Origin of the sequence: Streptomyces sp. NPDC091371, from assembly GCF_040684275.1 — a bacterium.
GTDB lineage: Bacteria > Actinomycetota > Actinomycetes > Streptomycetales > Streptomycetaceae > Streptomyces.
On the sequence record NZ_JBFBFP010000001.1, the window covers coordinates 445,790 to 559,020 of the forward strand.

The following is a 113,231-nucleotide window of genomic DNA, read 5'->3' on the forward strand; positions in this document are numbered from 1 at the left end:
CGGGGCGCCGAGGTGTCCGATCTGCTGGCCGCCTTGAACACGGGTCACGAAGGGGGCTGCGGCACGGTCCATGCCAATGCGGCAGCCCATGTCCCGGCCCGGCTGGAGGCCCTCGGGACGGCCGCCGGGCTCGACCGGGCCGCCCTGCACAGCCAGCTGGCGGCCGCGCTGAACCTGGTGGTCCACCTGGCCCGGGACCGGGCGGGGCGCCGCCGGGTGGCCGAGGTGCACGTCCTGGAGCGGGATGCCGCCGGGCTGGTGGTCACCGTACCGGCGCTGCGCTGGGCCGCGCGGGGCTTCGTACGGGAGCCGGGCTGGGAGCGGCTCGCGCCGCTGCTGCGGGGTGCGCGATGAGCGCCTGGGCGGGGTCGGCGCACCCGGTGCCGGTCTTCGCCGGGGTGGTGTGCGCGGGAGCGGCCGCCTGGGTGCTGGCCGGGGGCGACGGGGTCTCCCGGCGGGCCCGGCTGGTGCTCGCGGGCGGCGGGCCGATGGTGCGGGGCGGGCCGGTGCGCCGGGAGCGGTGGGTGCTCGCCGTGCGGCTGAGGGCGGCGCGCCGGCGGGAGTGGGGCTGCCTCGGGGCCGGTCTGCTGCTCGCGGTGCTCGGCGGATCGGTGCTGCCCCTGCTGGCGGGAGCGGCCGCGGTGCCGCTGGTGCGGCGGTGGCTGCGGGTCCGTGCCCGGGAGCGGGCCCGGGCGGCCCGGGCCGTGGAGGTGGCGGAGCTGTGCGGGGCGGTCGTGGGCGAACTGCGGGCGGGCGCCCAGCCCGGGCAGGCGCTGACCGCCGCCATACGGAGGACGGTGGCGGGCCCCGGCGGGCCGGGAGCGGCCGAGACGGGCGTGCTGGCCGCCGCGGCGTTCGGCGGGGACGTGCCCGGGGCGCTGCGCCTGGCGGCGCGGGAGCCCGGCGCGGAGGGGCTGGCCGGCATGGCGGCCTGCTGGCGGGTGTCGGTGGACGGCGGTGCGGGACTGGCCGCCGGGCTGGACCGGCTGGAGGGGGCCCTGCGCGCCGAGCGGGACCGACAGGAGTCGCTGCGGGCCCAGCTGGCGGGGGCGCGCTCGACGGCGGTGGTGCTCGCCCTGCTGCCGCTGGTGGGCCTGCTCATCGGCACCGGGCTGGGCGCGGATCCACTGCGCGTGCTGCTGCACACCCCGGTGGGGTGGGGCTGCCTGCTGGCGGGCGGGGTGCTGGAAGCGCTGGGCCTGCTGTGGTGCCGGCGGATCGTGCGGGCGGGGGAGCGGTGATGGGCGGCTTCGCGGTCCACAGGCTGGGGATGACGCTGTGCCTGGCGGTGGCGGCGCTGTGCGTGGCGTCGGCGGTGGTGGCGCGGATGCGGGCCCGGGCCGCCCGGCGCAGGATCGCGGTCCTGCTGGGGGCCGAGGCGGGTCCGGGCAGGCCGGTGCCGCCCTTCCCGATACGGGGGGTGGTGGCGGGCTGGGCCGGGCCGGCCGGGGCGCTGCTGGCGGGCTGGGTGCTCGTCGGCGGGGCGGTGGGGGCGGCCGTGGGAGCGCTGGCGGCCTTCGGGGTGCGGCGCTGGGCGGCCCGGCCGCGGCCCGCCTCCGGGGTGGATGTGCGAGAGGCGGAGCGTCAGCTGCCGTTCGCCGCCGACCTGTTGGCCGCCTGCCTGGCGGCGGGGGCCGGCCCGGTGGAGGCCGCGGAGGTCGTGGGGGACTCGCTGGGCGGGCCGTTGGGGGCTCGGCTGGCGAGGGCCGGTGCCGAGCTTCGGCTCGGCGGCGAACCGGGCGCCGGGTGGGGGAGGTTGGCGGAGATACCGGGTGCGCGGCCGCTCGCGGAGTGCCTGGAACGGGCTGCCCGTACGGGGGCGCCCGCGGCGGAGCCGGTCTCCCGCCTCGCCTCGCACCTCAGGGCGGACCGGGCCCGGCGGGCGGGAGCCCGCGCGCAGCGGGCTGCGGTTCTCGTCACCGCTCCGGTGGGGCTGTGTTTCCTCCCCGCATTTCTCGCGATCGGGGTCGCGCCGGTGGTGATCGGAATGGCCTCCGGTCTCCTCTCGAACAACTGACGCCACATTAACCACCCACATCAACAACGGAAATCAACAGGAGGTTGCCATGAGGATCATCTGGTTTCGTGTGCGGGCAGCACTGAGCGGTCGCGGAGGCGATGCGGGGATGTCCACTTCCGAATATGCCATGGGCACCATCGCGGCCTGTGCGTTCGCGGCGGTTCTGTACAAGGTGGTGACGAGTGAAGTCGTCTCCACGGCCCTTCAGTCGACCATCGGGAAGGCGCTCGATGTGCCGTTCTGAGGCGGAATCCCGAGCACCTCGCGAAAGGAGTGACCGCGGTTATGTGACCGCGGAGGCGGCTCTGGTGATCCCGGCCCTGGTGCTGTTCGCGGCGCTGCTGGTCTGGGCGCTGATGGCGGCCGCCGCGCAGATCCGGTGCGTGGACGCCGCCCGGGCCGGTGCCCGGGCGGCTGCCCGGTCGGAGCCGGCCGGGGTCGTGGTGGCTGCGGCCCGGGCGGCGGCTCCTTCGGGGGCGGAAGTGGAGCTGGAGCGGGTGGGCGACCTGTGGCGGGTGCGGGTGGCGGCGCGGGCACCGGGGCCGGGCGCGCTTCCGGTGCGCCTCGGTGCGCAGGCGGTGGCCCTGGCGGAGGACAGCGTGGGGCCGCCGCCGTGAGCCGGGACCGGGGTTCGGCGACGGTGTGGGCGGTGCTGATGGTCGCGGTGCTGGGCGCGGTGTTCGGCGGGGTGCTGCTGCTGGGGCAGGCCGTCGTGGCCCGCCACCGGGCGGCGGCCGCGGCGGACCTGGCGGCCCTCGCGGCCGCGGTGAGCTGGGCCCACGGCCCGGACACGGCCTGTGCGGCGGCGATACGGGTGGCCGGGGCGCAGGGTGCGCGGCTGTCCGGCTGCGTCCTGGAGGGCGAGGTCGCGGAGGTCACCGCCAGGGTGGCGGCCGGCCCCTTCGATCCCGCGGTCCGGGCCTGGGCGGGCCCCCCGCCGGAGCCCTCCGGGCCGGTCGCCGCGCCGGGCGGCGCGGGTCCGGCCCGGCAGGACCCGGGACGCCCGGTCCCGGCCCCGGAGGCGCCCCGCTGAGGGCCGCCAGGGCGGCCCCCGGCCCCGCCCGGGCCCCGGTCAGTGCTCGGGGGCCGCGGCCGGTGGGGCTTCGGAGAGGAGGCGGGTGAGGAGGCGGATGGCGCCGCGTTTGTGGAGGGGGTCGTTGCCGTTGCCGCACTTGGGGGACTGGATGCAGGAGGGGCAGCCGGCCTCGCACTCGCAGGCGGCGATCGCGTCGCGGGTCGCCGTCAGCCAGGCGCGGGCCGTGTGGAAGGCGCGCTCCGCGAAGCCGGCGCCGCCGGGGTGGCCGTCGTAGACGAAGACCGTGGGAAGGAGGGTGTCGGGATGCAGCGGCACGGAGACGCCGCCGATGTCCCAGCGGTCGCAGGTGGCGAACAGCGGGAGCAGGCCGATGGAGGCGTGCTCGGCGGCGTGCAGGGCGCCGCCGAGGATCTCCGGGTTGATCCGTGCCTCGTCGAGCTGGTCCTCGGTGACCGTCCACCACACGGCCCTGGTGCGCAGGGTGCGGGGCGGCAGGTCGAGTTTGGCCTCGCCCAGCACCTCGCCGGTGATCAGTTTGCGCCGCAGGTAGGAGACGACCTGGTTGGTGACCTCGACGGAGCCGTAGCAGAGCCGCCCCGCCCCCCAGGGGACCTCGGTCTCGGTGTCCAGGATGGAGATGGAGGTGGTGTCGCGGGCGGTGGTGGAGAAGGGCGGGTCGGCCTCCTCGACGAGCGCCGCGGAGTCCTCCAGGTCCAGGTGCTTCACCAGGTACGTGCGGCCCTGGTGGAGGTGGACGGCCCCGTCGTGGACGGCGGTGTGCGCGGCCGATTCGTCGACCGTGCCCAGCAGCCGCCCGGTCGAGGCCTCGACGATCTGCACGGGGCGGCCGCCCCCGCCCCGGATGTCGGTCAGGTCGGAGGCCCGCTCCCGCCGGGTCCAGTGCCAGGCCGTCGCCCGCCGGCGCAGCAGCTTCGCCGCTTCGAGCTGGGGGAGCAGGTCGTGGGTGGCGGGGCCGAACAGCTCCAGGTCGGCGTCGGTCAGGGGCAGCTCGGCCGCGGCCGCGCAGAGGTGGGGCGCGAGGACGTACGGGTTGTCCGGGTCCAGGACGGTGGCCTCCACCGGCTGCCGGAACAGGGCCTCGGGGTGGTGGACGAGGTAGGTGTCCAGCGGGTCGTCGCGGGCGATCAGCACGGCCAGGGCGCCCTGGCCCGAGCGCCCGGCCCGGCCGGCCTGCTGCCACAGGGAGGCCCGGGTGCCCGGGTAGCCCGTGATCAGGACGGCGTCCAGGCCCGAGACGTCCACGCCCAGCTCCAGGGCGGTCGTGGCGGCCAGGCCCAGCAGCTCGCCGGAGTGCAGGGCCCGCTCCAGGGCCCGGCGCTCCTCCGGCAGGTATCCGCCACGGTAGGCGGCCACCCGCCGGGGCAGGGACCGGTCCACCGCCGCGAGCCGTTCCTGGGCGATGACGGAGATCAGCTCGGCGCCGCGCCGGGAGCGCACGAAGGCGACCGTGCGGACCCCCTGGACGACCAGGTCGGTCAGCAGGTCGGCGGTCTCGGCCGTGGCCGTACGGCGTACGGGCGCGCCCTTCTCGCCCCGCAGCTCGGTGAGCAGCGGCGGCTCCCACAGGGCGAAGACGACCTCGCCGCGCGGGGAGGCGTCGTCGGTGATCTCCGTCACCGGCACCCCGGTCAGCCGGGACGCGGCGGTCGCCGGGTCGCTCGCGGTGGCGGAGGCCAGCAGGAAGACCGGTTCGGAGCCGTAGTGGGCGCACAGCCGCCGCAGCCGGCGCAGCACCTGTGCCACGTGGGAGCCGAAGACCCCGCGGTAGGTGTGGCACTCGTCGATCACCACGTAGCGCAGGGCCCGCAGGAAGGAGGACCAGCGCGGGTGGGCCGGGAGGATCCCGCGGTGCAGCATGTCGGGGTTGGTCAGGACGTAGTTGGCGTACTGGCGCACCCATTCGCGTTCCTCGACGGGGGTGTCCCCGTCGTAGACCGCGGGCCGGACGGCGTTGCCGAGGGGGGCCGCGAGTTCCCGTACGGCCCGCCGCTGGTCGGCCGCGAGGGCCTTCGTGGGGGCCAGGTACAGGGCGGTCGCGCCCCGCCCGTTCGGCGCCTCGGCGCCGTCCGCGAGGGCGGAGAGCACGGGGGCGAGGTAGGCCAGAGACTTGCCCGAGGCGGTGCCGGTGGCGACGACCACCGATTCGCCGTCGAGGGCGTGCTCGGCGACCGCGGCCTGGTGTTCCCACGGGTGTTCGATCCCGGCGGCCTGGATGGCGGCTACTACATCCGTTCGGATGCGGTCGGGCCAGACGGCATGACGGCCCTCCCGAGGGGGCAAGTGCTCCGTATGGGTGATGCGCGCAGCCCGGGAAGGCCCCCGGGACAGCCGGTCGAGGACCGTGCCGGGAGTGGGTCGGGCGTCCGCGAGTGGCGTGGGCCGCTTGGGGCGGTGAGTATTGGCCATTGGAACCGAGTGTGTCATCGGCGTGCGGGACAATGGTCCGAAGGCGTCGTGCGCGCCTGCCGGTAAGTGGTTGAATGCCATCGCGGCAGCCAATCCCTCCCCTACCTTCGGGTGGGGAGGCCCCTGGGGGGCGCCGCTCGATAGCAAGGTGCTGGAGGATCCGTGGACCTGTCCCTGTCGACTCGCACTGTCGGCGACCGTACGGTCGTCGAGGTCGGTGGCGAGATTGATGTGTATACCGCGCCCAAGCTGCGCGAGCAGTTGGTCGAGTTGGTGAACGACGGCAGCTACCACCTGGTTGTCGACATGGAGCGAGTGGACTTCCTCGACTCCACCGGACTTGGTGTGCTCGTGGGAGGCCTCAAGCGCGTCCGCGCGCACGAGGGTTCGCTGCGCCTGGTGTGCAACCAGGAGCGCATCCTGAAGATCTTCCGCATCACCGGTCTGACCAAGGTGTTCCCGATCCACACCACCGTGGAAGACGCCGTCAACGCCACCGACTGACGGCTCCGGGCCGCCTGCGGGACGCCTTGGGCGCCCTTTCGGGCGGCGAGGAGCCGACGAGGAGAACGGGGGTGCCGGGCCACGGTTGGCCCGGGCCCCTGTCAAGGCACGCCCGTAGTCCGAGGGGGACGCGCATGGCCACCGTTGAACTGCGCTTCAGCGCCCAGCCCGAACACGTCCGCACGGCCCGCCTGGTCGCGGCCGCCGTGGCGCGCCGGGCCGGAGTGGAGGAAGCCGTCCTCGACGAGGTCCGCCTCGCCGTGGGCGAGGCCTGCTCGCGTGCCGTCGGACTGCACCGCAGCAACGGGCTGACCGCGCCCGTCCGGGTCGTGCTGACCGAGGAGGAGAAGGTGTTCTCCATCGAGGTCGGCGACGAGGTCCCCGGACCGGGCGGCGGCCCGGACGCCGCCGTGCCCGGCATCGAGGCCGCCCTGGAGTCGGACCTGGACGGCGAGGACGAGATGGGCCTCGCCGTGATCAGCGGGCTCGTCGACGACGTCGAGGTGACCACCGGGGAGTCGGGCGGCACCATCCGGATGAGCTGGCCCGTGGCCGGCGTCTCCGATCTGCCCTAGATCCACTGGATCCACGGATCCGGGCGAGGCGGGCGCACATTCGGTCCTATCTTCTGATCTTTATCAAGGCCCTGCTGAGCAGGGCCTTTTTCATGCCCTCTAGATCAATGACCAGGCGTCAATGCCTTTGCCCCATTACCGCTTTCGAGGGTATTGGAGTGACGCGATCTATTGCTGAGGAGCAAGAGCACGCCAATTCCGTTTCCTGCGTACTGTTTTGATCGGGGCGCGCTCCCTACAATCCGTCCACATCTTGAGCTCATCACGTCAAGGAGGACGAATGACGGGGCTCTTCACCCCCATTGCGCCGGATCGCACGACTGATCTGGCATCCGCGGTGCTCACCGATGACAATCGGCTCATCGTGATCGTCATTGCGGTCGTGGCACTCGCCGCACTCGTCGTCGCGCAGATCCTGGTCCGCCAGGTACTCGCCGCCGACGAGGGAACCGACAGCATGAAGAAGATCGCCGCCGCGGTCCAGGAAGGCGCCAACGCCTACCTCGGCCGCCAGCTGCGCACCCTCGGCATCTTCGCCGTCGTGGTCTTCTTCCTGCTCTTCCTGCTCCCCGCGGACACCTGGTCGCAGCGGGCGGGACGTTCCGCCTTCTTCCTCGTGGGCGCCCTCTTCTCGGCGGCCACCGGCTACATCGGCATGCGCCTCGCCGTCCGCGCCAACGTCCGCGTCGCCGCGGCCGCGCGCGAGGCCACCCCCGCCGAGGGAGAGCCCGCCAGAGACCTCACCGAGGTCTCCCACAAGGCGATGAAGATCGCCTTCCGTACGGGTGGCGTCGTCGGCATGTTCACCGTCGGCCTCGGCCTGCTCGGCGCCTCCTGCGTCGTCCTGGTCTACGCCGCCGACGCACCCAAGGTGCTGGAGGGCTTCGGCCTCGGAGCCGCCCTGATCGCGATGTTCATGCGCGTGGGCGGCGGCATCTTCACCAAGGCCGCCGACGTCGGCGCCGACCTTGTCGGCAAGGTCGAGCAGGGCATTCCGGAGGACGACCCGCGCAATGCCGCGACCATCGCCGACAACGTGGGCGACAACGTCGGCGACTGCGCCGGAATGGCCGCCGACCTCTTCGAGTCGTACGCCGTCACCCTGGTGGCCGCACTCATCCTCGGCAAGGCCGCCTTCGGCGACATGGGCCTGGCCTTCCCGCTGATCGTCCCGGCGATCGGCGTGATCACCGCGATGATCGGCATCTTCGCGGTCTCCCCGCGCCGCAGCGACCGCAGCGGCATGACCGCCATCAACCGCGGATTCTTCATCTCCGCGGTGATCTCCCTGGTGCTGGTCGCGATCGCCGTCTACGCCTACCTGCCGGCCACCTACAAGGAGCTCGTCGGCGTCGACAACCCCGCGATCCTGAACCACTCCGGCGACCCGCGCGTCCTGGCCGTCGTCGCCGTCGCGATCGGCATCGTGCTCGCCGCCCTCATCCAGCAGCTCACCGGCTACTTCACCGAGACCAACCGGCGTCCCGTCCGGGACATCGGCAAGTCCTCCCTGACCGGCGCGGCCACCGTCGTCCTCGCCGGCATCTCCGTCGGCCTGGAGTCCGCCGTCTACACGGCGCTGCTCATCGGCCTCGGCGTCTACGGGGCGTTCCTGCTCGGCGGCACCTCGATCATGCTCGCGCTGTTCGCGGTGGCCCTGGCCGGCACCGGCCTGCTCACCACCGTCGGCGTCATCGTCGCCATGGACACCTTCGGGCCCGTCTCCGACAACGCCCAGGGCATCGCCGAGATGTCCGGCGACGTCGAAGGCGCCGGCGCGCAGGTCCTGACCGACCTGGACGCCGTCGGCAACACCACCAAGGCCATCACCAAGGGCATCGCCATCGCCACCGCCGTGCTCGCCGCGGCCGCGCTCTTCGGCTCGTACAACGACGCCATCGCCACCGCGGTCAAGGAAGTCGGCGCCAAGGCCGGGGAGATGAACCTCAGCCTGGACATCGCGCAGCCCAACAACCTCGTCGGGCTGATCCTGGGCGCGGCCGTCGTGTTCCTCTTCTCGGGCCTCGCCATCAACGCCGTCTCCCGCTCCGCGGGCGCGGTGGTCTACGAGGTGCGCCGCCAGTTCCGCGAGCACCCCGGGATCATGGACTACACGGAGAAGCCCGAGTACGGGCGCGTCGTCGACATCTGCACCAAGGACGCGCTGCGCGAGCTCGCCACGCCCGGCCTGCTCGCCGTCCTCACCCCGATCGCCGTGGGCTTCACCCTCGGCGTCGGCGCGCTCGGCTCCTTCCTCGCCGGGGCCATCGGCACGGGCACCCTGATGGCGGTCTTCCTCGCCAACTCCGGTGGCGCGTGGGACAACGCGAAGAAGCTCGTCGAGGACGGGCACCACGGCGGCAAGGGCAGCGAGGCGCACGCGGCCGTCGTCATCGGCGACACCGTCGGCGACCCGTTCAAGGACACCGCCGGTCCCGCGATCAACCCGCTGCTCAAGGTCATGAACCTGGTGGCGCTGCTGATCGCCCCCGCCGTCGTGCAGTTCAGCTACGGCGCCGACACCAGCGCCGCAGTGCGGGCCGTGGTCGCGGTCCTCGCGATCGGCGTCATCGTCGGCGCCGTGTACGTGTCCAAGCGCCGCGGCATCGCGGTGGGCGAGGAGACCGAGGGCGGAGCCGCCGAGCGGGTGGCCAAGCCGGCCGACCCGGCGACGGTCTCCTGACCCTCTCTCACGAGCGGTACGGGCATGACCGGGCAGGGCCGGTCGTACGCCCGAACGGCGGACGGGCGGCGCGGACTGACGCGCCGTCCGTCCGCCGTTGTACGTCACCGGATGGCGGGCGTGTATCTTCCGGGCCGAGAGCCTTCGAAGGGACCAATCCGGTGAACAAGAAGCTTGCGGCCGCGTTGTCGGGCGGTGCGGTGCTGATGCTCGTCCTGTCCGGCTGCGGCGGGGACGACGGCGACGAGAAGGCCAACGCGTGGGCCAAGAAGGTCTGCGACCAGTGGCAGCCCGAACTCAAGAAGATCGAGGCGGCCAACGCCGACATCAAGCGCGTGGCCACGGAGAGCAGCAAGCCCGAGGACGTCCAGAAGACGGACTCGGCTGCCTTCGGGACGATGTCCGAGTCGTACAAGTCGATGGGAAGCGCCCTGAAGTCGGCGGGCGTTCCGCCGGTCAAGGACGGCCAGAAGACCCTGGATTCGGCCGTGACGGGCTTCGAGTCGACCTCCAAGGGCTACGCCGACCTGAAGGCCAAGATGGACGCCCTCGACGCCAAGGACCAGACGAAGTTCGCCGAGGGGCTCAAGGAGCTCGCGGGCGGTCTGGAAGAGGCCACGAAGGGCGGCAAGGACGCCCTCGACCAGCTGAAGTCGGGCGGCCTCGACAAGGCGATGAACGGCCAGAAGGGCTGCCAGGTGACGGCGCCCACGCCGGCCAAGTCGTAGGCCTGCGCGGTGGCGGTACGCCGACCAGGGCGGCCGGGGTCCCGGAAGGGGCTCCGGCCGCCCTGCCGTATGCCCGGACGGGCGCGGCTGCGTATGCCCGGACGGGCACGGCGGCCGTACGCCCGGACGCGCGCGGCCCGGCGCGCCGCCCGGGCCGGCACCCGCGCGGCGCACGGTTTGCCGCTCCCAGCGGACACAATGGACGGGTGAGTACCACCAGCCTCCCCACGCCCGACCGCGCCGCCGAGCTGCGCACCGCCCTGCTCGCCGCCGGCTTCACCGCCGACGGGCTGCTCGACCTGCTCGGCGCCCCCGCCTACGCCGCCCTCGCCCGCAGCGAGACGGTCCCCGCCCTGCGCGCCACGCGGGGCGGCGGGGACGGCCCGCTGCCGAGCCTGGTCCGGCTGTTCCTGCTCCGGCAGCCCGTGACGTACGCGCACGCCGCGGCCGCGCTGCCCGTCGAGGCGGCCCTGGCCGACGGCTGGCTGCGGCGCGAGGAGGCCGGCGGAGGCGAGGACGCCGTGCGGGCGACCGTCGACGTCCGCCCGTACGGCGGCCCGGACGGCGAGGACTGGTTCATCGTCTCCGACCTCGGCTGCGCCGTGGGCGGGGCCGGCGGGATCGGCAGCCGCGAGGAGGGTGTGGTTCTCGGCGTCGGCGGCGCCTCCACCACCCTGGCCGGGATCACCGTCCGCATCCCCGTCGGTTCGGCCCTCGACCTCGGCACCGGTTCGGGCATCCAGGCGCTGCACGCCGCCCAGCACGCCACCCGGGTCACCGCCACCGACGTCAACCCCAGGGCCCTGGAATTCACCCGTCTGACGCTGGCGCTGTCGGGGGCCCCGGCGGCCGAGCTGCTCACCGGGTCGCTGTTCGAGCCGGTCGGCGAGGCCACGTACGACCTGATCGTGTCGAACCCGCCCTTCGTGATCTCCCCCGGCGCCCGGCTCACGTACCGGGACGGCGGCATGGGCGGCGACGACCTGTGCCGGACCCTGGTCCAGGAGGCCGGCGCGCACCTCAACCCGGGCGGGTACGCGCAGTTCCTCGGCAACTGGCAGCACGTGGAGGGCGAGGACTGGCACGACCGGGTCCGCTCCTGGGTGCCGCGCGGCTGCGACGCCTGGATCGTGCAGCGCGACGTGCAGGACGTGACGCAGTACGCGGAGCTGTGGCTGCGCGACGCCGGGGACCACCGAACGGACCCCGCCGAGTACGCGCGGCGCTACGAGGACTGGCTGGAGGAGTTCGAGGCACGCAAGACCAAGGGCGTCGGCTTCGGCTGGATCACCCTGCGCCGGACGGACGCCGCCGAGCCCTCGATCGTGGTCGAGGAGTGGCCGCACTCGGTGGAGCAGCCCCTCGGTGAGGCCGTCCTGGCCCACTTCGCCCGTCAGGACTACCTGCGCGAGCACGACGACGCGGCCCTGCTGGAAGCCCGCTTCGTGCTGGCCGCCGAAGTGGTCCAGGAACAGGTCGGGGCGCCCGGCGCGGAGGATCCGGAGCACGTGGTGCTGCGGCAGAACCGCGGGATGCGGCGCGCGACCAAGGTCGACACGGTCGGCGCGGGCTTCGCCGGAGTGTGTGACGGCTCACTGAGCGCGGGCCGGATCCTCGACGCGATCGCGCAGCTGATGCAGGAGGACCCGGTCGTCCTGCGGGACCGTACGCCGGAGGCGATCCGGATGCTGGTCGAGCAGGGCTTCCTGGAGCCCGTGGCGGGCTCCGGGCAGTAGCCCGGCCGGAGCGGAACCAGGATGTAACCCGGGGTTCGCCCTGTGTATCCCGGGGGCTGGAAAGCTTCTGCTCATCGGGATCCGGGGGGATCCCGAGAGCGGCCCGGGGGTAGGGGGAAACGGCATGGAAAACGGCCCGGCGATCTTCGCCGCGACCGTGTTCCTGCTGTTCGGAGCCGCTCTACTGGCCTGGACGGGGGCGCGCGCCATACAGGGCGCGCCGGTGGCCGAGGGCGTGCGCCCCGTCCTGGCGGTACCACTGCTCCTGAGCGTCGGCGGAGTGTCGCTGGCCCTCGGGGTGTGGTGCCTCGCGCGGCTGTGACGCGGGGGCGGGAGGCGGTCCGTATCCGCCGCCGGACGCACAGGTGAAACCCCATGTGAAGCGCCTGCGGAGCGGCTGCGGAACGACCTGCGGGAGCGGTCGGGGGAGTGGTGGCGGGAGAGGGGCCAGACGGCCCCCCGGCCACTCTGTGCGGTGATCGCGAAGGGTCCGCCGCGGCATCCGGGCGGCAGAAACGGCACTTGTCGGGTTACCGTTCGAGTGGCCGTTGCGGGCTTCTGCCGTTTGACACGGGGGCGGGTTGTACCGTCACACTCCGCAGCGTCGCCGTACCGCGACCGAGTGCCGACCGGAGAGAAGAGCCAAGTTGTCCCCGACTAGCGAGACCGCAAAGGGCGGCCGCCGACTCGTCATCGTCGAGTCCCCTGCCAAGGCGAAGACCATCAAGGGCTACCTCGGCCCGGGATACGTCGTCGAGGCGAGCGTCGGGCACATCCGCGACCTCCCGAACGGCGCGGCAGAGGTTCCCGACAAGTACACCGGCGAGGTCCGCCGCCTCGGCGTGGACGTCGAGCACGACTTCGCGCCGATCTACGTCGTCAACGCGGACAAGAAGGCCCAGGTCAGGAAGCTCAAGGAGCAGCTGGCCGAATCCGACGAGCTCTTCCTCGCCACCGATGAGGACCGCGAGGGCGAAGCCATCGCGTGGCACCTGCTGGAAGTGCTCAAGCCCAAGGTCCCCGTCCACCGGATGGTCTTCCACGAGATCACCAAGGACGCGATCCGCGACGCCGTCGCCAACCCGCGCGAGCTGAACCAGCGCATGGTCGACGCCCAGGAGACCCGCCGCATCCTCGACCGCCTCTACGGCTACGAGGTCTCGCCGGTCCTGTGGAAGAAGGTCATGCCGCGCCTGTCGGCCGGCCGCGTCCAGTCGGTCGCCACCCGCCTCGTCGTCGAGCGGGAGCGCGAGCGCATCGCGTTCCGCTCCGCCGAGTACTGGGACCTGACCGGCACCTTCTCCACCGGCCGCGCCGGTGACGCCTCCGACCCCTCGACGCTGGTCGCCCGCCTGAACACGGTGGACGGCAAGCGCATCGCGCAGGGCCGCGACTTCGGCGCGAACGGGCAGCTCAAGGGCGAGGTGCTGCACCTCGACGAGGCGAACGCGCGGGCGCTCGCCGCCGCGCTGGAAAGCGCCTCGTTCTCCGTCCGCTCGGTCGAGTCCAAGCCGTACCGCCGCTCCCCGTACGCCCCGTTCCGCACGACGACGCTCCAGCAGGAGGCCTCGCGCAAGCTGGGCTTCGGCGCGAAGGCGACGATGCAGGTGGCGCAGAAGCTGTACGAGAACGGCTTCATCACCTACATGCGTACGGACTCCACGACGCTCTCCGACACCGCGGTGTCGGCGGCGCGCGCGCAGGTCACGCAGCTCTACGGGTCGGACTACCTGCCGGAGAAGCCGCGCGTCTACGCGGGCAAGGTCAAGAACGCGCAGGAGGCGCACGAGGCGATTCGTCCTTCGGGTGATCGTTTCCGCACGCCGGCCGAGACCGGTCTGACCGGCGACCAGTTCCGCCTGTACGAGCTGATCTGGAAGCGGACCGTCGCCTCCCAGATGAAGGACGCGGTCGGCAACTCGGTGACCGTGAAGATCGGCGGCCGCGCGTCGGACGGCCGCGACGCCGAGTTCTCGGCCTCCGGCAAGACGATCACCTTCCACGGCTTCATGAAGGCCTACGTCGAGGGCGCGGACGACCCGAACGCCGAGCTCGACGACCGCGAGAAGCGGCTCCCGCAGGTCGCGGAGGGCGACGCGCTCGCCGCCGAGGAGATCACGGCGGACGGCCACTCCACCAAGCCGCCGGCCCGCTACACCGAGGCCTCGCTGGTCAAGGAGCTGGAAGAGCGGGAGATCGGCCGCCCGTCGACGTACGCGTCGATCATCGGCACGATCCTCGACCGCGGATACGTCTTCAAGAAGGGCACCGCGCTCGTGCCCTCGTTCCTCTCCTTCGCCGTCGTCAACCTGCTGGAGAAGCACTTCGGCCGGCTCGTCGACTACGACTTCACGGCGAAGATGGAGGACGACCTCGACCGCATCGCGCGGGGCGAGGCGCAGTCCGTGCCGTGGCTCAAGCGCTTCTACTTCGGCTCGGAGGACGCGAGCGAGGTCGTACCGGCCGACGGCGACCACCTGGGCGGCCTGAAGGAGCTGGTCACGGACCTGGGCGCGATCGACGCCCGGGAGATCTCCTCCTTCCCGGTCGGCGAGGGCATCGTGCTGCGGGTCGGCCGCTACGGGCCGTACGTGGAGCGGGGCGAGAAGGACGCGGAGGGCCACCAGCGGGCCGACGTACCGGACGACATGGCTCCGGACGAGCTGACGGTCGAGTACGCGGAGGAGCTCTTCGCGAAGCCGAGCGGCGAGTTCGAGCTGGGCGCCGACCCGGTGAGCGGGAACCAGATCGTCGCGAAGGACGGCCGCTACGGGCCGTACGTGACGGAGATCCTGCCCGAGGGCACGCCGAAGACCGGCAAGAACGCGGTGAAGCCGAGGACGGCCTCGCTCTTCAAGTCGATGTCCCTGGACACCGTCACCCTCGACGAGGCGCTGAAGCTGATGTCGCTGCCGCGCGTGGTCGGCGCGGACGCGGAGGGCGTGGAGATCACGGCCCAGAACGGGCGCTACGGCCCGTACCTGAAGAAGGGCACGGACTCGCGCTCGCTGGAGACCGAGGACCAGCTCTTCTCGATCACGCTGGACGAGGCCCTCGCGATCTACGCGCAGCCGAAGCAGCGCGGCCGGGCGGCGGCCAAGCCGCCGCTGAAGGAGCTGGGCACCGACCCGGTCAGCGAGAAGCCGGTGGTCGTCAAGGACGGCCGCTTCGGGCCGTACGTGACGGACGGCGAGACGAACGCGACGCTGCGGCGGGACGACGACGTCGAGACGATCACGCCGGAGCGGGGCTACGAGCTGCTCGCCGAGAAGCGGGCGAAGGGCCCGGCCAAGAAGGTGGCGAAGAAGGCCCCCGCCAAGAAGGCCCCGGCGAAGAAGGCGACGGCGACGAAGACCGCTGCCGCGAAGAAGACGGCGGCGAAGAAGACCACGGCCAAGAAGACGGTGGCGAAGAAGGCGACGGCCGCCCCGGCGGACGAGTAGCCACCGGTCTCCTTTGGCCAGGGCCCCGTGCGATCGGCACGGGGCCCTGTGCGTTGAGGAACGGGCCGGGGCCGGTGCGCGACCCCCGCCGGGGTCGGGTGTGTGCCGGGGTGCCCCCGCAGGGTGCCGAACACAACCACCCTCCGCCCCTCCGACCCCGGGGCTCTGCCCCGGACCCCGCGCCTCGAACGCAGGCGGGGCGCGGCGGGGCGCGGGGCGGAGCCCCGGAAGGTGGGTCGGGGGTCACACCGGACCTTGTCCACAGGCCTCCGCAACGGCCAAGCGCAGCGGATAGGCTGGGCGGATGACGCGAGCCGAGCAGCCAACGGTCGTGACCGCCCCGGCGAACCCCACCTACGACGAAGCCCTAGCCGCGGATTCCCGCGAGCGAGCGGTGCGCGCACTGCTGCGTACCCCCAGGCTGCGCCGCCTGTGGAGCGCCCAGCTGGTGAGCGGCATCGGCGATGCCCTCGCGCTGCTGGTGCTGGTGCTGCTGGCCCTCCAGGCCGCCGTGCAGGAGGGGGCCTTCGGCGAGGGGTACCGCGGCGCGGCGCTGGCCGTCGCCGCCGTCTTCGGCGTCCGGATCCTCGCCACTCTGCTCTTCGGAGCGGTCCTCCTCGGCCCGCTCTCCGCGCTCGTGGCCCCCGGCGGCAAGCTGGACCGCCGCTGGACGATGATCGGCGCCGACGGGGTCCGCCTCGGGCTGTTCGTCGTCGCCCCGCTGTGGCTCGACTGGATTCCGGCCCACGCGCTCACCGCGCTGCTGGCCACCGTCTTCGTCTCCGGCGCCGCGGAGCGGCTGTGGACGCTGGGCAAGGAGAGCGCGGCCCCCGCCCTGCTGCCCGCGCCGCCGCCGGAGGGGGCGACCGTGCGCCCGCTGCCGGACCACCTCGACGCGCTGCGCCGGCTGAACCTGCGCACGGCCTTCGCGGCGCTCCCCGTCGCCGCGGCCGCGCTGCTCGCCGCGACCCTGGTCGGCAAGGCCCTCGGCCTCGGCGTGGACTGGTTCGCCGCGAACCAGGCCGCGCTGGGCTCGTACGTGGCCTCCGGCCTCTTCGCCGCCTCGGTCTCGCTGCTGCTCCCGCTGGTGCTGCCGGCCACGAAGACCCCGCGGCCGCGCTCCCCGCTGGAGGGGCTGCGCACGCCCAAGGCGGGGGACCGCCCCGAGAAGGGCCGTACGGGAGCCATCCCGCTCCTCGTCCTGGCCTGCGCGGCCGTCGCCGGCGCGGTGTCCTGCGCCGCCGCCGTCGCCGTGCTGCACGCCTTCGACCTGGGCGGTGGCCCCGCGGCCTTCGCGCTGTTCGTGCTCGCCCTGCTCGGCGGCACCGCCGCCGGCATCCGCGCCACCCAGGCCGGGAAGGTACTGCCCGCCCTGTCCCGCCGTCGGCTGCTGGCCCTCGCCATAGCGGTGACCGGGCTCGCGCTGCTGCTCACCGGGCTCGTCCCGGACACGGCGACCGTGGTGTTCCTGTCGCTGCTCGCCGGCCTCGCCGCGGGCATCGCCGCCAACACCGGGCACACGCTGCTGGACCAGGAGACCGAGGAGTTCCGCCGGGCCCGGGTCACCGAGCACCTCCAGGCGGTCGTCCGGGTGGCGGTCGCCCTCGGCGCCGTCCTGGCACCCGTCCTGGCCGCGGTGATCGGCCCGCACCGGCTCACCGGCGGCGAGGTCGTCTTCGCGCACGGCGGGGCCGCCTTCACGCTGATGCTCGTCGGCGCCCTGCTGCTGCCCGTCGCCGTGGTGGTGCTCACCAAGGCCGACGACCGCGGCGGAGTGCCCCTGCGCCGCGACCTGCGCGAGGCGCTGCGCGGCGGGGAGCCCGTACAGGCGGCGTCCGCCACCGGCTTCTTCATCGCCCTGGAGGGCGGCGACGGGGCCGGCAAGTCCACCCAGGTGGAGGCGCTGGCCGACTGGATACGGGGCAAGGGGCACGAGGTCGTCGTGACCCGCGAGCCGGGCGCCACGCCGGTCGGCAAGCGGCTCCGCTCGATCCTGCTGGACGTCTCCTCCGCCGGGCTGTCGAACCGGGCCGAGGCGCTGCTGTACGCCGCCGACCGCGCGGAACACGTGGACACCGTGGTGCGCCCCGCCCTGGAGCGCGGCGCCGTCGTCATCTCGGACCGCTACATCGACTCCTCGGTGGCGTACCAGGGCGCCGGGCGCGACCTGTCGCCGACCGAGATCGCCCGGATCTCGCGCTGGGCCACCGACGGGCTCGTCCCGAACCTGACCGTGCTGCTCGACGTGTCGCCGGAGGCCGCGCGGGAGCGGTTCACGGAGGCGCCGGACCGGCTGGAGTCGGAGCCCGCGGAGTTCCACCAGCGGGTGCGGGCCGGATTCCTGACGCTCGCCGCGTCCGACCCCGGGCGCTACCTCGTGGTGGACGCGGGCCAGGACCCGGACTCGGTGACCACCGTCGTACGGCACCGCCTGGACAGGATGCTCCCGCTCTCCGAGGCGGAGGTGGCCGCCCAGGCGGAGGCCCGGCGCCTCGCCGAGGAGGAAGCCCGGCGCAAGGCCGAGGAAGAGGCCGCGCGCAAGGCGGAGGAAGCCCGGCTGAAGGCCGAGGAGGAGGCCCGGCTCGCCCGTGAGGCGGAGGCGGCCCGGATCAAGGCCGAGGCGGAGGCCGCCCGCAAGGCGGAGGAGGAGCGGCTGCGCGCCGAGGAGGAGGCCCGCGCCCGGGCCGAGGCCGAGCGGCTGCGCGTTGAGGCCGAGGAGAAGGCGCGCGCGGCGGAGCAGGAGCGGCTGCGGCGCGAGGCCGAGGAGGAGGCCCGGCTGCGGGCCGAGGCAGAGGAACGGCGGCTGGAGAAGCAGCGGCGGGCGGAGGAGGCCCTGCTGAAGGCCGAGGAGGCGCGCAGGCTGGCGGAGGCTGCGGCGGCGGAGGTGGCCGCGAAGGCGGCGGCCGCGGCTGCTGCGGCTGCGGCCCCCGCTCCCGCCCCCGCTGCTGCCCCTGCTCCCGCTCCTGCTCCTGCTCCCAAGGTCGGTATGACGAAGGAGCCGCACCCGGACGACGCGGTGACCGTCGAGACCCCGGTGGTCAAGCGGGTCCTGAGGCCGGACGACGTCACGCAGACCGTCCCGGTGCCGAAGGCCGACCCCGCCGCGGCCGACGAGACGGCGGTGCTGCCGCCCGTACGCCCGGCCGACGAGACGGCCGTACTGCCTCCCGTGCGCCCGGCCGACGCCGGCGGGCCGCCGCAGGCCAAGGCCACCCGGACGGCGCACTCCGCCACGCGGCCGACCGCCCGGCGCCCCGAGGAGAACCCGGCCGACCGGGTGCCGCCGGGCATCTTCCGGGATTCGGCCAACGACCGGACGCGCGAGATCCCCGTGCTCGACGCGGAGGGCCGGCCGCGCCGTCCCCGCCCGGACTGGGCCGAGGAGACCCCGCTGGACGATCTGCCGACGCTCGCGGACGAACTGCTCGGCCCGCACCGGGACGACGAAGAGGACGGCCGGGGCCCCCGGCGCCGCTGACCTCGGCGGGACCGGACTGTCAGTGCCGCACGCCACAATGGGTGCACGCAGAGTGAAGTGAAAGGCGGTGGGCGGGATGCCCGTATGGGACGACCTGGTGGGTCAGGAGCGGATCCAGACGCAGCTCGCCGCCGCCGCCCGCGATGCCGACGCCCTGGTCACGGCCGCCACCGAGGGGACCGCGCCGCCCGCGGCCTCCAAGATGACCCACGCCTGGCTGTTCACCGGGCCGCCTGGCTCGGGGCGGGCCACCGTCGCCCGGGCCTTCGCGGCCGCCCTGCAGTGCACCAGCCCGGACCGCGCCCTGGGCGGTGAGCCGGGCTGCGGGTTCTGCGACGGGTGCCACACCACGATGGTCGGCACGCACGCGGACGTCTCCACCGTCGTCGCGGACGGCAGCCAGATCCTCGTCGCGGACATGCGGGACACCGTCCGCAAGTCCTACACCTCCCCGGCCACGGGCCGCTGGCAGATCATCCTCGTCGAGGACGCCGAGCGGCTGAACGAGAAGTCCGCCAACGCGGTCCTCAAGGCAGTGGAGGAGCCCGCCCCCCGCACGGTGTGGCTGTTGTGCTCGCCCTCCGTGGAGGACGTGCTGCCCACCATCCGCTCCCGCTGCCGCCACCTCAACCTCAGCACCCCCTCGGTCGCGGCCGTCGCCGACCTGCTGGTGCGCCGGGACGGCATCGAGCCGCCGGTGGCGCTCGCGGCGGCCAGGGCCACGCAGGGGCACGTCGACCGCGCCCGGCGGCTGGCCACCGACGAGGGGGCCCGCGAGCGCAGGGCGACGGTCCTGAAGCTCCCGCTCCGGGTGGACGACGTCGGCGCCTGCCTCAAGGCCGCCCAGGAGCTGGTGGACGCCGCCGCCGAGGACGCCAAGCAGGTGGCCGAGGAGGTCGACACCAAGGAGACCGAGGAACTCCGGGCCGCCCTGGGCGCCGCCGCCGGGACGGGCGGACGGATGCCGCGCGGCACGGCGGGCGTCATGAAGGAGCTGGAGGACAAGCAGAAGCGGCGCCGGACCCGCACCCAGCGCGACAGCCTCGACATCGCCCTCACCGACCTGACCGGCTTCTACCGCGACGTCCTCGCCCTCCAGCTCGGCTCCGCCCTCGCCATCGCCAACGAGGACATACGGCAGGACCTGGAGCGCATCGCCAGGGCCTCCGGCCCCGAGCGGACCCTGCGCCGGATCGAGGCGATCATCGCCTGCCGGGATGCCCTCGACCGGAACGTGGCCCCGCTCCTCGCCGTGGAGGCGATGACGATGTCGCTGCGCGCCGGCTGACCGCACGCCGCACGCCGCACGCCGCGCGCCGGACGCGGGACCGTCCGGCCCCGTTGACCGGCTCACCCGTACGGGCGGACCGCCCGCCGGGGCCGGGAGCGGCCCGGTTCCCAGTCCCCGCCCGGCGCGGACCACGGCGCGGGCACGGCCATCGGGCGCGGGCGGGCCCGGTGGCCGTGGCCGGCAGGCCATAGGCTCCGGGGATGGACACCAGTCTCCTGCTGCGTACGACCGGAACCGTGATCGCAGCCGCCGGGCTGCTCCTCTCCGGGTGCACCTCGGGCGGGTCGGGGGGCCCCCGGGCCGCCGCGTCCTCCACCGGGCCCTCCGCTGCCCGGCCATCCGTCGACGAGGCCGCGCTGCGCCCGTACTACGAGCAGAAGCTGAGCTGGCGGGAGTGCGGTGTCCCCGGGTTCGAGTGCGCCACGATGAAGGCCCCGCTGGACTACGCGAAGCCCGACTCGGGTCAGGACGTCGACATCGCGGTGGCCCGCCGCAAGGCCACCGGCCCCGGCAAGCGGCTCGGCTCGCTGGTGGTCAACCCGGGCGGCCCGGGCGGCTCCGGCATCGGCTACCTCCAGGCGTACGCGGGCATCGGCTACCCCGCGCCGGTCCGCGCCCGGTACGACATGGTCTCCTTCGACCCGCGCGGGGTGGACCGCAGCAGCCCCGTCGAATGCCTGACCGGCCAGGCCATGGACAAGTACACCCAGGTGGACCAGACGCCGGACACCGCGGCGGAGCAGTCCGCCCTGGTGGAGGCCTTCAAGGAGTTCGCGGCCGGCTGCCAGACGCGCTCGCAGCGGATCCTGCCGCACGTGTCCACCGTCGACGCCGCCCGGGACATGGACCTGCTGCGCGCGGTGCTGGGCGACGAGAAGCTCACGTATGTCGGCGCCTCGTACGGAACCTTCCTGGGCGCGATGTACGCGGATCTCTTCCCGGACCGGGTCGGCCGCCTGGTCCTGGACGGCGCGATGGACCCCTCCCGGCCCGCGCTCGACCTCAACCGGGACCAGACGGCCGGCTTCGAGACGGCCTTCGTCTCCTTCGCCAAGGACTGCGCGAAGCAGTCCGACTGCCCGCTCGGCAAGGGGAGCCCGCAGGCGATGGCGGAGCGCCTGAAGGAGTTCTTCCGCAAGGTCGACGCCCAGCCCGTGCCCTCCGGGGACCCGGCCCGCCCGCTGGGCGAGTCCCTCGCGACGACCGGGGTGATCGCGGCGCTGTACGACGAGAGCGCCTGGCCGCAGCTGCGGGAGGCGCTCACCGCCGCCATGAACGGCGAGGGCGCCGGTCTGCTGGCCCTCGCGGACAGCTACTACGAGCGCGAGCCGGACGGCAAGTACGCCAACCTGATGTACGCCAACGCCGCCGTGAACTGCCTCGACCAGCCGCCGGCCTTCAGCGGCCCGGAGGCCGTGAAGTCCGCCCTGCCCTCCTTCGAGAAGGCCTCCCCGGTCTTCGGCGCGGGCCTGGCCTGGGCCTCCCTGAACTGCACGTACTGGCCGGTGAAGGCGACGGGCACGGCGAAGCCCCTGACGGCGAAGGGCGCCGCGCCGATCGTGGTCGTGGGCACCACCCGCGACCCGGCCACCCCGTACAAGTGGGCCGAGGCCCTCGCGGGCCAGCTCGAATCGGGCACCCTCCTCACCTACGACGGCGACGGCCACACGGCGTACGGCCGCGGCAGCGACTGCATCGACACGGCGATCAACACCTACCTCCTGGAGGGCAAGCCCCCGACGGACGGCAAAAAGTGCTGACGCCGCGCCCGCGAGGAACCCGGTTCAAGGCACCCGTCCACACCCTGTAGACTTGGCGCCGCTGCTGATGAGAGCCCCTCTTCGAGGGAACACTTGTCTAACCAGCGGTGCCGCCTTAGCTCAGTTGGCCAGAGCAACGCACTCGTAATGCGTAGGTCTCGGGTTCGAATCCCGAAGGCGGCTCTGTAGAACCCCCAGGACTCACTGGCCGTGACCTGGGGGTTTTGCTGTTTCCGGGATCCGTTGGCGCATGCGGCGTCGGGAGCGGTGCGATCGCGATCCCCCGGACGATCAATGGGGCTTACCTGACGGCGGTGTGCTTCCTCGTCATGTGGGACTGCCAGGCCCAGCGGGCGAGCCCGCCGACGGCGAGGGAGGTGATGATCGCGCCCCAGTCGATGACGTGGGGGAGGCCGGGGAAGAAGGCGAAGAAGGCGAAGGACGTGGCGGTGCCGGTGAGGAAGGCTGCGATGCCGGCGCGGCGGCGTTTGGCTTCCCACGCGGGGTCTTCGGGGGTGGGTTGGGTGGTCATGTGCGGCTCACTTCGTGATGTGATGGCACTGGCTGACCCGGCGCGTGCCGTTGATGTTGAGATGCGCGCACGCCTTGCCGTAACGGGGCAGCGTCTGGGGCGCGTTGTCGCGCATCGGGTGGATCTCGCACTCGGCGTGCGTCTTGCCGCGGGAGGTGCGGTAGGTCTTGTTGTCGGTGTCCGCGTAGGTGAAGTCGATACGCCAATTGCAGAAGCCTGCGTTGAGCGCGCCGACGAAGCCGCAGTCGACGCCGGCGTTCTGGTAAGTGATCTTCTTGCCATCGCCGCGGATGATGTGGGTGAACATGCAGCCTGTCGGGACCGTCATGGTGACACCGCCGACTTGGTAGTCGAAGCCGGCGACGGGCGTTGAGCCGATGGCGCCGGCGTGCGCCTCGGCGGGAGGTAAGACGGCCAGCGTGGCCGTCGTGGCGAGAGTGGCAATGATCCGAGCTGTGAAGAGCTTGCCCATCGGTGTCCCCTTCTGGCGGAGTGTGTATGCAGATCGGAACTCCCGTCGTCGGCCCAAGGTTCTGCCCCGAGAGGCAGTCCACTACGAAGAGTGATCAGCCATTGGCATGCTGACCACCCGTAACCGTGGCCTCGGATGCCGGTCTCATACGTGAGCGCTGCGTGAGCGGTGGCAGTGGGTGGATCGGACGGCACGCGGGGCCGGGCCGTACCTTTCTGACCTGGGGGAACGGGATTCGGTGGCACGGCCCGGCATCGGGCGGCATGATCTTGTGGGGCCTCGTAATGAGTAGGTCTCGGGTTCGAATCCCGAAGGCGGCTCGGATTAGCCCCAGGACTCACTCGCCGTGACCTGGGGTTTTTTCATGCCCTTTATCCACGCGGGCATGCGTCGGCCAAAGGTTCGGGACCCCGTGCGTGAGCGCGCCTGAGCCCCGGATGCGGGGAACTGTGTCGGGATCAACGGCGCGAAGGGCGGGGGCTGGCTCCAGGAGGCCATCTCGCTCCAGGCGACCGCTCGCCGCCAGCCCCTGGGACCCCGCCCTCAGTTCCGCACTGAAGGCGTCGGGCCAGGCCGTCATGGAGGAACGACTGCTGCCTGAACTCCTCTCGGACCTCGGCTGATGCGCGTGGTACCGGCAGCGCACCGGCGAAGCCGGGCCCCGGCAGGTCCGGAGTGCCGGACGCGCAGGCACAGTACGCTGAACTCAGCGGGATCGGGCCCGCCCGCATGGTGTCCGGGAGGTGCGTCATGACTGCCCAGATGGCAGCCCCTGCGTGGATGCACGAGCAGATCACGGCGGAGCAGTACGACTCCTGGTCCGAGGAGCAGTGTGCGGGAATCGAGATCGTGGACGGGATGGTCGTCGTGAGTCCCAGTGCGTCCAAGCGCCACAATCGACTGGCTCGGATCTTGGCGAACGTCCTGGACGCCGCCGCGGGGCCGGACTGGAACGCCGATACCGACTTCGACGTCCGGCTTCAGGACGTCCCGCTCACCAATCGACGTCCCGATGTCGTTGTGTATCGCGCGGACACGATCGACATCACGCCCACCCGTCCGGAGCACGTGCTGATGGTCGTGGAGGTTGTCTCGCCGGGATCGGAGACCACTGATCGGATCGTGAAGACGGATCAGTACGCCAACTCCGGCATTGCCTTCTACTGGCGGGTCGAGCAGGCCGCGACAGGCGTCCCCCTCGTGTACACCTATGTTCTCGACCCTGCAACCAGGGCCTACCGGGACGGGGACGTGTTCACCGGTGTCGTCAAGGTTTCGGCTCCCTTCCCGGTGCAGGTCGACCTCGGCCAGATCTGAGGAAGCCCTGCTTGCGTGAGCGCCGCGTGAGCGGACGGGGCGGCACAGGGTGGATTGGGTGGCACGTGGGTTCAGTGTCGTAGGCGTCTGACCTGGGGGAAGCCGGATTCTCTGGCACTGGTTGACACAATTCAGGATGATCTTGTGGGGCCTCGTAATGCGTAGGTCTCGGGTTCGAATCCCGAAGGCGGCTCAGAGAAACCCCAGGTCACCCGTGACCTGGGGTTTTCTGTTGCCCGGGGCCAGCCGGCGCGAAGGGCGGCGGCCGGCCACGGGAGGCCGTCTCGCTCCAGACGGTCAGGAAGATCGCCCGCGACCCCGGCGGAGGCACAGACGTCTGTGTCCGGCAGGTCCAGTGCCGACTACACGGGCTCGTACAGCGCGCATCATCAAGTCGCGATTACGGGGCAACTTCGCGAGATCGAGCCCATCTACTGCCTCAGGGACGTCAGTTCATCCGCTGCCGCCCGTCGTTCGATCTCGTCGGAGTCCAGGAGTCCGCCGTGCGCGCCCGCAGGGCGGAGTTGTTCAGCGGGCGAGGCTGCCGACGGAGAGGGACACGATGATGGCGTGTCCTTGCGGAGAAGGAACTCCAGCGGCGGGGTTTTCGGCTCTCCTGGGGAGCCTGATCCACTACGAAGAGTGATCAGCCGATTGGTAGCTGACCGGCCTGTTCGAGCCAGCCCAGGTCTACAAGACCTCACGCGGCAACCCGCACACCGAGTGTGCGATCCACCCCATGCGGAACAACAGCGGGGCAGGGTGAATCGGCGAAGGCCCAGGTCAGATGGTGTCTGACCTGGGCCTTTTCATTCCGTGGCCCTATTCGGCGCTGTTCAGGCGCGGGCGCCCGGGTCGTACTTGGCCAAGGAGGCCTTGACCGCTTGGGCGTGCGAGCCCTGCCACCACGGGATCGTCTCGACCAGGACCGGCTTGGTGCCGGAGGCCAGGACCAGGGCCCGGCCGGGGGGCATCGCGCCCAGGTCGGAGACCTTCAGGACGCGGTCGCGGCGTACGGACTCGTTCATGGTGCGGTTGCCGGACCAGCCGTACGACTCCGATTCGCGGGACGTGGTGAACTCGCGCAGCTCGTACTCGCCGGCCAGCTCGGACAGGTCGCCGAGGAAGCGGGTGTCGGAGACGCCGCCGCCGTAGACGCGCACGTTCGCGGCCGACCAGAGCTTCTCCATGCCGCGCTCGCCCCAGACTTCGATGCCCTGGGCCCAGGACTGGAGGATCGTCATCAGGATGATGCCGCGCGAGCCGTAGTGCGAGTAGAGGTCGGGAAGGGCGCGCCAGCGGCAGACGTTCGCCGCCTCGTCCAGGACACCGACCAGCGGGCGCGACAGCCGGCCGCCGCGCTGGGTGGTGGCGTACTCCTCGGCGGCCTCGACGACCGCCACGGTCAGGGCGGTCACCAGCGGGCCCGCCGAGTCGCTGCCCTCGCGGGAGAGCGAGTAGAGGGTGGAGTCGCTACGGACGAACGTGTGGGGGTCGAACTCCGGACGGTCGTCGGTGGCGGAGAGCGGCGTTACCCACTTGTTGACCTCGGGGTTGATCAGGCAGGACGCCATCTGCTGGGCGACGCCGTAGATGCCGCTGCGCTGCTTGTCCGGGGCGGTGATCACGCCGGACAGGGAGTCGGCCGGCATCAGGTGGCCCGCGCCCCGCAGGATGCGCTCCGGGGTGTCGTCCTTCGGGTTGGCCAGCCAGGTGTAGATCTGGGTGATGGGGGCCTTGGCGGTGGCCGCCGCGAGCAGGAGGTTGGCGAGCAGGTCCTGTCCGGCCGGGTCGAAGAACGCGTCGGTGGAGGCATCGGCGTCCCGCGAGCCCGACGCGAAGTGGTCGGCCAGCTTGCGGGCCTTGGCGACGTCGGTCACGTACGACAGGGGATTCCACCACCACGCGGGCGGCTCCTGCGCCACCTGCTGCGGGTCGAAGACCCAGACCGGACCGCGTGCCTGGCGCGGGCCGCGGGTGGCGTCGACGATGTCCCGCTTGTTGGAGGTGACGAGCACCGCGCCGGGGGCGTCCAGGATCGCGGGAATGGCGCGCCGGGTCGTCTTGCCGGTACGGGGGCCCCAGATGTCGACGTGCATGTCCTCGAAGGAGCCGAACAGCGGCTGCCGTCCCCGCAGCGAACGGCCGATGAAGACGCCCGCCACGTTGGCGTCCACGCCGAGTCGTTCCGCGGTCGCGGCGGCGCCCTTCATGGTGAGCTTGCCGAGCTCCTCGCCCTGGGCGAGGTGGCGGGCCGCGGCGTCCACGTCGGGCTTGTTGCGCATGCGCTCGCGGATCCGGTACACGCCGGTCGCGGCCGCCGCGAGCAGCAGGACCTCGGCGGCCGCGACGGCGTTCGCCGCACCGTGCGGCCACGCGTAGTCGCCCTTGATCAGGGACACGCCGAAGGAGAAGGGGTTGCCCGGCGGGGCCGGCGCGTCCCCGGAGGACGCACCGAGGCGTGCGGCGAGCCAGGCACCGCAGAGGAGGGCCAGGAGCGCCCCGACGAGCAGGGCGATCTCCATCGTCCAGTCATCGCCGGAGCGTGGCTTCTTCTGTTGTGGGGCGGTCATGGTCAGGGATTTCCTTCCGCTGGAGCGGGTGTGGCACGGAAGACGAAGAGACCCTTCTCGTCCCGGAGGACTCCGTATCCGTTGCTGGTGAACTCAGGGATGTCGTCGTACGCGGAGAGGAGCGCGCCCGTGCGGGCGTTCAGCGCCTGCCTGCCGTCCGTCTCCGCGTACAGCACGCCGCCGGGCGACTGGGCCATCGGACGCAGGCTCGTGTCGTCCTTCCTGCGCCACAGCTCGCGCCCGGTCTCCGTGTCCCAGGCCACGACCCCGGTGCCGAACTGGCTGACCGCGGTCCTCCCGTCCGGGGACACGGCGGTGCGGTCCTCGTCCCGAGTGATGTCGAGGGGGGTCGACGGGCCTTCGGCCAGGCGCCGTCCGGTGGCCAGGTCGACGACGGTGATCACCGCGTCGTCGGACCCGGACGGGTTCCACAGGAGGATGCCCCTGTCACCGGTCAGCGGCCGCAGCTGGGCGGTGGCGTACGTGCCCGGCCGGTTCGCCGTCGCGACCGCCGAGGGGGGTGTCATCTCCCGCGTGGACCAGGCCGTTCTGCCGGTACGGCGGTCGGTGACCACGAGGTAGCCGCCCTTGCCGTCGTAGTCGTCCTTGACCCGGGTGGCGTAGCCGAAGCCCGGACCGACCGGCTTCTCGTACGAGTCGGCCTTCGCCACCTCGATGCCGGTGCCGCCGCCGATCGGGGCGTACGTGAGCGTCTCGCCCCCGCCGGGGTCCTGGACGAGGCCGTCCAGGACCGGACGGCGGAGGTGCGCCTCGCCCTGGACGAGGGAGCTGCCCAGCTTCTCGCCGGTCGGGCTGTACATCGTGTAGACGGCGGTGGACGGTTCCTGGGTGCCGGGCGTGCCGGCCGTGCCCGCCGACGCCGTCGGCAGGGACCGGATGAGCAGGGCCGGGGAGCCGTCCCTCCAGCGGCCGACCGCCGAAGGCAGACCGGCCGATTCGCCGGAGCCCAAGCCCGATCCCGAGCCCGAGCCGGAGTTCCCGGACGGGGCCGTGGAGGGCATGACGCTCTCGAACTCCGCGCGCTGACGGCCCGTCGCGGCATCGAGGAGCCGGGTGACGAACCGGGTGGTGCCGGCGTCGTCGCCCGCGCCGCGGCGCGGCAGTTCCTCCGTGAGCACCACGGCGTCACCCACCACGCAGCGGACCTCCGCGCCGGACACGGCCGTACTCTCCGCCGAGCCGGGGCAGTACGCCGCCCGTGGGTCCCCGCTCGTGCCGCGGGCCCACACGGACTGCCCGAGAAGCCCCGGGACCGCCTTGCCCCCGTAGACCGGGCCGCCCGCCCCCGGGCCGCCCGCCCCCGGGCCGCCCGCCGCCGGGCCGGAGGCCGAGGGCTCCGCCCGGTGCGGCGCGCTCCCGGAGCGGGTGTTCTCCGCAGGGCCCCCGCAGCCCGTGGTCAGTCCCAGCGCCAACACGGCACCGCTCGCGAGCGCGAGCGTGCTGTGCCTGCCCATCAGCACCCCTCTCCGCTACGCATGCTCGCCGCCGCCCTCGACGGGATTGGTGCCCGCCGGGATCGGCACGCGGTACACGGCGGTGATCGGGTCCTGCACGTCCCAGGTGCTGAACTCGACGTTCTTGCCGGGGCGCGGGGCGTGGAGGATCTTCTTGCCTGCCGGGTCCCACACGATTCCCACGTGTTCGGAACCCCTGTTGCTGGGGCGGAAGAAGATGATGTCGCCGGGCTGCGCCTTGCTCAGGTCGACCTTGTACGCGCGGAGCCGGTCCTCCTGCTCGTAGGTGGTCGCCCCGATGTTGATCTTGTGGCCGCTGGCCTGGTAGTAGATCCACTGCGTATAGCTGGAGCAGTCGAAGGAGACGGGATTGTCGCCCTGCAGCCGCGCCGCGCCCCAGACGTACGGCTGACCGATGCCGCGCTGCGCCCAGCGGAGCGCCGCCCGGACCACCGGGTCGTCGGCGGCCGGCAGTACGCCGGTCACGGTGCCGTCCGGAGCGACCGGGGTGCCCTTGCCGTTCTTGGCGCAGTTGGCGTACTCGGCGTCCTTGCCCTTGGTGCCGTCGCCGCCCGGGACGGTGCCGTAGTCGGGGTTGGCCGAGATCTTGCCCTGCAGCCAGTCCTCGGGGTCGATCATGCCGGGACCGTTGTCCTGGCCGGGAACGAAGGGGTTGTCGACGCCGGGGAGCCGTACTTCCCAGTGGAGGTGCGGACCGCTCGAATTGCCGGTGCTGCCGACCGTGCCGATCTGGTCGCCGCGCTTGACCGTGGCGCCCTGGGACACCATGGCGGTGGTCTGGTGCGCGTACAGGGTGACGACGCCGTTCGCGTGCTCGATGTGCGTCTCGTTGCCGTACGAGCCGCCGCTGGACACCTTGATGACCTTGCCGTCGGCCGGAGCGTAGATCGCCGTACCGGCGGACGCCCGCAGGTCAAGGCCGGTGTGGTAGCCGAGGCTCCAACTGGGCCCGTTCTCGTGGTACTTGGTGCCGACCGTGTACGTGCCCTCCTTCAGCGGCCACTGCCAGCTCTTGCCGTCCGGGGTCGGCGGCGCGGCCGGCTTGATCAGCGGACGGGAGAAGGCGACCGTCTGCAACTGGGGCACGGCCCCGGCCGCAGGCCCGGCGGCAGCCTGGGTCTGAGCCTGCCCGGTGTCGCCGCCGTAGGGCGGGGTGGACCAGGAGCGGGGCGGGGACGCCTTGATGCTCAGCGCCTCGTTCGGCTGCGCGTCGTTGCCGACCGGCGCGGGGATGTCCGACTGCTGCCCGAGGGTGGGGAAGTTCGGGTTCTTCTCGACGGTCGCCTTCAGGTGTGCGTACCAGCCCTCGATCAGGCTCTTCTCGCCAGTGAGGTTGCCGCGGTAGCGGGCCGCCTGGGTGAGGACCACGCGGGGGTAGACGGTGTTGTCCTTCTTCGAGCCGGAGTAGCCCAGCAGGGCGTCCCAGGGCTTCGTCTCGACCTTCAGCGCGTGGATGAAGTTGGCGGCGGCGAACGCCGCGTCGTCGATGTTGTAGAGGTCCTTCTTGCCGTCGTTGTTGCCGTCGTCGCCGTAGTCGTGCCAGGCGTCGTTGCCGAACTGGAGGAGTCCCATGTAGCCCGCGCTGTTCTTGCCCCCCGGCGCGGCGGACGGGTCCTGGCCGAACTTGGTCTCCTGGTACATCTGCCCGGCGATGATCGTCCAGTCGAGCCCCTCGTAGCGGGCCGCGGCCCGCATCGAGGCCAGGATCATCCGCGGAGGTATCTCGTTCCGGGCCGTATCGCTGGGCATGTAGACCTTGCCGGCCGGCATGATCGGGTTGGTGGCCGCCGCGTCGCTGGTGTTGCCCCCGCCCGCGTTCTGGGCGTAGTTACCGCAGGCCGCCTGCGCGGCGCCGCTGCCGAGGCCGCCCACCAGGGCCATGATCATGACGATGACGACGAAGCCGATCCCGCCGATCGGCAACAGGCCTCCGACGCCGAGGATCAACCACCACTTGCCGTTGCCCTTCTTCTTGCCGCCACCGCCACCACCCTGCCCTCCGGCCATTTGGGCGGCCATCTTGGCCGTCTTGGCCACCTTGGCGGCCTTCGTCGCGGCCGCCAGTACGGCAGGAGCCACCATCGAGTCTCACTCCCCCGCTTTGTCGGACGCGCCCACGTTGCCCAGGCCCTGGAGGCTGAACGTCGACACCCTCCAGACGCCGGACTGCTTACGGCAGCTCACCAGCCAGGAGTTGGTCTCCGTACGGGTCTCCTTGCCGTTCTCGGAACGGGTCGCGGTCAGCGAGACCACACTGGACACCAGGCTGCCGCCGCCGTTGACGAGGTCCTGGGCGATCATCCCGTCGCGGACGACGGTCGCCTTCCCCACGGACGAGCAGCGGGCGGCCTGGCAGTTGGCCCAGTCCTTGCCGGTGGGAAGGGCGGTCTGCCCCTTCATCTGGTCGTCGCCGACCGTCAGTTCCAGCAGGGGCTTCGCCCAGGCGGCGTTCTGATCGGTGTACTTGTACGTGCCCAGACCGCTCATGTAGGCGGCCATGGCCCGGTGGGCCTCGCCGAGTTCCTCCGCCGTGACGATGGGCGGCACGGCGTCGGCGCCCTTCGCACCGGTCTGCTGCCCCGCACCGCCATTGCCGCCGCCACCGGACGTACCGGTGCCCGTGCCCGGCGAGGAGGTCCCGGCAGCCTTGCCGTCGGATGGGTTCTTGGTGTCGTCGTCACCGTTGAAGACGGTGAGCATCACCAGGGACGCGATCAGCAGAACGCCCAGTACCGCCAGTGCAAGTGCCGCGCTTCGCTTGTTCTCGGCAGGTGACTCCACCGTCCCGGGCCTCCCTCAGTCAGGTCGCCCGGACACGGTAGGGGGAGGGACGGCGGATGGCGCAGGCCTTTTCCCCGCGAGGAAAGACGGGGAAAGGGTGAGGAAAAATCCAGGCGTTCGGGGCGGGCCGCGTGCGCGAAATCCTTGCGAAGAATCGGTGAAGGCATTCTCGGAACCCTCACCGGTCCCGCTCACGCGCCGGGCGCGTCGGGGTTGTCGTCCTCATCGGGGTCGTAGGGATCGACGGGCAGCGGCTCGAAGGGGTAGGCCGTGTGCCCGTCCTTGGGCGAACAGGCAGCGAACGGTCCCATGTCCGCATCCATCAGCACCCGCAGATGAGGATCGGCGTGGTGGAGCCACCAGGTGGACATGCCCAGGGCGGGATCGTGCCGCAGGTGCTCCCAGGCCAGCCAGAGCGCGGACAGCCGGGCGCCCGCCTCGGGGTGCTCCCACCAGCGTGGACACCAGGTGGCGGTCGAGCCGTTCACACGACGCCGCACCATCTGCGACAGGTAGTCGGAGACGAAGACGAAGACATCGGCGAAGTAGAACTCCACTTCCTCGCCGGACGCCTGCTGCGCCTCGGTGCTTGTGCTCATGGGTGAGTCCTCCGTGCGGGACTTTGGTTCGAGGTCAACGGTGCGGGTGTGGGGTGTGAGTCAGTGCCCGATGCCGACGGCCTTCGGCGCCACCTCGGCGGCCACGGGATTGCTCACGCCGTGTGTGGAGGGGCCGCGCGGGCTCGGTGGCGCGGCGGTGGGCCGGACGGTCACGCCGGGCAGGAAGGCACTTGCCCGCGCGGGCAGGTTCTGCTGTTTCAGCGGCTCGGGTGTGGTCGGCGCGTTCAACTCGTCGTAGCTGTTGGCCGAGGAGAGCCGGGAGAGCACGGACGTGTGAGCCTCCCGGAGGTTTTCGGGTACGTCGAGGGCTCCGAGCTTCGCGGCGAAGGCTTTCGGTGTGGTGTTCTGCGCGTCGTAGTCCTCCATGCGCACCTGGCAGCGCAGCGAGTCATCGGCGATCAGCGCATCCACCTCGGGTGGCAGGTGCTCGTGGCGGGGCGCGGGCAGCGGGAAGCCGACGTTCTCCTTGCCCACCTTCTCGTGCGCGAGCAGCCGCGGCAGCTCGTCCTTCCCGAGGATCGAGCCGGCCCCGATGTCGGCGCAGAAGGCGACCACCGGCCCTTCGGCCGCTTCGGCGTAGCGTCCCGAAATGGTGGCCCACACCTCCGGCGCGAGGGCATCGACGTCCGCCGCGTCCAGGGCGAAGTCGTTGACCAAGGCCTCCTTCACGGACGGCTCCCACAGCTGGTACGAGTCCAGCTGCCGCCCCGCGGGACTGTCCTCCAGCACCTGGTAGGACCGGCTCTCGCCGCACGCCTGCGCGAGGAAGCGGTGGTCCACGACCTGGGGCGCACCCTCGGGCTGGGACTTCCACGACCAGAACGCACGCGTGATGCCGCGGTCCTCGTTGGTGACGGACTGGTTCGCGGCGACGTACCGGATGAACGAGGCGAGGTCCGGGGTGGCGCGGCCCTCGGCGTACGCCGTCCGCCAGTCCGCGTAGATGCGGGCGGTCACCGCCTCCGCCTCGGCCGGGGTCCGCGGTTTGCCCGCGCGGTCCGCCTCTTGCAGGGCGATCGCCCGGGTGATCTCCTCCAGGGTCGGGGGAGCCGCGTCCGTCATCGAAGGGCTCGCAGGACTTCGACGGGCGGGTGGACCTCCAGCGAGATCGCCGACGCGCCCGGCATGTCCGCGGCCCAGGTGGGGAACGCGATGGACTGGCTGAGCACGACGAACGGTTCGGCCGGACCACTACCCGTACCGCTAACCGCACCGGCCCAGTAGACGAACCGGTACGGGCGGCGGGTCTTCATCCGGAACTCCCGGTCGGGCCAGTAGCCGGGGGCGGGGGGCTCCGGGAAGTCCTCGGCGTCCCACGAGCCGGTCCACGCGGGCGCGCCCAGGACCGAGGTGGCCTCCGTGAGGTACTCCGGCCAGGTCCGCGCGGCCAGGTCCAGCACGGCGGGGTTCTCCTGCGCGGCACCGGCCCTCACCTGCCACCCGTAGTGGGACAGGCTCTCGACGGGGTTCCAGAAGCCGCCGGACTCGAAGGTCAGCCGGCCGCCCGTAGGCGTCCGCACGACCAGGTTGCGCTCGACGGTCTGCGGCTCCCAGCCGTACCTCGCGCACCACGCGCGGAACTCGGGAGACCCGCCCTGCGGCGGGCCGGCCCACACCGAGGCCCAGTCCACCGCCTGGAGGCCCTCCAGTTCGATGGCGAGGTCCTGGGCGGTGCGGCCGGTCGTCTCGGTCAGCATCCTCTTCAGCTCCTTGCTTGGTGCGGGTGTGCGCGTGCGCATGGTGGCAGACCTGACGGTCAGTGCTCGATCCCGGCGGCCTTCGGCGCTATCTGTGGGGCGGCCGGGGGGATCGCTCCGTGGCCGGCGGGGCCACTGCGGGCCGCGGGGACGATGCCGTGGCTCACGTTTACGCCCGGCAGGAAGGAATTGGTCCGTACGCTCGGCCGCTTCGCCTCGGGGGCCTCTTGACCCAGCATCTCCTTGTAGCTGGTGGCCATCGACAGCCGGTCCACGATGCGCTCGTGGGTCTCCTTCTGCTCCTCGGGGACGTCGATGGCGTTCAGCTTCACGGCGAATGCCTCAGGGGACTTCTCTTCGGCGTAGTCCTCCATGACCAGTTGGCTGCGGACAGAGGGGTTCGCGATGAACGCGTCGATGTCTGCCGGTATGTGCTCATGCCGGGGCAGCGGAACGGGGAACTTCACACCGTCCTTGCCGACGTTCTCGTTCTGGAGCAGGAGCGGCATCTCGTCCCGACCCAGCACCGAACGCTCTGCGCTGATGTCGGGTACGAAGGCGACAACCTTGGTTTCGGCTGCGTTGGCAAAGTGCCTCGACAGGGTGTCCCAGGCTTCGCCGTGAGTGGTGGCGAGCTTTTCATCGTCGAACGCGAAGTGGCGTTCCAGGGCATCGACCACGAGGGGATTGCCGAGGTGGTACGAGTTCAGCTGGTGTCCGGCAGGGGTGTCCTCCAGTACCTGGAGGTTGCGCGACTCTCCACAGGCCCTGGCCAGGAAGCGGTGTGGCACCGGCCTGTCGGCGCCTTCGGGCTGGGACTCATGAGACCAGAAGGCGCGCACAGGTCCCCGGTCCTCGTTGGTGACCGAGCCTGTCTCCGCCAGATTCGCGATGAAGTCCAGAAGCTTGGGAGCGGGCTCGCCGGACGGCACCGTTGCTTGGCAGTCTTGGTAGATCCGCTCCGCCAGTGCCCGTGCCGAAGCCGGGTCGTCCGGTATCGACGCGAGGTGCTCGTCCCACAGTTCGAAGGCTCTCGCTATCTCTTGTGGGGTGGGAGGAGCGTCGGGGGTCACCGTCGCCTCCTCGAACCTTCAGGGGCGTGCACTTTGAGAACGATCACCGAAGCGCCTGGTGCGTCGGAGGACCAAGCCTGGAAGGAGATTGCCTGGTCCAACACGAGCAAGGCCTGCCCGGGGTGCTCACCCAGCGGTGCCCAGAAGGCCATTCGGTAGGGATCGCGGGTCTCCAGCCGGAAGTCACGGTTCCCCCAGAACGCCCGTTCCGGGGGCTCGGGGAAGTCCTCCGCATCCCAGGCGCCGGTCCATTGCGCAGGGCCCAGCACGCCCTCGGCCGCCTCCAGGAACTGCTGCCAGGCCTGGGCGGCCCCGTCTACGACCGCCGCGTTGTCAGAGGGGTCGGTCGCGGCCAGACGAGAGGCCCTGTAGGTCAGACGATTGACCGGGTGCCAGAGATCGCTCGACTCGAAGGTCAACCTACCGCCGCTGCGGGTGCGCACGACCAGGTTGCGGTCGCCCGGCTGCGGCTCCCAACCGTAGCGGTCACACCACTTGTAGAACGCCGAGGACCCACCCTGCGGCGGCCCCTCCCACACCGAGGCCCAGTCCACCCCGCGCAGGCCCTCCAGTTCGGCGGCCAGGTCCTGGGGCGTGCGGCCCGTCGTTTCCGTCAGCATTTCTTGCTCCTTGCTCGGTACATGAGTGCGGGTTTCCGCATCGTGGCAGACCTGGCGCTCAGGTCTCGATCCCGGCGGGCTTCGGGGCGATGTGCGGGGCCACCGCCGGCTCGATCGCCCCGTGGCTGGTGAGGCCGCTGCGGGACGCGGGGATGATGCCGTGGCTCACGTTCACGCCGGGCAGGAAGGAATTGGTGCGCACACGCTGCCGCTTCGCCTCGGGGGCCGCCGGGTTCAGGTCCTTGTAGCTGTCGGCTGTCGACAGCCGGTCCACGATGCGCCCGTGCACCTCCTTCTGGTCCTCGGGGACGTCGATGGCGTGCAGCTTCATCGCGAATTCCTCGGGGGACTGCTCGGGGTCGTAGTCCCCCATGAGCAGCTGGCAGCGAATGGGGTCGTTGGCGATGAACGCATCGATGTCCGGGGGCAAGTGCTCATGCTGGGGCATCGGAACTGTGAATCTGACGTTCTCCTTGCCGACTTTGGCACTCTGGAGGAGCTTCGGCATCTCGGTCTTGCCGAGTACCGAGTCCTCGGTGATGTCGGCAGCGAAGGCGATGACCAATCCCTCAGTCGCCTCGGCATATCGGTCCGAGAGCGTGTCCCAGGCCTCGCCGTGGGCGATGCCCAGTTTGTCGGCGTTGACGCCGTAGTGCTCGACGAGGGCGTCCACCACGTTCGGATTGCCGAGGAAGTAGGAATTCAGCTGGTTTCCCGCCGGAGTGTCCTCCAGCACTTGGAGGCCGCGTGACTCTCCATATGCCCGCGCCAGAAATCGGTGCGGTATCTCTCTGTCCGCTCCCTCGGGCTGGGACTTGAAGGACCAGAAGGCGCGATGGGGGCCACGGTCCTTATTGGTGACGGATTCCTCCTTGGAGAGATGCTCGATGAACCCCAGTAAATCCGGTACGTCCTTCCCGGGTTGAGCCGACAGGCAGTCACGGTAGAACCTGGCCGCCAACTCACGTCCGGCGGCCTCGTTGGCAGGCTCCGCCTCAGCGTGCTCCTGCTCGAAAGCGATCGCCCTGGCTATCTCATCAGGGGTGGGCGGAGCTTCGGGTCTCACGGACGCCTCCGCGAGCCCTCAGGGGCGTGCACGGACAGCCGGATCTGAGAGGTGCCCGGTGCGTCGGCGGTCCAGGCCGTGAAGGAAACGGACTGCCTCAGGATGGTGAATGCCTGGCCGGGGTGTTCGCCCACAGGCTCCCAGTAAGCCATCCGATAGGGGGTGCGCGTCTCGGTGCGGTAGGCCCGGTCAGGCCAGAAGTCCTGCTCCGGCGGCTCCGGGAAGTCCGGTGCGTCCCAGCTGCCGTTCCAGGCCGCCGGCCCCAGCACACTCTCGGCCGACCTCAGGAACTCGGACCACACCTCGGCCGCGTGGGCCAGCAGACCGGGGTTCTCGGCTGCCTCAGTGGCTTCGACGCGCCATGCCCAGTGGGTCAGCCGGAAGACCGGGTCCCAGTTGCCGTTCGCTTCGAACGTCCACCTGCCGCCGGCGCGGCTGTGCACCACCAGGTTGCGATCGGCCGTCTGCGGCTCCCAGCCGTAGCGCTCGCACCACTTGCGGCACTCCGACGAGCCGCCCTGCGGTGGACCTGCCCACACCGAGGCCCAGTCGACCGCCCGGAGACCCTCCAGTTCGGCGGCGAGGTCCTGGGCGGTACGGCCAGTCGTCTCGGTCAGCATCCTCTTCGGCTCCTTGCTCGGTACATGTGTGGGCATCGTGGCAGACGCGCGGTCAGTGCTCGATCCCGGTCTGCTTGGGCGCGATTTCCGCAGCCACCGGATTGATCACACCGTGGCCGGTGGGGCCGCGGGGTGCCGCGGGGACGACGCCACGGCCGACCGCCACGCCGGGCAGGAAGGCCTTGGCCTGGGCGGACAAGCCCTTCGGCTTCGGCTCGGGGGCCGGGGCGTTCAGCTCCTTGTAGCTGTTGGCCGCCTCCAGCCGGTCCAGGACCTCCTTGTGCGCCGCCTTCTGATCCTCGGGTACGTCGATGGAGGCCAGCCTCTGGGCGCAGTCACCGGGGGACTTCTCGGGGTCATAGTCCCCCTTGAACAGCTGGCAGCGGACCGGGTTGTTGGAGATGAACGCATCGATGTCCGGAGGCAGGTGCTCATGGCGGGGAAGGGGCGTGGCGAACTTGACGCCTTCCTTGCCGACCTCGGAGTTCTGGAGCAGCGCCGGCATCTCGGTGGCTCCGAGTACGGAGCCCTTGGTGATATCAGCGGCGAAGGGGATCGCCAGGCCTTCGGTCGCCTTGGCAAAGCGGTCCGAGAGCGTGTCCCACGCCTGACCGTGGGCGGCGTCCAGTTCGGCCGCATCGAAGTCAAAGTGCTGGGCTAGGGATAGCATCACTGCTTGATTGCCGAGGCAGTACGAATTCAGCTGATATCCCGCTGGGGTGTCCTCCAGTACTTGGAGGCCGCGGGACTCTCCGCACGCCCGCGCCAGAAAGCGGTTGGGTACGGCTCTGCTTTCACCTTCAAGTTCGGACTTATAGGACCAGAACGCACGGTGAGGGCCCCGGTCCTCATTGGTGACCGACTCGCTCTGCGCGAGATTCTCGATGAACTGCAGAAGACCGGGCGGGTCCTTGTCCTGCCCGTGTTTCGCCAGATAGTCCTGGTAGATCCTGCCCGCCAGTGCGGCGCCGGCTTGCTTGGTGCCAGGCTCAGCGTCGGCCTGTGCCTGCTCCAAGACAAAGGCCCGGGCTATTTCTTCAGGTGTCGGAGGAGCATCGGCTCTCACAGACGCCTCCGCGAGCCCTCAGGAGCGTGCACGGTCAGATTGATCCGTGAGCCGCCCGGTGTGTCGGTGGTCCAGGCCGCAAACGACACCGACTGCACCATCAGGATCATGGCCTGGCCGGGGTGTTCGCCGATCGGCTTCCAGTACGCCATTCGGTAGGGGGTACGGGTCTCAAGGCGGTAGGCGCGGTCCTCCCAGAACGTCGGCTCCGGGGGGTCCGGAAAGTCCGGTGCGTCCCAGGGGCCGTTCCATGCCGCGGGTCCCAGCACGCGTTCGGCTGCCCTCACGAACTCCGGCCACTCTTCCGCCGCGTGGGCCAGCAGGTCAGGGTTCTCCGATGCCTCGTCGGCCTTGAGGTGCCATGCCCAGTGGGTCAGGCAGTAGACCGGATCCCAGTTGCCGTTCGACTCGAAGGTCCACCTGCCCCCCGCGCGGCTGTGCACCACGAGGTTGCGGTCGGCGTTCTGCGGCTCCCAGCCATACCTCGCGCACCACTTGCGGCACTCCGACGACCCGCCCTGCGGTGGACCTGCCCACACCGAGGCCCAGTCCACGGCCCGGAGCCCCTCCAGTTCGGCGGCGAGGTCCTGGGCGGTACGGCCAGTCGTCTCGGTCAGCATCCTCTTCGGCTCCTTGCTCGGTACATGAGTGCGCGTTTCCGCATCGTGGCAGACCTGGCGCTCAGGTCTCGATCCCGGCGGGCTTCGGGGCGATGTGCGGGGCCACCGTCGGCTCGATCGCCCCGTGGCTGGTGAGGCCGCTGCGGGGCGCCGGGATGATGCCGTGGCTCACGTTCACGCCGGGCAGGAAGGAATTGGTGCGCACACTCTGCCGCTTCGCCTCGGGGGCCGCCGGGTTCAGGTCCTTGTAGCTGTCGGCTGTCGACAGCCGGTCCACGATGCGCCCGTGCGCCTCCTTCTGGTCCTCGGGGACGTCGATGGCGTGCAGCTTCATCGCGAATTCCTCGGGGGACTGCTCGGGGTCGTTGCAGTCCTCCAGGCGTAGTTGGCAACGGACGGGGTCGTTGGCCATGAACGTATTCATCTCGGCGGGTAGGTTCGGGTTCACGGGCAGCGGTGTCGCGAACTTGATCCCCTCCTTGCCGACCTTGGAATTCGCGAGCAGTTCCGGGACCTCGATCCTGCCGAGTACCGAGCCCTTCGTGATGTCGGCGGCGAAGCCGACCGCCATGCCTTCGGTCTCCTGGGCGTACCGCTTTGACAGGGTGTCCCAGGCGTCTCCGTGGACGGCGTCCAGTTCGGCTTCGTCGAAGTCGAAGTGCGCGCTGAGGGCAGTCACGACGTTGTCGTTGCCGAGGCAGTACGAATTCAGCTGGTGGCCCGCCGGAGTGTCCTCCAGCACCTGGAGGTTGCGCGACTCTCCGCACGCCTTTGCCAGAAAGCGGTTGGGCACTGGCTTGTCCGTGCCCTCGAGCTCGGACACATAGGACCAGAACGCACGGTCGGGGCCCCGGTCCGCATTGGTGACCGAGCGCTCTCCTGCAAGATTCTCGATGAACGCCAGAAGCCCCGGCCCCTCGGTGTTCGGTTCGACCGTTGCGAGATAGTCCTGGTAGATCTTGTCCGCCAGCTTGGCGCCCTCCTGCGGGGTCCCGGGTTCCGAGTCGGCCTGGGCCTGCTGAAGGACGAAGGCCCGGGCTATTTCCTCAGGCGTAGGGGGCGCATCGGGCCTCACAGGTGTCTCCGTGAGCCCTCAGGGGCGTGGACGGTCAGCTTGATCCGTGAGCCGCCCGGTGTGGTGGTGGTCCAAGCCCCGAACGAAACAGACTGCGTCAGCACGATCAGTGCCTGGCCCGGGTGTTCGCCGATCGGCTTCCAGTACGCCATCCGGTAGGGGGTGCGGGTCTCGTGGCGGTAGTCGTGGTCCTCCCAGAACGCGGGCTCCGGCGGTTCCGGGAAGTCCGGTGCGTCCCAGGGCCCGTTCCAGGCCGCCGGCCCCAGCACGCTCTCGGCTGCCTTGACGAACGCGGGCCACTCGTCGGCGGCGTGGGTCAGAAGGCCGGGATTCTCCGACGCGTCGTCGGCCTTGAGGTGCCAAGCCCAGTGGGTCACGCGATAGATCGGATTCCAGTTGCCGTTCGACGCGAAGGTCAACCTGCCTCCGGCGCGACTGTGCACGACGAGATTGCGCTCGACCGTCTGCGCCTCCCAGCCGTAGCGTTCGCACCACTCGCGGCACTGCACCGACCCGCCCTGCGGCGGCCCCTCCCACACCGAGGCCCAGTCCACCCCGCGCAGGCCCTCCAGTTCGGCGGCCAGGTCCTGGGCCGTGCGGCCCGATGTCTCCGTCAGCATCGTCTCAAGCTCCTTGCTCGGTGTACGTCTGGGCATCGTGACATGCCGTCAGGACAGAATGATCCCGAGTATCAGCAGGCCGATGACCACCGCGCCCATGATGAAGCGGACATTCTGGTCCCCCTTCTCCCAGAGGTCGTGGACCACGGCCCAGCCGGTCACGCGGGCGGCGCGGCCGTCGTGGAGGCTCGTGCCCTGGGCCGACTCCTGGCCGTCGTCCAGGTCTTCCGCCGCGTCGTCGCCGTCGGGGTCCGGCACCCCGATCGTTCCCTGCTGGGCCTGCGCCACCATGACCAAGCCCTCGAGGAGCTCCGGCATCGTGTGCGGGGTGAGGGGGTAGGCGACGGTGCCGTGCGGGGTGCTCAGGCAGAGCTTCGACTGCCAGGGGTTGCCGGGCTCATAGCCGTCGATCCAGGCGTGCTGGGCCTCGGCCACGGGGGTGGGCACCGTGTTGGCGGGCGCCTCGGGGAGGGCGTTCTGGTCGCTCAACTCTCGTCCTTCGCAGGGTCGGGGGCGGCTTGGCGCCCGGCACCCGGGCACGACCGTTCATTGTGGCGGAGCGCAGGGTGGCACGGCCTGCTCCGGGGGCCAGGGACTCCCGTCCAGGGATTCCTCGTTCTTTCCCCGGTTTTCCTCGTTCTTTCCCGGTGGGGAAAAGGGGAGAGGCGTTGTCGTCTTCGTTTGCCACACTGCCGTTCCGCACCTGGCATCACCAGGGGCCGCCGGCCGGCCGGCGGGCGGAGGGGGATCACACGCGTGGGAGAGACGGACTCGATGACGGACCACAACAGCTCTGCTGGCGGGGTCGGCGGGGGCCAGCCTTCCGGGCAGGGAGGGCAGTTCGGCCCCGCGGGGCACGCCGACTCGCAGCATGCGCAGGCGCATGCGCAGCATTCTCAGCAGACTCCGCAGTCCCAGCAGCAGGTGTCCGCTCCCTACGGCTATCAGGACGGCCACCCCGCGCCGCCGCAGCAGTCCTCGGACGCCGCGCGCGCGCAGGTGGCCGCGGCCTGGGTGCGCACCGCTCGGCCCGGCAACGTACCGCCCGCCGAAGCCGCCGTGCCGGTCCTGCCGCCGCGGGTGAACCAGCCGGCCGGCGGGTCGAAGAAGGACCAGCGCAAGGCGGCCCAGGAAGCCAAGCGGGCCGAACGCAAGGCCGCGTACGAGCAGAAGAAGGCCGAGCGTGACGGCCGCAAGCAGGGCCGTGGCAGTCAGGCCCCCGCCCCGGCGCCCGCGCCCATTCCGGGGCCCGCGCCCATTCCGGCGCAGACGGCGGCCGGCGCGCCCGCGAGCGGCCGGCCCGCACCCCGGACCGGGGCACCCGCCCGTGCCGGGGCCGCCGCAGGAGCGGGATTCGACGTGCCGCGCCCCGGCGGGCGGCTGCCTGCCCAGGGCCGGAGTACCCATGTGGCCCTCCGCGCGACGCTGCTGATCACCACGTGCGTGTTCGCTCTGGGTTCCTGCGGTGTCGCGGGCCTGGTCATCGGCAAGTCGTCCGTCGCGGTGCAGAGCGCCGACCTGAACGACAAAGAGGTGGCCCGGTACCGGCTGACGGAGTTCCCGACCCAGGCCGCCGCGACCTTCGCGGAGGAGTACGTCACGCTCTGCATGACGTACTCGCCGCAGACCGCCGACAAGCGCCGCAACGCCCTGACCCGCTACACCTCCGCCGGCGTGGACCGCGACTGCGGCATCACCGGCCAGGGCACCCAGAGCGTCCGCCAGGCCAACTGGGACGGGACCATCGAGGAACTCCCCGAGTACGGGGCCAACGGCCGCTACCTGGGCATCCAGGTCAAGCTGTCGACCGGCCGCATCACCACCCTCTCCGTACCGGTGTACGTGAAGGACCCGGCCACCGGTACGGGCCTGCGCATCGCCGGCGACGTCGGTGAGATGCCGCTCGCCTCGCGCGGCAGCGTGCCGACGGTGAAGAGGGACGACGAGGAAGTCGACCAGACGCTCTCCAACCAGCTCAAGGAGAAGGTCCTGCCCGGCTACTTCAAGGCCTGGGCTGCTTCCGACACGACCGGCCTCACCCGCTTCACGAGCACCGACGCGTCACAGTCGGCGACGACGGGCCTGGCCGGTGCGCTGGCCTCGCCCGAGGTCCAGGAGGTCGTGGCGATCGCCCCGGCCGGTACCGAGCCCAACGCCACCATCACCTACGGACAGGGCCAGACGGTCCAGGCGCGGGTGACGGTCGTCTGGGGCGGCAGTGCCGCCCCCGCGAAGGGCACGCCGGCCCCCACGACCACCGTGAAGCGCTCCTACCGCCTGACGGTGGTGAACACCGCCCAGGGCTGGTTCATCAAGGACATCCGCGGCGGGGTCCTCGACCCGACGGGCGGCAGCGCCGACGCCGGCGCGACGGCGCCCGCCGCCCCGGAGGAGAACCCTCCGGCTGTCGGCGACGGCACGGCGCCCGCCCCATCCGGCGCGCCCGCTGCCTCCGGCGCGCCCAAGACTCCCTGACCGCGCCCCACCGACGCATCCCCCCACGCCGCTCCCGCACACCTCAGTGAAAGGACAACGCCATGTACCTGGCAGCCACCACTCTCAAGGACATGTTCGGAGAGATCCAGTCGATCCTCACGGGCATCGGCACCACCGTGGCGATCTGCGCCCTGCTGATCCTCGGCATCCGGATGCTGCTCTCGATGAAGCGCGGCGACGGCATGCGCGAGGCCTTCCAGGGCTTCGGCATCATCGCGCTCGCCGCCCTGATCATCGGCGGCGCGACCGGTCTCGCCGGTCTGCTCATCTCCCTCGGCGGCCAGATCGGTGGCGGCGGCGGCAAGAGCTGAGCCCGGGAGCGGCCGGCACTTCCGTCCGGCCCGCACCCGTGACTCGCGGCCCGCAACCACGTCAGAGAGGGGGACCGGCTGATGGCACAGGACACGCAGGACGAACCCGAGCCGATGGTCGCCTACGACCACACGGATCTGCTCAACCGGCCCAAGCGCATCTGGAACTGGGGAAACATCCCGCTTCCCGGCCTGCTGCTGCCCGCGCTGGGAGCGGCCTTCGGCTTCGCCATCGTGTGGCTGGTGACGCTGCTCTCGCTCTCCGCCTTCCTGCCCTTCCTGGGCATCTCGGTGGTGACGTCGGTGCTCTACATCGGGCCGCCGGTCGGCGTCTACTTCGTATGGGGCCGGCCGCTGCCCTCCGCGCTCACCCTCAGCCAGCAGGTGGTGGTCTGGGCCGACTACTGGTTCCAGCCCAAGCGCCTGCAGGGGCTGGCCGCCGACCGGGAGCCCGAGGAACTGCGCTGGCAGGTGATCCTCTGGCAGCCGGGTTCGCCGCGCTGGCAGCGGCAGTACGAAGAGGCCCTGGCCACCGCGGCACAGCACGGTTCCTCGTACGCCGCCCAGGCGCACGCCGAGCCGTCGTACCCCGGCCACCCCGCAACCGCACACTCCGAGACCGCAGGATGAATCCCTCATGATCATGATGATGCTTCTGGGCGGGGCGGTCGCCTTCTTCGTGATCGCCATGATCATCGCCTCCGCCGGCTCCAAGAAGGCCAAGAACGGCCAGGGGTCGGGCGGCGGTGCGCAGAAATCGGGCGGCTCCCGGAACAAGGACGGCCAGCCCACGCGCCGCGAGGAGATGCGGCTGCCCTACCGCTACGCCGACGACATGATCTTCGTCCACGGCGAATCGGTGTGGACCGGGCTCGTGCTGCCCACCGCCATCGACGAGTACCTCAACGCCACCGAGCTCCAGGCGATGGCCGAGGGCCCCGCCCGCGGCCTGCTCAACCTCGCCCGCGGTGACCGCAACGTCGAGTGCCACTACCGCAAGGTGTACCGGCCGATCACCGCCGTGGAATGGGCGGACCAGCTCAACACCGTGGCCTGGGACCCGACCGACAACTACAAGGCGTACAACCTCCGCAAGGCGGAGTACCAGGAGCGCATCGGGGCGACCCGCGAGCGCAACGTCCTGCTGGTCAAGCTGGGATCGCTGAAGCGCGGCTCGAACGGCACCGGCGTCCTGCCCGGCGGCGACGACCCGGTCGAGGACCCGGGCCTGACCGCAGCCGTGCGCGGTGCCGCGGACAAGGCGGTCGCGGGTGCCACCGGCGTCCACGACGAGTACCTGTCCCCGGGCCTGCTGGCCCAGTGGACCCAGGTCGCGCGGGAGGTCCACGAGAGCCTCGAGGGCCTGAAGGGCACGCCGCTGGCCCGTGAGGAGCTGGTCTGGCTGATCCGCAAGCCGCTCCACGGCGACCTCGCCGTGCCGCCGGAGCCGGTGCTCGGGTCCCGTTCCTGGGGTCCCGACCAGTTCGACCTGGTCGTCGACTTCTCAGGTGAGAACCACAAGACGCACATCGTGCTGCACCAGTACGACGAGGTCACCGGCGAGCAGCACACCAGCTACACGACGACCCTGGTGGCCGCCAGCTGGCCCACGGAGACCCGCTTCCGGCAGTCCACCGCCTGGGCGCGCTACGCGTCCCAGCACGTGGACTTCCCGGTCGAGATCGACATGCGGTTCACCCTGATCCCGTACCTCAAGTTCAAGGACCGGGCGAAGAAGATCAGCGGCAACCTCGTCGACGAGATGAACGACATGGCCAACTCCGGCCGGTCGCCCGGTACCCAGCTCGCCCAGCAGGTCACGCGTGCCCAGAACCTCCTCGACGACGTCGAGGAGCACAAGATGCCGGGCATGGAGGCGCAGATCCGCTTCACCATCTCCGCGCCCGACCTCGGCGAGCTGGAGCGCCGGCGCCGCGTCCTGGAGATGCAGTTCAAGCAGGACCTGAAGGTCACCCTGCTGCGGCCGACCCGCCAGCAGTGGCGGCTCCTGCAGTCCCAACTGCCGGGCGACGCGCCCAAGCTGCCCGTCGCGCCGTACCTGCGCCTACAGGAGGTCGAGCAGCTCGGCGCCGGGCTGCCCACCGCGGGCACCGAGCTCGGGGACAATCCCGAACACCGCTCGGGCAAGCGGCTCGGCTGGGTGGGCAACCTCGTCGGCTGGGCCGGCAAGATGCCCGTCCACTACTCCCTGCACGTCGGCCCGGCCCGCAACGACGGCGGTGGTCTCGCCATCGTCGGCGCGTCCGGCGGTGGCAAGTCCTCGCTCGCGCTGCAGAAGTTCTACGAGGAGTCGGAGTCGGGCGTGCGCTGCCTGGTCATCGACCCGAAGACCGACTTCGCCCAGATGTGCTACTACCTGGGGTTCGGCTCCCAGGTGAACGACCCGGCCTTCGCGCACGACGCCGAGACGGGCCTCCTGGCCACGGAGGCCAGCCGCTTCCAGCCGGTCAACCCGGAGTTCTGGGCCGAGACCGAGGTCGTCGACCTCCTCAAGGGCCAGGCCGGCGTGCTCGACCCGTGGGTGGTTGCCCGCGACGTCCCGTCGGGCCGGCTGCTCGCCGAGTCGATGCTGCGCGGATTCCTCGGCGACGAGGACTACCAGCGCGTGCGTCTTCCCGTCATCGAGGCGATGGCCACCGTCGTCGGCTGGTACAACTCCGCGATGCGGCAGGCCACCGAGCAGGGGCTGACCGCGCGCGAGGCCGAGGAGAAGGTGCCGCGGCCGACGCTGTGGCAGGTCGTCGACGAGGTCGTGAACGCCTACGACCACGCGGTGTCCACGGGTGACCGCGAGGCCGTCAAGGACCTCAAGCTCGCCCAGATGCTCCTCACCGAGCTGCGCACCCTGCCGTACGCGCGACTGGCCTTCGCCGAGCGCCCGCAGCACCTGTCCGCGATGCGGAAGCGGCGCACGGTCATCACCCTGCGCGGCTTCCAGTCCCCGTCCTCTTCGGACCCGCGCAACTGGAACCCGGCGGAGCGGCTGGCCGCCACGGCGCTGATGGCGGTCGTGGAGCTCGGCAGCCAGATGCTCGACGTCGGCTACGAGAAGAACCCGGTGACGGGGGAGATCGGCCTGCGCCCGAAGGCGCTCTTCGTCGACGAGGCGTACGTCGTCACCGCGACCGAGAGCGGCCGCGACCTGATGCGGCGCGCCCTGAAGCAGGGCCGCTCGTACCTGGCGGTGACCGTCCTGATCACCCAGCAGGCCATCGACCTCGTCCAGATCGAGGACTCCGAGGCCCGCAGCGGTGGCGCGAACCAGATCCACACCGTCTTCGCCTTCAAGCAGAAGTCCGCACAGGAGGCCTCGCTGGTGGCACCACTGCTGGGCCGCCCCGAGAACGACGCCAAGGTCGTCTCGGCCCTGCAGGAGCTCCGTACCGGTGTCTGCCTGCAGCGTGATGTCGACAAGCGGGTCGGCACGGTCGCCGTGGACCTGGTCTTCAAGGAGATCCTCGCCGCCACGGACACCAACGGCACGACCCGCCCGGCCCGGCAGGGGATCGACCCGCCGCTGAGCGTGTGGGACTGGACGTTCATGCAGGAGGCCGCCGAGGCGGCTGCGGCCTCGGCGGGGGCGGCCTCCTCGACGTGATGCCGCCGCACGCTGTGGCCCGATCCGCACGCCGTACCCAAACCCAAGGAGACACCATGCGCCTGACCAGGACCCTCACCGCCGGAGCTGCTCTCATCGCGCTTGCGTCCCTGACGGGCTGCGGCGGGGATGGGGAGGCCGTCGCCGGGGGCGGCGGCAAGAGCCTGCCGAAGGCGAAGGACATGGCCGCGATGGAGCGGTTCGTCAACCAGTACACGCCCTGCACGGAGCTGACGAAGTACGCGCCGGACGCCCAGCACGGGGGCAAGCAGTTCGAGGACGTCCCCAAGGGCGCCGGAGCGGGCGTGAAGGAGCAAATGTACTGCAACGCCGAAAGGGGGGACATGGCTCTGGTGGCCATCTCCGACATGAAGAAGTTCCAGCAGGCGCTCAAAGCGAACGACGCAGCCGGGAAGGACGGCGATGCGGTCGCGCTCGTCGGGGTGGACTTCGCCGTCGTTCCCAATGCCAACGAACCCTCGCGCGCACTGAAGTCCTCGGGAATGCTCGTCGCGTCGTGCAGCGCCAAGCTCAACGCCGAGATCCCGAGCGGCTACCTCAAGCGCGAAGGCACCGTCGAGGGCTGCATCATGACGGACTACTTCCCTGGGTAGCTCACATCACCGCCCGCCCATTCGTCCGTTGCGGAACTCCAGAAGGAAGCTGATGTCCGTGCGCCGGAGCGCCAAGTCACGTGGAGACCTCTCCGCCCGCCCCTCGCCCCGAGAACGGGCGAAGGCGGCCGGGCGTGTGGTGCGGGTCGGCGCCTTCCTGATGTTCGCGCTGCTCGCCCTGACGATGGCCGTGCCCAACACGGCACGCGCCATCGACTTTTCCTGCTCCTTCACGGGCGACGACGACTACCAGATGGACAACCCCGGCGTCATCGAATCGGTACTCCCGGCCGTCAAGCAGTGGGAGAACCAACGCGGCAAGAACCTCACTGACACGACGGGTCTGTTCGACCACCCTGCCAATCTGCCGGGCCCTGCCGAGAACTACACGATGTATGAGCTCGCGGGCATGCGTGGCATGAACTGGTCCATGACCATGAGGGGCCGGGGAGACGCATCCCAGGGCACGGAGTGGTACAAAGCCAACGGCGCCGACAACTGCTCCGTCATGGACTACATGACCAACGGCATAGCGGACATAGTCTTCGACGGCACCAAGATGCTGGCCCGCGCAGCCATCTCCATCAAGGAGTACGCGTCCAACCCCAGCCCGTTCGAGGGGCTGTACAAGGGGCGCGACAACGCTGTGGATACGCTGCGGGAAAACCTCTTCAAACCCGCCGTTCCCCTCATGATCACGCTCACTGGAATCTGGGTGTTCGGCAAGTGGCGCAAGAACGAGATGCGAGAGGCCTGGTCGGGCGTCGGTTGGGCAGCCCTGACCACCGTTGCCGTCGTGACAATGCTCACCGGTGGCAACTACCACAAGTTCATCGATACGGCGGACTCCGGTATCGCCAAGGCCAATGCCCTCCTCAGCGAGGCGGTTCTCGGTGGCCTCGCCGGGGAAATGCAGCCCCCCTGCGACCTGCCCGTGAAGGACGAGGTGCACAACAGGGGTGTGCGCACCAACAGCTGTGCCATGTACGACACGCTGGTATTCCGCCCGTGGGCCCTGGGCCAGTTCGGCCAGCCCGGCAACGAGTGCATCTTCAGGACGGGTAAGGGCGGTGTCAGGGACGGCAAGTGCGTCCCGACGAGTCGCGACGACAAGTGCGACTGGGGCATCAAGGGGAGCGCACGCTGTGAGGACCTCCGGATGCGCCAGTTGGTGTCCCAGGCCCGGACCAACAAGGAGATCAACGAGCCCGACAAAGAGCAGCGCGACCTCAACAAGTACAAGGACAAGTGGATCCCCATCCGCTATGACATGGCGGGTGGCGAGAACAACAACAACAGCGGGCCGGACGGGAAGGTCTACCCGGTCGCCTTCGACGAATGGGCCGGCAAGAATGCCGGGGACCGGCTCGGGATCGCGTTCTATTCGTTGATTGCCGCGCTGATCGTCGGCCTCATGGTGATTGTGCTCAGTGCGCTCACGCTGCTGTGGCACGCCGTGACCCTGATCTTGATCATCATGCTGCCGCTGATCGCCACACTGGGCATCCATCCGTCCCAGCAGAAGCTGCTCAAGGGCTGGCTGGAGACGTTCATCCACAGCTTCGTGCTGCGTGCCGGTTTCGGTGTCATCCTCACCGTGCTGCTCGTCCTGTACCAGATGATCCTGCCTGCGCGCATATCCCTCGGCATGCAGTTGCTCATGCTGCTGCTGGTCACGATCGCCGTCGTGATGATGCTGAAGAAGCTCCTCTCGGGTAGCTACAGCCCGAAGATCGCGGGCGCGGAGGACGGCCTCGGCGTGGGCGACATGGCGAACACGCTGTCCAGCAAGATCGGCGCGCAGGGTCAGCGCCTCGCGGGCAATGTCGCGGCCGGCGCGGCCAGGGCTCCGGGCCGCGTGGCCGGTCGGATCGGCGGGAACGTGGGCCGGGGCATGGACAAGGTCGTGCTCGGCGGAAGGCTGCAGAAGGGCGGCTGGATCGCCCCGAGCAACACGAAGCGTGGGCAGCGCAAGGCCGGGCAGATGTCGGCGGAGCTCCAGAAGGACCAGTACGACCAGCTGAAGCAGCGGCAGGAGAGCCAGTCCGAAGAGGCGCCCGCCGCCGAGGCGCCCCGTCGCCGCAGCGGGCGGGTCAGCGCCTCCAGCGCGCCCGTGCCGCAGCAGGGACCGCCTCCCGCGCCCCAGCCCGCCCCCGCGCCTCAGCCGGCCCCGGCACCTCAGCCGGCGCCGCGCCCGGCCGGGCGGGTCAACATCGTCGACGGGCCCCCGCTGCGTCCGGCCGACCCGCGCACCCCGCAGCCGCAGCCGCAGCCGCGACCGCCGGCCCCGCCGCACCAGCCCCCGCCGCCGCGTGACGGCGGTGGCCGGATATCCAGCTAGGAAACCCTGACATGGCCAGTGTCATCACCGACCACCCGCCGCAGCAGCTCGCCGCCGAGCTGGCCGAGCTGCTGCGCGTGGACTGGCGCACCGTATGGACCGGGATGCCGGAGGGCGAGGATCGGCTCGCAGAGTGGTGCGCGGGCTTCGGCTGGAAGCCCCTGTGGCTCCAGTCGGGCTTGTGGGTGCGTACACCCGGGGGAGGCCGCCTGCACCTGGCCTCCTCCGGCGGCCCCGGCCGGCCGGTGACCCGCGCCTCGTGCATCGCCTGGAGGGTCAGGGCGGACTCGACGTCCGAGGACGAGGGCGTCGTACCGCTCGCCCTCGACCGTTACGCGGCCCACCTCGCCCAACTCACCTCCGCGTTGGGCGCGCCCGGCTGGGAGGGCGCCTGGGACAGCCCCGACTTCCCGGAGCCGCCCGCTCCCGGCCGGTGGCCCGACGCCGAGGAGCGGCTGGAGCGGCAGGCCCCGTACCGTCTCGCCCAGTGGCGATACTCCAACCCGCTCGCTCCGGTGATCGTGCTCGATCTGTACTGCCGGGCGGCGGGCCCGGGTCCGGGAGGTGGGGCGATCGCTCTGACCTTCCACGGGCCGGCCGACCCCGATCCGATCGGCAGCCCCGGCTGGCTGCTGTGACGGACGAGACGCGGGAATTCGAAGGGCCGCTGGACCGGACCCCGGAGCAACTGATCACCGAGCTGCGGGGGCTGGTCGATGTCCACTGGGAGACGGTCTGGAATGGGCCGCCGCTGCCGGGCAAGGGCTTGGACATGTGGTGTGCCCAGTTCGGCTGGACGCCCACCCAGTTCGAGTATGTCCTCAACGTCGTTACCGACACCGGCGGGGAGATGACTCTGAACGCCATGGGCGGCAGCTGGGCGCCCGTGCAGAGTGTCTCCCACTGGGTGTGGGGCGCTTTGGCAGTTGGTGGCCCGGAAGGCAATCCCCAGCTACTGGCCGAGGCTGCCCAGATCTGGCCCCTCTATCGCGACGCCGCCTCCTTGGCGCTCGGCGAACCGGCCTGGGAAGGCGCCTGGGACTCCACCTCCTTCCCTGAGGAGCTCGGCGAGTACACGATCCCCAGCGATGAGGACCGGATCGAGGACAAGACCCCGTACCGCATCGCCTACTGGGAGCTCGCCGCTCCGGACGGCGCCCTCGCCAGCCTGACCATCACACCCGCGACGGGCACCGCAGACGGGACCGACGACGGAGTGGTCAACATGTACCTCGACGTCTATCCCCGTCCCCTGAAGGCCGGTCGGCCGTGAGCCCGGCGCCGATACCGAAGTACGCAGAGGAAGGTGCCCGCCGAAGGGCGAAGTCGCGGCGTGAGGTCCGGGTCGATACGGACTGGCGCTCGCGTGGTGGGACGATCTCTCTGACCTGCCACGGTCCGGCTGATCCCGATGTGATCGCGGGCCCGGGCGGGTTGCTGTGACGGACGAGACGCGAGAGAGAGACAACGAGATGGGTACCCCCTTCGAACGGCCGGCGAACCGGACCCCAGAGCAACTGATCGCCGAGCTGCGGGGGCTGGCGGATGTCCGCTGGGAGACGGTCTGGAACGGTCCGCCGCTGCCGGGCAAGGGCTTGGACATGTGGTGTGCCCAGTTCGGCTGGACGCCCACCCAGTTCGAGTATGTCCTCAACGTCGTTACCGATACCGGTGGCGAGATGACTCTGAACGCCAGGGGCGGCAGCTGGGCGCCCGTGCAGAGTGTCTCCCACTGGGTGTGGGGCGATACGGCCGTCGGAGGCCCGGAAGGCAATCCCCAGCTACTGGCTGACGCTGCCCAGATCTGGCCCCTCTACCGCGACGCCGCGTCCTCGGTTCTGGGTGAGCCGGCCTGGGAAGGTGCCTGGGACTCTACCTCCTTCCCTGACGAGCTCGGTCTGTACGCGATCCCCGACGAGGAGGATCGGATCGAGGACAAGTCCCCCTACCGCATCGCCTACTGGGAGCTCGGCGCTCCGGACGGCGCCCTCGCCAGCCTGACCATCACACCCGCGACGGGCACCGCCGGCGGGTCCCGCCATGGAGTGGCCAACATGTACTTCGACGTCTATCCCCGTCGCTTGAAGGTGGGTCGGCGGTGAGCACGGAGCCGATACCGAAGCACATCGAGGAAGGTGCTCTGCGCCGGGCGCACGCGCGGGATGCCGCATCCCAAAAGGCCGCACGCAAACCGAAGTCCGTCGCACGGCGTATCAGCGCCGCCGCCGAGGCAGCAGGACTGACGGACAAGCTGGCGGAGGATGGGAAAATCCTGGAGTCAAAGGAGAAGCAGTACATCGACCGCCTGGCCGCGGACAAGACCAAGCTCACTCCGCCTGACGGGGCGAAGCCGATCAGCGCCTTCTGGTCGTACGGCATCGAGCACGAGGAAGCGCCGCTTAACGACTGGGACGTCCCGTTCCTGTCCCAGCGCTTCATCGCGGAAGAGTGGGCGGCCGAGCAGAACGAGACCAATCCCGGTGCCGTGCAGACGCTGGAGACGACCCAAGGCGGTCGTGAGCTCGATGACATGTTCCTCTGGGAACCTGAAGTCATCAGGGAACTCGGTGGTGCGGACGCGGGATTCCACCCCGGCTACGCCAAAGCCACCTGGGCCAAGATCTCCGAGACCTACGCCGGCCTGGCCGAAGGCCGGGCGATCGTGTTCGGGCAGGATGCCGACACCCGGTCGATCCTCCACCAGCAAGAGCTGGGTGAGCTCTGCAAGAACGCCAAGGTCGGCCTGCACAACATCCACTTCGCCTACGAGGCGAAGCAGGGGTGGCCGGAGGTGACCCGGGCCGAGGCCGGGACCAATGCCGTGCGTGCCGTCGCGCAGTTCGACAACCCGACCCTGCCCCGGTACATCGACCCGCAGGCCTTCGCGGCCGAGTCCCCCGAGGCGCGCAACGCTCAGATCGACAAGATCACCGAGGTCGTCGCCCCGGGGCAGGCCGCGGCCGAGGCCGTCAAGGCGCCTGAGCTGCAGGCTCCGCCGAAGAGCGTGCGTACCCCGCTCTGGCAGATGGGTTTCAAGCAGCCGCTCACGACCACCAAGGCCCAGACCCCCGCATTGGGTTCCGGTAGCGCACCCGTACCCGCACCCGCAGCAGCTCCGGGCCTCGGCGCCCCCTCCCGCACAACAGGTATGGACGGTCCGGCATGACCCCTCGCCCCTCCCTCGACTCCCTCCGTCGTTTCCTCCGCCAGGAGCGCGACGACGATTGGGCCGTGCGGCTGCTGCGCCGGATCGTCTTCGGGCTGGCCGCCGCCTACACGGTCTTCGCGCTGGCCGCGACCAGCATGTCCTCGTTCATCACGGTGTGCGCGCTGCTGGTCCTCGGCGTGCTGCTGTGGCTGATGCGCCGCCGCGGGCAGTTGCTGCTCGCGCTCGCCTCGACGCTCGTGACCGCGGGCGTCGCCGGTTTCTTCGCCTCCGCAGCCGAGATAGCCGGCGGCGCGGCGAGCGGGATGTTCAGCGGGCAGGGCGTGTTCGGGTACTGGGCCCTCTCCCTGATGGCCCTGCTGGGGGCCTGGATCCCCAAGGCGCACCCCGGTCGGCGCGGTCTCACCGTGGTGCTCGCGGACGTGGTCCTCCTCGTGACGTCCTCGGTCGGCACGGTCGTTCCCGCCGCATCCGTTCCGCTCGGGTTCCTCGGCCTGACGCTGGTGCTGGCCGCCCGGGGCGGTGGGTTCGCCGCGGTGCGGCGGCTGGGCGGACGGCTGAAGCGCCGTGCGCGACGCCCTGTAGCGGCCGCCGATACGGACCGTTAGTTGACTGATGAACCGTCACTGTCGCCGTGGCCTATACACATCCATCTACTTGAGACAGCTTTGTAGGCGGCATTCGGCCTGCTCTAGAGTCGCCCTGAGTCTTGATCACCTCGGGGGAGAGTTCCATGGTCACGACAGTACGCACGACACCGCCGACATCCCTTCAAGTGGCCGGTGCTTCCACGCCGCTGCCCTGCCAGCGGCGGCCGGACATCTTCGGCCAGCCGCTGCTCGCGAATCCGCCCGCCGGCGGGGCCGGGCTCCCGCTCCAGACGCGGCGGCGCCAGGCACTCGCCCATGCCGCCCGACAGCTCTGCTCCTCCTGCCCTCTCTGGGCGGAATGCCTGCGGGACGCGGTCACCCAGTCCGATCCCGGCGGCTACGCGGCGGCCACCACCCGGCAGGACCGGCGCTGGATCCGCCGACGCATCGGCATCGGCGACGGGCAGGGGCGGCTGTCCTCCTGGCCGGTCGGTGGGGAGCGCCCGGCGGAGGTCGACATCGATGCCGTACTGGAGGCGTTCCACGCGCTCCAGGAACACTGGGTGAACCGGCCCGCCCTCTCGGCGGCGGGCGAGGGTACGCGTGCGGGGCCGGGCGGCGTCCCGGTGAACGGCAAGGCACACCGGTCGGCGGCAAGTGGAGAGCCGAAGACCGGTCAACAGCGAGTCAACACACACGAGGTATCGATGGCGGCCCCGGCAGGCGAACGCATCACATTCTCGCTCGACGATCCGGCCCGCGCCGTGCAGAAGGCCGTACTCGGTCCGCTGGTGCGCTCCGCGCTGCCCACCCTCGAAGCCACCGAGCAGATCGCGGCGATGCTGGTCCGCATGCCCGCGGCCGGGCTCCGGCCCGAACTCCTCGATGCCCTGAGGGAGGTGCGCCGCTGCCTGGAGGCGTGGCGGACGGCCTCGGGTGAGGATGCGCCGTACCACCCGGCGGCCGGCGGCGGCCTCACCGGATCGGTGAGCGCCGAGCTCGCGACCAGCGACCCGCTCTCCGTGCTGCGCCACGACATCTTCGAACCCCTGCTGCACCGGTTCGCAGAATCGATTCGCCGCATCGAGGTGCTCACGGCGGTGCTGACCACCGCGCCGGACGGTGCCGACCCGGGCGCCGATGCCACGGGCGCCGAAGCCACGGGCGGCGGCTGCCCGCACGGGCCGGAACTGGCCGCTGTGCACGCCTCCCTGGGCAGACTCGGCGTCCACATCGAGCAGTACGCCGCCGACGCGCCGCGGTTCCAGGCCCCTGACCGCACCCGTGGCGGCGCCTACCGTGATACGCCGCTGCGGTCTGTGCCGGACCTCGCCTCCGGGAGCGTGCTTCCGGAGGCCTCGTGGAACGCGCCGAGCCTGCGCCGGGCCGTGGAGCAGGCGGTCGGCTCCTTCCCGGGGCCCTTCACCGGCCGGGACGTCCTGCTCGCGCTGCCCCGGGGGGCGTACCACGATCCGGCGAAGTCGGTCAGCAACGCCCTGTCCGCCATGGCCAAGTCCGGTCGCCTCCTGCGCATATCCCGCGGCACCTACGCCGTGGCCTCTCCATCCTCCGGCGTGCTCGCCGCGAGCTCCTGAAGGGACACACGCCATCCATCCCACGCACCCGGCCGCCGAAGTCCGCGTCTTCTCCCACAGCGCGGGGCTGATCGACGGCGTACCCGTGACCGCTCCGCCCTTCGTCGACATTCAGGAGATCATCATCTCGATCCTCCAGCAGCGCGCCCAGCAGTTGGGCGGCCCGGCCTCGGCGACGATCAGTGACGACCGCTACGGCGGCGCGATCCACCTTCTGATCCACCCGGACGGAACCACCGAATCGGTGGAGTGAGGGGCGGACGCCGAGGGCCGGGCACGACGCGCCGCACCGCCGGGCGCGTCGCGCCTACACCCGGATCCGGATCCAGTACAGGAGCCCGGCGCTGAGCAGCAGCAGTACGGCGGTCAGTGGCCATAGGGACAGGAGTGGCGGGCCGCTCGCGACCAGGGCTGCGAGGCCGTAGAGGGCTACGGCCGAGCCCAGTAGGGCCTGGAGTGCGGCCGGCGGCCTGGCCAGCCGTACGAGGAGGAGCAGCAGCACGGCGCAGGCCGGGTAGAGCCAGGGGTGGTCGCGGCCGGGGCCCTGGAACAGGACGAAGTCGCGCACCTCGGGGAACTCGGCCCAGGCCCTCTCCCGCGCGGCCAGCTCGTGCGGGAACCGCCAGTGCACCGACAGCTCGGCCGCCTTCTGGAACGGGAGGGTCCAGTTGATTGCGCTGAGCAGCTGCCAGAGGAGGAGGGTGAGGGCGCCGGCCTGGCCCACTCCGGCGAGGCCGCCGAGCCCGGCGCGGGACCGGGGCGAGGGGGGTGTGTAGCGGGCCGCTACCGGTTCTGGTTGGGGTTGGGGTTGCGGCCTGGGCGGCGGGGGTGGGGGCGGGGGAGGCGGCGGGGGCGCCGGGGGCACGGGCGGGCCTGCCGGTTTGCCGTATTTGAGCCGTGCCTCGCGGGCCCGGCGCATCGCCTCGGTCGTGTCGTCGGCCATGTCCCCCCTACCTGTGTCCCTGTTCCTTGCCGGGCTCAGCGGTGGCGGCCGCCGGGGGCCCCGTCGGTCCGGCCGCGCTGCCGCTGTTCGTACGCCTCCTTCTGGCGCCTCGTGATCTCCGCGTCGGTGCCCGCTGCGGCGTGCTCCCGCGGGTCGCTGCGCAGCGTGGGGTCCCCGCAGACCGGGCAGTCGGGTCGCCGCCTGGTACGCGGCCAGATGCTCTGGAAGGCGTACTGGCCGGGAACCTCGCCCAGTACCCGGGGGAAGAACCAGTGGTCGGGCTCCATGGCGAACAGCGCGAGGGAGAGGTCCTTGTGGAGCGGGGTGGCCAGGAAGCCGCCGATCCGTTCGCGGCCGCCCACCGGGTGCAGCAGAGCCAGCGCGATCTTCGCGGCGGCCGCGGTCAGGTGGTGGATGTCGGTCAGCAGGCCCGGTACGGCGTACATCCGGCCCGTGCCGTAGTCGGTGCGCGGCTGGTGGCCCAGTTCGCCCAGGGACTCGCGGACCCCGCCGGTGGCGCATGACCAGCACGGGGATCCGGGGGTGGTGAACACGACCTCGCCGCCCGACGCGCCCTCGTACAGGCCGACGAAGAGGGCCGGGCGGCCGACGAAGTACGCGAGGTGGTTGAGGCGCTGCTGGGCGTGGTTGTCGTCGGTCGCGGCGATCACCAGCTGGGAGTCGGAGATCCGCTGCTGCCAGGTGTGGTTGTCCAGCGCGGCGACCTCGCGCTTGAGGACGGTGACCTTCAGCCGCCGGTTCACGCGCTTCAGGCGCCGGGCGGTGGCCTTGGCCTTGTTCCGGCCGATGTCCCGTGTGCCGAACATCGAGCGGCCCAGGTTGGCGGGCTCCACGCGGTCGGGGTCGACGAGGGTGATCCTGCCGACGCCCGAGCGGACCAGGACCTCGGCGAGGTAGCTGCCGACCGAGCCGACGCCGACGAGCAGGACGTGGCTGTCGGCGAGGGCGGGCGACAGCAGCCCGCCGGTCCGGGCGAACAGCCCCGCGCGGGCCGCCCTGGTGCGGCCGATCCCCACCCGCATGGTGAGCCGGCGGATCCGCCCGGAGGGCCGTTCGGCGGGACGGGCCGCGGCGTCGGGGGAGACCGGCGAGAGCACGGGACCGGGCGGCGGCACGGGTAGTGAGGGCGGGGAGGGTGGGGAGGGAGCGGAGGGTGGGGAGGGGTGGGGGGACGGGTGTTCGGGCTGACCGCCCGGGAGGGCTTCCCCGCGGACCGGGTTGGCGGCGGCGGCCGTGGCGGCAGCGGCAGCGGCAGCGCCGGCGTCCATACCCCGGCCCGCGTTCCGCAGCGCCTCCCGGAGCCGTTCCCGCTCCGGCACCCGGTGGTCCCACGGCAGCTCGCTGACCAGCAGCTCCGGATGGTGCCCGTCGGCCCCGGCCTCCTCCAGCAGCAGCGGCGCCGTCACGGGGAAGTCGGGGGTGGCGAAGAGGTACCGCCGTGCCCCGGACCGGTTCCGCGGGAGCGGGACCCGTACGCCGGCCACCCCGCCGACCACACAGGTCAGCGGGTAGGCGTCGGACCAGGAGATCCCGGCCTCCCGGAGGGCGCCCGCCAGGGGCACGACCACCGGGCGCAGCCGTTGGAGCTGTACCCCGCGGGCGGTCCACATGGCCCCGAAGAAGGACATCCGGGCGTTCTCGACGGCGAGTTCGTGCCGGTCGAGCGGGGTGGTGAGGTCATGGGTGACGATCGGGGCGATGTACCGCCCGAGCTCGGGCACGGCCTCCAGGGTGCGGCCGTACTCGCGGTGGTCCTGCCGGGAGGGGTGCGGCATGCCGAGCGGGTGGGAGTGGACGATGCCCTTGAACCGGATCGGGCCGGCCGCCTCCTGGCGGCCGATCTCGTCCAGCAGCCAGGCGGTGTTGCTGTACTCCACCCGTGTCACCTGCGCGTGGGCGTCGTGCACGAAGCCGGTCAGCACGTCTCGGCCGTGCAGCCCGAGCAGGGCGCCGCCCTGCTCGGGCCTGGTCCGCCCGATGTCCCTTCCCACTTGGTCGATCACGTAGTCGAAGACGCGTACGGGCAGCACGGCATCGGTCCCTTCCGCTTCGGGGCGGGCTGCTACTGCTTGCGGTTGAAGGGGAAGGGGTGGCCCATCTGGACGAAGTCCACTCCCAGGGCCCAGGCCGCCGAACGGGCGTAGGCGTCCTGGAGGGTGGGCTGGCCCGAACCGGGCCGTTCGGACAGGCAGATCAGCCCGCTGCCGTAGAGGTGCACGCCGTGCGCGTCGTGGCTGGGGAGGGATTCCAGTTCGGGCTCGATGAGCCGTACCTGGTACTCGGTGCCGTTGAAGTGGGCGCACATCACGTACGTCCGGTGGAACATCGTGGTGATCTCGTACACCCAGCCCTCGGCGCCGGGTGCGTCCTCGTAGTAGGTGTTGGCGGGAAACTTGGTCCGTACGACCTCGTACTCCCGGGCCAGTCGGGCTTCGGTGCCGGTGGCGGCGAAGGTGCTCTGCGGGACTCTCGACAGGGGGGCGTCGTCCTCGCCGCCGGAGCCGAGGCGGACCTTGCCCTCGCGGTCGACGTAGACGTCCTGTGGTTGGCCCGTCGCCTTCTTGGACTGGCTGGCGAAGAAGCTGTCCCGGATCGCGTTGAGGTCGTACATGTCAGCCATGTTCGTCATCCCTCCCCAGGGAGCGGTGGCGGTGCGGTGGGGTGAGGCGCGGTACGGGGCGGACCGCGCCGCCTGTCACTTCGGGTCGCGGTTGATCAGTTCCCGCACCCGGACGGTTCTCGGGTCGTCGGGTCCGTGCGCGGCCAGGTGGTCCTGGTACAGGGCTTCGAACTCGGCGGCCGCGAGGGCTTGTTCGCCGGCGGCTGCCAGCCAGTGGGCCCGGTCGAAGCGGATCTCCGACATGCGCGGGTCAGCGGCGGAGAGGTCTCCGGAGACCGCGGTGAGGAGTTCCAGCAGGTGCTGCGCGGCCAGCGGGGCGTGCCCGGCCTCGCCCAGGTAGCGGGCCAGGTTGAGGGAGCATACGAGGGCCAGCTCGTCGTCGGCTCCGAGGACCTGGCGGGCCCGCGCGGCCACCGGGGCGAGCCGGTCGGCCGCCTTGGCGGGCATCCCGGCCCGGGCGAGGGCCTGGGCGAGGTGCAGGACGATCAGCCAGCCGACGCGGTGGTCGGAGGGGAGTACGTCGGCGGCGTGGTCGAGGACCTCGCCGAGCCGTCTGACCCGTTCGACGGGGTCGGACTCCGCCTCCAGCACGGCGTTGCACCGGGCTTCGACCTCGGCCGCCGGATCGGCCGGCGGCCCGGGTGGCGGGGGCGGTGGCGGCGGGGTGTGCGGGGTGACGACCACGGTGGGCGCGGGGGTGGCCGCCGTACTGAGGGCGCGGAACAGCCCGGCCATCTCCCGTGCGTTGGCGGGGCGGTGGCCGGGGTTCTTGGCGAGGAGCCGGGTCACCAGGACGTCCACGGCGGGCTGTACCTCCGGGCGCAGGGCGCGCACGGAGGGCACCACGGCGTGGCAGTGCTGCTTGGCCAGGGCTCCGTAGTCGCCCTGGGATGCGTAGGGCTGGCGGCCGGTGAGCATCTCGAACAGGACGCAACCGACGGAGTAGAGGTCGGTGGCGGGGGTGACGGGCTCCAGGAGGAAGCGCTCCGGGGCCATGTATTCGGGTGTGCCGAGGAGTTGGGTGGCCGAGGTGATGCCGGCGGCGTAGCCGAGCTCGCCGACGGCGGTGTAGGAGCGGGCGATGCCGAAGTCGAGCAGGATCAGCCGGTCGGCGGGCTCCCGGACCATGACGTTGCCGGGTTTGACGTCCCGGTGGACGAGGTCCCGGGCGTGCACCGGGACCAGTGCGTCGCACAGTTGGGCGGCCCAGGCCAGCGCGTGGGCCACGGGCAGCCGGTGCCCCTTGGGGACGGCGGCGCGCAGGGTGCGGCCCTCGATGAACTGGGTGATCAGGTAGAGGTGCCAGGATCCGGCTATCTCGGTCTCGTCCACGTCGTGGATGCGGACGACGTGCGGATCGTCGATGGCCGCGAGGATCCGGGCCTCGCGCAGGAAGCGGCGGGCCGCGTGGGTGCCGCGGTCCGTGACGCGGAGGAACTTGGCGACGACGGTGCGGTCGAGCCGCAGGTCGTGGGCTTTCCAGACTTCTGCCATGCCTCCCGGGAAGTGCTCAAGTAACTCGTACCGGTCCAGTACAAGGCGCCCCAAAGGCGCGGGGTTCGTCCCCCGCATACCCGACATGGCTCAATGGTGGCACTTGCGTGTCCATACGTTGAGCGTATTCGTGAAACATCCTCCCGTAGGCCCGGGGAGGAGGGCGGAAGCGCAGGTCATCGGGGGTGCGGGGGTGCGCGGTCGCCGGGGGTGGGGGGCGGGGATACGTTGGAGGGGCGGGGGGAGCTCCGCGGCGTAGGAGGCCCGGGATGGCGACACGGGTGAAGAGGGCGGTGGTCGGTGCGGCCGTGCTGGGGATGGTGGTGGTGCCCCTCGGAGCCGGTGCCGGCGGTGCCTGGGGCGGTCCCGCGTCCGCGGTGGTCGCGGCGCCCGTGCGGGGCGAGGACGACTTCCCGCGGCTCACGCCCGCCGTGGCGCGGCAGTTGGACGAGGCCGTGCACGAGGTGATGGCCGAGGCGAACGTGCCCGGGGTGATGGTGCACCTGTCCGCGCCCGGGAAGGGCGAGTACGTGAGGGCCTTCGGGGTGGCCGACAAGGCGACCGGCGCCCCCATCAAGACGGACATGCACATGCGGATCGGCAGCGTGACCAAGACCTTCACGGTGACCGCGCTGCTCCAGCTCGTCGACCAGGGCAAGGTCGGCCTGGACGACCCCATCGGGAAGTACGTCGACGGTGTCCCGAACGGGGACCGGATCACGCTGCGCCAGCTCGCCGAGATGCGGAGCGGGCTGTTCAACTACTCGGCGGACCCCGGGTTCGACAAGGCCTTCTTCACCGATCCGGACCGGGTGTTCACCCCGCAGGAGCTGCTCGCGTACTCCTTCAAGCACCCGGTGCTGTTCGAGCCCGGCGCGGAGTTCTTCTACTGCAATACCAACCTCATCCTGCTCGGGCTGGTCGTGGAGAAGGAGACCGGGCAGAAGCTGGCCGACTACATCAACGAGAAGGTCGTCGCGCCCGCCAAGCTGAAGAACACGATCTTCCCCAAGGGTGCCGAGTTCCCCCAGCCGCACGCCCACGGCTACACGAACCAGACGCTGTCCGGGAAGGTCGAGGACGCGACCGACTGGGATCCGTCCTGGGCCTGGGCCGCGGGAGCGATGATCTCCGACCTCGATGACATGAAGTCCTGGGCGAAGACCCTGGCCACCGGGACGCTGCTGACGCCCGAGACCCAGGCCGAGCGGCTGAAGGTCATCGACGCCCTGCCGGGCGCCGGTTACGGCCTGGGGATCTTCAACATCGACGGCTGGATCGGGCACAACGGGTCGCTGCCGGGGTACGAGGCCGTGGTCACCTACATGCCGGAGACCCAGGCCACGATGATCATTGAGCTGAACACCGACATCATCTCCGAGGGCCAGGAGCCGAGCACGCTGTTCGGCGAGGCGATCACCAAGATCGTGACACCGGAGCACATCTACACGCTGCCGGCCCAGAACACCGCCAAGTAGGCCGGGTCACGGGCCGCTGTCGGGGGTGTCCGTCCCTGCGCGCACAATGGGCCCTGCGCGCAGGGACGGACGAAGGAGACGGATGTGAACGGTCGGGCAACGCAGCAGGATTCGGGGATCGAGCTGCGCGTCGCAGGGCAGGGGGACGTCGAGGTCGCGGCGAAGCTGTTCCGCGGGTACCTCGACTTCTACGAGGTGGAGGTGACGGACCCGGACCGGCCGGGCGCCTTCCTCGCGGAGCGGATCGCGAAGGACGAGTCGCTGGTCCTGCTCGCCGACGCGCCGGGGGTCGGGACGGTCGGGTTCGCCCAGGTGTACCGGGCCTTCTCGTCGCTCTCCATGGACACGGCCTGGGTGCTCAACGACCTGTACGTCGCCCCGGAAGGCCGCCGCACCGGCGCCGGCCGGGCGCTGCTGCGCGAGGTGCTGCGGCGGGCGCGGGAGGCCGGGGTGACCGGGGTGCAGTTGGAGACCGCCTACGACAACACGGTCGCGCAGGGTCTCTACGAGGCGGAGGGCTTCGTACGCGAGGAGTTCCACGTCTACTTCCACGAACTCGGGTGAAACATTCCCGGGCCGCCGTCGCGTCAGTGGGGTGAGACGGCGCGAGGGGGAGTAAATGCGACAGGGTCGCAGAGACGGGTTCCGTGAGTTCGCGGCGGGCCGGTCGGGGCATCTGTACCGGTCGGCATGTCTGCTGGCGAGCGGGGACACCCACCTCGCGGAAGACCTCGTACAGGAGACCCTGGGGCGGATGTACCTGCTCTGGGGGCGGATCTCCCGCATCGACAATCCGGCGGCGTACGCGCAGACGGTGCTCGTGCGGGCCTTCCTGACCCACCAGCGCCGGCGGTCGGCGGGAGAGCGCCCGGTCGGGGAGTTCCCCGAGTCGGGTGCGGTGGCCGTCGGCGCGGGCGATCCGGCGCTGCGGCTCACGCTGCTGCAGGCGCTCGGGCGGCTCGCGCCGAAGGACCGGGCGGTGCTCGTGCTGCGCTACTGGGAGGACCGGAGCGTCGAGGAGACCGCCGACGCGATGAACACGAGCTCGGCGGCGGTCCGTACCAGGACCTCGCGGGCACTCGGCCGGATCAGAGAACAACTGGGCGGCAGCATCGCGGAGTTCGCGGACCGCTGAGCGGTGGCCCGGCCTCCGGGCGCCGATCGCCCGCCGGGCCGAGCCGGTTCGGCTCCTTCTGCACCCCTGAAACGGAAAGGTTTGGTTCCCCATGCCCTTTGAAGACGAGCTCGGCGAAGCCCTCCGGCGTGCGGGGGACGGTTTCACGACCGACCGGTACGCCCTCGTGGAAGCCGGTGAGCAGCGCGGCCGGCGGCTGGTGGCCCGCCGCCGGGCCGGCGTGATCGGCGGATCGGTGCTGTCCCTGGCCCTGATCGGCGCGGCCGGCGCCTACACCGGCGGCCTGCTGGACGGTTCCGGGCCGGGCAGGACGGACGTCGCGGCTCCGGTGCCCTTGCCGAACGGCCAGTCCGGCAAGGGCACCGGAGCCCCGGACGGGAAGACGTCCGGCGGCGGCACCGGATCGGTCACCGGCGAACAGCTGCTCGCGGTGTTCAAGGAACTGCTGCCGGGCGGAAAACTGACCAACACCGATGCGCGCGGTACCGCCGACCCGTCCCCGGCGGTGTCCGGCGTGTACGACGACGGCCGGGGCAAGGCGGCGATCATGCTCGGCCTGTCCCGGGTGGACCCGAACGGCAGCGACGCCCGTCAGCTGACCGAGTGCGCGGACAAGAACCTCGTGGAGTACGACGACTGCACGACGGAGCAGCTCACCGACGGCTCCAAGCTGCTGATCGAACAGGGCTACGAGTACCCGGACCGCCGCGTGGACACCAAGGCCTGGCGGGCCGTGCTCGTGACCCCGCAGGGCTTCAAGGTCACCGCCTCCGAATGGAACGCCGCGCGCGAGAAGGGCGCGGGGATCTCCCGGCCCACCCCACCGCTGACCCCGGCCCAGTTGAAGGCGCTGGTCACCTCGGTCAAGTGGCACCCGGCGCTGAACGACCTGCCCGCGGCCGACAAGGAGAAGGCCACCCGGCCCGAGGGGCCCGTCGGACTGCCGGACCTGAAGGGCCTGCAGGCCCTGGAGCGCCTGGTGATCAACTACGAGATCCCGGTCGTCTCCAAGGGCGGGGAGAACGGCTTCGGCTACGTCGTGCTCGACGACGGCAAGGGCAAGTCCCTGGTCCAGCTCAACATCGCCAAGGACAGTGGCGCTTCGGACTTCAAGGCCAATGCCGCCCCGCTGGCCGACGGCACCCAGGTGAACATCGCCCAGGGCCCCACCGAGAAGGGCAAGGGCGTGGTCCAGTGGACCGCGGACACCCTGCGCAAGAACGGGCTGCGCGTGACGGTCACCGCCTACAACACCGCCAACCAGAGCGGCGCGGCCACCCGTGAGACGCCCGCGCTGACGCTGGACCAGCTGAAGGAGCTCGCGACCGCCCCCGGGTGGAACCGGAGCATGGACTAGGTCACTTCGCGTCGGCGTAGCACTCCACCACCGCCGTCGTGAACGGGAATCGGACCGGGGTGTCGCCGAAGGTGATCCGCCCGGCCCGGTCACCGGCCGCCCGGATGGCCTCGGCGACGGCCTCGGCCTCCTCGGCCGGGCAGTGCACGATCACCTCGTCGTGCTGGAAGAACACCAGTTCGGCCTGCATGCCGACGAGCGCCTGCCGGAGGGCCGCGAGGAGCAGCAGGGCCCAGTCCGCGGCGCTGCCCTGCACGACGAAGTTACGGGTGAAACGGCCGCGGGCCCGGGTGTTGGTCGAGGCGTAGCTCGGGGTCCAGCCGTCGTCCTGGTCCTGCGGGATCCCGGCCTCCCCGTCCTCGGGGGCGCCGACCGGCGGCGGGCAGGTACGGCCCAGCCAGGTCCGTACGAGCCGCCCCTCCTCCCCGGCCCGGGCCGCCTCGTCCACGTACGCCACGGCGCGGGGGAAGCGGCGGCGCAGGGCGGCCAGGTTCTTGAGGCCGTCCCCGGAGGTCTGCCCGTAGACCGCGCCGAGGACGGCGATCTTGGCCTTGTCCCGGTCGCCGGAGAAACCCTGGCGGGACACGGCCGTGTAGAGGTCGGCGGGGTCCCCGGCCACCGCCATGAAGGCGGGGTCCCGGGAGATCGCGGCCAGTACGCGCGGCTCCATCTGGTCGGCATCGGCGACGACGAGCCGCCAGCCGGGGTCGGCGACGACGGCCCGCCGGATCACCTTGGGGATCTGCAGCGCCCCGCCCCCGTTGGTGACCCAGCGGCCGGTGAGGGTGCCGCCGGGGATGAACTCCGGGCGGAAACGGCCGTCGTGCACCCAGTCCGCGAGCCAGCCCCAGCCGTGGGCGGTGTAGATCCGGTACAGCTTCTTGTACGCGAGGAGGGGCTCGACGGCGGGGTGGTCGAGCTCCTGGATCTCCCAGCGGCGGGTGGACTTCAGCTTGATGCCGGCCTCGGCGAAGGCCTTGATGACGTCGGCCGCCAGCTCGGGGCGCACCCGGCGGCCGAAGGCGGCGGAGATCCGGTCGGCCAGCTCGGCGAGGCGGCGGGGCTCCCCGCCGCCGGCGTAGCGCTCGCCGAGCAGCTCGGTCAGCAGGGCGCGGTGCACGTCGGCCCGCCAGGGCAGGCCCGCGCGGTGCATCTCGGCGGCCACGAGGAAGGCCGCGGACTCGGCGGCGGTGAGCAGCCGCATCCGGTCGGGGTGGGCGGTGGAGTCGATCCGCTTCGCCTGGTCGGCGTGGACGGCGAGCAGGGCGTCCAGGGGGACGGGGGCGGGGCGCGGATCGAAGAGGGAGTCCTGGGTGCCGGGCTCGGCGGCGCGCTGCGGCGGATCCGGCGGTACGGGGGCGTTGGTGAGGCGGGCCCAGGCGGCGGCGGCCGAGCGCGGCTCGCCGAAGCGGCCCTCGTGGCCGAGGAGGAGGAGCTCGGCGTCCTCGACGTCGTAGCAGCGCTCGACGCGGGCGCCGGCCGCGAGGAGGCGGGGGTAGACGGCGGCGGTGGACTGCCAGATCCAGCGGGTGCCGGTGGGGGCGGCGCGGATCGCCTCCGCCGGGTCGCTGACGCGGATGCGCCTGGCCGCCGCGTCGACGGGCGCGGCGTGCCATGACCCGTCGGGGTCTTCCGCGAGGGCCCAGCGTCCGGCGGTTTCGCTCACGGGTGCGAGTGTCCCACCGGGGTCTGACAGTGCGGCGGAGCCGGTGTCTGCCGGGTGCGGCGCCGTTGCCGGGGCGCTGACCCGGACCCCGCTCCTCAAACTCCCCCAGCTACCGCTGGGAGGTGCCCCCTGGAGGGGCTGGATTCGGCTGCTGCCGTACGTGCCAAGCTGGTGGGTGTGACAGACCTTGCCGAGACCGTCGACCGGGCCTTTGCCGCCGCCCTCTATGCCCAGGACGACGCCGGGCTCGACACCGGGGCGTCGGTGCTGGCCGCCGAGCCGGCCCGGTGGGGCGGGGTCGGGCGGGAGCTGCTCGCGCGCGGGGAGTCGTACGTACGGCAGGCCTGGGAGCGGGGCTGGCAGCCGGCCGACGTGCTGCGGCTGGTGCGGCGGGACCTCGACGAGCGGCACATACGGATCACCGGCGACCTGATCGCCGGCGAGGCGCGCCGCTACGCCCGGCTCCCCGAGCGGTGGATCGGCGTCGAGGTGTGGTGGACGGGGGACCAGGAGTACGCCGACCGGCTCGCGCAGCGCGAACGGACCGACCGGTTCACGCTGGCGACCGCCTTCCTGGAGGTGTTGCGGCTGCTGATCCGGCTGCCCTCCATCGAGCCGGTGGGCCCGCTTCCGGGTGACCCCCTGGACGAGCACGAGCACGCGCACATCGAGCCCCGCATGCTCGGCCGCATCCGCGCCCTGCTCGCCAAGGCCGAGGCGACCACCTTCCCCGAGGAGGCGGAGGCGCTCAGCGCCAAGGCCCAGGAGCTGATGGCCCGGCACACCGTGGACGAGGCGCTGCTGGCCGCGCGCGGCGGCCGTCCGGCGCAGGTTCCGGGCGCCTGCCGGATCGGGGTCGAGCCGCCGTACGAGGAGGCCAAGGCGGTGCTGCTCGACGCGGTGGCCACGGCCAACCGCTGCCGGGCGGTGTGGAACAGTGCCTTCGAGTTCTCCACGGTGGTCGGCTTCGAGAGCGACCTGGAGGCGGTGGAGCTGCTGTACACCTCGCTGCTCGTACAGGGCACGGCGGCGATGACCCGCGCGGAGGCCGCGCAGCGGGCCGGGGGGCGCAAGCGGACCAAGACCTTCCGACAGTCCTTCCTGCTCGCCTACGCCAGCCGCCTCGGGCGGCGGCTCGCGGAGACGGCCGAGCACACGGCGAGCGAGGCCTCCGACAACCTGCCGGCCCTGGTGGCCCGCGATGTCGCGGTGACCTCCCGGGCGGACGAGATGTTCCCGAAGACCACCACCACCCGGCTGCGCGGGGCCACCGACCACGCGGGCTGGGAGGACGGCACGGCGGCGGCGGACGCCGCCCACGTGGGGGGCCGGGGCAAGCCGCTGCCGCGGTAGGGGGGCTCGGGGCGGCTTCGGCGCGGCTCAAAGATCGGGGCTCCGCCCCGGACCCCGCTCCTCAAACGCCGGAGGGGCTGGATTTCGGCTGATGCCGTCTGCCTGCAGGGCAAATCCAGCCTCGCCGGCGTTTGAGGCGCGGGGGTTCGGGGGCAGCGCCCCCGCAGCGGCGTCGCACCCGCGCACGATCCGGGTGCTTCGCGGACAAAACGGTACCCTCGGCCGCATGAGCTGGTTCCGGGCGCTGAAGGAGACCGCCCGGGCGGGCATGACCGTCGAGCGGACCCGGCTGGAGCCGCTCGTCGCGCTGCGCGCCACCCTCGGGCTGGCGATCGTCATCGGCGGGAGCCTCGCCCTGCTCGGCCCCGGCGCGGCCGCCAGCTCGGCGTTCGGCGCCTTCATGGCCGCCATCGCCACCTTCCAGCAGAGCTGGCGCCCGCGCCCCGTCCTGGCCCTCGCCTCCGGGCTGACCCTGGCCGTCTCCACCTTCATCGGCTACCTCGTCGGCTCCTCGCACACCGCGCTGTTCCTCGCCCTGCTCGCCGTCTGGACTTTCGCCGCGGGCATGATGTGGGCGGCCGGCCCGACCGCCGGGATCATTGCCTCCGGCAACGTCGCGATCATGCTGGTCACCGTCACCCTGCCGACCTCCGTGGCCCAGGCCGCCGGGCACGCCGCGATGATCGCCGCCGGCGGGGTGGTCCAGGCCCTGCTCATCGTGCTCTTCCCGGTCCGCCGCTGGGGCGCCCAGCGCGACGCCCTCGCGGACGCCCTCGCCGCCGAGGCCGACTACGCCCGGCGGCTGCGCCAGGACCCCGTCGCCTCCTTCGACCCGGAGCCCCTGATGCGGGCGCGGGCCGCCGCCACCGTCACCCCGCGCCAGGCCCGGCGGCGGCCGGCCGAGCTGCACGGGGCCCGCGGGCTCGCGGAGCGGATCCGGCCCGTGCTGGCCTCCCTGGCCGACCCGGCCGTCGGGGCCCCGGCCGAGGGCCCCGGCCGGGACCGGGTGCGGGAGCTGCTCGCCGCCGCCGGGGACGTACTGGACGCCGCCGCGCGCGCGATCCGGTACGGGGAGCCGGTCGCCCTGCCCGCGCCCTCCCTCGCGGTCCTCAAGTCCCCGGACACGGGCGACCTCCTGACCGGGGCGCCGCTGCGGGCCGCGCGTCGGCTCGCCGCGCTGCTGGACGACGTACTGGAGACCGCCGAGCCGGGATCCGGGCGCACGGCCGACCCCGGCGAGTCGATGCTGCGCCCCACCCTGCCGGGGCTGGCGCCGCTGGTGCTGAAGGCCGTACGGGCCGAACTGCGCCCCGGGTCGCCGGTCCTGCGGCACGCGCTGCGGGTCACCGCCGTGGCCTGCGCCGGCTACGTGATCGGGCACGCGCTGCCCTTCGGGCACGCCTACTGGGCCCCGATGGCCTCCGTCATGGTCATGCGGCCCGACTTCAGCCAGACGTACTCGCGGGCCGTCGCCCGCTTCGGCGGCACCCTCGTCGGGGTGGCCGTCGCGACCGGGATCGTGCAGCTCGTCCAGCCCGGCATGTACCTCTCCGGCCTCCTCGCCGTCCTCAGCGCGGGCCTGATGTACGTGCTGATGCGCACCGGGTACGCCGTCGCGCAGGCGTTCGTCTCCGCGTACGTCGTCTTCCTGCTCGGCATGGGCGGGGTCCGCTGGGACCAGACGGTGCCCGACCGGGTCGCGCTCACGCTGGTCGGCGGACTGCTCGCGATGATCGCCTACGCCGTCTACCCGGCCTGGGAGACCCCCAGGCTGCGCACCCGCCTCGCCGACTGGATCGCCGCCGACGGACGGTACGCGGCCGCCGTGCTCGGCCAGTACGCCGATCCGGCCGGCGCCCGCCGCGCCGACGTGCGCGAAGCCCTGCTGGCGGCCCGCGACGCCCGGGTCGCCTGGCAGGACGCGGTGGACCGGGCCGCCGGGGAGCCGGTGCGCCACCGGGGGCTGTCCCGCGCGGCCGCCGAGGGCGCGGGCGACGCCCTGGCGGCGCTGGGCCGCCACGCCATGCTCCTGGAGGCCCACCTCCCGGACCGCGCGCACGACCCGGTGCCGGGCGCGGCCGCCCTGGCGCAGGCGGTGCGCGGCGCCACCGAGGAGGCCGCGAAGGAGGTGCGCGAGCGGCGCGTACCGTGCTGGGACGGGGTCAGGGCGGTGCTGGCGGCCTGGGACGCACCCGAGCCGTCGGTGCTGCGGGGGGCCGCCGAACAGCTGCTGGAGTCACTCGACGAGGTGTCCGAGGCCCTGACCCCCTAGGGGATGTCCGGCGGGCACCGGTCTGTGATCAAGGGGCCACCCTCCGCGTGCACGTGCATCTGCCCATGCATGCGCCAATGAACACAGCTATGATCCGGTGCAGTTGACATCTGCACTATCGGGGGCTTCCTGTGGACCACGCGTACAACGGGATGGCAGCTGCAGAACTCGCTACCGCGTTCGGGCTGACCTGGCAGAAGAGCAGACACAGCAACTCGCAGGGTTCCTGCGTGGAGTTCGCGAAGCTGCCGGACGGCGACGTCGCCGTCCGCAATTCGCGCTTCCCGGACGGTCCGGCGCTCGTCTACACGCCGGCCGAGATAGAGGCCCTGCTCCTGGGCGTCAAGGACGGCGAGTTCGATCACCTGATCAGCTGACGAAAAGCCGAGACAAGCTCACGGAAGAAGAGCGCCCATCAAGCCATGCACGTGCACTGGCCGGGACTGATCGCAATGATCAATCCCGGCCAGTAGTCGCTTCCGGCGTCCTTCTCGGCGCGCGCCCGCCTCAGTCGTGGAGCAGGAACAGCGCCCAGACCACCTTGCCGGTCAGCCGTCCCGCGAGCGGGTGCCAGCCCCAGCTGTCGCTGTACGCGTCCACGAGGAACAGCCCCCGCCCCGACTCCAGGTCGCAGTTCTCCTCCGCCCGCTCCGGCGAGAAGGCCCCGCCGGGCCGGTCCTCGCTGGGGTCGCGCACCGCGCACACCAGCCGGGTGCTCCACCGCATCAGGTGCAGCCGCACCGCCGGCTCCGGCTCGGAGGCCGGTCCCCGCGCGTCGTCCGGCAGGGCGTGGCGCAGGGCGTTGGTGACGAGTTCGGAGACGACGAGGGCCACGTCGTCGAAGCGCTCGTCCAGGCCCCACTGGGTCAGTGTGGAGCGGGTGAACGAACGTGCCCCGCGCACCGCGTCGAAGCGGGCCGGCAGGGCACATGACGCGGACCCGGAGACAGCCGTGGGGTCGACCGGGGGAAGCCCCTGCCGTAACGGCTCGAGCATGGTCGATCCATTCGTCCCCATGCGAGGCACTCCCGGGATTCGCGGGCGAAGCGGCGGCTTCGTCCAAAGAGAACTGCGGGGTGGGTCCGGCGCCGGCGCGAACAGCACGCAGGTGCGCGGGGACCATCGTTCCGAATGGGAGAGCCGGATGCAAGGGCAGATGCACGTGCACGCGCCGGACCTGTCCACTCCCGTGACGGTTCTTGCTCATTTCTTCCTACGCATACTTACGGACTTCTTTTGCGGGCAGCGGGATTCCGTTACAGAACGAGTACGGGCCGATGCGTTTTGGTGGCAGACTGCGGCCCCTGGGGTACGGGGGCCCTTACGACGCGCACGCATGCCAAATTGCGATGGGGAGGGCAGTACTAGTGACCGCAGAAGCCAGCGGTTCCGTGGTGCGCCGCATCCTCCTGGGCTCTCAGCTCAGGCGACTCCGTGAATCCCGCGGCATCACCCGCGAGGCGGCCGGCTACTCGATCCGCGCATCCGAATCGAAGATCAGCCGCTTGGAGTTGGGAAGGGTGAGCTTCAAGGCCAGAGACGTGGAGGACCTCCTCACGCTCTACGGAGTCATGGACACCGCCGAGCGCGAGTCCCTGCTGGGACTCGTCCGCGAGGCCAACGCGACCGGCTGGTGGCACAGCTACGGCGACGTGCTGCCCGGGTGGTTCCAGACGTACATCGGCCTGGAGGGCGCGGCGTCGCTCATCAGGATCTACGAAGTCCAGTTCGTGCACGGCCTGTTGCAGACCGAGGCCTACGCGCACGCCGTCGTCAGCCGCGGCATGCCCGGCGCGAGCGCCGCCGAGATCGACCGCCGCGTCGCACTGCGCCTGGAGCGGCAGAAGGTCCTCGTCTCCGAGAGCGCCCCGGTCTTCCACGCCGTCCTCGACGAGGCCGCGCTGCGCCGCCCGTACGGCGACCGCGACGTCATGCGCGGACAGCTGGAGCACCTCATCGAGGTGTCCCAGCGGCCCAACGTCCAGCTCCAGGTGATGCCCTTCTCCTTCGGCGGGCACGCGGGCGAGAGCGGAGCCTTCACCCTGCTGCGCTTCCCCGAGTCCGACCTCCAGGACATCGTCTATCTGGAACAGCTCACCAGCGCCCTCTACCTCGACAAAGAAGAGGAAGTGGGGCAGTACGAGCGGGCGATGACGCGGCTCCAGCAGGACTGCCCGGACCCGGACCGGACCCGGGATCTTCTGCGCGGCCTGCTCCAACTGTCTTGATTCGAACGTAGTATGACGTCTGATCAGTGCATGACGACCGATCGGTCTCCGGTGCAGCGCACGGATGCGCGTTCGCAGTAAGGGATGGCATGTCGATATTCAGCGAACTCGCTCACCAGTACATCGACGGCGAATGGCTGGCCGGAACCGGTTCCTGGGACATCATCGACGTCAACCCCTACAACGGCGAGAAGCTCGCCGCCATCACCGTCGCCACGGTCGAGCAGGTGGATCTGGCCTACCGCGGCGCCGAGCGAGCCCAGCGCGAGTGGGCCGGCACCAGCCCGTACTCCAGACGAGAGGTCCTCGAGCGCGCCCTGCGGATCACCGAGGAGCGCGAGAAGGAGATCGTCGAGGCGATGATCGACGAGCTCGGCGGGACCCGTCCCAAGGCCGAGTACGAGGTCTACCTCGCCAAGGAGTTCATCCGCGAGGCGATCCAGCTCGCCGTCCGCCCCGAGGGCCGGATCCTGGCCTCGCCCGTCTCGGGCAAGGAGAACCGGGTCCAGCGCCTGCCCGTCGGCGTCGTCACCGTGATCAGCCCCTTCAATTTCCCGTTCCTGGTCACTCTGAAGTCGGTCGCCCCCGCCCTGGCCCTGGGCAACGCCGTCGTCATCAAGCCGAACCAGAACGCGCCCGTCGTCGGCGGCGGCCTCATCGCCAGCATCTTCGAGGAGGCCGGGCTCCCGGCCGGCCTGCTGAACGTCCTGGTCACCGACATCGCCGAGATAGGCGACGCGCTCCTGACCCACCCCGTCCCCAAGGTGATCTCCTTCGCGGGATCCGACCGGGTCGGCCGGCACGTCGGCGCGGTCGCGGCACGCCACTTCAAGCGGACCGTCCTGGAGCTCAGCGGCAACAGCGCGCTCGTCGTCCTCGACGACGCCGATCTCGACTACGCGGTGGACGCGGCCGTCTTCAGCCGCTTCGTCTACCAGGGCCAGGTCTGTATGGCCGCCAACCGGATCCTCGTGGACGCGGCGGTCGCGGAGGAGTTCACCGAGAAGTTCACCGCCCGCGTCCGCTCCCTGAAGACCGGCGACCCGCACGAGCCCGACACCCACATCGGCCCGCTGATCAACTCCTTCCAGGCCGACGCCCTCACCGCGCTCGTGGACCGCGCGATCGAGTCCGGCGCGCAGGCCCTCGTACGGGGCTCCACGCGCGGCAACCTGGTCGAGCCGACCGTCCTCGCCGGCCTCCCCGAGGACTCCCCGCTGCTGGGCCAGGAGATCTTCGGCCCCGTCGCCCTGCTCGTCGTCTTCGACGGCGAGGACGAGGCCGTACGGCTGACCAACGCGACCCCGTACGGCCTGAGCGGCGCCGTGCACACCCGGGACGTGGAACGCGGCGTCCGCTTCGCCCAGCGGATCGACACCGGGATGATCCACGTCAACGACTCCACCATCGGCGACGAGCCCCTCGCGGCCTTCGGCGGCGAGAAGGCCTCCGGGCTGGGCCGGCTGAACGGCGAGGCGACCGTGGAGGCCTTCACCACCCAGAAGTGGATCTCGGTCCAGCACGGCCGCAGCCGCTTCCCGTTCTGACCCCGCGCAGGTCTTAGACTCGACCGGGCGTACGCGGTGCCGCCCGGGGGAGATCGAGTTGAGCAACATACCGGAGACCGGCCGGACCCCTCGGGTCCAGAACCGGCTCGTCGTCATTCAGATCGTCGTCTTCTCGCTGCTCCTCACCCTGGGCGGCCGCCTCTGGTACCTCCAGATACGCAATGGCCAGGAGTACACCGACGAGGCGAAGAACAACCACGTCCAGCAGGTGGTCCAGCCCGCCGTGCGCGGCTCCATCCTCGACTCGCGCGGGGTCCCGCTCGCCGACAACGCGACCCACCTCGTGGTCTCCGCCAGCCGCACCGAGCTGCTGAAGATGAAGGACAAGGGCAAGGAGGTCCTCACCCGGCTCGCCGGGGTCCTCGGCACGGATCCGCAGGAGACCATCGACAAGGTCCGCCTCTGCGACTCCAAGACCAAGCAGCCCTGCTGGAACGGCTCGCCGTACCAGCCGATCCCCGTCACCGACGAGGCCACCACCGAGCAGGCCCTGCAGATCCGCGAGCACCCCGAGGACTTCCCCGGCATCACCGCCGAGCCCACCGCCCTGCGGCGCTACGCGGCCCCGGACCAGGCCAACACCTCCCAGGTGCTCGGCTACCTCTCCCCGGTCACCGACGAGGAGATCGCCAAGGCCAAGAACTCGGACTCCCCCTACCTGCGCTCCGACCAGGTCGGCCGCTCCGGCCTGGAGCGCACGTACGACAAGGAGCTCCGCGGCAAGGCGGGCATCACCCGCTACGAGGTGGACAACCTCGGCCGGGTCATCGGCCAGGGTCAGACCGACCCGGCGCAGCCCGGCTCGAACATCGTGACCTCGATCGACTCCCGGGTGCAGGCCGTCGCGGAGCGCGAGCTCAACAACGCGATGATCGAGGCCCGCAAGACGTACGACAAGAACACCCGCCGCACCTACGAAGCGGACTCGGGCGCCGTCGTGGTGATGGAGACCAAGACGGGCCGGGTCGTGGCGATGGCCTCGAACCCGACCTACGACCCGAACGCCTGGGTGGGCGGGATCTCCGCGAAGGACTACGCCGCGCTCACCGACAAGGAGTCGAACTACCCGCTGCTGAACCGCGCCATCCAGGCCCAGGCGGCGCCCGGCTCGATCTTCAAGGTGGTCTCCTCGACGGCCGTCGTGAACGCCGGATACAAGTTCAACGCCCGCTACCCCTGCCCCAGCTCGTACTCGGTCGGCAGCCAGACCTTCACCAACTTCGAGTCCCAGGGCCACGGCGACATCACCATCGGCCGCGCCCTGGAGGTCTCCTGCGACACGGTCTACTACCTGCTCGCCGACCAGGAGTGGAAGAAGGACGGCGGCATCAACCCGAAGAAGAACCCGAACGACTGGTTCTTCAAGACCGCCCACGAGTTCGGGCTCGGTCAGCGCACCGGCATCGACCTGCCCAACGAGGTCCCCGGCCGGATCCCCGACCGCAAGTGGAAGCAGGACTTCTTCGACGCCAACAAGGCCGCCTGGTGCCGGGACGGCAAGAAGAACGGCACCTTCGCCGAGAAGATCGCGTACGAGAACTGCCGCCAGGGCAACCAGATGCGCGAGGGCGACGCGATCAACTACTCGATCGGCCAGGGCGACACCCTGGTCACGCCGATCCAGATGGCCTCCGTCTACGCGGCCATCGCCAACGGCGGCACGCTCCACCACCCCAGCATCGGCAAGGCGGTCGTCAGCGCCGACGGGAAGACGGTGCAGGAGATCGCGCCGAAGGTGCAGGGCAAGCTGCCGATGGACGCCAAGACCCGGGACGACATCGACGAGGCCCTGGCGGGCGTCGCCACCAACGGCAGCGCCGCCTGGCGCTTCGGCGGCTGGCCGCAGAAGCAGATCCCCATGCACGCCAAGACCGGCACCGCCGAGGTCCAGGGCAAGCAGACCACCTCCTGGTTCGCCTCGTACACCGAGGACTACGCGATCGTCATGACGATCTCCCAGGGCGGCACCGGCTCGGGTGCCTCGGGACCGGCGGTCCGCAAGATCTACGAGGCGATGTACGGGCTCGACCCGACCGGCAAGCAGGACCTGGCCAAGGCCCTGCTGCCGCAGCCCGCCAGTGCGCTCCCCGTGCTGCGGCCGGACGGAAACTGAGCCGGGGACACCTGCCGATCTAGGACAGGAACTGACCGCAATGCTCCGTAAGTTGGTTCCTGTCAGAAAAGACGCGGAGAAGGAGACGGACATGGCTCAGCTTTCCACCGAGGTCGCCGGCGACGAGCGCGGCACCCTCCTCGCCTTCGTCGAGGCCCAGCGCACGGCGATCCGCGAGACCCTGCTCGGCATGTCCGAGGAGCAGGCCGCGAGCCGCTCCAGCGCCAGTGAGCTGACCCTGTCCGGGGTGCTCAAGCACGTGGCCGAGGTCGAGCTGAACTGGCTGCGGCTGGCCCAGCAGCGGCCGAACGAGCGGCAGCGCACGCAGGAGACCTGGGGCGAGATGTTCCGCCTGGTCGAGGGCGAGTCCATCCCGGACGTGCTGGCCTTCTGGGACGGGATCCGGCAGGAGACGGAGGCCTTCATCGCCGCCGTCCCGAGCCTGGACGACAGCTTCCCGCTGCCGCCGGCGCCCTGGTTCCCCAAGGACACCAAGGTCTCCATGCGGTGGATGCTCCTGCACCTGGTGGAGGAGTTCGCCCGGCACGCCGGCCACGCGGACATCGTCCGCGAATCCATCGACGGCACCAAGGCCATGGGCTAGCCGACCCCGGGACTTGCACCTCACGCCGCGTGAGGGCCCACAGTGAAGGGCGTACCCAACCAAGGAGGAGGGGACGGAGATGGGCTACTCCGTGGGCCAGGTCGCCGGATTCGCCGGAGTCACGGTGCGCACCCTGCACCACTACGACGAGATCGGTCTGCTCTCCCCGAGCGGCCGCAGCCACGCGGGCCACCGGCGGTACGACGACGCCGACCTGGACCGGCTGCAGCGGATCCTGTTCTACCGGGAGCTCGGCTTCCCCCTCGACGAGGTCGCGGTCCTGCTGGACGACCCGGAATCGGATCCACGGGAGCACCTGCGCCGGCAGCACGCCCTGCTGACCGACCGGATCGCCCGGCTCCAGCAGATGGCCAAGGCCGTTGAGCACGCCATGGAGGCGAAGAAGATGGGCATCAACCTCACGCCCGAGGAACGGTTCGAGGTGTTCGGGGACAAGGACCCGGAGCAGTACGCGGAGGAGGCGGAGCGGCGCTGGGGCGGCACCGAGGCCTATGCGGAGTCGCAGCGGCGGGTCGCCGGCTACACCAAGGAGGACTGGCAGCGGGTCAAGGACCAGGTCGCCGACTGGGGCGCCCGGTACGCGGCCCTGATGGACGCCGGCGAGCCCGCGGACGGCGAGGCGGCCATGGACATGGCCGAGGAGCACCGGCAGCACATCGTGGCCTGGTACTACGACTGCACGTACGAGATCCACACGGGCCTCGCCGAGATGTACGTGGCGGACGAGCGCTTCAAGGAGTTCTACGACTCCATGAAGCCGGGCCTGGCCGAGCACCTGCGGGACGCGATCCTCGCCAACGCCGTGCGCAAGGTGTAAGCGGATCGTCACGCACACGACCCCCTCCGGACTCTGGAACCGGGCGGGGGTCGTGTGCGTTGATAATTGAGACCGCCCGCCCCGCAGCACGCCCCCCACCTCCAGGAGAGTCCGGAAACCGTGTACCAGCTTGCGCTCGGCCCTGAGTGGCTGTCCCCGGACTACCTGATCTCGCACTTCGGACTGATCGGCATCCTGGTCATCGTCTTCGCGGAATCGGGACTCTTCGCCTTCCTGCCGGGCGACTCGCTGCTGTTCACGGCGGGCCTCCTCGTCGCGAACGGCGAGTACATCAAGCAGCCGCTGTGGCTGGTCTGCACCCTGATCGTGGCCGCCGCGATCATCGGCGACCAGGTCGGCTACATGATCGGAAAGTTCTTCGGCCCGAAGCTCTTCAACCGGCCGCAGTCGAAGCTCTTCAAGCGGGAGAACCTCGACAAGGCGCACGAGTTCATGGACAAGCACGGCCCGAAGGCCATCGTGCTCGCCCGCTTCGTGCCGATCATCCGCACCTTCGCGCCGATGGTCGCGGGCGCCGGGTCGATGAGGTACCGCACCTTCCTCACCTACAACGTCATCGGCGGCATCGGCTGGGGCGCGGGCATCACGATCGCGGGCTACTGGCTCGGCCAGATCGCGTTCATCAAGGACAACATCGAGGCGATCCTCGTCCTGATCGTCCTGCTCTCCCTGATCCCGGTGATCTTCGAGGTCCTCAAGGCCCGCAAGGAGAACCGGGCGGCCCAGGCCGACGCGGTCGAGGCCGACGGCGTCCAGGCCCCCGGCCAGCGCCGCCGCCACGCCAAGCAGTAGGCCGCCATCGGCTGAATCCGGCCACCACGTACGCCCCCGCAGGCCGCCTGTGCCCGCGGGGGCGTACGCGTATCCGTACAGGGGCTAGAACCCCCGCGTCCGCTTCGCCGCGCGCCGCTTGGCGGCACTGGCCGCGCCCGGGACGCGCATGAACAGCCGCGAGGTCTCCGACCCCAGGTTGACCCCGATCGCGATGGCCAGCGCGATGGCCGCCGCGTTCACCAGCGAGGCCAGGCCCTCGTTCAGCCGGTCCTCGGCGATCAGCAGCAGCCCGTAGTACGTGGCCGAGCCGGGCAGCAGCGGTCCGATCGCGGCCGTCACGTACGGCAGGGCGGACGCGAAGCGGTAGCGGGAGAAGAGCTGCCCGAACAGGCCGACCAGCCCGGCCGCCACGCACGTGGACGGCACGGGCGGGATGCCGCCGGCGTAGTGCAGGGCCCCGAAGGTCACCCAGGCCACCCCGCCGTTCAGCGTCACGATCCACACGGTGGAGCGCTCCTGCTGGAGCAGGATCGCGAATGTGAAGACCAGCACCATCGAGGCCGCGATCTGGATCAGCGGCCGCTGTGTGATCAGCAGGACCTCCTCCGGCTTCGGGGAGGCGCCGAGCTGGAGGCCCAGGTAGAGCACGACCAGTACGCCCATGATGATGCCGATGAAGAGGTACATGACCTCCAGCAGCCGGGCGGAGGCGGTGATGTAGTAGCCGGTCAGCCCGTCCTGCACCGCCGCTACCAGGGCCCGCCCCGGCAGCAGTGCGAACAGCCCGCCGGTGATCACGGCGGAGGCCTTGATGTCCTGGATCTCGGCGAGCTTGAGCGCCACCCCGAACGCGGCGGGCGGCATCGCGGCCACCACGAACTGGTAGAACTCCGGCAGCCCGCGCCCCGCGCACAGCCACGCCAGCCGGTCGCCGAGGACGGCGCCGAGGGCCGCCGCGAAGAAGACCAGCACCCCGCCGCCGACCAGGGTCGACGCCGCCCCGGCGAGCAGCCCGGCGGCGGCCGTCAGCACCCAGGTCGGGTACGGGTGCCGGTTGCGGCGGATCTCCGCCAGGCGCCGGTAGGCCTCCTCCAGGGACACGTCGAACTCGTGGGCGCTGATGTCGTCCACGAGCCGGTACACGGCCGCCAGGCGGGTGTAGTCGGTGCCCCGGCGGCGGACCGTCCGGTTCGCCGAGACCGGGTCGCCCACCAGGGAGGGCTGGTGCGTGATCGACAGCATCGTGAAGGTGACGGTGGGCTCGCAGCGGTCCAGCCCGTAGGAGCGGGCCACCGCGAACATGGCGGCCTCCACGTCCTCCGATCCCTCACCGCCCGCGAGCAGCAGTTCCCCGATGCGAAGGGTCAGGTCGAGCACGCGGCCCACGGCGGGCCCGGCCTCGGTCGGCTTCTGCACGAGCTCGGGCACGGGGCGCACGTCGACCGGCATGCGCAGCATCGTGCGCATCCGGTCCTGCCAGGGGGACTCCTTCATCCGGGAGACGGGGAACCCGTGCCCCGGGGTGTAGGCGGGCGGGGAGTGCGCGGCGCTGTAGGTGGCCGGCGGCGCGAAGGCCGAGCCCTCGGGCCCGGGCTGCGCCGGCTCGGTGCCGGCCGGGAGGGCGAACTCCGAGGTGGGCTGGTCCTCCTCGGGGGCCTCCGGCTCCATCCCGGGCGGCGGCGTGAAGGCGCTCCGCGCCTCGTCGGACTGGGGCTTGCGGTCCTCTGCCCCCTCGGCTTCCGCCACGCGCCCTCCAGTCCGTGATCACCTGCCGTATCAGTATGCGGAACCGTTTCCTCCCCGGCGACGCCGTGTCCCTCCCGGGTGGGGTGCGGGTGTGGGCGCCGCTGCGCGGAGCGGGCCCCTCCCCGCCCTTCCACCGTTCCCCCGGGCTCCGCCCCGGACCCCGGGGGAACGATTCCAGCCCCGCCGGCGTTTGAGGCGCGGGGTCTGGGGCGGAGCCCCGGGTCCGGGCGTGGCCCGGCTCGGGCCGGAAACGACACCGCGGGCGGCACCCCCCAAGGGGTACCGCCCGCGGCAACGGCTAACCGAGCGGAGCTCAGTGGTGGCCGCCGGAGGCCTCGAGGCGCTTGTACGAGGCCTCGATCTCGGCCTCGGCCTCGGCACGGCCGACCCAGTTCGCGCCCTCGACCGACTTGCCCGGCTCCAGGTCCTTGTAGACCTCGAAGAAGTGCTGGATCTCCAGGCGGTCGAACTCGGACACGTGGTGGATGTCGCGCAGGTGCTCGACACGCGGGTCGGAGGCCGGCACGCACAGCAGCTTGTCGTCGCCGCCCGCCTCGTCCGTCATGCGGAACATGCCGATGGCGCGGCACTTGATCAGGCAGCCCGGGAAGGTCGGCTCGTCGAGGATGACCAGCGCGTCCAGCGGGTCACCGTCCTCGCCGAGGGTGTTCTCGACGAAGCCGTAGTCGGCCGGGTAGCTGGTCGAGGTGAAGAGGCGACGGTCCAGACGGATCCGGCCGGTCTCGTGGTCCACCTCGTACTTGTTCCGCGAACCCTTGGGGATCTCGATGGTGACGTCGAACTCCACGTCCTGCTCCTCCATGATCAGCTTCAGCAGACTGAATTGCTTCGAGACGGCATTTGATTGAACTGCGTGCGCGTCCGGCCCAGCCCTGCCGGGTGGGGTGCCATGCTCGCGGCAAGACGCAGTGGTTAAGTGTCCCTCACGCATATGTGTGATCGCGAAAGGGGCTGGTCCGAGGTGCCATTGGTCAAGACGTGGCAGCTCATCGCGGGGTCCGCTGCTGCCGGCCTCGCCCTCTCGGCGGCCGTAGTGGCCTCCGCCGGTCCCTGGGACTCCGGCCAGCGTAAGGCCGAGCGGGACAGGGCCGCCTCCTGGAGCCGTACGGGTGGCGCAGATCACGGGGCCGAGCACGGCTCCGGCGCCCTCCCGCAGGCCGCGCCCAGCGCGCCCGGCGTGCTCGCGGCGGTCGGCTCCGGGGGCACGCGGCAGGCCGCCCCCGACGGGCTCGCCGCCGCGCTGAAGCCGCTGCTCGCAGACCCGGCCCTCGGCACCGTCCGTACCGCCTCCGTCGTCGACGCGGCCACCGGACAGGTGCTCTACGAGGCCGGGGCGCGGGAGGCGATGACCCCCGCCTCCACCATCAAGATCGCCACCGCCGCCGCGGCCCTCGCCGCCCTCGGGCCCGAGCACCGCATCCGGACCACCGTCACGCCCGGCGCCGCCCCCGGCCAGATCGTCCTCGTCGGCGGCGGCGACCCCTCCCTCACCGCCAAGAAGAAGAGCCCCGCCGGATCCGGCGGCAGCCTCGTCGCCCTCGCCGCCGACACCGCACAGGCCCTCAAGGCCGCCGGCACCGACAGCGTGACCCTGGGCTACGACGACACCCTCTACACCGGCCCCGCCCGCCACCCGATCGGCGTCAACCCCAACATCGCCCCCGTCAGCTCCCTCACCGCCGACGAGGGCCGCCCCGACGACTCCACCTCCGGGCCCGTCGAGCGCACCGACGACCCCGCCAAGGACGCCGCCCGCGCCTTCGCCGCCCTGCTGGCCGAACGCGGCGTCAAGGTCACCGGCACCCCCGCCAAAGCCAAGGCCGCCGCGGGCGCCCAGCCCCTCGCGGTCACCCTCTCCACCCCGCTCGCCGGACTCGTCGAGCGCATGCTGACCAACAGCGACAACGACATCGCCGAGGCCCTCGCCCGCCAGACCGCCCTCGCCTCCGGCCAGCCCGCGAGCTTCGAAGGCGCCGAGAAGGCCGTCGCCGCCAAACTCGCCGGCCTCGGCGTGGACGTCGCCGGGTCCCGCTTCGCCGACGGCAGCGGCCTGAACCGCGCCGACAAGGTCAGCGCGGGCCTGCTGACCGCGATCCTCGCCAAGGCCGCCGACCCCCAGCGCCCGGAGCTGCGGCCCGTCCTCACCGGACTGCCCGTCGCCGGATTCACCGGCACCCTGCGCGCCCGCAACTCCGGCAGCTCCCCGGCGGCCGGCCTGCTCCGCGCCAAGACGGGCACCCTGAGCGGCGTCAACGCCCTCTCCGGCACCGTCGTCGACCGCTCCGGCCGGCTCCTCGCCTTCGCGTTCCTGACCGCGAACACCCCCGGCCCCGAGGGCGCCGAGAAGGCCCTCGACAAACTCGCCGCGGCAGTCGCGGCCGCACCGTAGGGGTCCGCCGAACGGCTGGTCCACGTAACGTTGACGCATGACGAGCATCAGTGGTGCAGAGATGGTCGACTGGAACCTCGCGGTGGCTACCGCGACCCGACTGGTGCGGTCCGGCCCGGAGGTCAGCCGGGACGAGGCGCGCGCGGTGGTCGCCGAGCTGCGCGCGCACGCCAGGACCTCCGAACGGCACGTACGCGAGTTCACCCGGATGATCCCCGAAGGCGCGGCCTTCCCCGACACCCCCGTCCTCGTCGTCGACCGGGCAGGCTGGGTCAAGGCCAACGTGGCCGGCTTCCGCGAACTGCTCCAGCCGCTCCTCGGCAAGATGCAGGACCGCCGCGCCGGCACCCCCGGCGGAGCCGTCCTCGGAGCCGTCGGCGGCAAGGTCACCGGCGTCGAGCTCGGCATGCTGCTCAGCTTCCTGGCCTCCCGCGTCCTGGGCCAGTACGAGACCTTCGCGCCGGTCTCCCGCGACCTGCCCGGCTCCGCGGGCGGCGGCCGGCTGCTCCTCGTCGCCCCCAACATCGTCCACGTCGAACGCGAGCTGGAGGTCGACCCGCACGACTTCCGGCTCTGGGTCTGCCTGCACGAGGAGACGCACCGCACGCAGTTCACCGCCGTCCCCTGGCTGCGCGACCACCTCGAGGGCGAGATCCAGTCATTCCTCGGCGCCACCGAAGTGGACCCGGCCACCGTCCTGGAACGCATCCGCGAGGCCGCCCAGTCCTTCGCCGGCGCCCGCCCCGACGCCGAGCGCGGCGACGAGGGCCGCTCCCTCGTCGAACTCGTACAGACCCCCGAACAGCGCGAGATCCTCGGCCGGCTCACCGCCGTCATGTCCCTCCTGGAAGGCCACGCCGACTACGTCATGGACGGGGTCGGCCCCCAGGTGGTGCCCTCGGTCGCCGAGATCCGCGAGAAGTTCCAGCAGCGCCGGGCCAGCGGAGCGGGCCGCCTCGACGCCGCCCTGCGCAAGCTCCTCGGCCTCGACGCCAAACTGCGCCAGTACCGCGACGGGGAACGCTTCGTGCGGGCCGTCGTCGGCCAGGTCGGCATGGACGGCTTCAACCGCGTCTGGACCTCCCCGAACACCCTCCCGACCAAGGCCGAGATCGCCCAGCCCGCCGACTGGGTGGCCCGCGTCCACCGCAAGGGGAGCGAAGGAAGCGAAGAGAGGTGACTCAGGAGGCGTAAAACTGTCTCTCTGGGGGAAGCAGCATCACCCGTCCGAGGGACCGTGAGCCGTGGAAGGGCGTGCGATGCTCGGGGAACGGCTCGGCTCTGTCACCATCGACGCACTCTGAGTGACATCCCCCGTCCGCGGGGGGCCGCCGGGCAAGCACCCCAGCGCACCACACACCCCGAAGCCTCCGAGGCATCCGAACTCCATCGAAGGGCACCGGACATGGGTCCCCATCCTGCGGTCGCGGCGATACGCCTGGCGGTCCGCCGCGTACTCCACGACGTCCTCACCGACCTCCCCGCCGACCCTCGCACCACCCTCGGCGACCCGCCACTCGTCCTCGTCGCCTGCTCCGGCGGCGCCGACTCGATGGCACTCGCCTCGGCACTCGCCTTCGAGGCTCCCAAGCTCGGCATCCGCGCCGGCGGCATCACCGTCGACCACGGACTCCAGCCCGGCTCCGACCTGCGCGCCGCCGAGGTCGTCACCCGCATGACCGCGCTCCGCCTCGACCCGGTGGAGTCCGTCGCCGTGCGCGTCGGCCGCGACGGCGGACCCGAGGCCGCCGCCCGCGACGCCCGCTACGCCGCCCTCGACGAGGCCGCCGACCGCCACGGCGCCGCCGCCGTGCTGCTCGGCCACACCCGGGACGATCAAGCCGAAACCGTCCTGCTCGGCCTCGCCCGAGGCTCCGGCATCCGCTCGCTCTCCGGCATGGCCGAAGTCAGCGGAGGACCCGGCCGAAGCCACCGCTACCGCCGCCCCTTCCTCCAGGTCGACCGGCAGACCGCCCGCAAGGCCTGCATGGTCCAGTCCCTCGCCGTCTGGGACGACCCGCACAACATCGACCCCGCCTACACCCGCTCCCGGCTGCGCCACGAGGGCCTGCCCGCACTGGAGAAGGCGCTGGGCAAGGGCGTCGTCGAGGCACTCGCCCGCACCGCCCAGCTCTCCCGCGACGATGCCGACGCCCTGGACGCCTGGGCCGCCGAAGCCGAGACCGGCGTACGGGACGAGGACGGCCGGCTGGAGTGCGCCAAGCTGTACGCCCTGCCCCCGGCCGTCCGCCGCCGGGTGCTGCGCAGGGCCGTCGTCGCCGCCGGTTCCCCCGCGGGCTCCCTCTTCGCCCGCCACATCGAGGAAGTGGACCGTCTCATCACCGGATGGCGCGGTCAGGGCGCCATCAACCTGCCCGGCCGGGTCGAGGCCCAGCGGCAGGGTGGCAGACTTGTCATCCGGCAGGGCTGATTGGTGCTGAAACACGGCTGAGTCCTCCGGGGGCACCCCCGGAGCCCCGGCCGACAACGAAAGTGATGCGGGTGGACGAGAAGGACATGGGCGGCGACCTCCAGTCGGTGCTCATCACCAAGGAAGAGATCGACGCGAAGCTGGCCGAGCTGGCCGCGAAGATCGACGCGGAGTACGCGGGCAAGGACCTGCTCATCGTCGGTGTCCTCAAGGGCGCGGTGATGGTGATGGCGGACCTGGCGCGCGCCTTGTCCACCCCGCTCACCATGGACTGGATGGCGGTGTCCTCCTACGGCGCCGGGACCCAGTCCTCGGGCGTCGTCCGGATCCTCAAGGACCTGGACACCGACATCAAGGACAAGCACGTCCTGATCGTCGAGGACATCATCGACTCCGGTCTCACGCTGTCCTGGCTGCTGTCGAACCTGGGCTCCCGCCAGCCGGCCTCCCTGGAGGTCGTCACGCTGCTGCGCAAGCCCGACGCCGCCAAGGTCGCGATCGACGTGAAGTGGGTCGGCTTCGACATCCCGAACGAGTTCGTCGTGGGCTACGGCCTCGACTACGCGGAGAAGTACCGCAACCTGCCGTTCGTCGGCACGCTGGCCCCGCACGTCTACGGCGGCTGACCGCCCCTCCCGACGTTCGACGCCCCCGGGGACCCGACGGGAACCTGGGGGCGATTCCCGCCGTTGGAGCAGGGAAAGCGGGTCTGTCAGCCGTCCCACGAGGCCGCGGGTGACAATTCAGGGGTACATTCCGAAGAACAGTCTTTACTCAAGCAGCATTTACCTACGGGCAGGAGGGACGGGGTGCCTTGCGCCCCGTATGGATGGACGTGAAGCGATACTTCCGTGGGCCGGTCATGTGGATCGTGCTGGCCGTCCTCGCCGTGGTCGTGTTGATGAATGTCGTCGGCTCCGGCGGCGGCTACAAGTCGGTGGACACCAGCGAGGTCATCAAGGCGATCAACAGTGGCCAGGTGGAGACAGCCAGGCTGACCACCGGCGACAGCCAGATGATCAAGATCGAGCTGAGCCAAGGCCAGAAGCTCGGCAAGCACGACGGCACCAAGTTCCAGGCCAACTACATCGGGGATCAGGGCGTCCAGCTCGCCCAGAACCTCCAGACCAAGTACGAAGCCGGTCAGATCCCCAAGGGTTACTCGGTGACCCCGGACAAGACCAGCCCGTTCCTGAGCGTGCTGCTCTCGCTCCTGCCGTTCGTCCTCATCGTCGTCGTCTTCCTGTTCCTGATGAACCAGATGCAGGGCGGCGGCTCCCGGGTCATGAACTTCGGGAAGTCCAAGGCCAAGCTCATCACCAAGGACACCCCGAAGACGACCTTCGCCGATGTCGCGGGCTCGGACGAAGCCGTCGAAGAACTCCACGAGATCAAGGAGTTCCTCCAGGAGCCGGCGAAGTTCCAGGCCGTCGGCGCCAAGATCCCCAAGGGCGTGCTGCTCTACGGCCCGCCCGGCACCGGAAAGACCCTGCTCGCGCGTGCCGTCGCGGGCGAGGCCGGTGTCCCCTTCTACTCGATCTCCGGTTCCGACTTCGTCGAGATGTTCGTCGGTGTCGGTGCCTCGCGCGTCCGTGACCTGTTCGAACAGGCCAAGGCCAACGCCCCGGCGATCGTCTTCGTCGACGAGATCGACGCCGTCGGCCGGCACCGCGGTGCGGGCCTCGGCGGCGGCCACGACGAGCGCGAGCAGACCCTCAACCAGCTGCTCGTCGAGATGGACGGCTTCGACGTGAAGGGCGGCGTCATCCTGATCGCCGCCACGAACCGCCCGGACATCCTCGACCCGGCGCTCCTGCGCCCCGGCCGCTTCGACCGGCAGATCGCCGTCGACCGTCCGGACATGCAGGGCCGCCTGGAGATCCTCAAGGTCCACCAGAAGGGCAAGCCGGTCGCTCCGGACGTCGACCTGGGCGCGGTCGCCCGTCGCACGCCGGGCTTCACCGGTGCCGATCTCTCCAACGTCCTGAACGAGGCCGCGCTGCTCACGGCCCGCTCGGACAAGAAGCTGATCGACAACCACTCGCTGGACGAGGCCATCGACCGCGTCGTGGCGGGTCCGCAGAAGCGGACCCGGATCATGTCGGACCGGGAAAAGAAGATCACCGCGTACCACGAGGGCGGCCACGCCCTGGTCGCGGCGGCCTCCCCGAACTCCGACCCGGTCCACAAGATCACGATCCTGTCCCGCGGCCGGGCCCTGGGCTACACCATGGTCCTGCCCGACGAGGACAAGTACTCGACCACGCGCAACGAGATGCTCGACCAGCTGGCGTACATGCTGGGCGGGCGCGCGGCCGAGGAGCTGGTCTTCCACGACCCGACGACGGGCGCGGCGAACGACATCGAGAAGGCCACCGCCACGGCACGCGCGATGGTCACCCAGTACGGCATGACCGAGCGTCTGGGCGCGATCAAGTTCGGCGGCGACAACACCGAGCCGTTCCTGGGCCGCGAGATGTCGCACCCGCGGGACTACTCGGAAGAGGTCGCGGCGCTGGTCGACGAAGAGGTCAAGAAGCTCATCGAGACCGCGCACAACGAGGCCTGGGAGATCCTGGTCGAGAACCGCGACGTCCTCGACAACCTGGTCCTCGCGCTGCTGGAGAAGGAGACGCTGGGCAAGGAGGAGATCGCCGAGATCTTCTCGACCATCGTCAAGCGCCCGGCCCGCCCGGCCTGGACCGGCTCCTCCCGGCGCACCCCCTCCACCCGTCCGCCGGTGCTCTCTCCCAAGGAGCTCCAGCTGACGAACTCGGCGAACGGCACCTCGACGGCCACCGCCGTCACGCCGGTCTCCACGGAGAAGGGCATCGAGGTGGTCCCGGAGGACCGCCCCGAGGTCTGATCACCCGGAATGGAAGCAGCGCCCCCCAGGTTCTAGCCTGGGGGGCGCTGTATTTTTCACAGGAACGAGGAAGAGATGACCGACCCAGTGACCCTGACCGGTGACGAGGGCACGATCGGCGAGTTCGACGAGAAGCGCGCCGAGGCGGCGATCCGCGAACTCCTGATCGCGGTCGGCGAGGACCCGGACCGCGAGGGCCTCCTGGAGACGCCGGCGCGCGTGGCGCGGGCGTACAAGGAGATATTCGCCGGGCTGTACCAGAAGCCCGAAGAGGTCCTGACGACGACGTTCGACCTCGGTCACGACGAGATGGTCCTGGTGAAGGACATCGAAGTCATGAGTTCGTGTGAACATCATTTGGTCCCATTTCATGGCGTAGCCCACGTGGGTTACATCCCCTCCACCGACGGCAAGATCACCGGCCTGTCGAAGCTGGCCCGCCTGGTGGACGTCTATGCCCGCCGCCCCCAGGTCCAGGAGCGCCTGACCACGCAGATCGCGGACTCCCTGATGGAGATCCTGGACCCCCGCGGGGTCATCGTGGTCATCGAGTGCGAGCACATGTGCATGACCATGCGCGGCGTGCGCAAGCCGGGCGCGAAGACCATCACCTCGGCCGTCCGCGGCCAGCTCCGCGACCCGGCGACCCGCAACGAGGCGATGTCCCTGATCATGGCCCGCTGAGCGGGTGGGCGACCCGGACGGCTGGGAGCCGCTGAGCGAGGACGTCGGCCGGTGTCTGGAGCTGCTGCTGGCCGGGGACACCGACGCCCGGCGCGGATACCGTGCCCAGATCCCGTACGCGGAGATGAACCACGCGGAGTGCTCGTGCCCGTGCGTGTACCTCCGCGTGGACGCGGACGCCGTGGCAGCGGTACCGGTGGCCGACAGCCCGGTGGTGGCGGGCGGGTCCCTGACCACCGCCGAGGACGTCTACGTCGGTGACACGACGCTCTTCGCCCACGGCGGCTTCCTGGCGGAACTGCAGTTCTGTCACTGGGAAGACCTGGGGCCGCTGGAGCCGCCCGTGTGGGAGAGGCTGACGGCCCACTGAGCCCCCGGCAGGGGCTACGCCCGGGCCGCGCCCTCCGGGGTGTCGTCGTCCTCCGGGAGTTTCAGGACGTGCTCCAGGAAGAGGGCGGCCGCGATGACCGCCGCGCCCGCCAGGACCGAGAAGCCGGCGTACCAGGCCTGGTCGCGGCGGGCCGCGACCTCCAGGGAGTCCATCAGGAGGAAGACGCCCACGCCGCCGTACATGCCCGCCACCAGGGCCGCCACCAGGGCGCTGGCCTGGCCGAAGACCACCGCGCGGGCCGCCATCAGCGGCTGCACGCCCTTGGCGCCGGGGCGGCGCTCGCGCTGGGCCCTGAGGCGGGCGCGCAGGGAGAGGGCCGTCGCGAGCAGCACCACCGCGATCACGGCCAGCACGATCGGCGCGGCCAGGGGGACGCCCGGCAGCGTGCCGTAGGCGTTCCACAGCCGGGCGCCCGCCCAGGACAGGACCCCGGCGACCACGAAGATGCCCGCCAGGACCGCCGGCCTCAGTTGCTTCACTTGCCTGTTCCCCACTTTCAGCGAGTAGCCGTGAACAGGCTACTAACGACTACTCGGGGAGTCGGAGTTCCAGGTCGGGGCGCGGCGTTACACCGCTCAGGCCGACTTCGGCCAGGAGGGACGCGACCGGGCCGTGGCCCGGGATCTGGGCCTCCGGGTCGATGTCGTGCCACGGGGCCAGCACGAAGGCGCGCTGGTGGGCGCGCGGGTGCGGGAGCGTGAGGACGGGGTCGTCGGAGACCACGTCGGCGTACGAGACGATGTCGACGTCGATCGTGCGCGGGCCCCAGCGCTCCTCGCGGACGCGGTCGAAGGCCTCTTCGATGGCGTGGCCGCGTTCCAGGAGGGACGAGGGGGGCAGCGTGGTGCGGATCCGGATGACCGCGTTGAGGTACGAGGGCTGGGAGCCGGGGTCGACGCCCCACGGCTCGGTCTCGTAGACGGGGGAGACGGCCTTGACCCGCAGGCCCGGGGTGTCGCCGAGGGCGTCGATGGCGCCCTGAAGGGTCTCCAGCCGGTTTCCGAGGTTCGCGCCGAGCGCGACCACGGCCCATTTGGGGTTGGAGAGGGTGGTGTCCGCCGCGTCGACCGCCTCTACGACGGACGCGGGTACGGGCTGGACGGTGGGGTCGCTCTGGGCGCTCAGTCCGTGGTTCATGCGCGGCTCCGGGTGATCGTGATGGTCACGTCGTCGAACGGGACGGTGATGGGCGCGTCGGGCTTGTGGACGACGACCTCCACCTGTGCCACCGCTTCGTGCTTGAGGCACTGCTGGGCGATCCGCTCGGCGAGGGTTTCGATCAGGTCGACGGGCTCTCCCTGGACCACGTCGACGACCTCCTCGGCGACCACCCCGTAGTGCACGGTCTTCGCCAGGTCGTCTCCGGCCGCCGCGGGGCGGGTGTCGAGGTGCAGCACGAGGTCGACGATGAAGGTCTGGCCTTCCTCGCGCTCCCTGGGGAAGACGCCGTGGTGCCCGCGAGCCTTGAGGCCGCGCAGTGCGACACGATCCACGCGAATCACTCCTGCTTTCGTAGGTACTTCCGGTCCGGGACTCCCCGAAACCATGGGCCTACGCCGAGTGCGGTCGGCGTCGTCCATCTTCGAATTTACCTGCGATATACCCCGGACCCCGCCCGAGGGGGTCAGGCGGTGTCCTCTTCGTCCTCTTCGTCGGACTCCGTCAGGACGGGAGAACCGTGGTGGGACCAGAGCCGCCAGCCTTCGGATGTGCGTCGGAACACATTCGTGGCGACGACCAGCTGGCCCACCAGCGGGCCGAGCTCGCCGCCGTCCTCGGCGGGCCCGCCGCTGAGGATGTTCTCCGTGCACGTCACCAGGGCGGTGTCGCCTATGACGGCCACCTTGGTGTCGGTGAGGAAGAACTGGATGTACTCGGTGTGGGACATGATCAGCGCGTACGAGCGCAGTACCTCGCCGCGGCCCGAGAGGACCGGCCAGCCCGGGTGCACGCAGGAGATCTCGTCCTCGAGCCAGAGCGCCGACAGTGCGTCGAAGTCCCCCCGCTCCATGGCCTCGTAGAAGGCCGTGTTGACCTCTTCGACCGCTTCGATGTCGGTTCTGCTCACTGGGCTCCTTCTGGGTGTATGCGGCTCACATGGCCCCTTCCACTGCGCGGGCCACCCGAACCGCGTCCGCGGTCGCCCGTACCTCGTGGACCCGTACGGCCCATGCGCCCTGGTGGGCGGCGATGGCGGACACGGCGGCCGTGGCGGCGTCCCGCTCGCGGGCGGGCGGCGGGGTGGAGCCGTCGTCGCCGGCCAGGACCCGGCCGAGGAAACGCTTCCGCGAGGCGGCGACGAGGAGGGGGAAGCCGAGGGCGCGCAACTCGGGGAGGTGGGCGACCAGGGCCAGGTCGTGCTCGGCGTTCTTCGCGAAGCCGAGTCCGGGGTCGACGACGAGCCGTTCGGGGGCGATCCCGCCGGCGACGACGGCGTCGATGCGGGCGCGGAGTTCGGCGGTGACCTCGCCGAGGACGTCCGCGTAGACGGCGAGGCTGTTCATGTCGGAGCTGAAGCCGCGCCAGTGCATGACCACGAAGGGCACTTCGGCGGCGGCGACGGCCGGGATCATGCCGGGGTCGGCGAGTCCGCCGCTGACGTCGTTGACGAGGGTGGCGCCGGCTGCCACGGCCTGGGCGGCGACGGCCGCGCGCATGGTGTCGACGGAGACGGCGATGCCTTCGGAGGCGAGGCCGCGGACGACGGGGACGACCCGGCGCAGTTCCTCCTCCTCGTCGACGCGGGAGGCGCCGGGGCGGGTGGACTCGCCGCCGACGTCGATGAGGTCGGCGCCCTGGGCGGCGAGGTCGAGGCCGCGCTTGACGGCTGCGGTGGTGTCGAACCAGCGGCCGCCGTCGGAGAAGGAGTCGGGGGTGACGTTGACGACGCCCATGACCGCGCAGCGGTCCCAGTCGGGCAGCCCTGTGACGTGGCCTCTGGGGGCCGGCCGGCGGTTGCTGTTCATGGCTCCCAGGGTAGGGCCGCTGCCCCGGCCGGGCGGTGTCCGGGGCAGGGGGCTCGGCCGCGGCTCAAGGATCCGGGGCTCCGCCCCGTACCCCGCTCCTCAAACGCCGGAGGGGCTGGATTTCGGCTGACGCCGGCCGCCGGCGAGGCAATTCCAGCCCCGCCGGCGTTTGAGGCGCGGGGTCTGGGGCGGAGCCCCAGGGCCCGCGCCGTAGCCGGCCCCCCGCCCGCACGCCCGGCGAGGGCCCCGCACGCCCGTCCGAGGGCTACGCGGCCTGGACCTCGCGGTCCGCCTGGCGGACGGCGGTCATGTCGTTGTGCGTGCAGACGCGGACCGGCTTGGGGCGGCGGCGGCTCGCGAACAGCCGCGGCAGGGCCAGCGTGACGAAGCCCTCGGCCTGCATCGCCGCGAAGCCGATGCGGGGCAGGTCGCGGGTGGTGCGGAAGACCACGAAGCGGGGCTCCCAGCGGGGGCGGAACTTCGCGTTGAACTTGTACAGCGACTCGATCTGGAACCAGCGGGAGAGGAAGACCAGCAGGCTGCGCCACATCCGCAGGACGGGTCCGGCGCCGATCTTCTCGCCGCGGGCCAGGGCCGAGCGGAACATCGCGAAGTTCAGGGAGACCTTCTCGATGCCGAGGCCCGGGGAGGCTTCCAGGGAGGCCACGATGAGCAGTTCGTTCATGCCGGGGTCGGCGGCGCGGTCGCGGCGCATCAGTTCCAGCGACATGCCGTCCTTGCCCCAGGGGACGAAGTGCTGGATGGCCTTGAGGTCGCCGAAGGGGCTGGTGTCGCCCTCCTCGACGCGGTGGGCGGTGGCGATGTAGCAGTCGCCGTCGCCCGGGTCGCCGACCCGGCCCAGTGCCATGGAGAAGCCGCGCTCGGTGTCGGTGCCGCGCCAGGCCTCGGCGGCGCCGCGTACCTGCTCCAGCTCCTCTTCGGTCAGCTCGCTGACCCGGCGGACCTTGGTGGTGTAGCCGTTGCGCTCGATGCGCTTCACCATCTGGCGGACATTGCGCATGGGGCGGCCGGAGAGGGAGAAGTCTTTGACATCGACAATCGCCTCGTCACCCAGTTCCAGGGCGTCCAGGCCGGTCTCGCGGGTCCAGACCTCGCCGCCGGTCTCGCTGCAGCCCATCACGGCCGGGGTCCAGGAGTGGGCCTTGGCCTCCTCCATGAACCGCTCGATGGCGCCGGGCCAGGCTTCGACGTCGCCGATGGGGTCGCCGGAGGCGAGCATCACGCCGGAGACGACGCGGTAGGTGACGGCGGCCTTGCCGCTGGGGGAGAAGACGACGGCCTTGTCGCGGCGGAGCGCGAAGTGGCCGAGGGAGTCGCGGCCGCCGTGCTTGGCGAGGAGCTCGCGGAGCTTGGCCTCGTCGTCGACGGTGAGCCGGGCGGCCGGGTGCTCGGGGCGGAAGGCCAGGTAGATGGTGGTCAGCGCGGTCAGCATGCCGAGGGCGCCGAGGGAGTAGCCGACGGTCCAGGACACCCGGCCGGCGTAGTCGACGGGGCCCTCGAAGCCGAAGAGGCCGTAGACCACGTGGGTGATCTGCTCGTACAGGCTCGGGTTGCCGACCACCTTCTCCGGGTGGACGTTGACGATGAGCAGGCCGAGGCCGATGGAACCGGCGCTCATCAGTACGAAGTTGGCGAGCGCCTTCCAGCGGCTGCGCGGGTCGGGCAGCGCCTTGAATTCACTCTGGTGGCGCAGCAGCAGCGCGAGGAGCACCGCCGCGATGATCACGCCGATGACGGAGTGCCGGTACGTGAACTGCGCCACCGCGCCGGCCGGGAGCAGGACGACGGCGGCCCGCCAGGCGCGCCGCTTGTGCCGCTTGAGGCCGTGCGCGAGCAGCAGGAGCAGCACGCCCGCGCTGATGGACATGGCCGCGGCGAAGGGGCCCAGGGAGCCGGGCAGCACCTCGGTCATCGCGTGGATCCGGCTGTGCCGGAAGCGCGGGAAGACTCCCGCCGCGATGTCCAGCAGGCCGACGAGCGTGACGGCCGTACCTACGAGACCGGGGACGGCCTCCGGTCGGGGACCCCGGAGGATTCGACCCACCAGGGTCGGAACCTGTCCGGACTTATCGCCATCTATCCTGCTAGACATCGCTTCCCGTTGCTCCGCGAGAGAATCTTGTGGCCGAAGGCCGCGACAGCCTCCGGTGTGTGGTGCGTCCATTAGGACGACGTCGACGTGGAGCGGGTTCACTCTTCCGTCGGAAATTTCCAGTCCTGCCATCAGAAAGTCGACTGACTGCTCATGGGTCTCACCAGTAACACGGTTCTTGTGCTGGCCGTCCTCGCCGGTGTGCTGCTCTTCGCGGCCACCGTGTGGTTCTGGCCGAAGCTCTCGGGCCGCGGCTGGCGCGCCGTCGCCGGCCGGATCGGGCTCCTGCTGGCGACCCAGCTGGCGCTGTTCTCGGCTGTGGGGCTCGCGGCCAACAAGTCGTTCCTCTTCTACGGTTCCTGGGCCGACCTGTTCGGCCAGGAGACGTCCATGGGCAAGGTCGTCGACCACTCGATGAGCAGCAAGGACATCAAGGTCGTCGACAAGCAGAAGCTGGACGTGCCCGGCGGTGCCAAGCCTCAGGTCGGTGGACAGATCCTGAAGGTTGCCATAACCGGGCAGAAGTCGAAGATAACGAGCCCCGGCTACGTGTGGCTGCCGCCGGAGTACTTCCAGCCGCAGTACAAGGACGAGAACTTCCCCGCGTCGATCGTACTGACGGGCTACCCGGGCACCGCCGAGAACCTGATCAAAGGGCTCGACTACCCCATGAAGGCCTTCAGCCTGTCCAAGGCGGGCAAGATGAAGCCGATGATCCTGGTCATGCTGCGTCCGACGGTCGCGCCGCCGCGCGACACCGAGTGCGTGGACATACCCGATGGCCCGCAGACCGAGACCTTCTTCGGCGTGGACCTGCCGCAGGCGATCCAGGACACCTTCCGGGTCGGCAAGGAGCCGCGGAACATGGGCTTCATCGGCAACTCCACCGGCGGGTACTGCGCGCTGAAGATCGCCGCGCACTACCCGCAGACCTTCGGTGCGGCCGCCGCGCTGTCCGCGTACTACGACGCCCCGGACGACCCGACGACCGGTGACCTGTTCCACGGGGACGCGAAGCTGAAGAAGCGCGCGGACGTCCTGCACAGCATCGAGAACAAGAAGCCGACCGGTACGTCCTTCCTCGTCACCAGCAGCGAGACGGGCGAGCCGAACCTCGGGGACACCAGGAAGTTCATCAAGAAGGTGCAGAGCCCGGACCGGGTCTCCTCGATCATCCTCGACAGCGGTGGCCACAACTTCAACACGTGGCGACGCGAGATCCCGCCGATGCTGGTGTGGATGAGCGGCCGCATCCAGGCCTGACCGGTTCGCTCGCGCTCAGCCCTGATCCGAAGCACCTGTGACCGGCCCGTGCGGGCCGGTCACAGTGCTGTGCGGGACCTGCCGGTCAGGCGCCCGGCGGATCGGCCCGGCGCAGGGCGCGGTGGATGCCTTCCGGGGTCAGCACGCCGACCAGCGCGCCCGAGTCCGGGTCCGTGACGCCGATCCGGCCGGAGTCCTCCTGGAGCAGGGCGGCCAGGGCCTCGCGCAGTGACGCGCCCAGCTGCACGGCCGCCGCGACGGGCGCGCCGTCGTCGGCCGCCACCAGGTCGGCCTTCTCCACCGCGGTGACCGCGAGCCGCTTGAGCCCCCGGTCGGCGCCGACGAAGGAGGCCACGTAGTCGGTGGCGGGAGCCCCGAGCACGGCCGCCGGGCGGGCGAACTGCTCGATGGTGCCCTGGCCGTAGACCGCGATGCGGTCGCCGAGCCGGATCGCCTCCTCCAGGTCGTGCGTGACGAGGAGGATCGTCTTGCGCACGGTGCGCTGGAGCGCCAGGAACTCGTTCTGCAGGTGCTCGCGCACGACCGGGTCCACCGCGCCGAACGGCTCGTCCATCAGCAGCACCGGCGGATCGGCGGCCAGGGCCCGGGCCACGCCCACGCGCTGCCGCTGCCCGCCCGACAGCTGGTCCGGGTAGCGGCTCCCGAACACGGCCGGATCCAGACCCACCAGTTCGAGCAGCTCGGCCGCCCGCGTGCGGGCCCGGGACTTCGGGGTGCCGAGGAGCAGGGGCACGGTCGCCGTGTTCTCCAGCACGGTCTTGTGGGGGAACAGCCCGACCTGCTGGATCACGTACCCGATGCGGCGGCGCAGTTCGACCGGGTCGGCGGCGGCGATGTCCTCTCCGCCGAGCAGGATCCGGCCGGAGGTGGGCTCGATCAGCCGGTTGACCATCTTCATCGTGGTCGTCTTGCCGCAGCCCGACGGCCCCACGAGGGTGACGAGCTCGCCCTCCGCCACCTCGAAGGACAGGTCCTCGACGGCCGTCGTCCCGTCGGGGTAGCGCTTGGTCACGTGCTCGAATCGGATCACCCCGCCATCCTTCCCTACCGTGCCCACCGGTTTGTGAAGGGCGTGTTGCCCCCGTGCGAAGGATTCCGGCCATCGACGGTGCCGGGGGTTATGGTCGGTCACACGTACGATCGGTGACGGGGGGTGAGGGGAATGGCCGGGCAGAGCTGCCTGGTGGCGAACGACTGGATCTGCTGGGAGTACGTGTCCTCCCGCGCCCAGGAGCTCACCGACGCCACGCTCGAACACGTCTGGATCACCGGCGTGTCGGTCCTCATCGGCCTCGCCGTGTCCCTGCCGCTCGCCCTGCTGGCACGTCGCGGCCGCCGCTGGGCGGCGCCCGTGCTCGGCCTGACCACCCTGCTGTACACGATCCCCTCGCTCGCCATGTTCTCGCTGCTGCTGCCCCTGTTCGGACTGTCGGCGGCGCTGGTGGTGACCGGGCTCGTGCTGTACTCGCTGACGATCCTGGTCCGCAACGCGCTGGCCGGCCTGGAGGCCGTGCCCGAGGAGGTACGGGAGGCCGCGCGCGGCATGGGGTACGGCCCGGGCCGGCTCCTGTGGCAGGTGGAACTGCCGCTCGCGCTGCCCGCGTTGTTCGCGGGGGTGCGGATCGCGACGGTGTCCACGGTCGCGCTGACCACCGTCGGCTCCATCGTCGGCAAGGGCGGCCTCGGCAACCTCATCGCGCCGGCGGTGAACAGCTCCTTCAAGGCCCAGGTGCTGACCGCCTCCGTGTTGTGCGTGCTGCTCGCGCTCGTGGCCGACCTGCTGCTGCTCGGCGTACAGCGGCTGCTCACGCCGTGGACCAGGGCCGGGCGCCGGTCCGCCACCGAGGGGGCCTGAGGTGCTGGGTGTGGCGGGGGGTGCCTGGGACTGGCTGGCCGACGGGGCCAACTGGTCGGGGGAGAGCGGTGTCTGGCACCGGCTCGCCGAGCACGTCTGGGTCAGCGGGATCGCCCTGGCGGTCGCCTGCGCGGTGGCGCTGCCCGTCGGCCTGTGGCTCGGCCACCTCGGCAAGGGCGGGGCCCTCGCGGTGAACGTGTCGAACGTCGGGCGGGCCGTGCCGGTCTTCGCGGTGCTGGCCCTGTTCATGGTCTCGCCGCTGCGCAACGCGGGCTACCTGCCGACGATCGCCGCGCTCGTGCTGTTCGCCGTACCGCCGCTGCTGACGAACGCGTACGTCGGCGTGCGCGAGGTGGACCGCGCGGTGGTGGAGGCCGCGCGGGGCATGGGCATGTCCGGTCCCCAGCTGTTCTTCCGCGTCGAACTCCCCCTCGCCCGCCGCCTGGTGCTGACCGGGCTGCGCTCCGGGGCCGTGCAGGTCGTCGCCACGGCCACGATCGCGGCGATGGTCGGCCAGGGCGGTCTCGGCCGGATCATCACGGCCGGCTTCAACACCTACAACACCGCGCAGGTCGTCGCCGGCGCCCTGCTGGTGGCGGCGCTCGCCCTGCTGGTGGAGGGCGCGCTGGTGGCCGCGGAGCGGCTGCTCCCGCGGACGGGCCCGCGCTGATCCCCGTACCTGCTCCCCGTACCTGCTCCACGCCTCTGTCCCCCGCCTCGAACGGAGTTACCCCATGAGCAAGACCACGCGCGTCCTCGGCGCGTCCCTGGGCGCCCTCGCGCTGACGGTGTCGCTGGCCGCGTGCGGCGGCGACAGCCTGGAGAAGAGCAAGGACGGCGGCTCCTCCTCCGGGACCCCCGCCGCGGGCGGCGGGAAGGGCGCCCTGGTGGTCGGCGCCGCCGGCTTCACCGAGTCCAACGTGCTGGCGGAGCTGTACGCGCAGATCCTCAAGGACGCCGGCTACGGCACCTCGATCAAGACGGTCAACAACCGCGAGCTGTACGAGCCGTCGCTGGAGAAGGGCGAGATCGACGTCGTCCCGGAGTACGCGGCCACGCTCGCGGAGTTCCTCAACGCCAAGGTGAACGGCCCGAAGGCGCCGGAGGAGAAGCCGGTGGCGTCCAGCGACGTGGCGGCGACCGTGGCGGGCCTGGAGAAGCTCGCGGCCCCGCTCGGTCTGAAGGCGCTGCCGGCCGGTTCGGCGGTCGACCAGAACGCCTTCGCGGTGACCAAGGAATTCGCGGAGAAGAACAACCTGAAGACCCTTTCCGATCTCGGGAAGTCAGGCCTCAAGGTGAAGATCGCGGCGGGCGACGAATGCGCCGTCCGGCCCTTCTGCGCACCTGGGTTGACCAAGACATACGGAATTCAGGTTTCCGCTATTGACCCGAAGGGAGTCGGCACCCCGCAGGCCAAGCAGGCCGTCAAGGACGGCGCCGACCAGCTGGTGCTCACCACGACCACCGACGCCACGCTCGACAGCTACGGCCTGGTGCTGCTGGAGGACGACAAGAAGCTCCAGAACGCCGACAACGTGCTGCCCGTGGTCAACGCCAAGGACGCCGGGGCCCCGGAGATCGCGGGCGCCCTCGACAAGCTGACCAAGGCCCTCACGACGGCCGACCTCGTCGAGCTGAACCGCAAGGTCGACGCGGAACGCGCGAAGCCGGCGGACGTCGCCAAGGCCTATCTGGAGTCCAAGGGCCTTGTGAAGAAGTAACGGTCACGCGGTTTGCGCACGAAATGACGGGTAACCGCCTGGGAACAGTTTCCCGGGCGGGTACCCCATTCGAGGTCCACGCCCTGTAAATTTCAGGCCATGCCCCGTGGACGCCACCGCAACCCCGAACCCCTGCACCGGCTGCTCACGCCGACGACCGTCGCCGGTGTGTCCGTCGCGAGCGCCGGCGCCGCCTGGCTGCTCGCGGAACCTCTGGCGCTACGGCTGCTCGTGGCCCTCACGGCCGGGGCCGGAATCGCGGGCGCCGTCGTCATGCGGGCCTGGGACCGGGCTGCGGGCCGGCGCGTCGCGGAGCTCGCGCGCGAGCGGGTCAAGGACGAGTGGAAGACGGAAGAGCGGATAGCCGAGCTCGAATCCGACCTCGAAGAGGCCCGGGTGCTGCGCGGCAGGCTCGAAGCCAAGCTGCGCGCCAAGCGGGTCGAACTCGCGGGGCTGCGCGGCGAGCACGCCTCGCTGCTGCGCCGGTACGCGACCGCCGAGACCGAGCGGGCCAGCGCCCTGGAGGGCCGCCGGCTGCTCGCGATCGAGGCCGCCGCCGTCCCGGCCCAGTCGCCCGCGCCGAAGGAACTGCCGCCGGTCACCGAGGAGCTGACCTCGGCGGGCGCGCCGACCGCGGTCGGCTACGCACGGGCCCACGCGGCCATGCTCGCGCTGGCCCGCAAGAAGCCGTCCCGGCCCGAGCCGGACCCCGAGCCCGGGAAGCAGGCCCGCCCGGCGCTGCCCGCGGCCGACAGCCACGCCCGTCCGGCTTCGCTCCCCGCGCGCCGGCCCGCGGCGCCCGTGGCCCCGTACGCCTCCCAGCGGCGCCCGGCCTCCCGGGCCGAGGGCGGCTTCGACTTCTTCGGCACCAAGAACGCGGCGCAGGCCCGCGCGGCCATCGAGGCGGTCCAGAACGAGGACCTGGCCGACGTGGTCGGCGCCGAGGCCCTCGCGGTCCACGAGGCGGAGACCGCGCAGGCCCCCGCGGCGGCGGCGCTGGAGCCGGCCCGGCCGGCCGGCCAGGTCATCGACCTGACGGCCCACGACGAGACCGAGCCGATCGACGTGGCCCGGCTCCGCAGCGCCATCTCCTAGACGGAGTCGAACCAGCGGGCCACCTGCGGGGCCGAGCGGATCGCCGTCGTGAAGTGGTCGGCGTCCGGACCCTGGTCGACGACCCGCGCCCGGACCCCGTGGCGGGCCAGGTCGGCGGCGCAGGCGCGGGTGTTCGCGATCGGCACGTCGGTGTCGGCGGCGCCCGTGTAGAGGCGTACCGGGACGACCGGCTTCCAGTCGCACGCGTCGTCGTTCGCCTTCAGGAAGTCGAGCAGTTCTCCGTGCGGGGCGCGGATGTTCTCGTACCACTCCGGGGTGAGCAGCTCCTGCGGTGTCGCGGGCAGCGCGGCGACTATCTCCTCCTCGTGGTGGCTCCCGTCGAACAGACTTTCCACAGCCTGTGCATAAGGTGCGCGGAACACCTCGGCTGGGTCCTTGTAGAGCGGGTGCAACCGGTTCTGTGCAGTGAGGGCGTACGTGAGGTAGAAGACGGCGGTGCGCGGTGCGACCCGGCCGTCGGTGATGCCGGGGATCTCGGAGCCGGTCAGGTCGTAGGGCCCGGCCATCGGGGCCAGCGCGCGCAGCCTGAAGCCGGAGCCGGGGCGGGAGAGTTCGCGGCCCAGGGCCATCGCCACCTGCCCGCCCTGCGAGAAGCCGGTGGCGTACACGTCCCGGGTGACGGGGCGGCCCAGCCGGTCCCCGGCGGTCCGGGCGGCCCGCAGCATGTCCACGGAGGCGGTGACGGAGGACGCGGTGTCCATGTAGGGGTGGAAGCCGGGCCCGCCGCCGAGGCCCAGGTAGTCGGGGGCCGCGACGGCCCGGCCGGAAGCGGCGTGCAGGTACGGGGTGAACCGGTTGTAGCCGGCCCCGCCCGAAGGGGCGGCGTTCCGGTGGGTGGTGGTGCCGTGGGTGTCGGAGACCAGGTCGAGGCGGTGCGGGCCGCCCTGCGGCAGGACGAAGAGCCCGGTGGCGGTGGTGGGGCGGCCCTGCGGGTCGACGGTGGCGTAGGTCAGCCGGTAGGCGGTGATCCCGTACCGGACGGTGCCGGCGTCCATGCCGAGGCCGGAGAGGTACGCGGCGACGCCGGCGCGGTCGAGGGAGCCGACCGGGGTCACGGAGAGCAGGGTGCCGCGCGCCGCCGTGCCGTGGGAGGCGGCGGCGGGTGTCGTGGGGGCGGCCAGCGCCGCCGGGGCGGCGATCCCGCCGAGTACGGCCGCGAGGGCCACGGCGGCGGCCCCGCGCCGCAGCCACCGCTTCGTGGACGCCGTCTGCATGCGTGTGTGCGTCATGACCCGAACGCTACGGTCGGCCCGCGCGCCCCAACATCCGGGCGGCCCCCGCCGGTTGAGGGGGGCAAACCCCCGCACGGAGCCTCAGGGGAACGCCAGGACGAGCAGCACGGCCACCGCCTCCAGCGCCAGCTGGACGCGGAGCGCGATCCGCGCCTCGCGCGCGGGCGCGGCGACCGCGGCGACGGCGGACACCACCACGGCGGCGAGCAGCGCCCCGAAGGCCCCGATGGGAAAGGGCGCGCACTCGATGTCGTCCACGAAGCAGCGGCCGCCCCTGTCCGTGGCCAGCAGCAGGAACTTCGCCGCGAACAGCGCGGGCAGCAACAGGACGAGGGCCAGGATCGCCCGCGCCCGGATTTGGATCCTGTCCTCCGACGGCGGCGGGGAGACGGTGGCGGGCTGCTGCTTCCAGGTCATGCCCCCATCCTGTGCCGCGGCGGGTGCTACGGGGACCCGGGCGGGTACTCAACCCGTACGGCTCCCGTACTCAGAACAGCGGGAGCTGCCCGGGGTGTTCGGACAGCACGAAGCCGTCCAGCACCGGCGCCGAGGCGCCCAGCACCACGCGGGCCCGCGACCCGGGGCAGGACACCATGTCGCCGCGGCTCCGCCCGGCGGGAGGGTCGTGGCGGGCGATCCGGCCGGCGGTCACGGCGCAGTCGCGGCCGCAGGCGGGGCAGGCCCGACGGGGGGAGTGGGACATGCCCCCCAGTCTGCCCTGCCCCACCGACATCAGCCCTCCTGGGAGGCGAGCCACGCCTCGTGGGCCTGCTGGACCCGGGCCCACAGCGTGACCCGGTCCGCGGGGGTCAGGTCGTCGAGCTCGCGTCCGAAGACGGTCGCCAGCGCGTCGAAGAGCTCTTCGGGGCTGCCCAGTTCCCGCTCGACGGGGCCCTTCTCCGGGTCGATGCGGGTCAGTACCCGACCGCGCAGCAGGTCGATGCCCGTGGCGTCGCGACGCAGCGCGGCGAAGGTGCGGATGAAGGGGGAGTCCGGCGCGGTCGACAGCCGCAGGTGCTCGTCGGCGAAGTCGGCCATCGTCGCCGGGGCGGAGCGGAAGTTCATGACGGGGAAGGGCCCGCCGGTGTTGTGGTAGGTCCAGCCCTGCTCGGCGCCGTCGAGCGGCTGCAGGCGGTAGAGGAACCCGCCCTGCTCGTAGCTGCCCTCGCGCAGCGGCAGCGGTTCGTGCGGGCCGTCGCCGAGTCCGGCGTCGACGAAGTAGGCCTCGCCGTCGACGCGTACGGTCAGCGCCAGGTGGTTCCCGCTGATCTCCCGCACGTCGGGGTCCTCGTAGACCGCGCCGACGTGCCGGGTGACGTCGTACCCGAGCGATTCGAGGAGCGCGGCGAAGGCGCCGTTGAGGTGGAAGCAGTAGCCGCCCCGCCCGGCGCCGAAGCGCCGGGCCGACAGCTCGGGGTCGATGCCCGGCGGGCGGCCCAGCTGGATGTCGATGTTCTCGTACGGGACGCGTTCGAGGTGGGCCCGCTGGAGGGCGAACAGCCCCTCGACGGACGGGGTGTGGGGTCCGGTCGTGCCGAGTCGCCGCAGGTAGCCGTCGAATATGCCAGTCGTGGTGGTCATCAGCCCACCCTAAAGGGCTGATGACCATTCAAGTCGGCTTATGTGTCTACTTGTCGATGTCGCCGACGACGAAGAACAGCGAGCCCAGAATCGCCACCATGTCCGCGACGAGCTGCCCGGGCAGGAGCACCGACAGCGCCTGGATGTTGTTGTAGGAGGCGCTGCGCAGCTTCAGCCGGTACGGGGTCTTCTCGCCCTTCGAGACCAGGTAGTAGCCGTTGATGCCGAGGGGGTTCTCGGTCCAGGCGTACGTGGCTCCCTCGGGCGCCTTGAGCACCTTGGGCAGCCGCTGGTTGATCGGGCCGGCCGGCAGGTCGGCCATCCGGTCCAGGCAGGCCACGGCCAGGTCGAGCGCGTTGTGGGTCTGGTCGAGGAGGACCTCGAAGCGGGCCAGGCAGTCGCCCTCGGTGCGGGTGACCACCTTCAGGACGTCCTGGAGCTCGCCGTAGGCCAGGTACGGCTCGTCGCGGCGCAGGTCGAAGTCGACGCCGGAGGCGCGGGCGATCGGGCCGGAGACCCCGTACGCGTGCACCGCCTCCTGAGACAGGACGCCGACGCCGCGCGTGCGGCCGCGGAAGATCTCGTTGCCGTGGACCAGCTTGTCGTAGACGTCCATCCGCGTGCGGACGTCGGCGATGGCCTCGCGGGCCCGCCCGAGCCAGCCGGCCGGGAGGTCCTCCTTGAGGCCGCCGACGCGGTTGAACATGTAGTGCATGCGGCCGCCGGAGATCTCCTCCATGACGGCCTGGAGCTCCTCGCGCTCGCGGAACGCGTGGAAGATCGGAGTGATGCCGCCGAGTTCGAGGGGGTAGGAGCCGAGGAACATCAGGTGGTTCAGGACCCGGTTCAGCTCGGCGAGGAGCGTGCGCATCCACACCGCGCGCTCGGGGACCTCCATGCCGAGCATCCGCTCGACGGCCATGACCACGCCGAGCTCGTTGGAGAACGCGGACAGCCAGTCGTGGCGGTTCGCGAGCATCACGATCTGCCGGTAGTCGCGGGCCTCGAAGAGCTTCTCCGCGCCGCGGTGCATATAGCCGACCACCGGGTCGGCGCTGACGATCCGCTCCCCGTCCAGGACGAGGCGCAGGCGCAGCACGCCGTGCGTGGAAGGGTGCTGGGGGCCGATGTTGAGCACCATGTCGGTGCTCTCCGCCGCGCCGCCGATGCCGACCGTGGTCTCCGTCATGCGGGCATTGTCTCAGCCCTAGGGTGTGGGGATGGATACGGGGACAGTGGGTGAGACGGCGTCGCCCGGGTGGGTGGGGCTGCCGGGCGGGCTGCTCGCGCTGCGGCGGGTGCTGCTGGCGGTCTGGACGGTGCTGTTCGCGGTGGCGACCGGTGTCCTGGCCGGCCTGCTGGCGGGGCCGGCGTGGGCGGCCCTCGCGCTGGTCTGGCCGGCGGCCGCGGCCTGGGGCTGGGTGCTGCTGGGCCGGAACTGGCGGTCCTGGCGGTACGCCGAGCGCGCGGACGACCTGCTGATCAGCCGGGGCGTGCTGTGGCGGGAGCAGACCGTGGTCCCGTACGGGCGGATGCAGCTGGTCGAGGTGACCTCGGGACCGCTGGAGCGGCGCTTCGGGCTGGCCTCCGTACAGCTGCACACGGCGGCCGCCGCCACGGACGCCAAGATCCCCGGCCTGGCCCCGGCCGAGGCGGAACGCCTGCGCGACCGCCTCACCGCCCTCGGCGAGTCAAGGTCGGCAGGCCTGTGACCTCCGGTCCGGCGGACGAAACCCCGCCGCCCCCCGCCCCTGCCGGCGCGGCCCCGCCGCCCTCCGCCCCTGCGGGCGCGGCCCCGTCGGCCTCCGGCCCTGGGGGTGCGGCCCCGCCGCCCTCCGCCCCTGCGGGCGCGGCCCCGTCGGCCTCTGGCCCTGGGGGTGCGGAGCCACCGCCCCCCGCCGAGCCCGCCGCCGGCGGGGGGCGGTTGCACCCCTTCACCCCGTTGCGGCGGGCCTGGGTGCCGATCGCCGCCACCGTCGGTGTCATGGCCCAGCAGGGCGACCGCGCCGGGGAGTGGATCGCGGAGCTGTCCGCCGGGCTCCGGGTGGCGGGCGTGCTCGGGCTGGTCCTGGTCTTCGGCGCGTACGGGTTCCTGAGCTGGTGGTTCACCCACTACGCCATCACCGACACCGAGCTGCGCATCCGCAGCGGGCTGATCTTCCGCCGTACCGCGCACATCCGCCTCGACCGGATCCAGGCGGTCGACGTCACCCGGCCGCTGCTGGCCCGGGTGGCCGGGGTCGCCACCCTGCGGCTCGACGTGATCGGTACCGAGGCCAAGGACGAGCTGTCCTTCCTCGGCGAGCGGGAGGCCGTCGCCCTGCGCGCCGAGCTCCTCGCCCGGGCCGCCGGCTTCGCCCCCGAGGAGGCGGTGAGCCTGGGGCAGGCGCCCGAGCGGGAGCTGCTGCGGGTCGGGCCGCGCGACCTCGCCTTGTCCATGGTGCTGAGCCTCGGCTCCTTGGCCGTGCTGGCCGCCGGGCTGCTCGCGCCCGTGCTCGTGTGGTGGTTCAGCCGCAGCCCGTGGGTGGCCCTCGTCGTTCTGCTCCCGGTGTTCGGCGCGCTCTGGAAGGGCAGCGGCGGCCGCTTCCTCACCGAGTACGACTGGACGGTCGCCGAGTCCCCCGACGGGCTGCGCCTGGACCACGGGCTGCTGGACCGGGCCCACGAGACGGTGCCGCCGGGCCGGGTGCAGAGCGTACGGATCGTGGAGCCGCTGCTGTGGCGGCGGCGCGGCTGGGTCCGCGTGGAGCTGGCCGTGGCGGGCTCGAAGAACGGGCTGCTGGTCCCGGTGGCCTCGCGGGCCGCCGCCCACGCCGTGATCGCCCGGGTCCTGCCGGGGGCGGACCTCGCCGCGCTCTCCTTCACCGGCTCCCCGCGGGCCGGCGCCCGCTGGGTGGTCCCGGTGTGGTGGAAGGGGTACGCCCTGGCCGTCTCCCCGGAGGTGTTCGCGACCCGGCACGGCCGGCTGTGCCGGCGTACGGAGATCGTCCCGCACGCCAAGGTGCAGAGCGTCCGGCTCACCCAGGGCCCCTGGGAACGGGCCCGCGGCCTGGCCGACGTCCACGTGGACACCGGCGCGAACGGCACGGTCACCGCCCGGCTGCGGCCGGCGGCGGAGGCGTCCGGGCTGCTGCACGCGCAGGCCGAGCGCTCGCGGACCTCCCGGGCCTCGGCCCGTCCGGACCGCTGGATGGCCTAGGGCCGGACGGGGGGTCGCATGGGGCACACGAGGTAACTGTCCGATTACGGGAAGAGAGTATCGGCCGCTACGGGTAGCGAAGGGGGCGGCGGATCCTCGACCTGGTCCGCGCCCGCCGAACCCAAGGAACAGCACATGCACCCGACCGCTTCCCGCTTCGCGCGTACCGCCCGCTTCGCCGTTCCGGCCGTGGCAGCGCTCACCGCGACGATGGCCTTCGCCGGCCCGGCCTTCGCCGACCCCGCACTGGTGACGCGCAACGGCAGCCAGATCCTGTACACCGCGCAGCCCGGGGAGACGAACACCGTCACCTTCAGCAGCGTCGGCGGACTCCTCCAAGTGGAAGACAGCACGAGCAATCTGATCCCCGGCCCGGGCTGTGCGCGGTTCAACAACGATCCCCACATCGTCCGCTGCGGATCGGCGGGGAGCGTGTCCCGCATCCAGGCCTCGCTGGGCGACCGGAACGATACGGCCACCAACAGCACGTCCATCGCGAGCGACATCACCGGCGGGGAGGGCGACGACAAGATCTACGGCGGCAGCGGCCCCGACCGGCTCCTCGACTCCGACGGCTGGAACGCCGCGCCCGGCTCCAACACCTTCGAAGGACGGGGCGGCAACGACACCATCATCAGCCGCAACGGCGGCTTCGACAGGGTCGATTGCGGTGAGAGCCCCTTCGACTTCGATGTCCTGCTGGCCGATGCGGCCAGCCTGGACACCGTCGTCCCGAACACCTGCGAGTTCGTCCAGCGCAGCTAGTGCCGTGTGACCGGCCGGCGGCGGCGCGGGTCAGCCCGCTCCGCCGCCCCCGGCGTCAGTCCGTTCGGACCGTCAGGGTGGCGGTGCCCGTCAGCACCCGGTGGTCGGAGCACAGCTGCAGGGTCTTGCCGCCGTCGATCGAGCACCGCGTCGGGATCGCCTTCGAGTCGGCGGTGTAGGTGCTGTCCGGGGCGAGCTGCCCGGTCGGGGCGAGGATCAGGTCGATCTTCGGATTGCCCAGGTTCTCGGCACACGGGGTCGGGTTCGAGTCCGGGGTCGCCGGGTCGTCGAGCGCGGTCCACTCGCCGTACCCCGGGCAGTGCGCGGGATCGGCGCCGTCGAGCTCGGTCCGCCCCTCCATCAGCGGGCCCAGCCGGGCGAAGCCGGGCTGGGCGTTGAAGTCACCCGCGACGAGGTACGACTCGCCGGCGGCGGTGAATCCGTCGAGGATGTCCCGCACCGCGTTGAGCTGCTGGCCGTTGATCTTCGGCGACGTGGGCTCGGGCAGGCGCCGGTTCGAGCCGGTGATGTGCGTCGTGCAGAACTTCATCTTCGGCTGGGCGGCCAGCGGCGCGCACAGCATGCTGCGGTCCTCGGTGTAGCCGCCCGAGTCCGCCTCGGCCTGCGTGTAGTCGGCGGGCAGCACGTAGGTGCGCGAGATGCCCAGCTCCGCCTTGCTGAACAGGGCGTTGCCGAAGGCCTCGCCGTTGCAGACGGTGGTGCCGGCCGCGTGGGTGGTCGCGAAGCGGGCGAAGCTTGCGGCCTCGGTCCACGGGGTGGCGCCGGAGCTCAGCTTGCCGCGGATCTCCTCGTACTGGCCGCGGCAGATCTCGTTGAAGGAGACGAAGTCCGGGTTCTGCGTCTTGATCGAGCCGACGGCCTCGTCGACCATCCAGCGGGCGCCGTTGGCCTCCCAGACGGCGTCGGTCGACGCGGTGCCGTCCAGCCCCTTGTTGATCTTGTGCCCGGCCACGTTCCAGTGCCACACCGTGTACGTCTTCACGGTGGTGGGCACCGGGTCCGCGCCCGCGCCCGCGGGCGCGGACCCGGCCGAGACGAGTACCGCCGCCAGCGCCAGCGCGGCCGCGCCCGCCGCCCGTCCGATGGATCTCATGCCTGTGAACCCCCCTGGGAGGGCGGCGGACCGTGTGTCCGCCACCGCGACCCGGAGGATCTCATGATCAACGGGAGGAGTGGCTACGCCCCCGCTCCGCCGCCCCCGGCCCGGACCAGGCCCGTCTCGTACGCCAGGACCACCACCTGCACGCGGTCGCGCAGGTTCAGCTTCGTCAGGATGCGGCCCACGTGCGTCTTCACCGTGGCCTCCGACAGGACGAGGCGGGCCGCGATCTCACCGTTCGACAGCCCCTGGGCCACCAGCAGCATGACCTCGCGCTCGCGCTCCGTCAGCCGCTCGACCTCCTTGTTCTGCGGCTCCTGCGTGGTTGTCGGCAGCATCGGGGCGAAACGGTCCAGCAGCCGCCGCGTCGTGGACGGGGCGACCACCGCGTCCCCGCTGTGCACCGAGCGGATCGCCGCGAGCAGCTCGGCCGGCGGGACGTCCTTCAGCATGAAGCCGCTCGCGCCCGCCTTCAGACCCGAGAAGGCGTACTCGTCCAGGTCGAAGGTGGTCAGGATGATGACCTTCGGGTGCTCCTCCGGCTCGCAGATCCGCCGCGTCGCCTCGACCCCGTCGAGCTTCGGCATGCGGACGTCCATCAGCACCACGTCCACCTTCGTGGCCCGCAGCACCTCCAGCGCCTCCAGGCCGTTGCCCGCCTCGGCGACGACCTCCATGTCCGGCTGTGCGGCCAGCACCATCCGGAAACCGGTGCGCAGCAGCACCTGGTCGTCTACCAGCATCACGCGGATGGACATCGGTTACCTCGTCCTCGTCATCGCTTCATCGCTTCTTGAGTGGGAGCAGCGCGCTGATCCGGAAGCCGCCGCCCGGCCGCGGCCCCGCGTCCAGGGTTCCGCCGACCATACCGATCCGCTCGCGCATGCCGATCAGCCCGTGCCCGGCGCCGTCCGCGCCGCCGTCCTCGTACAACTCGTGGGCCGCGCCCCGCCCGTCGTCCTCGACGAGCAGGCCGAGCCCGTCGTCGAAGTAGACCAGCCGCACGCTCGCCTTCGCGTCCGGGCCGCCGTGCTTGCGCGTGTTGGTCAGCGCCTCCTGCACGATCCGGTACGCCGTCAGCTCCACGCCGCTGGGCAGCCGCCGCGGCGCGCCCTCGACCTCGAAGTCCACGGCGAGCCCCGCCGCCCGCACCTGCTCCACCAGGACCTCGATCTGCTCGACGTCCGGCTGCGGCACGTAGTCCTCGGACTCCTGCGGTTCGCCGGTGCGCAGTACGCCCAGCAGCCGGCGCATCTCGGCCAGTGCCTGGCGGCCGGTCCCGGAGATCGTCTGCAGGGCCTCCTTGGCCTGCTCGGGGGCCACGTCCATGACGTACGCGGCTCCGTCGGCCTGGACCACCATCACCGAGACGTTGTGCGCGACGACGTCGTGCAGCTCGCGGGCGATCCGGGCGCGCTCGGCGGCGACCGCCACCTTCGCCTGCGCCTCGCGCTCCTTCTCCAGCCGCTGGTTGCGCTCGATGAGCTGGGCGTAATAGGCGCGGCGGGTGCGCAGCGAGTCGCCCATCACCCAGGCGAGCACGAAGGGGACGATCATGAAGATGGTGAACAGCACGGTGTCCGCGTCGCTCGTCCCCTTGTCCACGCCGAACCGCAAGGCGTAGAGCGGGGCGGCGGCCAGCCCCCAGCCCAGGGCGGTGCGGGAGACCCAGCGGGGGACCTCGCTCGCGGCGACCGTGAAGAGGATGACGAGCATCGCGAAGTCGTACACGCCCGCTTCGGCACCGAGGACCAGCTGGTAGATCCCGGCGCCGAGGGTGACCCAGAACATGCCCTGCGTCCACTTGCGGCGCAGGGCCACGGCGGTGCTCAGTGCGAGGACCGCGGGGACCATGGCGAGACGCCAGGTCTTGCTGCCTTCGATGCCCACCACGTTCAGCATCGACACCCCGAAGAAGAGGACAGCCCAGAAGCTGTCGACGCCCGTCGGGTGTCTGCGGAGGAAGTCGTAGAGGCGCTGCACGTAACCCAGAGTAGGGAACGGCGACAGGTGCTGGAGTCAACCAGAGGTGCGAACCTCGCACGGGGGGCGTACTCCGCAAGGTGGACGGTGAACTTAACCTTTGCGTGATGAACACTCAGCCTGAAGTCGGGGAACCGGTCCGGTGGCGGACCGCGATGGAAGCCGCCCTGTACGGCCCCGGCGGCTTCTACGTACGCCCCGGCGGGGCCGGGCCCGCCGGGCACTTCCGCACCTCGGTGCACGCCTCGGGGCTGTACGCGGCGGCCGTGGCCCGGCTGCTGCGGTGGGTGGACGCCTCGCTCGGTCACCCGCGGGAGCTGGACCTCGTCGACATGGGGGCCGGGCGCGGGGAGCTGGTCGCGGGGGTGCTCGCCGCGCTGCCCGCGGAGGTGGCCGCGCGGGTGCGTCCGTACGCGGTCGAGCGCGCGGAGCGGCCGGCCGGACTCGACCCGGGGATCCAGTGGGTGGCGCGGCCGCCCGAGCGGACGATGGGGCTCCTCTTCGCCAACGAGTGGCTGGACAACGTGCCGCTGGAGGTGGCCGAGGACGGGCGGTACGTGCTGGTCGCGCGCGACGGTACGGAGTCCCCGGGCGGCCCCCTCGACGCCGCCGACCGGGCCTGGCTGGAGCGCTGGTGGCCCGGCGCCGAGCAGGCCGGCCGCGCCGAGATCGGCCGGGCCCGCGACGAGGCGTGGGCGGCCGCCGCGGCGACCGTGGAGCGGGGCCTGGCGGTGGCGGTGGACTACGCCCACACCCGGGACGCCCGGCCCCCGTACGGCACCCTGACGGGTTTCCGCGCGGGCCGCGAGGTGCCGCCCGTCCCGGACGGCAGCTGCGACGTCACCGCCCACGTGGCCCTGGACTCCTGCGCGGGCCCCGGCGCGGTGCTGCTGACCCAGCGCGCGGCGCTGACCGCCCTCGGCGTCTCGGGCGCCCGCCCCCCGCTGGCCCTGGCCTCCACGGATCCGGCCGGCTACGTCCGGGCCCTGGCCTCGGCGGGCGAGGCGGCGGAGCTGACGGCCCGCGAGGGCCTGGGCGCCTTCGGCTGGCTGGTCCAGCCGGCCGGGATCGGGCCGTGGCCGGACGGCCCGCTGACCTGACCCCGGCGTGACCCGGCGTGACCCGGCGTGACGCGGCGTGACGCGGAAGGGGCCGGCACCCCGCACGGGATGCCGGCCCCTCATCGTGGTTCCGCTTACTGGTCGACCTCGTCGTGGCCGGTGTGCAGGCCGCCGCCGCTGCCCGTGCCGCTGGTCGGCTCGGAGACGACCGGCTTCGACAGGGGCGCCAGGTCGAAGGCGTAGTGGCCGACCGCGTCCGCGATGACGTCGACGTTGATGTCGAGCGCCTTCTGGTCGATGTTCGCGAGGGTGTCACCCTTGCCGTGGTAGTTCACGTCGTAGGCGACACCCGCCTGACCGCCGAACTTCGCGGCCTGCTCGGCCGTCATGATGCCCTCGGCGCCCGTGAACGTACCGCCGGACGGGATGCCCACCGCGATGAACGGGCCGTAGTCCGAGCGCCCGGAGAAGTCCGTGCCCTCGTGCGGGATGTTCTTGGAGTCGAGGAAGCTGGTGATCCCCTTCTCCAGCTGGGCGGAGCCCTCCGGGCCGGGGCCCGCGCCCGTCTTGTCCGAGTCGTCGCCGTCGTAGACGAAGTACGCGGAGTTCGGCGAGGCGATCATGTCGAAGTTCAGGTAGAGCTTGATCTGCTTCTTCTGTGCCTCGGTCAGCCCGTCGACGTACGCCTCCGAGCCGAGCAGGCCGAACTCCTCCGCCGACCACCAGGCGAACTTGACCTTGTTCTTGATCTTGTCCTGGCTGCTCGCGAGGCGCTGCGCGACCTGGAGGATGCCGGCCGAGCCGGAACCGTTGTCGTTGATGCCCGGGCCCGCCGCGACCGAGTCGAGGTGCGCGCCGAGGAACACGGTGTTGTCCGCGTCCCCGCCGCGGGTCTCCGCGACGACGTTGTACGTCTTGCGGTTCTCGCGCAGCTGACGGATGTCGAGGGTGACCTCGACCGGGCCGGCCGCGACGTCGGCGGCGAGCTTCTCGCCGTCGGCCTTGGTGATGCCGCCGGTCGGGATCTTGCCCACGTTCGGGTCGCCGAGGGTGCCGTTCAGGGCGCCGTCGGTGTTGTTGTATATGACCGCGCCGACCGCGCCCGCGGCTGCCGCGTTGGTCTGCTTCGTCGCGAACGTGCAGCCGCCGCGCTTGATCAGGGCGACCTTGCCGGTGAAGGCGCCGGCGGCGAAGTCGCCCGGCTCGCAGCCGTTCGTCCCGTCCGCGTCGACGGGGGCGGCGGCGACCTGGGCGGTGACGCCCCCGGCCGGGGAGTTCGCCGTGTACGTCATCAGGTGGATCGGGACGTCGTGCGCGTTCGCGCCGTTCACCGTGAGCTTCTCGGCGATCGACTCGACGTACACGAACTCGAACTCGTTCTTCGTGACCTGGTAGCCGGCCGCCTTCATCACGGCCTCGACGTACTTGGCGGACTGCTCGTGGCCCTTGGAACCGGCCACGCGGGTGCCGTTGTTGTAGTCCGCGATCGACTGGAAGACCTTCAGGTGGTTGTAGGCGCCCTTGCCGGTCGAGTCCTTCACCAGTTTCCTGGCCAGTGCGTCAGCCCGGGCGGCGTCGCTCGCGGGGCTGGTCGCGCCGGCCGGGCCGGCGAGCATCAGCGGGGAGACAAGGGCCGCGGCGGCCAGGGCGGCGGTCGCTGCGGCTATACGGCGTGAGGGCATGCAGGGTCCTTCCACGGCAAAAGTGCGAGCAGGGAGGAGCGGTGGACGCACGTTAGACAGCAACGGGCCACTCTGGCCAGACTTTTCACTGATTCCGGTTTATGAATTCCGTATATCGGCGACTTGGCGGCATCTTCGGGGCAGCTCCGGCCCTAGCGGAGGATGCCCTCGATGAAGTCCGACCCGATGCGCGCCACGGCGGCCAGATCCAACTGATGCTGGACGTACCGGCCTTGGCGTCGCGTATGGAGCAGACCGGCCTTTTTCAGGACGGACAGGTGCCGCGACACCTCCGGCGCGGTGATGCCGTACACGGTCGCCAACTCGCTCGTCGTGTACGGGGCCCGCGCCAGACTCCGGCACAGCCGCATCCGCATCGGATGGGCGAGGGCCTCCATCCGCCGCTGGAGCAGCTCCACCGAGCCCGGTGCGGAGACCGGTTCGGGGGTGCCGAGCGGATAGTGGACCACCGGACGCCAGCCCGGCGCGTGCAGCACGAGCAGGTGCGGCCAGCCGAAGTTGGTCGGTACGAAGACCAGCCCGGCGCCTATTCGCGGATCGGTGGCGGTGGTCGAGCCGTTGACCATCTTGTCGGCGGTGATGGTGGTCCGGGCCTCGTCCACGCTCAGCGCGGAGGAGACCTCCTTCAGCGCGGCCGGCAGCCCCTTGTGGCGCAGCACCTCCGTCTTGTGCCGGGCGTCCGCGCTCTGGCCGGGCTCCACCCGCCGCCAGGTCTCGGCGAAGAAGGCCTCGTCGCAGTCCTCCAGCAGGCGCCGCATCCACACCCGGACCCCGGCCGGGTCGTCCAGCAGCCGCAGGGAGAAGTCCAGCTGCCGGGGGCCGCGGGCGGCGGCCGTCTCCAGGGCCTTGGCCCGGGCGCGGGGGTCCGTGAGGGGGGAGGGCAGGCCCTCGTCGTACAGCGCGAGCCAGCAGTGCTCCAGGGCGGCCATGACGAACCGCTCGTCGTCCAGCCGGTCGAGTACGTCGAGCTCCGCGGCCAGCGTCCCGGCGGGCAGCCCGGTCCCGCCGGGGATCCCGGCGAAGGCCATGAAGATGTCGGAGAAGGAACTCCGCCACATGAAGTCCGCCTCCAGCAGCCGGTCCGCGAGGCCCGGATCGAGCGCGGCGGTGGTGGCGGTGGTCCAGGAGGTGAGCGCGGGGTGATGGGCGGGCTGGTTGAGCGCGTGCAACGCCATGCAGAGCTCTGCGAGCGGGGAGGGCGCGAAGGAGATCCGTCCCGCGGGCAGGCCGGCGATGTCGATGGTGACGCTCATCGGGCCATTCTCCCGGGCGGGGCGGCGCGGCCGGTGCGGCCCGCCGGGTCCCTCCGGGTGGTTCGCCTGCGGCTCCGCTCCCGGGGCTCCGCCCCGGACCCCGCGCCTCAAACGCCGGCGGGGCTGGATGTGGCCGGCGTCAGCCTGCAACCGCGGGTAGCGCCCGGGCCTGCTGGATTGCCCGCAGGGCGATTTCAGCCCCTCCGGCGTTTGAGGAGCGGGGTCTGGGGCGGAGCCCCAGTTTCGGGAAGGGGCGGGGTGGGGAAAGGCCCCGCGCAGCGGCAGCGGCGCCCGATTGACGCGGGCCGTCAATCGTCGTGCGGGTCGGCACCGGCAGGCGCAGGGTGGAGGCATGACTTCCATGGAGCAGTACCTCGTAGACGCCTGGCGGGCGTCCCAGCACGGCGACCCCCCGCCACCCCCACCCGGCCGCGACGACCTCGCCGTCCTCCGCGCCACCCGCTCGTACGAGCAGTTCCAGGCGGTGCTCGACGGCCGCCCGGCAGGGCACCCCTGGCGGGCGGCGGCGGCCAGACTCCTGCGGATCCGCTAGTCGAAGTTCGGCGCGTTGCGCTCGTACACCAGCCGCAGCCCGATCAGCGTCA

The 113,231-nt window shown here is 71.5% G+C and carries 104 protein-coding genes, 1 tRNA gene and 2 pseudogenes (2 of these 107 running past the window's edge); 62 read left to right on the plus strand and 45 right to left on the minus strand.

From position 1 onward, the window contains the following. The 6 genes in view from AB0O21_RS02235 to AB0O21_RS02260 are tightly spaced (at most 49 nt apart) and all read left to right on the plus strand, a layout consistent with a single transcriptional unit that may run on beyond the window. Positions 1-354, plus strand: the final stretch of a protein-coding gene (locus AB0O21_RS02235; protein WP_365165093.1) for a TadA family conjugal transfer-associated ATPase. The gene continues 795 nt to the left of window position 1, outside the view; only the last 354 of its 1,149 coding nucleotides appear in the window; the start codon falls outside the window, past its left edge; it ends in the stop codon at positions 352-354. Next, positions 351-1,241 carry a type II secretion system F family protein gene (locus AB0O21_RS02240; RefSeq protein ID WP_365165095.1) on the plus strand — a complete coding sequence of 297 codons (891 nt, stop codon included), beginning with the start codon at positions 351-353 and terminating at the stop codon, positions 1,239-1,241. Before AB0O21_RS02235 ends, AB0O21_RS02240 begins: the two co-directional genes overlap by 4 nt. Next, entirely contained in the window at positions 1,241-2,017 is a 777-nt protein-coding gene (locus AB0O21_RS02245; RefSeq protein WP_365165097.1) for a type II secretion system F family protein, read from the plus strand. The genes AB0O21_RS02240 and AB0O21_RS02245 overlap by 1 nt, the downstream gene beginning before the upstream one ends. Before the next feature lie 49 nt (positions 2,018-2,066). After that, entirely contained in the window at positions 2,067-2,264 is a 198-nt protein-coding gene (locus AB0O21_RS02250; RefSeq protein ID WP_365165100.1) for a DUF4244 domain-containing protein, read from the plus strand. Next, positions 2,251-2,637, plus strand: coding sequence for a TadE family type IV pilus minor pilin (locus AB0O21_RS02255; protein WP_365165102.1), 387 nt, complete (start codon positions 2,251-2,253; stop codon positions 2,635-2,637). The genes AB0O21_RS02250 and AB0O21_RS02255 overlap by 14 nt, the downstream gene beginning before the upstream one ends. Beyond that, the gene (locus tag AB0O21_RS02260) at positions 2,634-3,053 is read left to right on the plus strand and encodes an Rv3654c family TadE-like protein (protein WP_365165105.1); all 420 of its coding nucleotides are present in this window, start codon (positions 2,634-2,636) and stop codon (positions 3,051-3,053) included. The genes AB0O21_RS02255 and AB0O21_RS02260 overlap by 4 nt, the downstream gene beginning before the upstream one ends. A 39-nt stretch (positions 3,054-3,092) precedes the next feature. Here the strand turns inward: AB0O21_RS02260 and AB0O21_RS02265 are convergent, their stop codons facing one another. Further along, positions 3,093-5,564: a DEAD/DEAH box helicase gene (locus AB0O21_RS02265; protein WP_365165107.1), complete on the minus strand. Its 2,472-nt coding sequence runs from the start codon at positions 5,562-5,564 to the stop codon at positions 3,093-3,095. Positions 5,565-5,645: 81 nt separating this feature from the next. On the opposite strand from AB0O21_RS02265, the gene bldG reads away from it, so the two are divergent. The 11 genes from bldG to AB0O21_RS02320 all read left to right on the plus strand — a co-directional run bounded on the left by bldG (position 5,646) and on the right by AB0O21_RS02320 (position 21,864). After that, complete coding sequence (bldG, locus tag AB0O21_RS02270) at positions 5,646-5,987, plus strand: anti-sigma factor antagonist BldG (RefSeq protein ID WP_008743037.1); 342 nt, start codon at positions 5,646-5,648, stop codon at positions 5,985-5,987. A gap of 134 nt (positions 5,988-6,121) precedes the next feature. Then, positions 6,122-6,562: an ATP-binding protein gene (locus AB0O21_RS02275; RefSeq protein WP_365165110.1), complete on the plus strand. Its 441-nt coding sequence runs from the start codon at positions 6,122-6,124 to the stop codon at positions 6,560-6,562. A gap of 280 nt (positions 6,563-6,842) precedes the next feature. Further along, positions 6,843-9,245, plus strand: a complete 2,403-nt coding sequence (locus AB0O21_RS02280) for a sodium-translocating pyrophosphatase (RefSeq protein ID WP_365165112.1) — start codon at positions 6,843-6,845, stop codon at positions 9,243-9,245. A gap of 161 nt (positions 9,246-9,406) precedes the next feature. Further along, complete coding sequence (locus AB0O21_RS02285) at positions 9,407-9,973, plus strand: small secreted protein (protein ID WP_365165115.1); 567 nt, start codon at positions 9,407-9,409, stop codon at positions 9,971-9,973. Positions 9,974-10,179: 206 nt separating this feature from the next. After that, positions 10,180-11,709, plus strand: a complete 1,530-nt coding sequence (locus AB0O21_RS02290; RefSeq protein ID WP_365165118.1) for a methyltransferase — start codon at positions 10,180-10,182, stop codon at positions 11,707-11,709. 124 nt (positions 11,710-11,833) lie between these two features. Beyond that, positions 11,834-12,031 carry a hypothetical protein gene (locus AB0O21_RS02295; RefSeq protein ID WP_365165121.1) on the plus strand — a complete coding sequence of 66 codons (198 nt, stop codon included), beginning with the start codon at positions 11,834-11,836 and terminating at the stop codon, positions 12,029-12,031. 325 nt (positions 12,032-12,356) lie between these two features. Further along, positions 12,357-15,152 carry a type I DNA topoisomerase gene (gene topA / locus AB0O21_RS02300; protein WP_365165124.1) on the plus strand — a complete coding sequence of 932 codons (2,796 nt, stop codon included), beginning with the start codon at positions 12,357-12,359 and terminating at the stop codon, positions 15,150-15,152. Between the two features lie 304 nt (positions 15,153-15,456). Beyond that, positions 15,457-18,630, plus strand: coding sequence for a dTMP kinase (gene tmk / locus AB0O21_RS02305; RefSeq protein WP_365165126.1), 3,174 nt, complete (start codon positions 15,457-15,459; stop codon positions 18,628-18,630). A 76-nt stretch (positions 18,631-18,706) separates the two neighbouring features. Next, complete coding sequence (locus AB0O21_RS02310; protein WP_365165128.1) at positions 18,707-19,918, plus strand: DNA polymerase III subunit delta'; 1,212 nt, start codon at positions 18,707-18,709, stop codon at positions 19,916-19,918. A gap of 203 nt (positions 19,919-20,121) precedes the next feature. After that, entirely contained in the window at positions 20,122-21,681 is a 1,560-nt protein-coding gene (locus AB0O21_RS02315) for an alpha/beta hydrolase (RefSeq protein WP_365165130.1), read from the plus strand. Positions 21,682-21,790: 109 nt separating this feature from the next. Continuing rightward, positions 21,791-21,864: transfer RNA gene (locus AB0O21_RS02320), tRNA-Thr, on the plus strand. 118 nt (positions 21,865-21,982) lie between these two features. Here AB0O21_RS02320 and AB0O21_RS02325 read toward each other — a convergent pair. Together AB0O21_RS02325 and AB0O21_RS02330 are read right to left on the minus strand one after the other, a co-directional pair. Continuing rightward, a complete protein-coding gene (locus AB0O21_RS02325; protein WP_365165132.1) occupies positions 21,983-22,213 on the minus strand; it encodes a hypothetical protein in 231 nt (76 codons plus the stop codon). 7 nt (positions 22,214-22,220) lie between these two features. After that, positions 22,221-22,685, minus strand: a complete 465-nt coding sequence (locus AB0O21_RS02330) for a hypothetical protein (protein WP_365165134.1) — start codon at positions 22,683-22,685, stop codon at positions 22,221-22,223. A gap of 437 nt (positions 22,686-23,122) precedes the next feature. Here AB0O21_RS02330 and AB0O21_RS02335 point away from each other — a divergent pair, with 437 nt between their 5' ends. Together AB0O21_RS02335 and AB0O21_RS02340 are read left to right on the plus strand one after the other, a co-directional pair. Further along, on the plus strand, positions 23,123-23,308 hold the full coding sequence (locus AB0O21_RS02335; RefSeq protein ID WP_365165136.1) for a DUF2399 domain-containing protein: 186 nt from the start codon (positions 23,123-23,125) through the stop codon (positions 23,306-23,308). A 127-nt stretch (positions 23,309-23,435) separates the two neighbouring features. Next, positions 23,436-24,002: a Uma2 family endonuclease gene (locus tag AB0O21_RS02340; protein ID WP_365165138.1), complete on the plus strand. Its 567-nt coding sequence runs from the start codon at positions 23,436-23,438 to the stop codon at positions 24,000-24,002. A gap of 836 nt (positions 24,003-24,838) precedes the next feature. Here the strand turns inward: AB0O21_RS02340 and AB0O21_RS02345 are convergent. From AB0O21_RS02345 to AB0O21_RS02420, 16 genes are all read right to left on the minus strand, one after another. Then, positions 24,839-26,575, minus strand: a complete 1,737-nt coding sequence (locus AB0O21_RS02345; RefSeq protein ID WP_365165140.1) for a TraM recognition domain-containing protein — start codon at positions 26,573-26,575, stop codon at positions 24,839-24,841. Between the two features lie 2 nt (positions 26,576-26,577). Then, a complete protein-coding gene (locus AB0O21_RS02350) occupies positions 26,578-28,050 on the minus strand; it encodes a PQQ-binding-like beta-propeller repeat protein (RefSeq protein WP_365165142.1) in 1,473 nt (490 codons plus the stop codon). Positions 28,051-28,065: 15 nt separating this feature from the next. Then, complete coding sequence (locus AB0O21_RS02355) at positions 28,066-30,153, minus strand: peptidoglycan DD-metalloendopeptidase family protein (protein WP_365165144.1); 2,088 nt, start codon at positions 30,151-30,153, stop codon at positions 28,066-28,068. Between the two features lie 6 nt (positions 30,154-30,159). Continuing rightward, a complete protein-coding gene (locus AB0O21_RS02360) occupies positions 30,160-30,852 on the minus strand; it encodes a hypothetical protein (RefSeq protein WP_365165146.1) in 693 nt (230 codons plus the stop codon). 191 nt (positions 30,853-31,043) lie between these two features. Beyond that, complete coding sequence (locus tag AB0O21_RS02365) at positions 31,044-31,451, minus strand: DUF4913 domain-containing protein (protein ID WP_365165148.1); 408 nt, start codon at positions 31,449-31,451, stop codon at positions 31,044-31,046. A gap of 60 nt (positions 31,452-31,511) precedes the next feature. Further along, positions 31,512-32,534, minus strand: a complete 1,023-nt coding sequence (locus AB0O21_RS02370) for a hypothetical protein (protein WP_365165151.1) — start codon at positions 32,532-32,534, stop codon at positions 31,512-31,514. Further along, positions 32,531-33,169, minus strand: coding sequence for a hypothetical protein (locus AB0O21_RS02375; RefSeq protein ID WP_365165154.1), 639 nt, complete (start codon positions 33,167-33,169; stop codon positions 32,531-32,533). Before AB0O21_RS02375 ends, AB0O21_RS02370 begins: the two co-directional genes overlap by 4 nt. A 59-nt stretch (positions 33,170-33,228) precedes the next feature. Further along, positions 33,229-34,242, minus strand: coding sequence for a hypothetical protein (locus tag AB0O21_RS02380; RefSeq protein ID WP_365165156.1), 1,014 nt, complete (start codon positions 34,240-34,242; stop codon positions 33,229-33,231). Next, on the minus strand, positions 34,239-34,862 hold the full coding sequence (locus AB0O21_RS02385; protein WP_365165159.1) for a hypothetical protein: 624 nt from the start codon (positions 34,860-34,862) through the stop codon (positions 34,239-34,241). The genes AB0O21_RS02380 and AB0O21_RS02385 overlap by 4 nt, the downstream gene beginning before the upstream one ends. A 58-nt stretch (positions 34,863-34,920) precedes the next feature. Beyond that, positions 34,921-35,928 carry a hypothetical protein gene (locus AB0O21_RS02390; protein ID WP_365165161.1) on the minus strand — a complete coding sequence of 336 codons (1,008 nt, stop codon included), beginning with the start codon at positions 35,926-35,928 and terminating at the stop codon, positions 34,921-34,923. Further along, positions 35,925-36,548, minus strand: a complete 624-nt coding sequence (locus tag AB0O21_RS02395) for a hypothetical protein (RefSeq protein WP_365165163.1) — start codon at positions 36,546-36,548, stop codon at positions 35,925-35,927. Before AB0O21_RS02395 ends, AB0O21_RS02390 begins: the two co-directional genes overlap by 4 nt. 52 nt (positions 36,549-36,600) lie before the next feature. Next, positions 36,601-37,563: a hypothetical protein gene (locus tag AB0O21_RS02400; protein ID WP_365165165.1), complete on the minus strand. Its 963-nt coding sequence runs from the start codon at positions 37,561-37,563 to the stop codon at positions 36,601-36,603. 47 nt (positions 37,564-37,610) lie between these two features. Next, positions 37,611-38,234, minus strand: coding sequence for a hypothetical protein (locus AB0O21_RS02405; protein WP_365165168.1), 624 nt, complete (start codon positions 38,232-38,234; stop codon positions 37,611-37,613). 61 nt (positions 38,235-38,295) lie between these two features. Next, on the minus strand, positions 38,296-39,309 hold the full coding sequence (locus AB0O21_RS02410) for a hypothetical protein (protein WP_365165171.1): 1,014 nt from the start codon (positions 39,307-39,309) through the stop codon (positions 38,296-38,298). Beyond that, positions 39,306-39,929 carry a hypothetical protein gene (locus AB0O21_RS02415; protein WP_365165173.1) on the minus strand — a complete coding sequence of 208 codons (624 nt, stop codon included), beginning with the start codon at positions 39,927-39,929 and terminating at the stop codon, positions 39,306-39,308. The genes AB0O21_RS02410 and AB0O21_RS02415 overlap by 4 nt, the downstream gene beginning before the upstream one ends. A gap of 48 nt (positions 39,930-39,977) precedes the next feature. Continuing rightward, entirely contained in the window at positions 39,978-40,418 is a 441-nt protein-coding gene (locus AB0O21_RS02420; RefSeq protein ID WP_365165175.1) for a hypothetical protein, read from the minus strand. Between the two features lie 267 nt (positions 40,419-40,685). On the opposite strand from AB0O21_RS02420, the gene AB0O21_RS02425 reads away from it, so the two are divergent. The 13 genes from AB0O21_RS02425 (at position 40,686) to AB0O21_RS02485 (ending at position 54,914) form a co-directional block, all read left to right on the plus strand. Then, positions 40,686-42,404, plus strand: a complete 1,719-nt coding sequence (locus AB0O21_RS02425) for a conjugal transfer protein (protein WP_365165178.1) — start codon at positions 40,686-40,688, stop codon at positions 42,402-42,404. Between the two features lie 62 nt (positions 42,405-42,466). Next, positions 42,467-42,736: a hypothetical protein gene (locus tag AB0O21_RS02430; protein WP_365165180.1), complete on the plus strand. Its 270-nt coding sequence runs from the start codon at positions 42,467-42,469 to the stop codon at positions 42,734-42,736. Positions 42,737-42,817: 81 nt separating this feature from the next. Further along, positions 42,818-43,366, plus strand: coding sequence for a hypothetical protein (locus AB0O21_RS02435; RefSeq protein WP_365165183.1), 549 nt, complete (start codon positions 42,818-42,820; stop codon positions 43,364-43,366). Between the two features lie 7 nt (positions 43,367-43,373). After that, complete coding sequence (locus AB0O21_RS02440; protein WP_365165185.1) at positions 43,374-46,355, plus strand: ATP-binding protein; 2,982 nt, start codon at positions 43,374-43,376, stop codon at positions 46,353-46,355. A gap of 56 nt (positions 46,356-46,411) precedes the next feature. Beyond that, positions 46,412-46,969 carry a hypothetical protein gene (locus AB0O21_RS02445; protein WP_365165187.1) on the plus strand — a complete coding sequence of 186 codons (558 nt, stop codon included), beginning with the start codon at positions 46,412-46,414 and terminating at the stop codon, positions 46,967-46,969. A 52-nt stretch (positions 46,970-47,021) separates the two neighbouring features. Further along, positions 47,022-49,310 (plus strand): hypothetical protein, encoded by a 2,289-nt coding sequence (locus tag AB0O21_RS02450; RefSeq protein WP_365165189.1) that lies wholly within the window; start codon positions 47,022-47,024, stop codon positions 49,308-49,310. A gap of 11 nt (positions 49,311-49,321) precedes the next feature. After that, positions 49,322-49,948 (plus strand): hypothetical protein, encoded by a 627-nt coding sequence (locus tag AB0O21_RS02455; RefSeq protein WP_365165192.1) that lies wholly within the window; start codon positions 49,322-49,324, stop codon positions 49,946-49,948. Then, entirely contained in the window at positions 49,945-50,583 is a 639-nt protein-coding gene (locus tag AB0O21_RS02460; RefSeq protein ID WP_365165195.1) for a hypothetical protein, read from the plus strand. Before AB0O21_RS02455 ends, AB0O21_RS02460 begins: the two co-directional genes overlap by 4 nt. Before the next feature lie 199 nt (positions 50,584-50,782). Next, a complete protein-coding gene (locus tag AB0O21_RS02465) occupies positions 50,783-51,412 on the plus strand; it encodes a hypothetical protein (RefSeq protein WP_365165196.1) in 630 nt (209 codons plus the stop codon). After that, a complete protein-coding gene (locus tag AB0O21_RS02470; protein ID WP_365165198.1) occupies positions 51,409-52,476 on the plus strand; it encodes a hypothetical protein in 1,068 nt (355 codons plus the stop codon). Before AB0O21_RS02465 ends, AB0O21_RS02470 begins: the two co-directional genes overlap by 4 nt. Next, positions 52,473-53,084, plus strand: coding sequence for a hypothetical protein (locus AB0O21_RS02475; RefSeq protein ID WP_365165200.1), 612 nt, complete (start codon positions 52,473-52,475; stop codon positions 53,082-53,084). Before AB0O21_RS02470 ends, AB0O21_RS02475 begins: the two co-directional genes overlap by 4 nt. A 125-nt stretch (positions 53,085-53,209) precedes the next feature. After that, complete coding sequence (locus AB0O21_RS02480; protein WP_365165203.1) at positions 53,210-54,661, plus strand: WhiB family transcriptional regulator; 1,452 nt, start codon at positions 53,210-53,212, stop codon at positions 54,659-54,661. Positions 54,662-54,746: 85 nt separating this feature from the next. Then, on the plus strand, positions 54,747-54,914 hold the full coding sequence (locus AB0O21_RS02485) for a hypothetical protein (protein ID WP_365165205.1): 168 nt from the start codon (positions 54,747-54,749) through the stop codon (positions 54,912-54,914). A gap of 54 nt (positions 54,915-54,968) precedes the next feature. Here the strand turns inward: AB0O21_RS02485 and AB0O21_RS02490 are convergent, their stop codons facing one another. From AB0O21_RS02490 to AB0O21_RS02505, 4 genes are all read right to left on the minus strand, one after another. After that, positions 54,969-55,604: a hypothetical protein gene (locus tag AB0O21_RS02490; protein WP_365165208.1), complete on the minus strand. Its 636-nt coding sequence runs from the start codon at positions 55,602-55,604 to the stop codon at positions 54,969-54,971. A 35-nt stretch (positions 55,605-55,639) separates the two neighbouring features. Next, on the minus strand, positions 55,640-57,655 hold the full coding sequence (locus AB0O21_RS02495) for a ThiF family adenylyltransferase (RefSeq protein WP_365165210.1): 2,016 nt from the start codon (positions 57,653-57,655) through the stop codon (positions 55,640-55,642). A 32-nt stretch (positions 57,656-57,687) separates the two neighbouring features. Continuing rightward, the gene (locus tag AB0O21_RS02500; protein ID WP_365165213.1) at positions 57,688-58,245 is read right to left on the minus strand and encodes a hypothetical protein; all 558 of its coding nucleotides are present in this window, start codon (positions 58,243-58,245) and stop codon (positions 57,688-57,690) included. Positions 58,246-58,320: 75 nt separating this feature from the next. Continuing rightward, positions 58,321-59,739, minus strand: a complete 1,419-nt coding sequence (locus tag AB0O21_RS02505; protein WP_365165216.1) for a serine/threonine-protein kinase — start codon at positions 59,737-59,739, stop codon at positions 58,321-58,323. A 269-nt stretch (positions 59,740-60,008) separates the two neighbouring features. Here AB0O21_RS02505 and AB0O21_RS02510 point away from each other — a divergent pair, with 269 nt between their 5' ends. From AB0O21_RS02510 to AB0O21_RS02525, 4 genes are all read left to right on the plus strand, one after another. Further along, positions 60,009-61,217, plus strand: a complete 1,209-nt coding sequence (locus tag AB0O21_RS02510) for a serine hydrolase domain-containing protein (RefSeq protein ID WP_365165218.1) — start codon at positions 60,009-60,011, stop codon at positions 61,215-61,217. Positions 61,218-61,301: 84 nt separating this feature from the next. Then, positions 61,302-61,781 (plus strand): GNAT family N-acetyltransferase, encoded by a 480-nt coding sequence (locus AB0O21_RS02515; RefSeq protein WP_365165221.1) that lies wholly within the window; start codon positions 61,302-61,304, stop codon positions 61,779-61,781. Between the two features lie 55 nt (positions 61,782-61,836). Then, the gene (locus AB0O21_RS02520; RefSeq protein ID WP_365165224.1) at positions 61,837-62,352 is read left to right on the plus strand and encodes a SigE family RNA polymerase sigma factor; all 516 of its coding nucleotides are present in this window, start codon (positions 61,837-61,839) and stop codon (positions 62,350-62,352) included. A gap of 91 nt (positions 62,353-62,443) precedes the next feature. Continuing rightward, entirely contained in the window at positions 62,444-63,709 is a 1,266-nt protein-coding gene (locus AB0O21_RS02525) for a hypothetical protein (protein WP_365165226.1), read from the plus strand. 1 nt (position 63,710) lies between these two features. Here AB0O21_RS02525 and AB0O21_RS02530 read toward each other — a convergent pair whose 3' ends face one another. Beyond that, the gene (locus AB0O21_RS02530) at positions 63,711-65,375 is read right to left on the minus strand and encodes a bifunctional 3'-5' exonuclease/DNA polymerase (RefSeq protein WP_365165228.1); all 1,665 of its coding nucleotides are present in this window, start codon (positions 65,373-65,375) and stop codon (positions 63,711-63,713) included. Positions 65,376-65,552: 177 nt separating this feature from the next. Here AB0O21_RS02530 and AB0O21_RS02535 point away from each other — a divergent pair, with 177 nt between their 5' ends. The 3 genes from AB0O21_RS02535 (at position 65,553) to AB0O21_RS02545 (ending at position 69,377) form a co-directional block, all read left to right on the plus strand. Then, on the plus strand, positions 65,553-66,728 hold the full coding sequence (locus AB0O21_RS02535; protein WP_365165230.1) for a DUF2786 domain-containing protein: 1,176 nt from the start codon (positions 65,553-65,555) through the stop codon (positions 66,726-66,728). Between the two features lie 226 nt (positions 66,729-66,954). Next, complete coding sequence (locus AB0O21_RS02540; protein WP_365165233.1) at positions 66,955-69,000, plus strand: FUSC family protein; 2,046 nt, start codon at positions 66,955-66,957, stop codon at positions 68,998-69,000. Positions 69,001-69,131: 131 nt separating this feature from the next. Continuing rightward, positions 69,132-69,377, plus strand: a complete 246-nt coding sequence (locus AB0O21_RS02545; RefSeq protein WP_329383482.1) for a DUF397 domain-containing protein — start codon at positions 69,132-69,134, stop codon at positions 69,375-69,377. 130 nt (positions 69,378-69,507) lie between these two features. Here AB0O21_RS02545 and AB0O21_RS02550 read toward each other — a convergent pair whose 3' ends face one another. Beyond that, a complete protein-coding gene (locus AB0O21_RS02550; protein ID WP_365165236.1) occupies positions 69,508-69,996 on the minus strand; it encodes an ATP-binding protein in 489 nt (162 codons plus the stop codon). 353 nt (positions 69,997-70,349) lie between these two features. Between AB0O21_RS02550 and AB0O21_RS02555 the strand changes: the two genes are divergently transcribed. The 6 genes and pseudogenes from AB0O21_RS02555 to AB0O21_RS02580 all read left to right on the plus strand — a co-directional run. Then, positions 70,350-71,228, plus strand: a complete 879-nt coding sequence (locus tag AB0O21_RS02555; protein WP_365165239.1) for a helix-turn-helix transcriptional regulator — start codon at positions 70,350-70,352, stop codon at positions 71,226-71,228. An 89-nt stretch (positions 71,229-71,317) separates the two neighbouring features. Then, entirely contained in the window at positions 71,318-72,775 is a 1,458-nt protein-coding gene (locus AB0O21_RS02560) for an aldehyde dehydrogenase family protein (protein ID WP_365165241.1), read from the plus strand. A 58-nt stretch (positions 72,776-72,833) separates the two neighbouring features. Next, positions 72,834-74,906: pseudogene (gene mrdA / locus AB0O21_RS02565) on the plus strand (penicillin-binding protein 2); the annotation flags it as partial. A gap of 94 nt (positions 74,907-75,000) precedes the next feature. After that, entirely contained in the window at positions 75,001-75,513 is a 513-nt protein-coding gene (locus AB0O21_RS02570) for a DinB family protein (protein ID WP_365165243.1), read from the plus strand. A 79-nt stretch (positions 75,514-75,592) separates the two neighbouring features. After that, entirely contained in the window at positions 75,593-76,351 is a 759-nt protein-coding gene (locus AB0O21_RS02575; RefSeq protein ID WP_365165246.1) for a MerR family transcriptional regulator, read from the plus strand. Positions 76,352-76,471: 120 nt separating this feature from the next. Further along, positions 76,472-77,107 (plus strand): annotated as a pseudogene (locus AB0O21_RS02580) (VTT domain-containing protein); the annotation flags it as partial. 141 nt (positions 77,108-77,248) lie between these two features. Here the strand turns inward: AB0O21_RS02580 and AB0O21_RS02585 are convergent. Beyond that, complete coding sequence (locus tag AB0O21_RS02585; protein WP_365165248.1) at positions 77,249-78,892, minus strand: threonine/serine exporter family protein; 1,644 nt, start codon at positions 78,890-78,892, stop codon at positions 77,249-77,251. 313 nt (positions 78,893-79,205) lie between these two features. After that, complete coding sequence (locus AB0O21_RS02590; RefSeq protein ID WP_243629059.1) at positions 79,206-79,700, minus strand: inorganic diphosphatase; 495 nt, start codon at positions 79,698-79,700, stop codon at positions 79,206-79,208. A 144-nt stretch (positions 79,701-79,844) separates the two neighbouring features. On the opposite strand from AB0O21_RS02590, the gene dacB reads away from it, so the two are divergent. The 7 genes from dacB (at position 79,845) to AB0O21_RS02625 (ending at position 87,653) form a co-directional block, all read left to right on the plus strand. Next, complete coding sequence (gene dacB / locus AB0O21_RS02595) at positions 79,845-81,302, plus strand: D-alanyl-D-alanine carboxypeptidase/D-alanyl-D-alanine-endopeptidase (protein ID WP_365165251.1); 1,458 nt, start codon at positions 79,845-79,847, stop codon at positions 81,300-81,302. Positions 81,303-81,339: 37 nt separating this feature from the next. Further along, complete coding sequence (locus AB0O21_RS02600) at positions 81,340-82,482, plus strand: zinc-dependent metalloprotease (protein WP_365165253.1); 1,143 nt, start codon at positions 81,340-81,342, stop codon at positions 82,480-82,482. Between the two features lie 225 nt (positions 82,483-82,707). After that, on the plus strand, positions 82,708-83,733 hold the full coding sequence (gene tilS, locus AB0O21_RS02605; protein WP_365165255.1) for a tRNA lysidine(34) synthetase TilS: 1,026 nt from the start codon (positions 82,708-82,710) through the stop codon (positions 83,731-83,733). A 65-nt stretch (positions 83,734-83,798) separates the two neighbouring features. Further along, positions 83,799-84,359, plus strand: coding sequence for a hypoxanthine phosphoribosyltransferase (gene hpt, locus AB0O21_RS02610; RefSeq protein WP_362394741.1), 561 nt, complete (start codon positions 83,799-83,801; stop codon positions 84,357-84,359). 203 nt (positions 84,360-84,562) lie between these two features. Next, positions 84,563-86,599, plus strand: coding sequence for an ATP-dependent zinc metalloprotease FtsH (gene ftsH / locus AB0O21_RS02615; RefSeq protein WP_365165257.1), 2,037 nt, complete (start codon positions 84,563-84,565; stop codon positions 86,597-86,599). A gap of 75 nt (positions 86,600-86,674) precedes the next feature. Beyond that, a complete protein-coding gene (folE, locus tag AB0O21_RS02620) occupies positions 86,675-87,283 on the plus strand; it encodes a GTP cyclohydrolase I FolE (protein ID WP_365165259.1) in 609 nt (202 codons plus the stop codon). Positions 87,284-87,287: 4 nt separating this feature from the next. After that, positions 87,288-87,653: a hypothetical protein gene (locus AB0O21_RS02625; protein ID WP_365165261.1), complete on the plus strand. Its 366-nt coding sequence runs from the start codon at positions 87,288-87,290 to the stop codon at positions 87,651-87,653. Between the two features lie 14 nt (positions 87,654-87,667). On the opposite strand, the gene AB0O21_RS02630 is transcribed toward AB0O21_RS02625, so the two are convergent. From AB0O21_RS02630 to AB0O21_RS02655, 6 genes are all read right to left on the minus strand, one after another. After that, positions 87,668-88,153, minus strand: coding sequence for a DUF3180 domain-containing protein (locus tag AB0O21_RS02630; protein WP_365165264.1), 486 nt, complete (start codon positions 88,151-88,153; stop codon positions 87,668-87,670). 49 nt (positions 88,154-88,202) lie between these two features. Beyond that, entirely contained in the window at positions 88,203-88,811 is a 609-nt protein-coding gene (folK, locus tag AB0O21_RS02635; RefSeq protein ID WP_365165266.1) for a 2-amino-4-hydroxy-6-hydroxymethyldihydropteridine diphosphokinase, read from the minus strand. Then, positions 88,808-89,167, minus strand: a complete 360-nt coding sequence (folB, locus tag AB0O21_RS02640) for a dihydroneopterin aldolase (RefSeq protein WP_030010912.1) — start codon at positions 89,165-89,167, stop codon at positions 88,808-88,810. Before folB ends, folK begins: the two co-directional genes overlap by 4 nt. A gap of 131 nt (positions 89,168-89,298) precedes the next feature. Beyond that, positions 89,299-89,742: a nuclear transport factor 2 family protein gene (locus tag AB0O21_RS02645; RefSeq protein ID WP_365165270.1), complete on the minus strand. Its 444-nt coding sequence runs from the start codon at positions 89,740-89,742 to the stop codon at positions 89,299-89,301. Positions 89,743-89,767: 25 nt separating this feature from the next. Next, the gene (gene folP, locus AB0O21_RS02650) at positions 89,768-90,640 is read right to left on the minus strand and encodes a dihydropteroate synthase (RefSeq protein ID WP_365165272.1); all 873 of its coding nucleotides are present in this window, start codon (positions 90,638-90,640) and stop codon (positions 89,768-89,770) included. 265 nt (positions 90,641-90,905) lie between these two features. Beyond that, a complete protein-coding gene (locus AB0O21_RS02655; RefSeq protein ID WP_365165275.1) occupies positions 90,906-92,753 on the minus strand; it encodes a phosphatidylglycerol lysyltransferase domain-containing protein in 1,848 nt (615 codons plus the stop codon). Between the two features lie 153 nt (positions 92,754-92,906). Between AB0O21_RS02655 and AB0O21_RS02660 the strand changes: the two genes are divergently transcribed. Continuing rightward, positions 92,907-94,016 carry an alpha/beta hydrolase-fold protein gene (locus tag AB0O21_RS02660; RefSeq protein ID WP_365165277.1) on the plus strand — a complete coding sequence of 370 codons (1,110 nt, stop codon included), beginning with the start codon at positions 92,907-92,909 and terminating at the stop codon, positions 94,014-94,016. A gap of 85 nt (positions 94,017-94,101) precedes the next feature. Here AB0O21_RS02660 and AB0O21_RS02665 read toward each other — a convergent pair whose 3' ends face one another. Continuing rightward, entirely contained in the window at positions 94,102-95,067 is a 966-nt protein-coding gene (locus AB0O21_RS02665) for an ATP-binding cassette domain-containing protein (protein ID WP_365165280.1), read from the minus strand. A gap of 132 nt (positions 95,068-95,199) precedes the next feature. Here AB0O21_RS02665 and AB0O21_RS02670 point away from each other — a divergent pair, with 132 nt between their 5' ends. The 4 genes from AB0O21_RS02670 (at position 95,200) to AB0O21_RS02685 (ending at position 98,708) form a co-directional block, all read left to right on the plus strand. Next, entirely contained in the window at positions 95,200-95,892 is a 693-nt protein-coding gene (locus AB0O21_RS02670) for an ABC transporter permease (protein ID WP_365165282.1), read from the plus strand. Between the two features lie 4 nt (positions 95,893-95,896). Then, positions 95,897-96,562, plus strand: a complete 666-nt coding sequence (locus AB0O21_RS02675) for an ABC transporter permease (protein WP_365165446.1) — start codon at positions 95,897-95,899, stop codon at positions 96,560-96,562. Positions 96,563-96,626: 64 nt separating this feature from the next. Beyond that, positions 96,627-97,613: an ABC transporter substrate-binding protein gene (locus tag AB0O21_RS02680; RefSeq protein ID WP_365165285.1), complete on the plus strand. Its 987-nt coding sequence runs from the start codon at positions 96,627-96,629 to the stop codon at positions 97,611-97,613. Between the two features lie 99 nt (positions 97,614-97,712). Next, positions 97,713-98,708: a hypothetical protein gene (locus tag AB0O21_RS02685; protein ID WP_365165287.1), complete on the plus strand. Its 996-nt coding sequence runs from the start codon at positions 97,713-97,715 to the stop codon at positions 98,706-98,708. Here the strand turns inward: AB0O21_RS02685 and AB0O21_RS02690 are convergent. The 5 genes from AB0O21_RS02690 to AB0O21_RS02710 form a co-directional block, all read right to left on the minus strand. After that, positions 98,705-99,958, minus strand: coding sequence for an alpha/beta hydrolase (locus AB0O21_RS02690; RefSeq protein WP_365165290.1), 1,254 nt, complete (start codon positions 99,956-99,958; stop codon positions 98,705-98,707). The two genes, AB0O21_RS02685 and AB0O21_RS02690, sit on opposite strands and share 4 nt — an antisense overlap. Before the next feature lie 84 nt (positions 99,959-100,042). Then, entirely contained in the window at positions 100,043-100,378 is a 336-nt protein-coding gene (locus AB0O21_RS02695) for a hypothetical protein (RefSeq protein WP_365165292.1), read from the minus strand. A gap of 70 nt (positions 100,379-100,448) precedes the next feature. Continuing rightward, positions 100,449-100,664, minus strand: coding sequence for a hypothetical protein (locus tag AB0O21_RS02700; protein WP_365165294.1), 216 nt, complete (start codon positions 100,662-100,664; stop codon positions 100,449-100,451). 29 nt (positions 100,665-100,693) lie between these two features. Further along, positions 100,694-101,542 (minus strand): arylamine N-acetyltransferase, encoded by an 849-nt coding sequence (locus AB0O21_RS02705; protein WP_365165296.1) that lies wholly within the window; start codon positions 101,540-101,542, stop codon positions 100,694-100,696. 46 nt (positions 101,543-101,588) lie between these two features. Further along, the gene (locus AB0O21_RS02710; RefSeq protein WP_365165298.1) at positions 101,589-102,731 is read right to left on the minus strand and encodes an NADH-quinone oxidoreductase subunit D; all 1,143 of its coding nucleotides are present in this window, start codon (positions 102,729-102,731) and stop codon (positions 101,589-101,591) included. Positions 102,732-102,762: 31 nt separating this feature from the next. Here AB0O21_RS02710 and AB0O21_RS02715 point away from each other — a divergent pair, with 31 nt between their 5' ends. From AB0O21_RS02715 to AB0O21_RS02725, 3 genes are all read left to right on the plus strand, one after another. After that, positions 102,763-103,254: a PH domain-containing protein gene (locus tag AB0O21_RS02715; protein WP_365165301.1), complete on the plus strand. Its 492-nt coding sequence runs from the start codon at positions 102,763-102,765 to the stop codon at positions 103,252-103,254. Between the two features lie 212 nt (positions 103,255-103,466). After that, on the plus strand, positions 103,467-104,741 hold the full coding sequence (locus AB0O21_RS02720) for a PH domain-containing protein (protein WP_365165304.1): 1,275 nt from the start codon (positions 103,467-103,469) through the stop codon (positions 104,739-104,741). Positions 104,742-104,876: 135 nt separating this feature from the next. Next, positions 104,877-105,506, plus strand: coding sequence for a hypothetical protein (locus AB0O21_RS02725; RefSeq protein ID WP_365165307.1), 630 nt, complete (start codon positions 104,877-104,879; stop codon positions 105,504-105,506). A 55-nt stretch (positions 105,507-105,561) separates the two neighbouring features. Here the strand turns inward: AB0O21_RS02725 and AB0O21_RS02730 are convergent, their stop codons facing one another. From AB0O21_RS02730 to AB0O21_RS02740, 3 genes are all read right to left on the minus strand, one after another. Next, positions 105,562-106,620, minus strand: a complete 1,059-nt coding sequence (locus AB0O21_RS02730; RefSeq protein ID WP_365165310.1) for an endonuclease/exonuclease/phosphatase family protein — start codon at positions 106,618-106,620, stop codon at positions 105,562-105,564. A gap of 83 nt (positions 106,621-106,703) precedes the next feature. Then, positions 106,704-107,384, minus strand: a complete 681-nt coding sequence (locus AB0O21_RS02735; RefSeq protein ID WP_365165312.1) for a response regulator transcription factor — start codon at positions 107,382-107,384, stop codon at positions 106,704-106,706. Between the two features lie 25 nt (positions 107,385-107,409). Next, a complete protein-coding gene (locus AB0O21_RS02740) occupies positions 107,410-108,609 on the minus strand; it encodes a sensor histidine kinase (protein WP_365165314.1) in 1,200 nt (399 codons plus the stop codon). 107 nt (positions 108,610-108,716) lie between these two features. On the opposite strand from AB0O21_RS02740, the gene AB0O21_RS02745 reads away from it, so the two are divergent. Continuing rightward, positions 108,717-109,709, plus strand: coding sequence for an SAM-dependent methyltransferase (locus AB0O21_RS02745; RefSeq protein WP_365165317.1), 993 nt, complete (start codon positions 108,717-108,719; stop codon positions 109,707-109,709). 95 nt (positions 109,710-109,804) lie between these two features. On the opposite strand, the gene AB0O21_RS02750 is transcribed toward AB0O21_RS02745, so the two are convergent. Further along, the gene (locus tag AB0O21_RS02750) at positions 109,805-111,352 is read right to left on the minus strand and encodes a M28 family metallopeptidase (RefSeq protein WP_365165320.1); all 1,548 of its coding nucleotides are present in this window, start codon (positions 111,350-111,352) and stop codon (positions 109,805-109,807) included. 152 nt (positions 111,353-111,504) lie between these two features. After that, positions 111,505-112,626, minus strand: coding sequence for a DUF5937 family protein (locus AB0O21_RS02755; RefSeq protein ID WP_365165322.1), 1,122 nt, complete (start codon positions 112,624-112,626; stop codon positions 111,505-111,507). 352 nt (positions 112,627-112,978) lie between these two features. Between AB0O21_RS02755 and AB0O21_RS02760 the strand changes: the two genes are divergently transcribed. Then, a complete protein-coding gene (locus AB0O21_RS02760; RefSeq protein WP_365165324.1) occupies positions 112,979-113,179 on the plus strand; it encodes a hypothetical protein in 201 nt (66 codons plus the stop codon). On the opposite strand, the gene AB0O21_RS02765 is transcribed toward AB0O21_RS02760, so the two are convergent. Next, on the minus strand, positions 113,176-113,231 hold the 3' end of the coding sequence (locus tag AB0O21_RS02765; RefSeq protein WP_365165327.1) for a type III pantothenate kinase. It continues 754 nt past the right edge of the window; the window shows 56 of its 810 coding nt (coding positions 755-810); the start codon falls outside the window, past its right edge; it ends in the stop codon at positions 113,176-113,178. The genes AB0O21_RS02760 and AB0O21_RS02765 overlap by 4 nt on opposite strands.

Bases quoted from the DNA above. Each gene is read 5' to 3' on its own strand.
- AB0O21_RS02280 (WP_365165112.1), top strand. From the start codon at position 6,843: ATGACGGGGCTCTTCACCCCCATTGCGCCGGATCGCACGACTGATCTG.
- AB0O21_RS02690 (WP_365165290.1), bottom strand. From the start codon at position 99,958: ATGACGCACACACGCATGCAGACGGCGTCCACGAAGCGGTGGCTGCGG.
- AB0O21_RS02685 (WP_365165287.1), top strand. From the start codon at position 97,713: ATGCCCCGTGGACGCCACCGCAACCCCGAACCCCTGCACCGGCTGCTC.
- AB0O21_RS02350 (WP_365165142.1), bottom strand. From the start codon at position 28,050: ATGGGCAGGCACAGCACGCTCGCGCTCGCGAGCGGTGCCGTGTTGGCG.
- AB0O21_RS02520 (WP_365165224.1), top strand. From the start codon at position 61,837: ATGCGACAGGGTCGCAGAGACGGGTTCCGTGAGTTCGCGGCGGGCCGG.
- AB0O21_RS02275 (WP_365165110.1), top strand. From the start codon at position 6,122: ATGGCCACCGTTGAACTGCGCTTCAGCGCCCAGCCCGAACACGTCCGC.
- hpt (WP_362394741.1), top strand. From the start codon at position 83,799: ATGCGGGTGGACGAGAAGGACATGGGCGGCGACCTCCAGTCGGTGCTC.
- AB0O21_RS02445 (WP_365165187.1), top strand. From the start codon at position 46,412: ATGCGCCTGACCAGGACCCTCACCGCCGGAGCTGCTCTCATCGCGCTT.
- AB0O21_RS02330 (WP_365165134.1), bottom strand. From the start codon at position 22,685: ATGGGCAAGCTCTTCACAGCTCGGATCATTGCCACTCTCGCCACGACG.
- AB0O21_RS02755 (WP_365165322.1), bottom strand. From the start codon at position 112,626: ATGAGCGTCACCATCGACATCGCCGGCCTGCCCGCGGGACGGATCTCC.
- AB0O21_RS02440 (WP_365165185.1), top strand. From the start codon at position 43,374: ATGATCATGATGATGCTTCTGGGCGGGGCGGTCGCCTTCTTCGTGATC.
- AB0O21_RS02325 (WP_365165132.1), bottom strand. From the start codon at position 22,213: ATGACCACCCAACCCACCCCCGAAGACCCCGCGTGGGAAGCCAAACGC.
- AB0O21_RS02540 (WP_365165233.1), top strand. From the start codon at position 66,955: ATGAGCTGGTTCCGGGCGCTGAAGGAGACCGCCCGGGCGGGCATGACC.
- AB0O21_RS02655 (WP_365165275.1), bottom strand. From the start codon at position 92,753: ATGTCTAGCAGGATAGATGGCGATAAGTCCGGACAGGTTCCGACCCTG.
- folP (WP_365165272.1), bottom strand. From the start codon at position 90,640: ATGAACAGCAACCGCCGGCCGGCCCCCAGAGGCCACGTCACAGGGCTG.
- AB0O21_RS02695 (WP_365165292.1), bottom strand. From the start codon at position 100,378: ATGACCTGGAAGCAGCAGCCCGCCACCGTCTCCCCGCCGCCGTCGGAG.
- dacB (WP_365165251.1), top strand. From the start codon at position 79,845: ATGTGTGATCGCGAAAGGGGCTGGTCCGAGGTGCCATTGGTCAAGACG.
- folE (WP_365165259.1), top strand. From the start codon at position 86,675: ATGACCGACCCAGTGACCCTGACCGGTGACGAGGGCACGATCGGCGAG.
- AB0O21_RS02480 (WP_365165203.1), top strand. From the start codon at position 53,210: ATGGTCACGACAGTACGCACGACACCGCCGACATCCCTTCAAGTGGCC.
- AB0O21_RS02345 (WP_365165140.1), bottom strand. From the start codon at position 26,575: ATGACCGCCCCACAACAGAAGAAGCCACGCTCCGGCGATGACTGGACG.
- AB0O21_RS02430 (WP_365165180.1), top strand. From the start codon at position 42,467: ATGTACCTGGCAGCCACCACTCTCAAGGACATGTTCGGAGAGATCCAG.
- AB0O21_RS02450 (WP_365165189.1), top strand. From the start codon at position 47,022: ATGTCCGTGCGCCGGAGCGCCAAGTCACGTGGAGACCTCTCCGCCCGC.
- folK (WP_365165266.1), bottom strand. From the start codon at position 88,811: ATGAACCACGGACTGAGCGCCCAGAGCGACCCCACCGTCCAGCCCGTA.
- AB0O21_RS02550 (WP_365165236.1), bottom strand. From the start codon at position 69,996: ATGCTCGAGCCGTTACGGCAGGGGCTTCCCCCGGTCGACCCCACGGCT.
- AB0O21_RS02310 (WP_365165128.1), top strand. From the start codon at position 18,707: ATGCCCGTATGGGACGACCTGGTGGGTCAGGAGCGGATCCAGACGCAG.
- AB0O21_RS02250 (WP_365165100.1), top strand. From the start codon at position 2,067: ATGAGGATCATCTGGTTTCGTGTGCGGGCAGCACTGAGCGGTCGCGGA.
- AB0O21_RS02505 (WP_365165216.1), bottom strand. From the start codon at position 59,739: ATGGCAGAAGTCTGGAAAGCCCACGACCTGCGGCTCGACCGCACCGTC.
- AB0O21_RS02415 (WP_365165173.1), bottom strand. From the start codon at position 39,929: ATGCTGACGGAGACATCGGGCCGCACGGCCCAGGACCTGGCCGCCGAA.
- AB0O21_RS02735 (WP_365165312.1), bottom strand. From the start codon at position 107,384: ATGTCCATCCGCGTGATGCTGGTAGACGACCAGGTGCTGCTGCGCACC.
- AB0O21_RS02725 (WP_365165307.1), top strand. From the start codon at position 104,877: ATGCACCCGACCGCTTCCCGCTTCGCGCGTACCGCCCGCTTCGCCGTT.
- tmk (WP_365165126.1), top strand. From the start codon at position 15,457: ATGACGCGAGCCGAGCAGCCAACGGTCGTGACCGCCCCGGCGAACCCC.
- AB0O21_RS02255 (WP_365165102.1), top strand. From the start codon at position 2,251: ATGTGCCGTTCTGAGGCGGAATCCCGAGCACCTCGCGAAAGGAGTGAC.
- AB0O21_RS02510 (WP_365165218.1), top strand. From the start codon at position 60,009: ATGGCGACACGGGTGAAGAGGGCGGTGGTCGGTGCGGCCGTGCTGGGG.
- AB0O21_RS02705 (WP_365165296.1), bottom strand. From the start codon at position 101,542: ATGACCACCACGACTGGCATATTCGACGGCTACCTGCGGCGACTCGGC.
- AB0O21_RS02365 (WP_365165148.1), bottom strand. From the start codon at position 31,451: ATGAGCACAAGCACCGAGGCGCAGCAGGCGTCCGGCGAGGAAGTGGAG.
- AB0O21_RS02435 (WP_365165183.1), top strand. From the start codon at position 42,818: ATGGCACAGGACACGCAGGACGAACCCGAGCCGATGGTCGCCTACGAC.
- tilS (WP_365165255.1), top strand. From the start codon at position 82,708: ATGGGTCCCCATCCTGCGGTCGCGGCGATACGCCTGGCGGTCCGCCGC.
- AB0O21_RS02385 (WP_365165159.1), bottom strand. From the start codon at position 34,862: ATGCTGACGGAAACGACGGGCCGCACGCCCCAGGACCTGGCCGCCGAA.
- AB0O21_RS02600 (WP_365165253.1), top strand. From the start codon at position 81,340: ATGACGAGCATCAGTGGTGCAGAGATGGTCGACTGGAACCTCGCGGTG.
- AB0O21_RS02490 (WP_365165208.1), bottom strand. From the start codon at position 55,604: ATGGCCGACGACACGACCGAGGCGATGCGCCGGGCCCGCGAGGCACGG.
- AB0O21_RS02700 (WP_365165294.1), bottom strand. From the start codon at position 100,664: ATGTCCCACTCCCCCCGTCGGGCCTGCCCCGCCTGCGGCCGCGACTGC.
- AB0O21_RS02525 (WP_365165226.1), top strand. From the start codon at position 62,444: ATGCCCTTTGAAGACGAGCTCGGCGAAGCCCTCCGGCGTGCGGGGGAC.
- AB0O21_RS02355 (WP_365165144.1), bottom strand. From the start codon at position 30,153: ATGGTGGCTCCTGCCGTACTGGCGGCCGCGACGAAGGCCGCCAAGGTG.
- AB0O21_RS02455 (WP_365165192.1), top strand. From the start codon at position 49,322: ATGGCCAGTGTCATCACCGACCACCCGCCGCAGCAGCTCGCCGCCGAG.
- AB0O21_RS02710 (WP_365165298.1), bottom strand. From the start codon at position 102,731: ATGACGGAGACCACGGTCGGCATCGGCGGCGCGGCGGAGAGCACCGAC.
- AB0O21_RS02500 (WP_365165213.1), bottom strand. From the start codon at position 58,245: ATGGCTGACATGTACGACCTCAACGCGATCCGGGACAGCTTCTTCGCC.
- AB0O21_RS02660 (WP_365165277.1), top strand. From the start codon at position 92,907: ATGGGTCTCACCAGTAACACGGTTCTTGTGCTGGCCGTCCTCGCCGGT.
- AB0O21_RS02475 (WP_365165200.1), top strand. From the start codon at position 52,473: ATGACCCCTCGCCCCTCCCTCGACTCCCTCCGTCGTTTCCTCCGCCAG.
- AB0O21_RS02395 (WP_365165163.1), bottom strand. From the start codon at position 36,548: ATGCTGACCGAGACGACTGGCCGTACCGCCCAGGACCTCGCCGCCGAA.
- AB0O21_RS02575 (WP_365165246.1), top strand. From the start codon at position 75,593: ATGGGCTACTCCGTGGGCCAGGTCGCCGGATTCGCCGGAGTCACGGTG.
- AB0O21_RS02670 (WP_365165282.1), top strand. From the start codon at position 95,200: ATGGCCGGGCAGAGCTGCCTGGTGGCGAACGACTGGATCTGCTGGGAG.
- AB0O21_RS02405 (WP_365165168.1), bottom strand. From the start codon at position 38,234: ATGCTGACCGAGACGACTGGCCGTACCGCCCAGGACCTCGCCGCCGAA.
- AB0O21_RS02315 (WP_365165130.1), top strand. From the start codon at position 20,122: ATGGACACCAGTCTCCTGCTGCGTACGACCGGAACCGTGATCGCAGCC.
- AB0O21_RS02745 (WP_365165317.1), top strand. From the start codon at position 108,717: ATGAACACTCAGCCTGAAGTCGGGGAACCGGTCCGGTGGCGGACCGCG.
- AB0O21_RS02750 (WP_365165320.1), bottom strand. From the start codon at position 111,352: ATGCCCTCACGCCGTATAGCCGCAGCGACCGCCGCCCTGGCCGCCGCG.
- AB0O21_RS02335 (WP_365165136.1), top strand. From the start codon at position 23,123: ATGCGGGGAACTGTGTCGGGATCAACGGCGCGAAGGGCGGGGGCTGGC.
- AB0O21_RS02340 (WP_365165138.1), top strand. From the start codon at position 23,436: ATGACTGCCCAGATGGCAGCCCCTGCGTGGATGCACGAGCAGATCACG.
- AB0O21_RS02680 (WP_365165285.1), top strand. From the start codon at position 96,627: ATGAGCAAGACCACGCGCGTCCTCGGCGCGTCCCTGGGCGCCCTCGCG.
- AB0O21_RS02715 (WP_365165301.1), top strand. From the start codon at position 102,763: ATGGATACGGGGACAGTGGGTGAGACGGCGTCGCCCGGGTGGGTGGGG.
- AB0O21_RS02465 (WP_365165196.1), top strand. From the start codon at position 50,783: ATGGGTACCCCCTTCGAACGGCCGGCGAACCGGACCCCAGAGCAACTG.
- AB0O21_RS02240 (WP_365165095.1), top strand. From the start codon at position 351: ATGAGCGCCTGGGCGGGGTCGGCGCACCCGGTGCCGGTCTTCGCCGGG.
- AB0O21_RS02370 (WP_365165151.1), bottom strand. From the start codon at position 32,534: ATGACGGACGCGGCTCCCCCGACCCTGGAGGAGATCACCCGGGCGATC.
- ftsH (WP_365165257.1), top strand. From the start codon at position 84,563: ATGGACGTGAAGCGATACTTCCGTGGGCCGGTCATGTGGATCGTGCTG.
- AB0O21_RS02245 (WP_365165097.1), top strand. From the start codon at position 1,241: ATGGGCGGCTTCGCGGTCCACAGGCTGGGGATGACGCTGTGCCTGGCG.
- AB0O21_RS02570 (WP_365165243.1), top strand. From the start codon at position 75,001: ATGGCTCAGCTTTCCACCGAGGTCGCCGGCGACGAGCGCGGCACCCTC.
- AB0O21_RS02560 (WP_365165241.1), top strand. From the start codon at position 71,318: ATGTCGATATTCAGCGAACTCGCTCACCAGTACATCGACGGCGAATGG.
- AB0O21_RS02375 (WP_365165154.1), bottom strand. From the start codon at position 33,169: ATGCTGACCGAGACGACCGGCCGCACCGCCCAGGACCTCGCCATCGAA.
- AB0O21_RS02760 (WP_365165324.1), top strand. From the start codon at position 112,979: ATGACTTCCATGGAGCAGTACCTCGTAGACGCCTGGCGGGCGTCCCAG.
- AB0O21_RS02265 (WP_365165107.1), bottom strand. From the start codon at position 5,564: ATGGCATTCAACCACTTACCGGCAGGCGCGCACGACGCCTTCGGACCA.
- AB0O21_RS02295 (WP_365165121.1), top strand. From the start codon at position 11,834: ATGGAAAACGGCCCGGCGATCTTCGCCGCGACCGTGTTCCTGCTGTTC.
- AB0O21_RS02730 (WP_365165310.1), bottom strand. From the start codon at position 106,620: ATGAGATCCATCGGACGGGCGGCGGGCGCGGCCGCGCTGGCGCTGGCG.
- AB0O21_RS02555 (WP_365165239.1), top strand. From the start codon at position 70,350: ATGGGGAGGGCAGTACTAGTGACCGCAGAAGCCAGCGGTTCCGTGGTG.